Source organism: Pseudomonas sp. 14A, from assembly GCF_018132745.1.
Lineage (GTDB): Bacteria > Pseudomonadota > Gammaproteobacteria > Pseudomonadales > Pseudomonadaceae > Aquipseudomonas > Aquipseudomonas mercuritolerans.
Window position 1 is genome coordinate 1 of sequence record NZ_JAGRQJ010000010.1, and the last position, 113,567, is coordinate 113,567.

The window sequence follows — 113,567 nt, forward strand, 5'->3', positions numbered from 1 at the left end:
CGCCTTCGCGGGCAAGCCCGCTCCCACAGGGATTTGGGGGGCGACAAAGATCGTGGATCTGCCCCGGATCACTGTGGGAGTGAGCCTGCTCGCGAAAGCGGTGTGTCATTCAACGTGGATGTATCTGATCTGGCGCCTTCGCGAGCAGGCTCGCTCCCACAGGGATCGGCGTTTTGCTCAGATGATTTGTGGTGTCAGCGGTTGTATTTCAGCGCTTCGACAAACGCTGCAAACGCTGCCGAGCTCTGGCGCCTGTTGGGGTAATAGAGGTGATAGCCCTGAAACGTCGGGCACCACTCGCTCAGCACTTCCACCAGTCGACCGTCCGCCAGATACGGCGCGACCAATTGCTCGGGCACGTAGGCCACGCCGATGCCGTCCACGGCGGCGTTGAGCACATGCATGATGCTGTTGAACACCAGTTGCCCGTCGACCTTGACGCTGAAATCCTGACCCTTGTGCGCAAACTCCCAGGCGTAAATCGCGCCGGCCGGTTGATGGCGGATGTTGATGCAGGTGTGCTCCGTCAATTGATGCGGCGTGGCGGGTGCCGGGTGACGAGCGAAGTACTCGGGCGAGGCGACCACGGCCAGGCGCCAGTCCGGGCCGATGCGCACGGCGATCATGTCTTTGCTGATCGATTCACCGAGACGAATGCCGGCGTCGAAGCGTTCCTTGACCACATTGGTAAATCCGTAATCGACGTAAAACTCCAGGGTGATGTCCGGGTAGTCCTGCAAAAACTGCGCAAGCATCGGCCGAATGCACAACTCGATCTGATCGTCCGTGCAGGAAACGCGAATCGTGCCGCTGGGCTTGTCGCGCAATTCGCCGAGGGCTTCGAGCTCGGCGCTGATCTGCTCGAACAGCGGCGCAATCGAATGCATCAAGCGTTCGCCAGCCTCGGTCGGCGAGACATTGCGCGTCGTACGAGCGAGCAAGCGGATACCCAGACGCTGCTCCAGCGCGCGGACCGTATGACTCAGCGCAGACGGCGTGACGCCGAGGCGGGCGGCAGCCTTGGTGAAGCTTTGCTCCTGCGCCACCGCCAGAAAGGCCTGCAGGTCGTTGACTTTGGCGTTGCTCATTGCTGAATTTTTCTCAAAAGCACATGAAGATTACTGCTACTAATCAAGTTAAGCCCGATCAGTCAAGCTTTGCAGCCTGAGTAGCGGGGCAGAAGGCCTCGATGATTTCTTCTTCAAGACAGGTTTTCGCATGACGGCTCAAGTAATCGATACCCAGCCAGCCCAGCCCATGGAAGCGTTCACTGACGGCGAACAACCGGCGTACTGGAGCGGTGTGTTCGCGATGACCCTGTGCGTCTTCGCCCTGATCGCTTCCGAGTTCATGCCGGTCAGTCTGCTCACGCCAATGGCTACGGACTTGCACATCAGTGAAGGCCTGGCCGGCTACGGCATTGCCATCTCTGGCGCGTTCGCGGTGCTGACCAGCCTGACGATCAGCAGGCTCGCCGGCTCGATGGATCGCAAGCGCCTGTTGCTGCTGTTGACTGCGCTGATGTGCGCGTCCGGGCTGGTGGTGGGCCTGGCGCCCAATTACACGGTGTACATGATCGGTCGCGCATTGATCGGCGTGGTGATCGGCGGCTTCTGGTCGATGTCGGCGGCGTTGGCCATGCGTCTGGTACCCTCCGCCAGCGTGCCCAAGGCGCTGGCGATTTTTAACGGCGGCAATGCCCTGGCGACCGTTGTGGCGGCGCCGTTGGGCAGTTATCTGGGCAGCGTGATTGGCTGGCGCGGGGCGTTTTTCTGCCTGATACCGGTAGCGCTGATTGCACTGCTCTGGCAATGGATCAGCTTGCCCGCGCTGCCGGCCGCGCCACGCAAAGCCAGCGCAGCCAATGTGTTTGCGTTGTTCAAAAGCCGCCGGGTGGCGTTGGGCATGCTCGGCGCAGGTCTGTTCTTCATGGGCCAGTTTGTTCTGTTCACCTACCTGCGACCGTTTCTGGAAACCGTGACCCGGGTCGACGTTTCGATGCTGTCGATCATCCTGCTGGTCATTGGTGTGGCCGGGTTTATCGGCACCGTGGTCATCGGTTCGGTTTTGAAGAAGGGGCTGTATCGCGTAGTGATCGCCATCCCGCTGTTGATGGCGATGATCTCCGTGGCGCTCATAGGGATGGGCGGTTCAGTGGTGGCGACGTTCGTATTGCTGGGCTTGTGGGGATTGATCGCCACTGCCGCGCCGGTAGGCTGGTGGTCGTGGCTGGCGCGCACGCTGCCCGACGATGCCGAGGCGGGCGGTGGGCTGATGGTGGCGGTGGTGCAGTTGTCGATTGCCTCGGGGTCTACCGTCGGTGGTCTGCTGTTCGACGGCAGCGGCTATCGGCTGACGTTTTTCGCCAGCGCGGCATTGCTTGTGCTAGCGGCGCTGATGACATGGCTGACGTCGCGGCAGACGGCCTGAATCAGCTTTCGGTGTTTTCGGCCGCCGCCTGCGCCGCTTCGGCTTCCAGCTTCAGGCGGTCGGCCTTGCAGATGTATTTGGGCTTTTTCGGCGCCAGTTTGGCGTTGGCCTTCTTGGCTTTTTCCTTGAACAACTGCTGCAGCTTCTTTTGGCGATTCATGATTTTTCGATCAGGGGTGGAGAGGGTGGGAATCCTGACGCAAGGCCGAGTGGTCAGCAAGAAGAAATCCACTAAGCTGAGCACATTCGCCCATACTCAAGAGCATCCCCCAACCGAAGGAATCGCACATGAGAAAAGCTCGCAGATTGATTACCGCGTTGTCTTGCCTCGCGCTGGTAATCGGCAGCACGACCGCACTGGCCGACCCCGGCAATGGCAAGGGGCAGGGTGGCCAGGGCGGCCAGGGCAACGGCAAGGGCAAACCGCAGAACATGCAGGATCACGGTAATCAGGGTGGTGGCGGTCAGGGCAATGGCAACAAAGGCCAGCAATCCTCTGGCAATCGCGGCGGTGGTCCGAGCGTTGATCGCGGCAATATTCTCGGCATCATCGATGGTTATCGCGGGCAATACTGGAATCCGGGGCCGCCGCTGCCGCCGGGTATTCAAAAGAATCTGGCGCGGGGCAAACCGCTGCCACCGGGCATCGCCAAGAAGCTGGACGGGCGCATGCTTGGGCATTTGCCTCACTATGACGGCTACGAATGGCAACAGGTGGGCACCGACCTGATCCTTGTTGCGCTGGCCACCGGGTTGATCTACGAGGTGCTCAACGGCGCGTTCGATTGATTGTTGAAAGAGGAGCGGCAGCACGTGCCGCCCCTTTTTTATGCGTGCATAACTGCATCAGGTGCATCAATGAACTGCATTCAGGCTGGGTTGTTCGTTGAGTGATGTGCTTTCAAACTGAGCTCAACGCTTATCGAATGAATGGAGATGATCATGGCCAACGCAATCCGCTTCATCGAAACGGGCGCTCCGCAGGTTCTGCAATTGCACGCTGTCAGCGAGCAAATCCCTGGGCCCGGCGAGGTCTGGCTGGAGCAGGCGGCGGTGGGCGTCAATTACCTCGATGTCAGCCAGCGCAAAGGTGCAGTGCCCGTGGCGTTGCCATCGGGGCTGGGTCTGGAAGGCGCGGGTCGGGTGGCGGCGGTCGGTGCCGGTGTGAGCAATGTCCGCGTCGGTGATCGAGTCGCTTATGCCACAGGTCCCTTGGGCGGTTACGCCTCGGCGCGGCTGTTTCCGGCAGAGCGTCTGGTGAAGATTCCCGAAGAGTTGTCGTTCGAAGACGCGGCGGCGGTGTTGTTCAAAGGCATCACCGCGCAGTATCTTCTGAAGGCGACCTACCCGGTCGGGCCGGGCACGACGATGCTGCTTTACGGTGTCGCGGGTGGTCTGGGGGAAATCATGGTGCCGTGGGCCAAACACCTTGGCGCAACAGTCATCGGTGTGGTGTCGAAGCAGGCCAGTGTCGACAAGGCTCGCGCGTCCGGTTGTGACGAAGTGCTGGTGTTCGATGCCGAGACTCTTGCCGCCGATGTGGTGCGTATCACTGAGGGGCGCAAGGTCGATGTGGTGTATGACCCGATTGGTCGGGTGTCTTTTCAGGCCTCGCTGGACAGCTTGCGCCCACGCGGATTGATGGTCTCGTTCGGCGCGCAGGCCGGCGCGCCGGCGGCGGTGGAAATGGCCACGCTGAACGCCAAGGGCTCGCTGTTTCTGACCCGTCCATCGCTGGCCGCGCACACCGCCACGACAGCCGAATACCAGGAGCGCGCGCAAGATGTGCTGGCCGCTGTTGCCGCCGGTATCATCACGCCGCAAATCCGCGCGCGTTATTCATTGGCTGACGCGGCACAAGCGCACGCCGATCTTGAATCGGGCCGATCATCAGGGGCGATCATTTTAAAACCATGAATCTGGATGTTCTGAGCAACCCGCACAGCGATGAAATCGCTGCTTTCCTGGCCGTCGCTGCGCAAGGCTCGTTCGTCGCGGCGGGGCGTTTGTTGCAGCGCCATCCGACCATCGTTTCCAAGCGCCTTGCGGCGATGGAGAAGCGACTGGGCGTGCGGTTGGTGGAACGCTCGACGCGACACGTGCGTATCACCGAGGCCGGTCTGCAACTCGAACAGCGCCTGCGCGCGGCCGTCGAGTTGATGAACGAAGCGCAGCAGCAAGCGGTGCAGGGCGCCAGCGAAGTGCGCGGCACCTTGCGCCTGGCGTTGCCGGCGGCGATGGGGCGTTTGTGGCTGGGGCCGCTGTTGCCGGAATTTCTCAAGGCCCATCCGCACGTCTCGCTGGTGGCCGATTACAGCGAAGGCCTGGTCGACATCATCGAGCAGGGCTTCGACGCGGCCATTCGCATCGGCGAGCTTGAGGACAATCGGCTGATTGCAAAAAAGCTCAGTGACCATCGACGGATTCTCTGTGCATCGCCGGCCTACATAGAGGCGCACGGCATGCCGCAAACCCCGCAGGACCTGCTGCAGCACAATTGCCTGCGCTTCAGCGGGCTGGCGTCGTTCCCGCTGTGGCGCCTGCATCGCGGCAACGAAGTGCAGACCATTACGCCACACGGCAACCTGACCGCCAGCGACAGCGAATCCCTGCTCGCCGCCGCCCGCGCCGACGCCGGCATACTCGGTGCCGGCGACTGGCTGATGAGCCGCGACCTGGCGGCGGGGAGATTGATTCACGTGCTGCCCGACTGGCAGCTGGATTCGGCGGGCGGCGTCTATCTGATCAGACCGTCTTCGCGGTTTCCGGCGGCGGCGGTGGTGGCGTTCAAGGAGTGGATCGAAGCGAAATTCGAGACCGGGCCACCTTGGGCCCTCTGAGTCCAGTCTGCATCAAGACTGACTCTGACTCTGACCCTGCTCGCGAAAGCGCAGTGTCAGTCATAGAGGGTCTGGCTGACCTGACGCCTTCGCGAGCAGGCTCGCTCCCACAGGTTTCGTGGCTTGCTCAGGAATTGCCGAACATACGTATATCCAATGTGGGAGCGAGGGCAAGTTTGAGCGCACAAAAAAGCCCGGCATTGCTGCCGGGCTTTGGTGTCTTCAACGCTTTACGCGGCGATCTTGTTGGCCGCCATCTCCTTTTTGTGGCTTGCCTTCATGGCTTCCATTTGCGCACCCAGTTCCTCGAGTTTTGCCTTGCCCAGAAGCTTCTGCGCTTTCGGAAACATTTCCTGTTCTTCCTCTTCGATGTGGTGCTCCAGCAGCTCCTTGACCACTTTGACCCGACCGGCAAATTCCGGGGTGCCTGGATCGGTTTCTTTCAGATCAGGCAGTACCAGTGAGTCCACGGTGCGGTGCTCTTCCTTGGCTTCGTAGTACATGATGTCTTCTTCCTTGCTGCCGGCTTCCTTGAACGCGGGATAGAGAATCTCTTCTTCGAGGCGGGTATGGAGGGTGATTTCCATTTCCAGTTTGCCCAGCAACTCGACGCGTTTTTTCAGTGCGCGGTCGGTGGACTCACTCAGTTGGCTGAGGATGGCTTTGACTTTTTCATGGTCGGCTTTGAGAAGGTCGATGGCATTCATTTTTGAGGCCTCTGCTTTTCACGGATTGAACACAGCGTTCTTTTTTTCGCGCTGCTGTGTATTCAGGAAGAGGCTATCGCAGGACTCATGCCAACTCGCTGATCGAGCGCAACCCTTCTAAATCAAGGGCTGGCATCGAAGCAGGCACAATGCTTTCGTGCAGCCTGCAAGAAATCCGCGCAACGGGCATTGCATATAACAAGCCCGGCAAAAGCCGGGCTGAGGGTGATGCTTGAGAGGGGCCTGCGTCGTTGCTTAACGGCTGGCCTGGGAAGGTGAGCCGCGACCGATATGCTTGGGCCCCGCCAACGCCCAGGCGATCAGGCCGAACAGCGGCACGAACACGATCAGCACGATCCACACGCCTTTATTGCTCGATTTCCCCTCGCTTTTACGCACCCGATTGATGGCCCAAAGCTCGATCAGCACGAGAATGACCGCCAATACGATCCACACGGTTTCGATTTGCATAGGCTTAACTCCTGATGGTCTGTGCGTTAGGCGACGAGAGGGGCGTTGGGTTCATTCTTTTTGCCCGGGACAAGCGGACGCAGTGATACCCGGTTGCAAAATAGATGTCTGGTCGCCGCTGCGCCCTATATCCTCTGCGCCACACGTTTGGGCTGGAACAGGGACAGGGCAATGGCATTCAGGGTGATGGTCGTCGGTGGTTACGGCAATTTCGGCAGTATCGTTTGTCGGCATCTGGCGCAGATGCCAGAGATTGAACTGCTGCTGTCGGGCCGCGATGCGCACAAGTTGCAGCGCAAGGTTGACGAGCTGCAAACGCAGTCGGGCCGAGCTTGCGAAGGGTGGTGCGGTGATGCGACAGGCGCGGATTTTCAAGCGGCGCTGCGCGAGCTGAATATCCAGTTAGTGGTGCACACTGGCGGGCCGTTTCAGGGGCAATCCTACGCAGTTGCTGAAAGCTGCATCAGCGCCGGGGTCAATTACTGCGATCTGGCTGACTGCCGCACCTTCGTCAACGGCATTGATGTGCTCGACGCCCGCGCCAGGGAGGCTGGTGTGGCCGTGCTCAGCGGTTGCAGTTCGGTGCCGACCTTGTCTTCGGCGATCATCGATCAGCAGCGCTCACGCTTTGCGCGAATCGACTCGATCGAGCATGGCATTTCTTCCTCGGCAAAAATGCCGGGGCTGTCCACGGTCGAAGGCGTGCTCGCTTATGCCGGCAAGCCGATCAGGCAGTTACAGAATGGCCAGGTTCACGAAGTATTGGGCTGGCTCGACCTGACCCTGCGCAGCATGCCGCAACTGGGCACGCGGGTGCTGGCCAATGTCGATGTGCCGGACATGGATATTTTCGCGCGTCGCTATGGCGCACAGACGCTGCGCTTCAAGGCTGGCGCTGGCCTGAAACTCGGCGGTGTCGCCAACGCCTTGCTGGCGCAAGCCTTGCGCTTCGGTCTGGTGCGCGATCACGTACGCTGGGCGGCACGTCTGCATCGCTTGGGCACGTGGTTCGAACGCTTCGGTGACGGCAAAAGCGCGATGTACATCGATGTTCAAGGCATCGGGGTTGACGACCAGCCGCTGAGCATGACCGCGCAACTCACAGCGCTGAATGACAAAGGCCCGGAAATCCCCAGCTGCGCCGCCGTCGCTCTCGCCAGCAAAATAGCCCGGGGTTACACGCCGCAATCTGGGGCGCGGCCGTGCGTGGGCGAAATCAGCGTTGAGGAATACCTGGCGGCGATCAACGATCCCGCCAACCTGAGCCTGTCGGTTCAGTTCGCCGAAGGGCAGCGTTGAGATGCTCTATCTCTGCCTGAAGTACCTGCACGTCATTGCGGCGATTTTCCTCTTTGGTTTCGGCATGGGCGCCTACCTCTACCTGATCGCCGCCAGCCGCAGCGGCAACCCGCAAGTGATCGCCCATGTCGCACGGACGGTGGTGCGCTTTGATACCTGGATCACCACGCCGGCCGGGTTTGTCCAGGTCATTACCGGGTATCTGCTGATGCGGCTTTCCGGGCTGTCGATGAGCACCGAGTGGCTGCTGACTGCGGTGATCATTTTCTTCTGTGTGGGCGCGTTGTGGCTGCCGGTGCTGGTGTTGCAAAAGCGTTTGCAGAGCATGGCGCTGAGCGCAGGCGAGGGTGGCCTTGCTCTGGATGATCGCTATGCGAGCACGTACCGGTGGTGGTTCTGGATGGGTATCGCCGGATTCGCCGGGATGTTTGTCATCGTGCTGATGATGGTGACCAAGATGACGCCACTGCAACTGATCGGATCAGCCGTGGGCCTTTAGAAAACGGCTTTCGTGATCCGCTGTTGGGAGCAGGCAAGTGTCGTACTTGCCGAACAGCCGATAGCGATTCAGCGCGATGCGATCGTAAGCCCAGTCGCGCAGACGACGCGGGAAGATGCGCAGCAGTTTCAGCGGCTGCCAGCGCATTGGCAGTTGCCCGACCACTTCCAGGAATGCATCTGATCGCTCCCAATAATTGCGGTCGCGGATCACCGCCATGGTGTCGAACTCATCCAGCGGCAAACCGGCCCACGCCAGCAAGGCCTGGCCCTCGGGCGATTGTACGGTCGCCAGCCGCACGCGGCGCTGACGGTCATACCGAATCAGAAACCGCGCCCAGCCGTTGCACAGTTTGCACACGCCGTCGAACAGCACCACGGTTTCGCCGGGCTTGAGCAATGGCGCGGAGGTCTGGCGGGTTTTCATGGCAGGCATTGGCGGATGTCCTTGGCGGCGGGTGTCGCGATCATAACCTCGATCATCGGACTATAAGAGTGGATCGCGCCGGTATTGCCCCGGCGATATTCCGTGCACGCGGCGGAATGCAGCGCCAAACGCCGCGTCGGACAGATAGCCCAGTGACGCGGCGACAGTGGCCACAGTGTCCCGACCATTGCGCAAGCGGAACGCGGCCACGCGCATCCGCCAGCGCGTGGCGTACTCGACCGGCGCTACACCCATGCAAGTTTTGAATAACGCAGCGAAACCCGAACGCGACATGCAGGCCATCTCGGCCATTTGCGTCAGTCGCCAGGCCTTTTCCGGAGCACCGTGAACGGCGCGCAACACGCCGGCAATCGCCGGTTCCCGCAGTCCGCCCAGCCACGCCAGTTGTTCGGCATCCGCGCTGTTGATGTGGTGGCGCAGCGCATGGATGAAGATCAGCCGCAGCAGGTCGTTGCACATCGCCTGCGAGCCAGGCTGATGCGACGGCCACTCGCGCCCCAGTTCATCCAGCAGCCAGCCGAACGACGAAGCGCCTGCGGTTTCGGCACGAATGATCAGTGAGGTCGGCAGCACGTCGAGCAGTTCGGTTGCGCCAGGTCCCAACAGCGACACGCTGCCGCCCAGCAACTCGACTTCCTCGCCGACGCCAAAGGTCGCCGAGGCTTCGTCATGGGCGAAAACATCCGCTGCATTCACCGCCTCGATGTCGGGGCCGCTGGCCAGAATGAACGGCGTGCGCGATACCACAAAACAGTCACCGGCCTGCAACAGGCGCGCCGGCATGCCTTGCATGCGCAGCCAGCATTCGCCTCGTCGCACCACGTTGAATTTCAGTTCGATGGGTTGGAAACGCAGCGCCCAGACACCGCCCGCTTGCAAGCGAACCGAGCAGGCTGCGCGCAGTTCCGAGAGCGCCAATACGGCAGAGAGTGGATCGCCGGCAGGATTTTGGATGATCACGACAGAAACCTGGATTTATCAGACTGGTTCGTCCCGAGAGCTTAGCCAAGAATGAAGGCCTTCGATAGCTCACTCAGGATTACGCCCATGGCTACGCTCCAACAACCTGTGCAATCACCGTTTAACGCCGCCAGCACAGCCGCTGAAGTCATGGCGGGCATCGATCTGCGCGGGCAACTAGCTGTGGTGACCGGCGGCTATTCCGGCCTCGGTCTGCTGACGGTAAAAAGCCTCGCTGCGGCAAGGGCGCAAATAATCGTGCCGGCCAGAGATACCGCGCGAGCTGAGGCTACATTGGCTGGAGTGGACGGTGTCCGCGTGATGCCCGTGGACCTCATGCAGGCCGAGTCGGTGGCGGCGTTCAGCCACAGCGTGGTCAGCGCGGGTCAGCCAGTGTCCTTGCTGATCAACTGCGCCGGAATCATGGCCGCGCCGTTGCTGCGCGATGCCGATGGCCATGAAAGCCAGTTCGCGACCAACCATCTTGGTCATTACCGCCTGACCTGCGGCCTCTGGCCCGCGCTGGTAAGGGCTGGGCAGGCGCGGGTGCTGTCGGTGTCCTCGCGCGGGCATCAGATTGCCGAGGTGGACTTTGGTGACATCGATTTCTCGCAGCGGCCGTATGACAAATGGGTCGCCTATGGTCAGTCGAAAACGGCCAATGCCTTGTTCGCCATCGCACTCGACCGGCGCGGGCGTAGCCATGGCGTTCGCGCGTTTTCATTGCATCCGGGGCAGATTCTGACGGATCTGGCACGGCACCTCAGCACAGAGGAACTTGCCGCATTCGACGCGCTGGATGAGCAGGGCCGGCCACGGCTGGATGCGCACAATGGGATGAAAACTGTCGAGCAAGGCGCGGCGACGGGGTTGTGGTGCGCGACCAGTGCAGTGCTTGCGGATTTGGGTGGTGTGTATTGCGAAGACTGCAATGTTGCCCCGATCAATGAACCGGAAGCAGGCCGCAAGGGTGTTGCGAAATGGGCGGCGGATGCTGAGCTGGCTGAGCGACTCTGGGCGGTTTCGGAGCTATGGACAGGGCTCACGGTGGCATGAATCGAGTCAAAGGCCAAAAGCCCCTCACCCTAACCCTCTCCCGGAGGGAGAGGGGACTGACCGAGGTGTTTAGTAGAAATTCGCCAACCTGAAATACCGGGTCGAACTCAGGTTTTGAACAGCACCCAAATCGGCTCTCACATTCTCCTCGGAGGGAGAGGGGACTGACCTAGGTGTTTAGTAGAAATTCGCCAACCTGAAATACCGGGTCGAACTCAGGTTTTGAACAGCACCCAAATCGGCTCTCTCCTTCTCCTCGGAGGGAGAGGGGACCGACCGAGTGGTTTAGCAGAGAAACGTCGACCTGAAATACCGAGTCGAACTCAGTTCTAGAACAGCACCCGAATCGGCTCCCTCTCCCTCGGGAGAGGGCTGGGCGGGCGGCGTTCCGATGAGGGGCTGCCGCGCCGCCGGAATCAAGTCGACCCCAAAAATTGCTCGTCACGCCCGTGCACCGCCTTCGCGCTTCACCCCAAGACAAAACATCTTTCGATAATCCGAAGGCGACGTCCCCAAGTGCGCCGCAAACTGCTGCCGCAACGACAGCGGAGTGCCAAACCCGGCTTCCCCGGCAATGCATTCAACCGGCAAATCCGTGGTTTCCAGTAATGCCTGCGCTTTGATCACACGCTCGGCGTTAAGCCATTTGAATACTGTCGTACCGGTGGTTTCTTTGAAGCGCCGGGTAAAAGTGCGGCGACTCATTCGGGCTTTCTCCGCCAAAAGGTCCAGCGACAGATTTTCACCCAGATGCATGCGCGCCCAATCCAGAACTTCAGCCAGATGCGTTTCGCTCGACAGCTGTGGCACCGGGTGCTCGACGTATTGCGCCTGGCCGCCTTGCCGGTGCGGTGGCGTGACCAGCATTTTCGCCGTGTGATTGGCCACGTCAGCCCCGAACCGCTGGCGCACCAGATGCAGACAACAGTCGATGGCCGCTACGGTGCCCGCTGAGGTCATCAGATTGTCGTCGGTGACATACAACACCTCGGGGCGAAAGCGAACCATGGGAAAGCGTTTGGCAAACTCGTCGCGCGCCGCCCAGTGCGTCGTGGCTTCCTTGCCATCAAGCAACCCGGCATCGCCCAGCACAAACGCGCCCAGGCATAAACCGACGATCAATTTGCCTTCGGCGTGGGCATTCTGCAGCGCCTGTACAAGCGCTGCCGAAGCAGTGATCGATTGATCGCCCCATGCCGGAATGATGATGACGTCGGACGCCGCCATCAATTCCAGGCCATGAGCGACCGCCAGGCCGATGCCTTGGTCACTGGCGACCATGCCGGGTACTTCCGCGCAGTAATTGATCTGGTAACGAGGCTCAATCGACGCTGGATTCGCCGTCGCCAGGACGATGCCCGGCACCGACAGGTGGAACAGGCTGACGCCGTCGAACGCCAGAACAGCAACGCGAATGGGGGACATAAAACAAATCTCGGTTGCACACTATCGGGTTGGCCCGATTATATCGATATATGTCTTTCAGGCCACTGTTGGCTGCGCCAGGCTTCAGCAAAAATGGACCCATTCATAAATAACAGGATGATTCCGATGACACTCAAGACTCTACCGTTTGCCCTGAGCATTGCTTGCGCCGCTGCTACCGCACCGGCCTTCGCAGAGACAGAAACGCGGGCAAACCCTGAAGCTGCACACAAGCTGAATCTGCAGCAAGTGCGTAATGCCACGGTGAAGATCACCTACGGCGACACGACCTTTCTGATCGATCCGATGCTGGCGAAAAAGGGCGCGTACCCAGGGTTCGAAAATACCTACCGCAGCAACCTGCGTAACCCGCTGGTCGACCTGACTGAGTCCCCGGAGCAGGTGATTGCGGGCGTCGATGCCGTTATCGTCACGCATACGCACCTGGACCACTGGGATGACGCGGCACAGAAAGCGCTGCCCAAAGACATCCCTCTGTTCGCCCAGCATGAAGAAGATGCGCAACTGATCCGCTCGCAAGGCTTCAAGAACGTGCGCGTGCTGACGAATGAGGCTGAGTTCGGCGGCGTGAAGATCAGCAAAACCGGTGGCCAGCACGGCACTGACGAAATGTATGCCGTGCCGGCCCTCGCCAAACCGCTGGGCGAAGCCATGGGCGTGGTGTTCCAGGCGCCCGGCTACAAAACACTCTATCTGGCCGGCGATACCATCTGGCGCCCGGAAGTCGATCAGGCCATCGAGAAATTCCAGCCTGAGGTGATTGTGCTTAACGCCGGCAAAGCGAAAATGAGCGGTTACGAAGGCTCGATCATCATGGGCGAGGAAGATGTACTGCGAGCGACGCAGGTAGCGAAAGACGCAAAAATCGTCGCCGTGCACATGGACGCGATCAACCACATGTCGCTGACCCGTGACGAGCTGCGCAGCTATGTGCAAAAGCACGGCATCGACAGCCGCGTGGATATCCCGGCTGACGGTGCTGCGTTGCAGTTCTGATTGATTCAGGCCTGCCTGGGCGTGTCGCCGCCGCGCCCAGGCTCAAGAGGCTGACTGGCATATCACTCCCCCAGCTTCGCCCAGAATTCCTCGGCCGAAGGGCTGATCGGTGCCGTCGGGCGAGTCAGGTGGATTTCCAGTGGAATATCCCAACTTTCATCCAGTGCCCTGACCAGACGCCCGTCAGCCATTTCCTGTTCCGTCAGGCTTTTCGGCAGCCAGGCGACGCCTTTGCTTTCCAGCGCCATCGACATCAGCACTGCGGCCAAGTGGCTGCTGAACAGCGGTTTCAGGTGCAGATAATCAGCCTTGCCATGCAACCTGTGGGCGACGATTCGGCCCAGGCCGGATTCGTGGGTGTAGGCCAGATAGGGCAGGGTTTCAGGCGACGTGCCGAACTGGGCTGAAGCACTCGCCAGCGGCACGAGTACGTCCTCGCCGACCTTCTTGCCAATGAACTGATCAGGCGCCAGTAATGGCGGAACGTCGGGGTGGCGATGGCACAGCAGGAACTGCACCTGGCCATGAATCAGCATCTGTTCGCACACGGCCATGCTGTCGGAATGCAGACGAACCGCATCGATCGGCGCGCCACTTTCGGCGCTGCGCAACCAGCGTGGGAAGAAGGTGAATGACAGCGAGTGAGTGGCAGCAAACTGCAAGGTTTTCGCCGCCATGCCAGCCACTTCCTGGGCCTCGGAGCGCATGCGGTACAGGCGTCTGGCAGCTTCCTGGGCGCTGGGCAAAATCTGCCGGCCGGCCTCGGTCAACGTCGCGCCTTGCGGTGTGCGCACGAACAATTCCACACCCATCCAGTTCTCAAGCGAGCGCACTCGGCGACTGAACGCCGGCTGCGTCACATGGCGCGCTTCGGCGGCCCGGACAAAGCTGCCGTACTCGGCCAATGCTGAAAAATCCTCAAGCCAAACCAGTTCCAAGGGCAATGCCTCCTGTGCATAGGGCGCGGCATTAATAGCATTGGGCGGGTGTCATCGCAAAGCATAACGTTGGGTCACCACAACAAGAGGAACCCGTCATGCGTATCGTCGATATCCGTGAAAAAACCGTCTCCATTGCTTCCCCGATCGCCAATGCCTACATCGATTTTTCGAAGATGACCTGCTCGGTCGTCGCGGTCATTACCGACGTGATTCGCGACGGCAAACCGGTCATCGGTTACGGCTTCAACTCCAACGGTCGCTACGGCCAGGGCGCGTTGATGCGCGATCGTTTTCTGGCGCGGATCACTGAAGCCGACCCGGAAACCCTGATCGATCACGAGAACAATAACCTCGATCCGTTCGCCATCTGGAAAACCCTGATGACCAACGAAAAACCGGGCGGGCATGGCGAGCGTTCAGTAGCGGTCGGCACCATCGATATGGCGGTGTGGGATGCGGTAGCGAAGATCGAAGGCAAGCCGCTGTATCGCCTGCTTGCCGATCGTTATCGCAACGGCGTCGCCGATGACAAAGTCTGGGTGTATGCGGCGGGTGGTTATTACTACCCGGGCAAGGACCAGAGCAAGCTCAAGGCCGAAATGCAGAGCTATCTGGATCGTGGCTACGACGTGGTCAAGATGAAGATCGGCGCGGTGCCGCTGGACGAAGATATCCGCCGCATCGAAGCGGTGCTCGAAGTGGTGGGCGACGGCCAGCGCCTGGCGGTCGACGCCAACGGCCGCTTCGATCTGCAGACCGGTATCGCCTACGCCGAAGCGATCAAGAAGTACAACCTGTTCTGGTACGAAGAAGTCGGTGACCCGCTGGATTATGCGCTCCAGGCCGAGCTGGCCAATCACTACGAACTGCCGATGGCCACCGGCGAAAACCTGTTCTCTCACCAGGACGCCCGCAACCTGTTGCGCCACGGCGGCATGCGCCCTGACCGCGATTACCTGCAATTCGACTGCGCGCTGTCCTACGGTCTCGTCGAGTACATGCGCACGCTGAAAGTGATGGAAGAGCTGGGTTGGTCTTCGCGTCGCGTGGTACCGCATGGTGGTCACCAGATGTCGCTGAACATCGCCGCCGGTCTGCACCTGGGCGGCAACGAATCGTACCCGGACGTGTTCCAGCCATTCGGCGGCTTTGCCGATGGCATCCGCGTGGAGAACGGCTACGTCGGGCTGCCGGATATCCCGGGCGTCGGCTTCGAGGCCAAATCTGCGCTGTATGCCGTCATGCGCGAACTGGGCGAGGGCTGATTCTGTTTCATCTGCGGCCTCGTTTGCCGAGGCCGCAGCTTGAGGCGTCATCCGCGACGCCAGCCACATGCCCACCACAACAATAAAATGAGGTGCTTCCGTGGAAACTTCAAAATCACGCTGGTACAGCCAGCTCTATGTGCAAGTGCTGATCGGCATCGTCATCGGCGCTGCCATCGGTTACTTCGTGCCGGACATCGGCGCCAAGCTGCAGCCGTTTGCCGACGGTTTCATCAAGCTGATCAAGATGCTGTTGGCGCCGATTATTTTCGGCACGGTAGTGGTCGGTATCGCCAAGATGGGCAGTATCAAGGAGGTCGGCCGCATCGGTGTGAAAGCGCTGATCTACTTCGAGATTCTTTCCACCATCGCACTGGTGGTCGGCCTGATCGTAGTCAACGTGGTCAAGCCCGGCGCCGGCATGAATATCAACGCCGGCACCCTCGATGGCAGCGCTGTCAACAAATACAGCCAGGCGGCGAGCGAGCAGGGCGGCCTCGTCGAATTCTTCCTCAATATCATTCCGCACACCTTCCTCGGTGCTTTCTCCAATGGCGTCATGCTGCAAGTGATTCTGTTGTCGGTGCTGATGGGCGTCGCCTTGGTGCAAATGGGCGAAACCAGCAAACCGCTGATCAACACCATCGACCTGTTCCTGCAAGGCCTGTTCAAAATCGTCGCGATGGTCATGCGTCTGGCGCCGTTGGGCGCGGGGGCTGGCATGGCATTCACCATCGGCAAATACGGCATCGGCACTCTGCTTTCGCTGGGGCAGTTGCTGGTCGCGCTGTACATCACCACGCTGATCTTCATCATCGTGGTACTGGGCGCGGTGGCGCGATGGTCGGGCATGCCGCTGATGCAGTTTCTGCGTTATTTCAAAGATGAAATCCTGATCACCCTGGGCACCTGTTCGACCGAAGCGGTACTGCCGCGAATGATGGTCAAACTGGAAAAGCTCGGCTGCAAGAAATCCGTGGTCGGCATGGTCCTGCCGACGGGCTATACCTTCAACGCGGACGGCACCTGCATTTACCTGACCATGGCGGCGATCTTCATCGCCCAGGCGACCAACACGCCGCTGACCTTCATGGATCAGATGATCCTGCTCGGCGTGTTCCTGCTGACCTCCAAGGGCTCGGCCGGTGTGGCGGGAGCAGGGTTCGTGACCCTGGCGGCCACGCTCACCACCATTCACTCGATACCTCTGGTGGGCCTGGTGTTGCTGTTGGGCATCGACCGCTTCCTCAACGAGGCGCGAGCGGTGACCAACCTGATCGGCAACGGCATCGGCACCATCGCCATTGCCAAGTGGGACAACTCTTTCGATGTCGAAGCGTGCGAGCGGGAAATCGCTGCCATGAAGCACGCCAAGGCGGCACGCAAGGCGCTGCTGGCGCACAAGTAAACCAAGCGTGGCGATTAGCACCTCTGTTGGCGATCCGGATCGCTGACAGAGATGCTGATCGACACCGCACGGGCTGCCTGGGTTGACACTCCTTTCGTACTCATGAAACATATAGTGCACTATACAATAGCGAACTATGAAATGAGCTCGAACCGAAATCACGTGGGAACGCAGCTGTCGTTTGCACTCTACGCCGCTGCCAACCGTGTCGTGCGTTTGCACAAGCCGTATCTGGAACCACTGGGCTTAACCTTTCCGCAGTATCTGGTGATCCTGCAGCTTCTGGATGGCGCGCCATTGTCTGTGGGCGAACTCGGCACTTACCTGGCCATGGACGCGGGAACCATCACGCCGCTACTCAAACGTCTGGAAGGCGCCGGATTGGTCACGCGCAAGCGCGATCCGGCAGACGAGCGCCGCGTGCTGATCGACCTGACGCCCGAAAGCCGGGCCATGGAAGACGACATCAGAGCCATCACCGGCAAGATCAAGACGGCCTGCCAGCTCGATGAGCAGGGGATTGAGGCGCTTCGTCTGACGCTGGATGCGCTTGCCCATCCGGCGGCTGACTGAGCCCACCAGTCCAAAAGCGCGCTCAACCGGGCGATAACACACGTAACAGAGAGGGTTTTGAAATGAACATCGGAATTATCGGCGCCGGCCACATCGGCGCAACACTGGCGCGCAAGCTGGCTGCGTGCGGTCATAAGATCAAACTGGCCAACTCGAAAGACCCGCAAAGCATTCAGGCACTCGCTGAAGAAGTCGGTGCCAAGGCTGTCACCAAAGAGCAGGCTGTGTCCGATGTCGATGTGATCATCCTGTCGATTCCCTTCGCCCGATACCCTGATTTGAAGCAGACGCTGAGCCAGGTTCCCGAGCAAGTCGTGGTCATCGATACCTCCAATTACTATCCGCAGCGTGACGGGGCGATCAAGGAAGTGGACGAGGGCAAGCCTGAAAGCGTCTGGGTCAGCGAGCAGATCGGCCGCCCGCTGATCAAAGCGTGGAATGCCGTACTCGCCGCTACGCTGGCCGATCAAGGTCAACCTGCCGAATCCGCAACTCGCATCGCCTTGCCAGTCGCCGGCGATGATGTGCGTGCCGAGGCGATCGCACAGGATCTGGTCGAAGAAACCGGATTCACCGCGCTCGCTGCGGGCAGCCTTCAGGAGTCATGGCGTCAACAACCCGGGACCCCGGCTTACTGCACCGAACTGACCTTGCCGGAACTGAAGCAAGCGCTCGAAGCTGCGGACAAGGCCCGCGCGCCGCTGAACCGCGATGGGTTGATGGCCCGATTCATGGCGCCCGGCACTGAGTTCACCCGCGAGCAGATGGTTGCGATCAATCGGGAAATGACCGCTTGATTAGAAATGAGCGGCTTGGCGTTCATGCGAAGGCGATAGCGTGGTCATCTCACACCCCCACAACTGCAAAAACGGCTCGCTGACAGTGGCCGGCCCAACCCATCGGCTGACCAGTTCGCACTCGCCATCCATGCATAACTGGTAATCGCCGGCCTGCGGGGTTCGGCCCAATTGCAGTGGTTGCAGCGGCGGCAAGTGGCGTCGGAAATGCCAACTGCCGTTCTCCAGCCGGGCATCGTCGGGTATCTCCATGCCAGCGCCGTTGCCGCGAACCCTGGCCTGCTCAAGAACCAGCCCTTGGGCCGTGACGCGGTAGTCTTCCTCCCAGCGGATCTTTTCGATGCTGTGGTTCCATGCCAGGGTGAAGTTCGCCACCGGCAACTGTGCCCAGATACTGCCGGCCAGACCCAGGCACAAGCCGATCATGCATTGGCCGCTGCGGCGCGCCGCGAGCGCCAGACGTGTTGCACGATTACCAGAATCCCGAGTGCGAAGCCGATTTCATCGGTCACGGGCAGTGCCACGATCAGCAGAGCGCCCGCACCGAGACTCAGCAAACGTTCCCAAAGCAGCATTTTCTGTTGCAGAAAACCGGTAGATGCCATGCCCCAGAGACCAACCGCCAGAAGAGTCTTGATCAGCATGTAGGCAGTCGCCCACAGGTTGTCGCCTTGCAGCATCAGTGCCGGGTTGTAGACCGCCATGAACGGGATGACGAAACCGGCCAGCGCAATGCGCACGGCCCACAGGCTGATCTTGAAGCCGCTTTCCTTGGCGATCGGTGCGGCGGCAAAACAGGCGAGGGCGACCGGCGGGGTCAGGTCGGCGAGGATGCCAAAGTAGAACACGAACATGTGCGACACGATCAGTGGCACGCCCAGCTCCAGCAGGGCGGGCGCGGCGATCGAGCTGGTGATGATGTAGTTGGGAATGGTCGGAATGCCCATCCCCAGCACCAGGCAGGTGATCATCGTCAGGATCAGCGACAGCAGCAGGTTGTCGCGGCCGATGGCGAGGATGTAGCCGGCAAACGTCGAAGCGACGCCGGTGAGCGAAACGATGCCGATAATGACGCCGACCAGTGCGCAGGCGATGCCCACCGGTACCGCGTGGCGGGCGCCCTCGACCAGCGCGTGCAGGCAGATCAGCAGCGTTTCGCGACCTCCCTTGATGAAAGCGCAGACCAGCACCAGGACGGCAATGACCGCGAAAATCACCGCGATGCCGAGCTGGAAAAAACCTGTGCAGAGCACGCCGAGTGCAATCCAGAACGCACAGCGCAGGCCAAAGCTGTGCACCCGGAAAATGATCGCCGAGCCAAGAATCACGATGGCAGTCAATGCCAGGCCGACCATGCCCGAGAACAGCGGTGTGCGCCCGGAAAACAGCAGGTAAACCAGGACCAGCAGAGGAATCAGCAAATACCAGCGGGCTTTCACCGCGCCCCAAGCGCTGGGGCATTGGTCTTTGGGCAAGCCCTTGAGGTTGGAGCGCTTGGCTTCCAGATGGACCATCCAGAATACCGAACCGAAATACAGCAGGGCCGGAATCAGCGCCGCCTTGGCGATTTCGACGAAGGGCACATTGATGGTTTCAGCCATGATGAAGGCGACCGCGCCCATCACCGGAGGCATTATCTGGCTGCCCATGCTGGAGGTGGCTTCCACGCCGCCGGCGAACGCGGCGCGATAGCCAAAGCGCTTCATCAGCGGAATGGTGAATTGGCCGGTGGTGACGACGTTGGCAATCCCGGAGCCGGTAATTGTCCCCATCAAGGCCGACGAGGCCACGGCCACTTTCGCCGGGCCTCCCAGCTTGTGCCCGAACAAGCCCATGGCGAAGTCGGTAAACAGCTTGATCATGCCGGCCTGCTCAAGGAACGCGCCAAACAGGATGAACAGGAAAATGTAGGTCGCCGATACGTAGGTCGGCGTGCCGTACAGCCCTTCGGTGCCGAACGACAGCTGGTTGATGATCTGGTCGAAACCGTAGCCGCGATGGGCCAGTTCGCCGGGCAGGTATTGCCCGAACAGACCGTACGCCAGGAACAGCCCGCAAATCACCGGCAGCGCGATGCCCATCACTCGTCGTGCGGCTTCGAAAACCAGAGCGATCAACACGATGCCGATAACCAGGTCGGCCGACGTCAGATCACCGGAGCGCTGGATCAGATCGGCCTCGAACACCCATTGATACAGCGCGGTAGCGATGGCGGCCAGGCTCAGCAGCCACGCCAGCGGTTGCCACGGACGGTCTGTGCCGTGTGCCGGATAACTGAGAAACACCACCCACAGCAGGAAACCGACGTGCACCGCACGCAGCACCTGGCTGGAGAGGGGTGAAAAGGCTGCGGTGACGATCTGGAAAATCGAGAACAGCAACGCTACGTAAAACAGGGTTTTCGGCCAGTCCCGTGGGTTCGCGGAAATACCGTGATGCTCGTCACTCATTGGCTGCCTTCCTCATGACCACACAAAGGAATCGACGCTGCAGTGGCCGTCACGCCACTGCGCACAAGCGCTTATAAAGCGCCTTTTTCCTTGTAGTAGCGCTCGGCGCCGGGGTGCAGCGCGATCGGCAGGTTTTTCGCAGCCGCTTCCAGCTTGATGTCCTTGGCCGCCGAATGGGAGTTACCCAAGCGTCCCAGGTTGTCGAACAGCAGGCGGGTCATGTCATAGACGACGTCATCCGGCAGGTCGGCGCGGGTCACCAGAATATTGGTGATTGCCACGGTGGGCACGGCTTCGGCCTGTCCGTCGTAGGTGTTGGCCGGGATCATTGCGCTCTGATAGGCCGGATTGCCGATTTTTGCCACCACTTCGCTCGGGATAGCCACGTAGTTCAGCGGCATCACCGACGACAGGTCACGAATGGCGGCCATGCCCAGTCCCGACGATTGCAGGGTGGCGTCCAGTTGCCGGTTCTTGATCAATTCCACCGATTCGGCAAACGGCAGATATTGCACCTTGCCCATGTCCTCGTAGGTCAGGCCGGCCGCTTTGAATATCGCCCGCGCATTCAATTCGGTGCCGGATTTTGGGGCGCCTACCGAGATGGTCTTGCCCTTGAGATCGGCGAGGCTTTTGATCCCCGACTCCTGGCTGGCGACGATTTGAATGTAATTGGGATAGGCGCCGCCCAAGGCGCGCAATTTGGTCAGCGGTGTTTTGAAGCCGGCGTCCTCCACGCCGTTTTTGGCGTCGGCCACTGAGTCGCCCAAAGCCAGGGCCAACTCGCCGCGACCGGCCTGTAGCAAATTGAGGTTTTCTACCGACGCTTTGGTGGCCTGCACCGATGTCTTAGAACCGGCAATGCCGTCGCTGTAGATTTGCGACAGGCCGACTCCGATCGGGTAGTAAACCCCGCTGGTTCCGCCGGTGAGGATATTGATGAACACGGGCGCGGCCTGCGCAGCACTGCTAAGGGTCAGCGTGGCGGCGGCCAGCAGGGCAAAGCGTGTTTTGACTCGCATGGGGGCACTTCTCCGTCTTGTTATGGTTTTAAGCAGAGTGATTGCACTTGGGTCGATCCCGGCTGGACGTGATCGTCACGACGTCAGTTCATCCCCAGCCAGTTCGGCAGCACCAGTGAGATCCACGGCACGTAAGTAATCAGGATCAGGAACAACAGCAGAATCGACAACCAGGGCATCGCGGCTTTGACTGTGGCGGGCAAGGACATGCCGGTCACCGCCGAGGTCACGAACAGGTTCAGGCCCACCGGTGGCGTGATCAGGCCGATCTCAAGGTTGACCACCATGATGATGCCGAGGTGAATCGGATCGATGCCCAGTTTCATCGCGATAGGAAAAAGGATGGGCGCCAGGATCAGGATGATCGCCGACGGTTCCATGAACGCGCCGGCAATCAACAGGACAATGTTGACCACCAGCAGGAACGTCACCGGCGTCAGGCCGGCGTCGATCACCCAGGCAGTGATTTGTTGGGGTAACTGTTCGGTGGTCAGCACGTGGGCGAACAGCATGGCGTTGGCAATGATGAACATCAGCATGATGCTCAGCTTGGCCGAGTCGAGCAGAACCTTCGGTGTCTCGCGAAAGGTCAGATCCTTGTAGACGAACAGAGCGATAAAGGCCGAATAGACGGCTGCCACTGCGGCAGCTTCGGTCGGGGTGAACATGCCCGAATAGATGCCGCCGAGGATAATCACCATCAGCAACAGGCCCCATATTGCCTGGCGTGCCGTACTCAGAAACTCGCGAAGCGTCGCACGCGGCAAGGCGGGGAGATTTTTCTTCACCGCAACGATGTAGATCGCCACCATCAATGCCGTGCCCAGCAGCAGGCCAGGCACCACGCCGGCCATGAACAGCTTGCCCACGGAAGTCTCTGTAGCAGCGGCGTAAACCACCATCACGATCGACGGCGGGATAAGGATGCCCAGCGTACCGGCGTTGCAGATGATCCCTGCGCCGAACGCTTGCGGGTAGCCGGAACGGACCATCCCGGCAATCGCAATCGAGCCCACCGCAGCGACCGTGGCGGGGCTTGAACCGGAGAGGGCGGCGAACAGCATGCAGGCCAGCACCGCCGCGATGGCCAGGCCGCCGCGAATATGCCCGACACAGGCGTTGGCGAAGTCGATCAGCCGGCGGGCGACGCCGCCGGTGGTCATGAAGGCCCCGGCCAGCAGGAAAAACGGAATGGCCAGCAGCGTGTAGTGTTCCGAGGTCTCGAACAGTTTGATCGCCAGCGAGCGCACCGAGTCGGGACTGAAGAAAATGATCGTCAAGGAGCCGGCCAGGCCCAGCGAGATGGCGATCGGCACGCCGATGAACATCAAGGCGAACAGGGCCACGAACAGGAAGGCAATGGTCATGGCTTGTCTTCCTCGTGTTCGGCAAGTTTCAGCGCGTCGGCCGCCTCATCGGCCAGGCCGAGGCCGGTCTGACGGTTGAGCAGGATGCGCAGGAGAATTTCAGCGAAGCGGATGAACACCAGCGCGAAGCCCAGCGGCACGATCAACCCGATATGCCACTGCATGACGCCGAAATGGCCGAGATCCTCGGCGCCGATACCGGCGTTCATCAAGGTTTCAATCCATTCGAAGCTGGCGACGGCCAGCAGCCCTGCGTAGGCCAGGCAGCACAGGCAGGCCAAAATGCCGATGTAGCGCTGTACCGATCTGCGCGCCAGTTTGACCAGTGCGTCGACACCGATATGCCCGGCGGTGCGCACGCCATAGGCCAGGCCGAAAAAAATCAGCCAACCGAACAGCGCTTTGGTCAGGGCGGTGCTCCAGGTCATGGCCTGCGCCATGCCCATGATCTGATCGCCAACAGCGAACAGCGGGACACTCGCTGCCGGCCAATGATCGGCGAGCCAGTAAAACAGGCTGTAGAAGTTATTGAGGATCACGTAGACAAACGTGACGAGGGTCATGGCCGCCAGAAGGAAGACGATGAAGCCTTCCTCGAAGTGTTCCCAGATTCGCCGAAGCGCTTTCATGGATGGCATCTCACGTCGAGTGAAGACGGGCAGGCGCCGACGCAGCGGCGCCTGCCTTGCGATTATTGCGCCTGGTTTGCGGCTTCGGCAGCAGAGATCAGCTCAGCGCCGATTTCGCCTTCGAATTTCTTCCACACCGGTTTCATCGCATCGCGCCATTGCCCACGTTCTTCTGGCGTAAGCGTGATGATTTCCGTGGTTTTGGCGGCAAGGATGCGCTGCTTGTCACCCTCGTTCAGTTGTTGGGCTTCCTTGTTCACGTGGGTGGTGACTTCCACGACGATCTTGTCCAGTTCGCTGCGCACGTCGGGCGGCAGGCCGTTCCAGAACTTGGTGTTGGTGATCAGCATGTAGTCCAGTACACCGTGGTTGGATTCGGTGATGTATTTCTGCACTTCATGCATCTTCTGGCTGTAGATGTTCGAGTAAGGATTCTCCGCCCCGTTGACCACACCGGTCTGCAGGCCTTGATATACCTCAGCAAAACTCATCTTGCGCGGATTGGCGCGCACCGCCTTGAACTGCTCCTCCAGCACCGCCGAGGCCTGCACGCGGAACTTCAGGCCGCGCGCATCAGCCGGTACACGCAGTGGCTTGTTGGCCGACAGTTGTTTCATGCCGTTGTGCCAATAAGCCAGGCCGGTGATGTTTTTGCTTTCCATGGATTTGAGCAGGCCCTGACCCTGCGGGCTCAGTTGAAAGCGGTCGACAGCGTTGATGTCATTGAAGAGGAAGGGCAGGTCGAACAACTGCACTGACTTGGTGTACTGCTCGAACTTGGCCAGCGACGGCGCAATCATCTGTACATCGCCGAGCAACAGGGCTTCCATTTCCTTGCCGTCACCAAAAAGCGAGGAGTTGGGATACACCTCGACTTTGACCTTGCCCGGCAAGCGTTCCTCGACCAGTTTCTTGAACAGCAACGCACCTTGCCCCTTGGGCGTCTGGTCAGCGACCACATGCGAGAACTTGATGATCACCGGGTCTGCCGCCATGGCCGGGTTCATGCTGCTTACCGCCAAAGCGCAGGCAAGTGCGCTGAACAGAGATCTGAGCATCTGGGTGATTCCTCTTGTTTTTATTGTAATGACCGCTCGACGCGCTGAACGCGTTCAAGTGCCGAGACATGTTCAAGTCTAGGCAGAAATATCTGATTTGCCGGGGAATTGACCAGAAAAGGCAAAACACTGTCAGAAGGCCCGACTGTCAACTGTCACAGGAGAAGTTACTGGCCGTCTTTCTGGGCGCGGATTACCAGCAAGCCGGCAATCAAAATCAACGCCATTCCTGCCCATGTAAAAATATCCGGGACCTCGTGGAACACCACGTAACCCCAAAGACAGGCAAAAACCAGGTAGGCGTAATCAAACGTGCCGATCAGTGCCGCGGGCGCGATTTGATAAGCCTTGGCGGTAGCGGTGTTGATGAAGATCAGAGCGCAGGCATAACAGAAGATGAACAGTGTCACTTGCCAATCAAGCGTTTGCCATGGGGAGAGTAGAAAACCGCCAGTTGTGGCAGCCGTGTCACTGACCATCAGCGTAGCGATTGCGCCGATGCTGGCGGCGACGAGGAAAGCTGTATTCAAACCAAGAGCCAATACCAGTGGATGTTCACTGCGACAATGTCGGCGCGTCACTACCATCGCAAGCGCGTAGAACACAGCAGCGATGACGGGCAGCAGCGTTGCGAGAACGAAGATGTCCGAGCCTGGACGTAACACCGTTGCGACACCCGCAAAGCCTGTTGCTATCGCCACCCAGCCACGCAGTGATAACGGCTCACCTCCATAAAGGGTGGAAAAAAGCGCAATGAACAGGGGCGTCGTGTAGATCGCCACGGCAGCGACTGATAATGGGATCAGCGGTAATGCCGCGTAATACGTTACCCACATCAACAAAAGCAGGATGCTCCGGACGGTCACCCAGTACACCGAAGCAATCCCCTGGCGGCCCGATCTGATGCGCCTGCCGAGCCAGACTCCAAGGGCGGGAACCGACAGACAAGACACCAGGAGAAACAGCTGCCAGAGCGGTAGGCGTGCGCTGAAGTATTTGACCGCTGCATCGGCCAGCGAGAGCAAAAAGACAGCAGCGCTGATCAGCACTATGCCCTTGGAAACGCTGTCGCTGCTCGCATTGTGCTTGCTCACGCACCGTGCTCCTGTTCCGTCAGTGAGTTGCGATCCTAGCAGACGTTCGTGCATTACAGATGGTTAAGGTCCGGCACTGCGTATGAGATGCGCATGCCCTGACGGGCTGGTCCGAAGAGGGGCTGACGTCTGCGCTCACAGACCTCAGCCCCTGTCTCCGGGTTTTGGAAAGCAGATCTGCTCTGCTCAGTCAGACTCCCGTTGCCTTGAGCAACAGCGAACCGCGCCGGCGCATGAGGGCGTAATAAGCGTACGCAGGGAACAGCAAGCCAACGGCCCACGCCAGGTCTACGCCTTGCAGGCTGGTGGCAACAGGCCCGACGTACATCGAGGTATTCACGAACGGAATCTCCAGAGCAATGGTGCAAAGGAATACTGCGATTGCTGTCCAGTTCACCCGACCGTAGATGCCTGCCGGATCGAAGATGTCGGCAATCCGGTAAACGCCTTTGCGCAGCGCGTAGTAGTCGACAAGATTGATCGCCGTCCAGGGGATCAGAAAGTAGCTCATGAAAAAGATGAAATTCAGGAAGAACTGCAGAAAGTCGTCCTGCGCCAGAGTGCATAAACCGGTAGCGGTCGTGCAGATGATCAGCAGGAATCCCGCACGTACAGACGGGGTGATTTTGAGCGCAGAGAAAGGCTCGATCATCGTGACCGTCGACATGAAAGCGCCATACAGGTTGAACACGTTGATGGCGATCTGGCCGTAAAGCACGAATGCCACCATCAGCAGGGTGCCTCCTCCGAGCAGGCCTATCAGATGCAGCCCGACATTATCGGAGAACCCCACCATGCCCTTGGCCAGTACGGCGCCTAACAACATCATCCAGCTTCCGCCGATCACGGTACCGGCATAGCTGTACCAGAACACTTGGCGGGTGGATGTGGCGCTCGGCAAATAGCGAGAGTAGTCCGCCACGTAAGGTGCGTAGGACAGTTGCCAAGTGACCGCGATACTGACAGAGGCGAGGAAGCTGACCAGATTGAAACCCTGCGCGGTCCATTGGCCGGCCTCTATCGGCAGCGCGAGAGCGAGCAGGGTGGCGATGCCGAACACGGCAATCGAAATCAGCGAAAGCAGCTTCTGTACGCGATGAATCAATTGGTAGCCGAACAGCGCGACCAGGAAGCATGCCGCGCCCAGCAGAGCGATGTTGCCAGCGGTGCTCAACGGGCTCAGGTCGCTCACCGCCTGAGCAGCCAACAGCGTGTTGCTGACGAAAAAGCCCAAATAAATAAGCATGACGAACAGCAGCGGTACGATAGCGCCGAAAACCCCGAATTGTGCCCGGCTCTGGATCATCTGCGGAATACCCAGTCTCGGCCCCTGTGCGGAGTGCGAAGCCATGAAGATTGCACCAATCAGCGAACCGATAAGAATCGATAGCGCACTCCAGAAAAGATTGAGTCCCAGGCTGATGGGCAACACTCCAGCCGCTACCGTGGTGATGTTGGCGTTGGCACCAAACCAGACGAAGAACAGGGAACGTGGCCGACCGTGACGCTCGCTCTCAGGGATAAAGTCGATGCTGCGTTTTTCAACTTTCATGTCTGTTCTCCGTTCAGCAGGCGTCGACGAGGCGGCGTTGAAAGCGCGCTACGACTTGTGGGAATTCATCTGGCTGGAAGGCGAGGTGATCGGGTTCAGCGGTTCGAAGCGATGTTGCCGGCTCGTTGTTCCAGCGTCTCGACAACTGCTCGGTGGTGAAGAGCTCCAGCCCGTACAGCCAGTTGGAAAGGATGAACAGTGCCGAGTAATGCGCTCCCTCTGTAGTCGCACTACAGGCGTCAGCGACAAGGCTGACCTGGAAGTCGTGCTGATAGGCGTCGAACAGACTGCTCATGACACACACATCCGTCAGCACGCCGATGACCACCAGGTGCTTGATGCCTCGGCGGTTGAGCATTTGAGCCAAACGGGTGCCGTGGAAGGCGCTGTAGCGGCGTTTATCGATGACGACGTCAGCGTCTCGAGGCGCCAGAGCGTCAATGATCTCGATCGCAGATGTGCCGGCGCGGTAAGTCGTTGGCCTGCCTTGGTCGTCTACCGGTTCGCCCAGCGCCAGATCGCGGCCCGGAGCGTCGTTGACATGGCGGGTGTAGAAAATCGGGATGTGCAACTGGCGAGCGCGATCGATCAGGGATGCGGCGTTATCGACCACTTGATCGAAGCGTTCGAGCGGGAAGCCATCTTCCTTTTGCATATCGATCACAAGCAAGGCGGTGTCTTGGTTCATCAGGTTTGTTCCGGATGCAGAGCGTCGGGCGAGCCGGAGGGACTCACCAGAAAACTCGGTAATGACGGTGCGCAGCGATCCGCCAAGGCGGAAACTGCGAGAGATCGAGAGAGACTCTCGTGGGGAGGTGTTACCTGACTATCTGCCAGAAACCGTTTTGCTTCGCGCTCACGCAGGATGGCAGCTGCGGCAGCACGATGGAGGACGAAGAGCGGAATCGACGGAGATAACGCGCCATGGCTGCGCACGGCAACGCACACACCGCGCTTGAAGAGCGGGTGTGAGCGTCGCCGAAATTTGCGGAGGATGCAGGCATGGCCGTAGACCTTGAGCGCGATATGCACTGGAGGAGCAAGATACGGGCCAAGCTGTGCAAGGCCTTCGAAGCCATTGAGCCAGAGCGGACCAAGCGTTCAAAGCAATGTTTTGTGGTATCTGGTATTCCATAATATTGTGTTACGTAGCGTAGCAGCGGCTTGCGTTCTTGCTCCCTTTTGAAGCAGATCCCTCCAGGCTCGCGGCGATCAACGCCGCGCCGTACGCGTACTCACATCCACCCAGACCGCCAACACCAGAATGCTGCCCTTGACGATCATCTGCCAGTAGCTATCCACGTCGAGCATGGACATGCCGTTGTCCAGACTGGTAATCACCAGTGCGCCGAGGAGGGCGCCGTAGACGGTGCCGGAGCCGCCGCGCATGGAGGTGCCGCCGATGAAGCAGGCGGCGATGGCGTCGAGTTCGCCCATGCTGCCGGCGGACGGTGAGCCGGCGGCGAGGCGTGCGGTGTTGACCACGCCGGCGAGGGCGCACATCACGCCCATGATGCCGAAGATCCACAGCTTGACCGCTTGCACATTGATGCCGGACAGGCGCGTCGCTTCCATGTTGCTGCCGACCGAATAGACCCGGCGGCCGAACACGGTCTGGCTGGTGACGTAACTGAACACCCCGAGCAGAATCAGCAACAGCAGCACCGGCACGGGAATGCCGTCATAGCTGTTGAGCGTCTGAACAAAACCCGCCAGCACCGCGCCGATCACCAGCACGCGCACAACATCACGCACCAGTGAATGCGCCGCCAGGCCATGCAGGGCGCGATTGCGTCGTTGTTTCCAGGTCAGGAACACCGTCAGCACAAACAGCAGCACACCCAGGCCAGTGCCGATCGCGTGGGGCAGATAACCTTGGCCGACATAGACCAGCTCCGGCGATACCGGGGCGATGGTAGTGCCGCCGGTGATCCCCAGCAAAATGCCGCGAAACGCCAACATGCCGCCCAGCCCGACGATAAATGACGGTATGCGCAAGTACGCCGCCATGTAGCCGTTGGCGAGGCCGATCATCAGGCCGCACAGGGCGACCAGGCTCAGATTCGCCAGCAGCGGAATGTGATAGACCACGTCGAGTATCGCCGCGAGGCCACCCAGCAGGCCGAGCAATGAGCCCACCGACAAATCGATCTCGCCGCTGATGATCACCAGCACCATGCCGCAGGCGAGGATGCCGGTGATCGACATCTGCCGCAGCAGGTTGGAAAGGTTGCGCGGGGTGAGGAAACCGCCTTCGGTCTGCCAGCTGAAGAACAGCCAGATCAGCACCACGGCGAATACCAGCGCGAGCATTTTGTAGCGGGTGAACAGTTGTTTGACCTGATTCATTTACGCGGTTTTCCGATCATTATTGTTATGGCTGCCCGGCTGGCTGAGGGCGGCGGCGAGTACCTGTTCCTGGGTCAGCTCATGGTTGACGAAGTCGCCGCGCAACTGGCCTTCGCCGATCACCAGCACGCGGTCGGAGACGCCGAGCACTTCGGCCAGTTCCGACGAAACCATGATGATCGACACGCCCTCAGCGGCGAGCGCGCCCATCAACTTGTAGATCTCATACTTGGCGCCGACGTCCACGCCTCGGGTCGGCTCGTCGAGAATCAGCACGCGCGGTTTGGCCAGCAGCATCTTGGCCAGTACGGCTTTTTGCTGATTGCCGCCCGACAGGCTGGTGATCGGCAGGGACGGACTTGCGGTCTTCAGATGCAGGCGGGAGATTTCCCGGTCGATGCAGCCCAGTTCGGCTTCGGCATCGATGCGGGTCATTTTCGAATAACTCTCGAGCACGGCGAGGGTGATGTTCTGACCGACACCGAGATCCGGAATGATGCCTTGGCGCTTGCGATCTTCAGGCACCAGGCACAGGCCGGCGCGGATCGCTTTCAGCGGCGTGCGCGTGTCGATCGGCTGGCCATCCAGCCAGACTTCGCCTTCATGGCGGCCGGGGTAAGCGCCGAACAGTGCGGTGACCAGCTCGGTGCGGCCGGCCCCGACCAGCCCGGCAATGCCAAGAATCTCGCCGCGCTTGAGGCTGAAGGAAATGTCATCGACCCGTTTACGCTTGGGGTTGTCGACGTCATAGCAGGTAATGTGGCGCGCCTCGAAAATCACCTCGCCAATCTCATGCGGCTCGCTGGGGTAGAGATTGCTCATTTCGCGGCCGACCATCTGCGTGATGATCTGCGGAATGTCCATGTCGGCCATGGCGGTGGTGGCGATGTGTTTGCCGTCGCGGATCACCGAAATGGTGTCGCATACGGCGGCGACTTCATCGAGTTTGTGCGAGATGTAGACGCAGGCGACGCCCTTGGCTTTGAGGTCGCGGATGATGTCCAGCAGCACTTCGATTTCCGAGCGGCTCAGGGCCGAGGAGGGTTCGTCGAGGATCAGCAGACGCGCCTGTTTGTTCAGGGCCTTGGCGATTTCCACCAGTTGCTGATAACCGCCGCCGTACTGCGAAACCGGCAGCGACACGTTCATGTCCGGCACTTTCAATTCACGCATCAAGGCTTCGGCGCGGTGGATCATCGCCGGGTAGTTCATGCGCCCGCCCGGCAGCGTCAGCTCATGGCCCATGAAGATGTTTTCCGCCACCGACAGATCCGGAACCAGGGTCAGTTCCTGATGGATGATGACGATGCCGGCGGCCTCGGTTTCGCTGATCGACTGCGCCCGGAGCGGTTGCCCGTCCCAGAGGATTTCGCCGTCCCAAGTGCCATGGGGATAGACCGCCGAAAGGATCTTCATCAGCGTCGACTTGCCGGCGCCATTCTCGCCGCACAGGCCCACGCATTCGCCGGGTCGGACCTTGATGTCGATGCCGTTGAGCGCTTTGACACCGCCGAAGGTTTTGACGATGCCGTTCATTTGCAGCAGATAGTCGGACATGGAAAAGGCTCGTATACCAGGGACTCAAACACCACTGAACCTGTGTGGGAGCGAGCCTGCTCGCGAAGGGGCCTTTTCAGCCAGAGCTTTACTGACTGACACTCCGCTTTCGCGAGCAGGCTCGCTCCCACAGGTCTGATCAAGATTTACGACCGGATCACTGCCCGGCAATCTGCGCCTTGGTGTAGAAGCCGTCCTGTTCGAGCAAGTCGATGTTGTCCTTGGTCAACGGCGTTGGCGTGAGCAGGATGGTGTCGACCTTTTTGCTGCCGTTGTCGTACTGCGAGGTGTAGGCCGGTTTTTCGTTGCGTGCCAGTTGCACCGAGAGCTTGGCCGCTTCGGAGGCGATGAGTTTCAGCGGTTTGTAAACGGTCATGGTTTGCGTGCCGGCGATCACGCGTTTGACCGCTGCGAGGTCGGCGTCCTGACCGGAAATCGGCACCTTGCCGGCCAGTTGCTGCGCGGCCAGTGCCTGGATGGCGCCGCCAGCGGTGGCGTCGTTGGAGGCGACGATGCCGTCGATTTTGTTGTTGTTACGGGTCAGCGCGTTTTCGACGATGCTCAGCGCTTCGGTCGGGTTCCATTCCTTGACCCACTGCTGGCCAACGATCTTGATATCGCCCTTGTCGATGGCCGGTTGCAGCACTTTCATCTGGCCTTCACGGAGGATCTTGGCGTTGTTGTCGGTCGGCGCGCCACCCAGCAAGAAGTAATTGCCCTTGGGCGCCGCTTTCAGCACGCCGCCGGCCTGCATTTCGCCGACCTTTTCGTTATCGAAGGAGATATAGGCGTCGACATCGGCGTTGAGAATCAGCCGGTCGTAAGACACCACTTTAATCCCGGCTTTCTTCGCCTCGGCGACGGCGTTGGTCAGCACTGTCGCGTTGAACGGCACGATGACGATTACATCGACGCCGCGAGAGATGAGGTTTTCGATCTGCGAAATCTGCTTCTGCTCGTTGGCGTCCGCCGATTGCACGAAGACTTTGGCGTCCATTTTTTCCGCCGCCGCGACGAAGTAATCGCGGTCGCGCGACCAGCGTTCCAGACGCAGATCGTCAATGGAGAAACCGATTTTCGGGTGGGTGGCGTCGGCCATTACCGGCAGAGCCAACAACGCCAGGGCACTGGCCAACAGCGTACGTTTCAAGTTCTTCATGGTGGTGCGTCCTTTTATTTTTGTTGGAAAGACACGGCCTGACGATGAATCGGGCTGGTAGAACTGTAGAGAATCTGCCGACGCAGCAGGCACAGAATTGTCGTGCAATTGTCACAGCGTCGTTGCGTCGACAGAGGGTCTCGGCGATCAGCGATACAGGTAACGGTTGACGATGTTTTCGAGCATTTCCTGGCGGCCGCTGACGGCTTGCGGGTTCAGCTCGTTGGTGAACGCGTGCTCGGCCAGCGACTCAAGATTGAAGTCGCCCGCCATCACCGCTTGCCCGAACGGCTGACGCCAGCCGGCGTAGCGTTGGTCCTTGAGGGTTTGTAGTCGGTCGTTCTCAACCATCGCAGCGGCGCGTTCCAGCGACAGGGCAAGAACGTCCATGGCGCCGACGTGGCCGTGGAAAAGGTCGATCTCGTCGAGGCTCTGCCGGCGCACCTTGGAGTCGAAGTTGAAACCGCCATTCTTGAAACCGCCGGCCTTGAGGATTTCATAGGTCGCCAGGGTCATTTCTTCGACGCTGTTGGGGAACTGGTCGGTGTCCCAGCCGTTCTGCGGATCGCCACGGTTGGCGTCGATGCTGCCGAAAATTCCCAGCGAGGCGGCCGTGGCGATTTCGTGATGAAAGCTGTGGCCGGCCAGGGTCGCGTGGTTGGCCTCGATGTTGACCTTGATTTCCTTCTCCAGGCCGTACTGCTGGAGGAAGCCGAACACCGTGGCGCTGTCGTAATCGTATTGGTGCTTGGTCGGCTCCTGCGGCTTGGGCTCGATCAACAGGTCACCGGTGAAACCGATCTTGTGCTTGTGCTCGACCACCATGCGCATGAAGCGCCCGAGTTGTTCGCGCTCGCGTTTCAGATCGGTGTTGAGCAGGGTTTCGTAGCCTTCACGACCGCCCCACAGCACGTAGTTGGAACCCTTGAGGCGATGAGTCGCGTTCATTGCGCTGAACACTTGCGCGGCGGCGCAGGCGAACACTTCCGGATCGGGATTGCTCGCGGCACCGGCGGCAAAACGAGGATTGCTGAAGCAGTTGGCGGTGCCCCAGAGCAACTTGATACCGCTCTGTTCCTGATGTTGCTCAAGGCGGTCGACCATTTGCGCGAAGTGTTCGCGGTACTCCTTCAGCGAGTTGCCTTCCGGGGCGACGTCCGTGTCGTGAAAGCAGTAGTAATCGATGCCCAGTTTGCTGAAGAACTCGAATGCGGCTTGAGCCTTGCCGATAGCCAGTTCCATCGGTTCGCCACTGCGTTGCCACGGGCGTTTGAAGGTGCCGGCACCGAACACATCGGAGCCCGGCCAGACGAAGGTGTGCCAGTAGCAGGCGGCCATGCGCAGGTGTTCACGCATGGGTTTGCCGAGGATCAGCTTGTCGGCGTCGTAGTGGCGGAAAGCGAGGGGCGAATCACTGTTCGGGCCTTCGTAGCGAACCGGCTCGATATTGGGAAAATACTGCATGGACCTTGTCCTTGTTGTTCTTGGCGGTGTCTCGATACTAGCAACGGCCCCGTGCCCGCTGATTATGAAAAGCCTCAACTGCGAGTGCGATTTTGCGTATTGAGCTTCAGCGCTCGCAGGCCTAGTCTGTGTCCATCGTCGCCGCGACATGGCGGCCTGGAACAGTACAAAAACAATTTGAGGCCGCTTTCGCGAGCAGGCTCGCTCCCACATTGAACTTGTGTCGTTCACAAAACCGTGTGGGAGCGAGCCTGCTCGCGAATGGCTTGACGCAAAATCCGGATACTGAATGAAGAGCCTACCGCCCGTGCACCGCATCGCCCTGTTGTTCAACGGCAGCAAGATCTACGACCGTGGAATCATCAGCGGCATTGGCAACTACCTGAGCAGCACCCGCGCTTCCTGGGACCTGTTTCTGGAAGAGGACTTTCTCTGCCGCTTGAAAGGCATCGAGCGCTGGCAGGGTGACGGGATCATTGCCGACTTTGACGATCCGCTGATCGGCGAGGCGCTGGCCGACATTCATTTGCCGGTGGTGGCGGTGGGCGGTTCCTACGAGGATGCACGCGCCTATCCGAAAGCGATTCCCTATGTCGCCACCGATAACAACGCATTGATCACTCTGGCTTACTCGCATCTGGTCGAGGCGGGGTTGCAGCGCTTTGCCTGTTTCAGCCTGCCCGAGGCGCAGGCCAATCGCTGGGCGCAGGAGCGGGAAAAAGCCTTTCGCAAACTGATGCAACGAGACGGCCTCCACGCCGAGATCTATCGCGGCATGGGCACCAGCGCCCCGCTGTGGGACAGCGCCGTCGAACAACTGATCGCCTGGCTGCACAGCCTGCCGAAACCGATCGGCATCATCGCCGTCAGCGACGCCCGTGCCCGCCAGTTGCTGCAAGCCTGCCTGACCGCCGGCATTGCCGTGCCGGAGCAGGTCGCGCTGATCGGCATCGACAACGACCCGCTGACCCGCAGCCTGACTCGCGTACCGCTGAGTTCGGTGATTCAGGGCACCGAAACCATGGGCCGCACCGCTGCGCAATTGCTGCACCAGATGCTCCACGGCATGCCGTCCACCGGCACGCAGATTCTGGTTCCGCCGGACGCGGTCAACGTGCAGGTGTCGAGCTTGCATCAACCGCTGGGTAATCCCTACGTCATGCAAGCGCTGCTGTTCATCCGCCAATATGCCTGTCAGGGCATCAAGACCGCACAGGTGGCTGCGTATGTCGGGGTGTCGCGTTCATCACTGGAAGCGCATTTCCGCGCCGAGCGCGGTTGCAGCGTGCATGACGAGATTCTGCGTTTCAAACTGGCGGCGGCTACCAGCGGTTTGAAGAACACCGATGCGGCGATTGCCGACATTGCCCAGGCCTGCGGCTTCAAGTCTGCGCAATATCTGCACACGGTGTTTCGTCGCGAGTTCGGCTGCACGCCCCGCGAATATCAGCAGGGCGGGGCGTAGCGCTGCGAAGACTTACGCCAGCGCAGCGGCACTGGCTCTGGAGCGCCAGGCGAACGTCAGCACCATCAGCAGGCCCAGACCAGCCATCGCCGCGCCGGCCAGGGATATCGCCGGATAACCCAGCCCGGCATTGATCACCGCGCCACCGAGCGCCGCGCCGATCGCGTTGCCGAAATTGAACGCACCGATGTTCACCGCCGAAGCCAGATTCGGCGCGTCCTTGGCCGCTTCCATCACGCGCATCTGCAGCGGCGGCACCAAAGCGAAGCTGGCGATACCCCAGATCAGAATGGCCACGGCGGCCGGCAGCGGCCAGCGCATCAGCACCGTGAACGCCAGCAACACCACAATCAATGCGCTCAGCGACACGATCAGGGTGCGGTCGATCGAACGGTCGGCAGCCTTGCCGCCCCACATATTGCCCAGCGTCAACCCGATCCCGAACAACACCAGCATGGCGGTGATGAACGCGGCGGAGGCGTGGGTTTCGCTGCTGAGGATCGGCGCGATGTAAGTGAACACGGTGAACATCGCACTCGAGCCGACCACGGTCAGGGCCAGCGCGGCCAACACCGGACCGCGGCCCAATACACGTATTTCCGCCAGCGCACCCGCGCCTTGCTCTGCCTTCAGATTGGGCAGGGCGAACCACAAGGCGATCATGGTCAGCACGCCGAGGCCGGTAATGCCCCAGAACGCGGTGCGCCAGCCAAACAGTTCACCAAACCAGGCTGCCAGCGGCACACCGCCGATAGTCGCCAACGTCAGGCCCATGAACATCGCCGCCACGGCGCCGGCACGTTTTTCCGGCGCGACCACGCTGGCGGCGACCACCGAACCAACCCCAAAGAATGCGCCGTGATTGAGCGAGGTGATCACCCGGGCGATCATCAGGCTGGAGTAATCGGTGGCCAGCGCCGACATCAGGTTACCCAGGGTGAAAATCGCCATCAGCCCGATCAGCAGATAGCGCCGCGGGATCTTGCCGGTGGTCAGGGTCATCAGCGGCGCGCCGAGCAGCACGCCCAAGGCGTAGGCACTGACCAGCAACCCCGCAGCGGGAATGGAAACGCCGAGATCGGCGGCGATGCCGGGCAACATGCCCATCGGCGCGAACTCGGTGACGCCGATGCCAAAGGCGCCGACAGCGAGTGCAACAAGTGGTGGATTGATACGCATGGAAAGTCTCCTCATCTATGCCGCCAATGCTACGATCCATCGTTTTAAGGCGGTAGATGGCGATTTTGGCAATCACCTTTGCGTAAGAGGCACGAATGGACTTCAACGGCAGGTCAGGGGAAATGAGCGTGTTCGTCACCGTGGCGCAGGAGGGCAGCCTCTCAGCGGCTGCGCGCGCGCTGGGGCTGACGCCTTCGGCGGTCAGTCGGATCATCGCCCGCGCTGAGCAGCGCCTCGGCACTCGTCTGCTGCTGCGCACGACCCGCGCGCTGACGTTTACCGCCGAGGGCGAGGCCTTCCTGCGCGGTGCCCGGCGGATTCTCGCCGACATGGACGAAGTGGAAGGGGCCATTACCGATCAAGGCGTACCCAAGGGCCGCTTGCGTGTCAGTGCCGCCCTTGGCCATGGACGGCTGACCATTGTGCCGCTGGTCGCAGCCTTCACCGTCCGTTACCCGAACATCGTCGTCGACCTCAGCCTTGGCGACGAAGTCGTCGACATCCTCGCCGGCCAGGCGGACGTCGCCATCCGCTTCGGCCATCTGCCCGACAGCCCACTCACCGCCCGCCGGCTCGGCCACACCGGCCAAGTCGTGGTCGCATCGTCCGACTACCTGAAACGCCACGGCACACCTCTCGAACCGGAAGACCTGCTCAAGCACAACTGCCTGCGCTTCAACTTCCGCCGCGCCGAAGCCAACTGGCCGTTTATCCGCGACGGCAAGGAGTTCTCGCTGAAAGTCAGCGGCAACATCGAATGTAGCAGCGGCGAAGCACTGGCCCAGTTCGCCAGGCTCGGTGCAGGCATTGCGCGCATTGGCGAGTTCACCGTCAGGGAAGACTTGCAGCGCGGCGCGCTGATCCCGCTGCTGCAAGCGTTCAACCCGGGCGATGAGGAACCGATTCATGCGGTGTTCGTCGGCGGCGCGGCGATGCCGGTGCGGGTGCGCTTGTTCGTGGATTTTTTGCTGGAGCAGCATCGGATGTAAGCGTGCCGGTCGGATTCAGCGAGTCGTCCTTGACCCGCAGGCTGGCGGCTAGATTGTCGGGATGGTCCCGCCGTCGATCACAAATTCACTTCCTGTGATCGAAGCCGCTCGCGGCGACGCCACAAACCCGATCAGCTCAGCCACTTCAGCTGGCGTCGATGGGCGGCCGAGCGGGATACCGCCCAAGGCTTGCATGATGATGTCCTTGCCACCCTGATAGTCAGTGCCAGCCTCCTGCGCGAGTCGCTCGGCGAATGCCACCGATGCTTCGGTTTCGACCCAGCCCGGGGAAACCCGAACCACACGGACCCCTTTGGGCGACACCTCTTTCGACAGGCTCTTGCTGTAGGTCGACAGCGCAGCCTTGGCCGCCGCGTACGCTGTGGTGGATTCCGGCAGCGGCAATCGACTCTGGATGGAGGTGACATGGATCACCACGCCATCCCGACGCTCGAGCATGCCCGGGAGCAGGGCGCGATCGAGGCGCACCGCTGGCAGCAAATTCAGATTGAGCTCGCGTTGCCACTGCTCCTCGTCCAGCGCTGCAAAACCACCACCGGGGGCCGACGAGCCACCCAGGACATGAACCACTATGTCGACGCCGCCCAGTTGCTGTTGGACCGCTGCGATGAGTGCGTCACAACCTTCCCGGGTCGAAAGATCAGCCGCAACCAGCAGTGCGCCCGGCATTTCGACGTCCACTTGCCGAGCCGAAGTGATGACCTTTGCCTCCTCGGCGAGGAACCACTCGACCACTGCTTTGCCGATTCCCTTGGTGCCGCCGGTGACGAGGACCCGCTTGCCAGTCAATCCTGAATTCAGCATGGCGAAATCTCCAGCGCTCGGAATTGATGGGTCGCGTCGTAGTTTTCTCTCTCGTCGATGACTGTGACATACGTCTGCACGACGGCGGGAAGTTGAAGGTTCATTGGCTGACTCCTGATTGATTAACTGGAGTCATCTTGCTGCGCTGCAGATGGTTTGTTCAACTGGGACAAACATTAATGACCTATCCCGAAAAACAGGACAATCCATGGTTCAGGATCGCTTGGCCCTCAATGAACTGGACGCCGTCATAGCCGTGGCTCGAAGGGGGTCGTTTCGCCAGGCTGCCATTGATCTCGACGTCTCCACCACCGCGCTGAGCAACACCATTGCGCAACTGGAAGCGCGCCTCGAATCGCGCCTGTTCAACCGCACCACCCGTAGCGTCGCCATCACCGAAGCGGGGAGAGTGTTTCTCGAGCAGGTGGGGCCAGCCTTGCAGGATTTGCGTTCGGCACTCGATGCAGTGCGCTCGCAAAACGCCGGACCCTCGGGCACGCTGCGCATCAACGCCTTCGCCAGCGCTGCGCGTTCGGCGCTGCTGCCACTGGTGATCGAGTTTTTGCAGCAGCATCCGAAAGTCCATATTGACCTTGTAACCGAAGGCCGGCTGGTGGATATCGTGGCTGACGGCTTCGATTTCGGCGTGCGCTCGGCAGGCCTGGTGCCCAACGACGTGATTGTGGTGCCTGTCGGCCCGCCGCAACGTTACGCGGTGGTCGGTTCGCCGGGGTATTTTGCACAACACGGCAAACCGCGCACGCCGTCCGATCTGCCCGGGCATCGATGCATCCGCGTGCGACTGCCGAACGGGGCGATTTTCCCCTGGTATTTCGAGCGGGACGGAGAAGTCACCCGTCTGGATGTGAACGGTCCGCTGACCCTGGATGAATCGAGCGTGGTCAAGGTCGCGGTGCAGGCGGGCATGGGGCTGGGCTTTTTCATGGAGCAGGACGTTCGTGACGAAATCCGCACCGGCGAGTTCGTGCAGGTACTCGAGGACTGGACGCCGCCCCGAGACAGGTTGTGCCTGTACTACCCGAACCGCCGCAATCCCTCTGCGGCCGCCAGGGCATTCATCGAACTGGCTCGCGCCAGGCAGGCTGATCAGGCGTGACCGGGTGGACTCAGGCGATCAAGCCCAGTGTCAGCCCCTTCAGGGTGGCGGCTGCCCGGGTCGAACATTGCAGTTTGCGAAAGATGCTTTCCATGTGCGTGCGCACCGTGCTCGGACTGATAGCCAACAGTTGCGCGACTTGCTTGTTGCTCGCGCCACGGCTGATTTCCAGGAGAATGCGGCACTCACGGGCTGTCAGCAGCGAAGGCTTGGGTTGCCGCAGGCGGCGCTCGCCACTGGCGGCAGCAATGACCGCTTCGCAGACATCGTTATCGAACAGACCACGGCCAGCATCCTTTTTGAGTACCGTGGCTGCTGCGGTTTCGTCGTGGGCTGATCGCCATGGCCGGGCTTGCCTCAACGCCACCCAGGCGACCGAGGTGGCGAACAGCCGATATTCGGCATTCAGTGCATCACCCGCCACCCCGCGAAAATAGCCGCTGCCATCGAGCCGTTCATACGCGTGGGTGGCTATCTCGGCGGGCGCGGTCAGTTCAGGAACCGGTCGGAGCGCCTGTTGCGTCCAGTAAGGCACCAGGCGCACTCGCTCTGCCGCACCGTAGGGCAGCGGCCCTGGGCTATTCCATAGGTGATTGGAAACGGCTGCGCGGCCGAGACCGTAAATCAGCGCGGACTTGCCAATGTCTGTCAGCGTCGGCTCACCCAGGCCCCACAGGCGCGCAGCTTCCACGGCAACATGGGCGACCTGACGCGAATGCCCGGCCAGCCATGGCAGCTTCAAGTCAATGATGTCTCCGACCAAAGTCAGTGAGACATGACGCTGCTCGGGCGCGGGTTCAACTTTAGAGGAAAGCGTTTCCAGATCCGCCAGCCATTCCTTGGCATTGGCCACCAGCAACGACACCAGCGATGCGGGATAGCGCCGATCCGACTGCTCGCTGATCCAGCGCAGCGCCGCGTCCAGGCCATGGGCGCGGGTGAGAATGTCCAGATCACCGGCCATGACCACCTGATAGGCGACTTCCGGGATGTGCTCATGGCTTACGCCCAGTGGTCGGCCAGTGCCGTCGTAGGTTTCGAACACCCGACACAGGCCCGCTTCAACGGCGGTTCCGAGCTGGAGGGTTTTGGCGATTGCACCGGACACTTCACAGTGCACCACGGCCAGCGGGGTTGCCTGATGCACCGCGTTCATCTGTTCATTGCCCAGGGTCAGATCGAGCATCGCGCGGCGACCATCGACGTCGTCGCCCAGCAGGTCGGCAAAGCCTTCGGCGTTGGCCGTGCACCCAGACCAGCGCAGCAAGGCAATCTGCTCTGCAACCTGCAGATGCTCACCGTCGCCATGGCATGCCTGCGCGAGCATCCGCGCCAAAGCGGCAACGCGCCGGGAGTGACCGAGCGGTTGCCCCATGCTGAGGTCACCGACCTGGGCGATGGTTGCCAGTGCGCCGTCCAGTGAGATGTCCAGTTGCAAGCCACTATCCATGAAAAATGCCTCGGGGTCGGATAATTGACCGATGCCCACATCGCAGGCCGGCCAGCACACTCTGAACTCCCGAACAGGAGCTCATCCAATGAAAACAATCAAATCGAAATTCGCCACCGTCGCCTTTGCCCTGGCCAGTACCTTCATGGCCGGCGCCAGCCACGCGCAGGATACAACGCCTTCGGTGGTGATCGTACACGGCGCCTTCGCCGACGGTTCCGACTGGGCCAAGGTGGTGCCACTGCTGCAAGCCAAAGGCGTGGCCGTTACCGTTGTGCAAAACCCGCTCACCTCTCTGGCCGACGACGTTGCCGCCACGCGCCGCGCGCTGAACAACCAGCAGGGCAAGGTGGTGCTGGTCGGTCACTCCTGGGGTGGCACGGTGATCACCGAGGCTGGCAGCGACCAGAAAGTCAGCGCGCTGGTGTATGTCGCCGCCTTCGCGCCAGACGCCGGGCAAACCAGTGGCGAGCAGGGTAAAGGCGCGCCGACGCCGCCGGGCATCAGTCAGATCAAGGCCGACGCTAACGGCTTCCTCTATCTGACCCCCGAAGGCATGGCCAAGGACTTCGCTCAGGATCTGCCGGCCGCGCAAACTGCCGTCATGACCGCCACGCAAGGGCCGATCAAGGCCTCGGCTTTCGAAGATAAAACCACCGTTTCGTCCTGGAAAACCAAGCCGTCCTGGTACCTGCTCGCTACCGAAGACCGGATGATTCATCCCGATGTCCAGCGTTCTGCCGCCAAGCGTATTGGTGCGACCCTTGCAGAAGTGCACGCCAGCCATGTCCCGCAGCAATCGCAGCCGGCCGAGGTCGCCGCAGTGATTCTCAAAGCCGTGCACAGCGTTGCCAAGCAGTGATCGCGGCATCGAAGGGGAGCGGGCGTATGAACCCTCGAAGCGATCACGACTATGACTTCATTGTCTGTGGTGCCGGCACGTCGGGCTGCGTGGTCGCTGCGCGGCTTGCCGATGAGTCAGGCGCACGGGTTCTGCTGATTGAAGCCGGCGAAGGTTACTCAGGCCCCGAGGTGACCGAACCGGCGCAATGGCCGCTGAACCTCGGCTCCACGCGCGACTGGGCATTCGAGGGGCAATCCGATCCACGCCTCAACGGTCGACGGCTCCCGCTGAGCATGGGCAAGGGGCTCGGTGGAGGTTCGAGCATCAACGTGATGGTCTGGTCGCGCGGCCATCGCTGCGATTGGGAGCATTTTGCTGCCGAGTCTGGCGACCCGGCCTGGGGCTACGCATCGGTGCTCGATTACTACCGCAGGATCGAAAACTGGCAAGGCAGCCCGGACGCCACCCGGCGTGGTTCAGGTGGGCCGGTACATGTCGAACAGCCGGCCACGCCTCAACCCCTTGCGTGGGCAACGCTGGAGGCGGCCAGCGATCTGGGCATCCCTCGATTCGACAGCCCCAATGGCGAGATGATGGAAGGGCCAGGAGGGATCGCTGTCACCGACTTGCGCATCAAACAGGGCAAGCGCGAGTCGGTTTACGACGCTTACGTCCGGCCACGCTTGCACTGTCCGAACCTGACGGTGCTGACCGGGGCGTTGGTGACCCGCGTGTTGCTGGTCGGCACCCGGGCCGTCGGTGTCGAAGTGTTGATCGCCGGCGAGCGGCGGCGCTTTCATGCCGCATCTGAAGTCATCCTGTCCATGGGCGCGGTGCAATCACCGAAAGTGCTCATGCAGTCGGGCATCGGCCCGGCGGATGAACTGCGAAAACACGGCATCGCACCGGTCGTTCATTTACCCGGTGTCGGCGAGAATTTGCAGGATCATCTGGCTTTCGGCTGCACGTGGGAATACCAACAACCCCAAGCGGTCGCTGGCAGCGGATGCGAAACCACCTTGTACTGGAAAAGCGACAGTCGCCTGGAAGCCCCGGATCTGTTGCAGTGTCAGCTGGCATTTGCGGTACCGTCTCCGCCAGAGGTCGCCATACAACCGCCGGAGCATGGTTGGACGATGTTCGCCGGGCTGGCCAGACCGGCCAGTCGCGGATGCCTGCGACTGTCGGGTGCAGGGCCGCTGGATGCGCCGATTATCGAGCCGAACTCGCTGAGTGAACCCGAGGACATGGCAGCGGCATATGCTTCGATCGAGCTGTGCCGCGCACTGGGCAACAGCCAGGCCTTCGATGGGCTGATCAAGCGCGAAGTCGTGCCCGGGCCGAGAGAACGCCGCGCTATGGAACAGTTCATCCGCAACTCGGCGATGACCTACTGGCACTTGTCGTGTACGGCAAAAATGGGCCGCGATGCGCTGTCGGTGGTTGACCATCAATTACGCGTATACGGGATCGACGGGCTGCGCGTTGCAGATGCTTCGATCATGCCGCGCATCACCGTTGGCAACACGATGGCGCCGTGTGTCGTTATTGGTGAGCGGGCAGCGGAGCTGGTGCTTGCGGGAGTATAAAGCGCCCACAACGCCCCGCTGCGCAAAATCTGCTTTCACTCGTTCGCAAGATTTTCCCGCGCCCACTGCTCGGCCGTCGTGACCTGTATCGTCTGTTGCTCATTGAACGTGCCCGCTTTCGGCCACGCCACACCTCGACCTTGGGCAAACACCGCGCGGTATTTTTTGATGTGGTGAGTGGGGTCTTTTTCCAGTTCCTGCATCAGGTGCGGCACTGTCCAGACGTTACGCTTGAAGGGCCGTCCGAGCACGCGTTCGAGAAGGCCCGCGACCTGTTCATAGGTCAGCGTGTCGCCCGACAGATACACGATCTCGTTGCGAAAACGCGGTTCGAAGAAAACGATTTGTGCGGTCAGCTTGCCGATGTCGTCCGGGGTCGTCAGCGTCACGCTGGTGTCCAGGCTGCCCAGGGCGTTAACGGTGTCGTTGTCGAAATCAACGACTTCAAACACCGGCTCGAAGAGGAAACTGGTAAACATGCCGGTCGAGATGATCACCCATTCGGTTTTGTCCTGCGCGCGCAGCAGTTCGCGCACGTCGAGCTGAGCATCGAACAGATCCTGCGGACTGCCCCGGCCGATCACTTCGAAGTCCACGCCAAACTGCCACGGGAAGTAGCGCTTGATGCCGGACTTGAGCGCGGCGGTCGCTAGCTTCATCGGCGTCTCGCGACCAGCGACCATGCCGGCGCAGCCAATGACGGTATCGAAAGGTGCGAAGACTTCGGCCAGTTGGTCGATCGAATCGTTGACCAGATCTGCCGCTACCATCTGCACGCCGAGACTGCGCAGTTCATCGATTTCGGCTTTCTTTGCCGGCACCTGACTATCAATCGTCGAGGCCCTGAGCAGGACGCTGATCGTGCTGCCGGGCGAGCGCTTTGCCACTCGCGCAAGGTTGCGCAAAACCGGCAGGCCGAGCTCGCCTGCGCCCAGGACAAGAATGGATTGCGGGGAAGGGTGGTTCGATTCGGTCATGATGTCTCCTGAGATCTGCATGTAAGATCGGCAAATGCTGGCACGATCGGGCAGTACTCAGAAGAAGGCACACGCGTGATACCAGGTGAAGAAATGACTGATCAGCAAGCGCTCAGTGAGGCAGAAGCAATCTGCCAGACGCTCAGACGAGACGATGATGGCGTGCGCCGCGAAGTGCTTGCGCACGCCGGTAGTCGCTGGTCGTTGGGCATCCTGCATGCCTTGGGGGTCTACGGCACGATGCGTCACGCCGAGATCAAACGGCAGATGACCGGCGTGACTCAGCGCATGTTGACCAAAACCCTGCGTGCGCTGGAACGCGACGGCCTGCTGACCCGGCGCGAGCTCGACCAGGTGCCGCCGCACGTCGAGTACGAGCTGACGCCATTGGGCATGGGCTTGCTGGTGCGGATGTCGCCGATCTGGACTTGGGTGGTGGAAAACGTCGAGGGTTTCCGCCAAGCGCGACGCACGTTCGATAGCCAGATCGGCAAGAAACCCTCATGGCAAATTCCTGTTCCAGCGCGGGATGATTCTGAAGCGTCAGACTGAGGTTTCGCGCTTCAGCTCAGCGGCACGGCGAAGACGGCGCTGGCGCGCGCAACCGTTCGCTCACCGACGTGCAGACTGACGCCAGCAAACGCCAATTGGCGGCCTTTTCTGGAGTGCTCAAGACGCACTTCGAGCCACTCGTTGATGTGCACCGCGCCGAGATAATCCAGGGTCATGCTCGCCGTAATCAATGGCTGCGGCGGATCGCTGGAGAAGGCCATGGCGTAGCCCATGCCGACATCGGCCAAAGTCGCCAATACACCACCATGCAAAGTGCCGCGACCATTGGCGTGGCGGGAGTCGGTCAGCAAGCCCAGTTCCAATTGCAGCCCGTGGCCTCTGGCGTAGATCGGGCCGAGCAGATCCAGCAACGGACTGCTGCGGGTCAATGGAGTGAAACCTTCGGAAATGGCCGTGGTGTTCATGATCCCATCCTGATGCAGGTGGCTGACCTGTGCGATTGAGCGGGGAATCGCAGGAAGGGGCAAGCACTATGCGGATGGGGAATTTGCTGCGATAAGTGCTGTACACGGAACTGACCAGCAAGGAGCTACGTGATGGATATTCAAATTCACATTGCGAAAGATGCGGATGCATCGGCTATCAGTGAGACGATCATCAAGACGCTCCGTGAGAGCAATGCTCGCGACTATCCACCCGAAATCATTGATCGAGTGATTAAACGTTTTTCGCCCTCGAAGATCCTTTGCTTGTTGTCTGAGCGTCAGGTGCTGGTCGCTACGCTCGACAGTCAAATCGTCGCAACGGCAAGTCTTGATGGAGACGTTGTTCGAAGCGTATTTGTCGACCCGGACTTTCAAGGAATGGGTGTCGGAAGCCAGCTGATGAAGAGCATTCAATCACTCGCCATGGACGCAGGTTTCAACTTGCTGCGCGTTCCTTCTTCAGTCACCGCAGAAGGCTTCTATGCTTCGCTCGGCTTCAAGAAAATCAGAGATGAGTTTCATCAGACGGAGCGCACGATCATCATGGCGAAAACGTTGGAGCGGTAGCGTTCACCTAACGCTTGTGCCTGCCGAATGAGGCTTCCATCGCTGCCCGGTCATGGTCGAGCAGCCAGGCATGGTGACGTTGATAGAGCTGCGAAAGTAGCTCGGTGTTGGTCCCAACCACGTCCATGCCTCTGTCGTCATAGGGAAAGACCATGACTCGCTTGGGCAGATTGAACAGGTAGACAGCACAGTTCGCACGCGGTTGGATGTCGGCGAAATCCTTGGCCAATGCGCACCAGAGTAATGCTTGAATGCGGGCGGCAGACGCTTCGAAGGCGACGTTGACCCAGTATTCCGGCTCTTCCTCACTGAACCATTCCTCGTTATCTATTTCTTCGCTCCAGATGCACAGCGCTGATGGAGTGTCGATGCCAGCAGATTTAAGGGCGCGAAGAGTGCTGCGATGGGCGAATCGATTGCGACCGGAATGAATGCGCAGGCATGCGACAAACGATGCGTCCCCCTGGAAAATGTCGCCGCAGATGGTTATGGATTTGCGCATAGCGGTCAGGAATTGCTCGATCATTCCGCCCGTTTCGGAGAGTTCGAAACGCAATCCTCCGGGCCAGGAATAGAAAAGCGGACGGGCGAATGCCTGGGGTCCAAATGCGTTTTCGATCTCAGCTCTCAGATTCACTTTCTTGCCTTCAAGGTGATGAGGATTTCTGTTTGTTCAAGACGCGGGTAAAGTCAGTGCGACGACACAAACGGCGAAGCAGTCGTCGGTGCCGGCAGCGCATAGGCTTGTTTCATCCACGCCACTTCCGCCAGCGGTGTGCGGCCGAAGAGGCGTTTGAAGTCGCGGCTGAATTGCGAGGCGCTTTCGTAGCCCACCAGAAACGCAGATTTTGCCGCGGTCAGGTCGTTGCGCAGCATCAGCAATCGCGCCTGGTGCAGCCGCGTCGATTTCAGGTACTGCATCGGCGAGGAATCGGTGACCTTGCGAAAGTGCAAATGAAAATTCGGCACGGTCATCTGCGCTTCCTCGGCCAGGGTTTCTACGTCGAGATGTTGGTTATAGCAACTGTGGATCTTGTGGATGGCGCGGGTCACTTTGCCGAACTGACCTTGCTGGGCGATGGCGGCGCGCAGGGTGCCGCCTTGTTCGCCGGTGAGGATACGATAGTAGAGTTCGCGCAGCATCGCCGGGCCGAGGATTTGCGCGTCGGCATCGTTGCTCATCACTTCAAGAAAACGCAGGGTCGACCGGTGTAGCGGTTCGTCGAGAGGCGAGGCGTACATGCCCATCGGCTGCGCTGTAGGGAAATCCCACCGCTCATCCACTTGCTGAATCAGCTCGCCGGCCAAGGCGAAATCCAGACGCACGTACACCGCGAGCATCGGCTCGGCTTCGCTGGCGTCGGTTTCCATGGTGAAGGGTACCGGCACCGACACCACCAGATAATGCTGAGCGTCGTAGACGTAGATTTCATCGCCGAGATAGCCGCGTTTACGCCCCTGACAAAGGATCACGATGCCCGGTTCGTACAACACCGGCGTGCGGGTCAGCGGTCGGTTGGAACGCAGGAAACGCACATCGTCCAGCGGGCTCAGGTTGTAACCTTCCAGCGGGGCGAGCTGGCTCATTAGCTGGACCATGCGCGTTGTGAGCGGGTCTTTCGGTTTCGGCATGGGCTGTGGGTTTCCTTGTGAAAAGGCGCGTTTGAACCTGTCTGGCTGATTGGCGGGGTGTCAGACAGAGCCCTCACCCTAGCCCTCTCCCAGAGGGAGAGGGGACTGACCGCGCTGCTTTCTGGTACTACGCCGACCTGTAATATCGTGCCGAACGCGGGGGTTGAATCCACCCGCGATCGGCTCCCTCTCCCTCCGGGAGAGGGCTGGGGTGAGGGTGATTTTGATCTTTCAGCCATCCGTCGAGCGGCTAAGCGCTGCCCATTGCTCAATACTCTCCGCCGTGCGCTGCAATTTGTCACGCACCAGCGCCAGCGCATCACTGCCCAATAGCAGATGAGCCGGCGGGTTTGGACTGTCGATGATCGTCAGCATGACCCGTGCAGCTTTCTGCGGATCGCCCAGCTGATGGCCACTTTTCTCCTCCCGGGCCTTGCGCACCGGATCGAAGCTTGCGTCGTAGTCACTGATGCTACGCGGCGTGCGTTGCATCGAGCGGCCTGCCCAGTCGGTGCGAAATGACCCCGGCGCCACAGCGGTGACAAAAATATTGAAGGGCGCAAGCTCCTTGCTCAAGGTGTCGGAGATCCCCTCAAGCGCAAACTTGCTGCCGCAGTAATACGCGATCCCGGGCATGGTGATATGGCCGCCCATCGAAGTGATATTGAGGATATGCCCCGCGCGGCGCTGGCGGAAATACGGGACGAAAGCCTTGGTCACCGCCACCGCGCCGAATACGTTGACGTCGAACTGGCGGCGCATTTCCTGCAGCGATGACTCTTCAAAAATCCCCTCATGGCCATAACCTGCGTTGTTGACCAGCACGTCCACCGGGCCGTGACGATCCTCCACAGCCGCAACCACCCCATCGATGGCATCGAACTCGGTAACGTCCAGCACCACCCCATGCGCGCGCTCGGGCGACAGCGCTTCGAAGGCTGCCAGAGCGGATTCACTGCGCACTGTGCCGATAACCCTGTGACCTTTAGCGAGCGCTTCCTTGGCCAGCGCCTGGCCGAAGCCGCTGCTGACACCGGTGATGAAAAGGGTCTTCATGGATCTGTACTCCAGCAGGCAATTGGAGAGGCCATGCTAGGGCGGATAACGCTGGCGGACGATGCCGAATCGGATCGAAGTATTGCCTGTTCCTATCAATAGAGTTTTCGATCAGGTCTTGCCTCAAAAAACGGAAAAGTCCTGCAGGTCTCATACCCGCAGGACTTTTCCTGTCTCGGCAACACGCACTTATGCTGCGCGACGGCCCGGTGTACGGTCCGATCCATCAGCGGCGAGGGCCTCACCCAGTGGGGTGCGGTCTGAGCCGTCGGCAGCGATGGCCTGGCCTTGTGGGGTCTTGTCATGACCGTCTTCAACCAGGCCTTGTTCCTCGAGGCGGTTGCGGCCGTTTTCAGCCAGAGCCTGGCCCTGCGGCGTACGTTCCGAGCCATCGGCAGCAACAGTCTGCTGTGGTTCGCTGACCTGGGTGAAGAAACGTTCTTCCTGATTACTCGGTACGGCGAATGCGCTTGCGCTGAGGGCGAAGGTGGCGATAGCGATCAGTTGGCTTACAGTTTTCATGGCGGTGACTCCGGTCAAATTTCGATTGAGGTCCGGGTCGTTCAGATCAGTCTCTGGTTAACCCGTTGCAGTGGTGTGTTCTGCATGGGTTCAGATTAGGGGGCAGGGCGGTGTCGGCGTTAAGCGGATACTGTCGGCGATTTGCCTGATTCTGCTCGCTGAAGATGATTTTACAGACTACCGACCTTCAGGCTTCAAGCTGTGATTCCGACACTGAATACCGATATTGCATTCGTTGATATTGAAAAGTGGCTTGGAAAAGCTAAGGTTCAGGCTTGGTCTCAAGGACGATCCTCCATGGCTTTGAATATCCGTACGGCGGCGGCAACCGATGCAGATGCCATCCAGCGCATTTATGCCCCAATCGTTCTGAATACTGCGATCTCTTTCGAAGAAACACCGCCGAGCATTACGGAAATTGCGCATAGGATAACTAAGACGCTTCAGACTTATCCCTATCTGGTGGCTGAAGAGCAGGGCGAGATCAAAGGCTATGCATACGCAAGTCAGCATCGCGCACGTCCGGCATACCGATGGGCCGTTGATGTGACCGTGTACATCGCAGAATCAGTTCGTCGTCAGGGCGTCGGCCGAGAACTTTACGGGACCTTGCTTTCGATTCTCGAAAAGCAGGGATTTCACTCAGCCTACGCTGGGATCGCGCAACCAAATGAAGGCAGCGTGGGCCTGCATGAGTCACTAGGATTCACCCAAATCGGCATGTACCCGGAGGTAGGGTTCAAGCTTGGAAAATGGCACGATGTCGGCTACTGGCGACTCGGCCTGAACCAGGCGACTCCACCGCTGGAGCCAATCATCTTCCCCGAGCTTGAAGTCGCATCACAGTAAGCTCGCGCGAATTTGTCGGCGCGAGCAATCAGGTTCCGCCAGTGAGATAGCTTTGCACTTGCCTGACTACATCCCGGGCGGTGCGGGTTACGCCGATCAATGTGGCAGAAGCGAGCCCCGTCCAGTCGCCATAACCCACCAGCCATAAATCGGGCAACGCGACACTCCGGTTTTCGTTCACAGCCACTTTGCCATCCCGGCCTACAATATTCAGGCTGTTCAGATGGTCGAGCGCCGGAGAAAACCCGGTGCACCAGATGACAGCGTCCACCTTTGTCTCGATCCCCGATGACCACACAACCCCTGTCGAAGTAAAACGCGTGAACGGCCGTACCGCGCTCAATACACCGCGTTCGCGAGCTTCCTTGACCGGTGGCACCATGACGATGTCGCCCAGCCCTCCAACGGGCTGTTGAGGCTCCACGCCATCCTGCTGCGCCTTCAGTCGAGCGGTAGCGCGTTCGAACAGGACGCGTCCGTCAACATCATCAGGTAGAAACGTTGGGGCCTGTTGCGTGACCCAGGTTGCCTGAGCCACTTTGGAGACCTCGGCGTAAATCTGGGCGCCGGAGTTGCCGCCACCGACGACAAGGACGGTTTTACCCGCAAACTCGTTCGGCCCGACGTAATGAGCGGAATGAAGCTGCCTGCCTGCAAACAATGCCTGGCCGGGATAGTCTGGTACGAACGGGCAGCTCCAGGTGCCTGTTGCACTGATAACCGCTTTGGCGTCCCAGTGGTTGTCCTTTGAGATAACACGCAAGCCGCCTTCGATCTTCTCGACACCGGTCACCCGCGTGGAGCGGATGATGGGGAAGTCATACCGGCGCTCGTACTGAGTCAGGTATTCGACAACGTCGTCCCGCCCGGGCGTCCCCTCGGACAGGACTGGCATCGGCCAGCCTGCAATCGAACTCCATGCCGACGGCGAGAAGAGCCGCAGCGAATCCCAGCCATGCCGCCAGGCGCCTCCTGGTCCCGGCTCGGCATCCAGCAGCACGTAAGACAAGCCTGTGCGCTTCAAAAAATAAGCGACAGTCAGCGCGGATTGGCCACCACCAATGACCACGACATCAAGTTTCGAATTCTGACTCACCAGCATCCTCCAGGCTCAACGGCCTCAACTTGTGAAAGATCGTGGTGCGGCTCATACCGGTTCCGCACACAGGCATCAAATCGAACGCTGGTTGACACGTCTGGACAGCTCTTCGGCGGATTCCTTGCGCTCGGAATAACGGTCAACCAGGTAATCCTGACGATCGCGCAAGAGAAGCGTGAACTTCATCAATTCTTCCATCACGTCCACCAGGCGGTCGTAGTACGAAGAAGGCTTCATGCGACCCGCTTCATCGAACTCGGTGAACGCCTTGGCCACGGAGGACTGGTTCGGGATGGTGAACATCCGCATCCACCGGCCAAGTACCCGCAACTGATTGACCACGTTGAAGGACTGCGAGCCGCCGCAGACCTGCATCACAGCAAGGGTTTTGCCTTGCGTAGGTCGTACAGCGCCCAGCGCCAGCGGAACCCAGTCGATCTGCGCTTTGAACACGGCACTCATGGAACCGTGACGCTCAGGAGAGCACCACACCTGACCCTCTGACCATTGCATCAGCTCGCGCAGCTCCACGACTTTGGGATGGGTGTCGGGTGCGTCATCGGGCAGCGGCAGACCCGAAGGGTCGAAGATCCTGGTTTCGGCGCCAAACTCATTCAGCAGGCGTGCCGCCTCTTGCGTGACCAGACGGCTGAATGAGCGCGCTCGCGTCGACCCGTATAACAGCAGAATGCGCGGTTTATGCTGCGAAGGATTGCGAGGAGACAACTGCTCCAGCGTAGGAATGTCGATCAGGTCGGCGTGTACGTTCGGCAATGTATCTTGCATATGAACTCCTGCGGCGGCGCGTGGAGGGGCGCCGCCTCGGTTGATCTTTAAAGCGAACCGATGCGGTTCAGTTCAGCTTGCAGTTGGTCAGGGCTCAGGGTCTTGAGCGGCAGTGCAAGAAATGCATTCACGCGTTCCCGAATTTTGGCCAGTGTGCTTTCAAATGCAGCGGTGATCTCGGCTTCCGACCCGCTAGCCTCGGACGGGTCGGCCAGCCCCCAATGCGCCTTCAGGGCTGGGCCGAAGAAGATCGGGCATGCTTCTCCAGCAGCGCGATCACAGACGGTAATGACGATGTCGGGAGGCGCGCCCTCAAAAGCATCCGAAGCCTTGCTGCTCAAGCCCGCCGTGGAGACGCCCGCCGCCTCCAGCGTTTGCAGTGCCCGTTGATTCACCCGGCCACTGGGAAAGCTTCCCGAGCTGATGGCTTCTAGACCCTCGGGCGCCAAGTGGTTGAAAAGCGCCTCGGACAGAATGCTGCGGCAGCTGTTGTGGGTGCACATGAACAGGATTTTCATCAGACGATTCCTTGATTCAGAAACTTAGGCGCAGTGCCAGGGCGGACAATGTGGCGACGAGAATGGGCAAGGTCAGCACGATCCCGGTCTTGAAGTAGTAACCCCAACTGATCGTTATGTTTTTCCGGGCGAGCACGTGCAGCCACAACAGCGTGGCCAGGCTCCCGATCGGGGTGATCTTCGGGCCCAGGTCGCAGCCGATGATGTTGGCGTAAACCATCGCTTGCTGGACTACACCGTCGACTTCGGCGGCATGAATGGATAAGGCGCCTACCAGAACGGTGGGCATGTTGTTCATGATCGAAGACAGCAATGCTGTCAGCAGTCCTGTACCAAGGGACGCGCCCCAAATGCCATAACCGGCGAACACGTTCAGGATCTGCGCGATGTGGTCGGTAAGGCCGGCGTTCTTCAGGCCATAAACAACCAGGTACATACCCAAAGAAAAAATCACCACCTGCCATGGCGCCTCTTTGAGCACCTTGCTTGTGTTGATGGCATGACCACGAGCCGCGATGACATAGAGAATGCATGCACAGATCGCTGCAATGGCGCTGATCGGAACCCCCAATGGCTCAATGACAAAGAAGCCGATCAGCAGTAGTGCCAGCACCCACCAGCCGGCTACGAAAGTGGCACGGTCATGGATTGCGTCATCCGGGTTGTCCAGTTGGTTGAGGTCATAGGTCTTTGGTAAATCTCTGCGGAAAAACCACAGCAGCATGGCTAGTGTCGCCGCCACGCTGACGATGTTTACCGGCACCATGATCGAAGCATATTCGTTGAAGCCGATATTGAAGTAGTCGGCAGAAACAATGTTGACCAGGTTGGAAACCACAAATGGCAAGCTCGCCGTATCTGCGATAAATCCAGCGGCCATGACGAACGCCAACGTCGCGGCGGGAGAAAAACGCAGCGCCAGCAACATCGCGATTACGATGGGAGTGAGGATCAATGCCGCTCCGTCGTTGGCGAACAGTGCCGAGACAGCCGCACCCAGCAGGACGATAAATGCGAACAGCTTGCGGGTGCTCCCGCCTCCCCATCGGGCGACATGCAGCGCAGCCCATTTGAAAAAGCCTGCCTCATCAAGCAACAGACTAATAATAATGACTGCGATGAACGTTCCGGTAGCGTTCCAGACTATGCGCCAAACCTCCGGTATGTCGGCAAGGGTAACGACATCTGCCAGCAGCGCCACGATGGCGCCGAACGTCGCACTCCAGCCAACCCCGAGTCCCTTGGGCTGCCAGATGACAAGGACGATGGTGGCGATAAAGATCAATACGGCAATCAGCATTTCATTAATCCGGTTGGGCGTGAATCAGTTGCACACGGCTTGGTTGATCGGACGGTCGCTCATGCCGCACAGGCGCTTGGCCTCGGTTTCCAGCCATTGCTGATTGGCGTCTACCACTTCCTTCAAAACTGCAGCCACCCACGCGGGCAAATCAGGATTGACTCGGTAGTACACCCATTGACCCTGGCGACGATCCAGCAGCAAACCGGCGGAGCGCAGCAGCGCCAGATGACGAGAAATCTTCGGCTGACTCAGGTCGAGCGCTGCCGTCAGCTCGCATACACAGAGTTCACCTTGGCTCACGACAAGCAGGGAAATTTTGGCTCGGGTGTCGTCGGCCAGGCACTTGAACAAGGTGGTGGGGGTCATGGGTTCTGTCATTCGTCCTCCAGATGCTTTTGTCTTGACCAAAACGAAGAGCCTGATGCGTTTGCGGATGTCGTGATGCGTAGGATGAAAGGCGGCGGGATGATTGCCGGGCAATGGATACGGATGACCGAATATACGCATAAGCATATATCTGGTAAAGCGAATATAACAGCGGTTGAACCGTCGAGACTGATAGCGGCGGACCGCACGGATATTGCCCGCGAATTTTCTGATTCCAGCTGATTGAAAATAGCCATTGACTTAGAGCGCGCTCAAACCTTTACGGTGATGACATGAATCCAGAACTGACAATTTCAAAGTTGGCCAAGCGCCTTGATTTGAGCGCTCACACGATCCGCTATTACGAGCGCATCGGGCTGTTCGACCCGGTTGGGCGCGGTGGCAATGGCCACCGGGTGTACGCCGAGAAGGATGTGCTGTGGGCCGAGTTTCTGCTCCGGCTGAAGGCGACCGGAATGCCGATCCAGCAAATGCTGCGGTATGCCGAATTGCGTCGATCAGGCGACTCGACCCTGGCAGAACGCCGCGAGCTTCTCGAGCAGCATCGCCGGGACGTGCAAGCGCAGATCAGCCAGTTGAGCCAGTCCCTGGAGGTTCTGGATAACAAGATTCAGATCTACCACCAACTCGAGCAAAAGGAGCATCACCATGATCCGTAAACTTCCCGGTTTCAATCGTTTGCTGTCCGCCCCATTGATCGGCGCCAGCGTGACCAGTGTCGCAGCGCCCGTGGAGATGACCGATCGTCGAGCACGCGGAGAAGCCGCTCTGACGCAGATCACTGGCGGACCTGGTCAGGCAGTGGTCGATTCATTGAAGGATACTGCTCCAGAGCTTGCGGACTGGATTCTGAGTTTTGCCTACGGCGATGTCTTCGCCCGCCCCGGGCTCGATCACTGCACTCGTGAGCTGGCAACCGTTGCGGCATTGACCGCACTGGGCAACGCCCAGCCACAACTGAAAGTGCATATCGGCGGTGCCCTGAACGTCGGGTGCACACCGGAGGCGGTGGTCGATGTGATCTTGCAAATGACCGTATACGCAGGGTTTCCCAGCGCCTTGAACGGTATAACGGCTGCGCGTGAAGTCTTTGCTGCTCGCGGAATCAGTGTCAAATCCTAGGTGCGCACGCTGCAGAAACTGCGCGATAAAGCCAGATTCAACCTTCCACCCACCCCGCATACAACCGCACAAACCGCACCTGCAGCCATTCGATAAACACCTGCACCTGCGCCGGCAAATGCGTGCGGCTCGGGTACAGCAGCGATACCGGCCGAGGCAGCGGGCGCAGCGGTTGCAGAATTTCCACCAGAGCACCGCTAGCCAAATGCTCGGCGACCGCGATGCCCGGCGCCTGGATAATGCCGAAGCCCGACACGCCACACTGCACGTAAGCGTTCGACTCGGTGACGGTAATGCCTTGGCGGCTGACATAGCTTTTCTGTTTGCCCTCAACTGAAAACTGCCAAGGCAAGGTGCGGTTGTTCTGGCCCGAGAGAAAGTTCACGCCTTGATGGTTCGTCAGGTCTGCAAGGGTTTCGGGTGTGCCGTGCTCCCGCAGGTATTCGGGCGCGGCGCAGGTGACCATGGTCGCCAGGGCGATAGGGCGGGCGATCAGCGTTGAGTCGGGCAGCTCTCCGATGCGCAGCGCGCAGTCGATGCCTTCGCCGACCAGATCAACCGCACGATCGGTGACGCCCAGCACCATGTCGATGCCGGGGTAGGTGGCGGTGAACTCGCGCAGGCTCTTGATGAATTCCAGTTGCGCGAACGCAGTGGGAATGTCGATGCGCAGGCGGCCGGACAGCGTGGCTCCGGTGCGATCGAACATCGTGGTGGCGGCGGTGATCTCGGCCAGAATTTCCTGGACCCGCTGATAGAAAAGCTCACCCTCGGCGGTGAGTGCGACTTTCCTGGTAGTGCGCTGGAAGAGGCGCACGCCCAGCGATGTTTCCAGCTCCTGAATATAGCGAGTGACCTGAGGCCGGCCGATATCCAGCGACTCGGCGGCTTTGGTGAAACTGCCCAGCTCCGCCAGTCGGGCGAACAGGCGCATCGATTGCAGTAATTCCATGACTTTTCCGCTGAGCTTCGGTATCTGTATTTGTTGCCTGAGAATAGAACAATCATGTCTGTTTCCAAGCATTTATTGCGCTGATGTAAAAGCCAATCATGGCCCCAAGGCAACCCCCCTGAGGTTTTGCGGCCAATAATGCATTTGGAGACACATCATGAAAGCGTGGTTACTGAAAGATTTCGGGCTCGACAATCTGCAACTGGGCGAGACGCAAACCCCGCAGCCCAAGGCTGGCGAGCTGCTGGTCAAGGTCGGCGCGGTCTCGCTGAATTTTCGTGACAAGGCCATCGTTGACGGTATCTACGAGCCGCACCTGGTGCCGAAACCGCTGATTCCAGTGAGCGATGCCGCCGGTACCGTAGTTGCAATCGGCGCCGGTGTTACTCGTTTCAAGGTTGGCGACCGCGTCAATTCACATCTGTACTCGCGCTGGTTGGATGGCGAGCCGGGGCCGAACGAGCCGGATTATTGCTTCGGTTCGCCGCTGCCCGGTGGCCTCGCCGAGTACATGATCATTCACGAGGACAGCGCCGTCGGCGCGCCGGCCAACATGAGCGATGAAGAGGCGGCGACGCTGCCTATCGCCGCACTGACTGCGTGGTACGCGCTGGTGGATTTCGGCGCTATTCAACCGGGGCAGACCGTGTTGGTACAGGGCACCGGCGGCGTATCGATTTTCGCCGTGCAGATCGCCACCGCGCTGGGCGCCAAAGTCATCGCTACCTCAAGCAGCGATGACAATCTGCACGCGGTAAAACGTCTGGGCGCGGTCGCCGGTATCAATTACCGCAGCACGCCGAACTGGGCGGACGAGGTGCTGAAACTCACCGGGGGCAAGGGTGTGGATCTGCTCCTTGATGTGGCGGGAGGCAATGGCATCAATCAGTCGGTAGCAGCGACCAAGGCTTCGGGGCGGATAGCGCAGATTGGCTTTCTGACAGGGCAGACCGTCGAGCTGAACCTGATGCCGCTGATCTTCCGCCAGACCACCATTCGCGGCATCGCGGTGGCACCGCGTTCATCGTTCGACCGGATGAACGTGTTCCTCGCCGAGCACGACATTCGGCCGGTGATCGACCATGTGTATCCGTTCGAACAGGCGCGTGAGGCCTATGAGCATCTGGCGAAAGGGGCGTTTGGCAAGATTGTGATCAAGGTGAGCTGATCAGCGAAAACGTCAGACAAACCAAGGCCAGTCAGCTCAACTGACTGGCCTTTTTTTATGTCTGTCTTAACGCAAATCCTCGGGCTCCATCGTCAGAATAATCTTCCCGACATTCTGCGAAGACTCCATCCGCCGATGGGCATCGGCTGCGCGGGACAACGGAAAGGTGCTGTCCACCACCGGTTCCAGACTCGCAGCGCCGGCGAAGCGTTTCAGCCAGTGGTCGCGAAAGCGCTGGATCATCGCGTGCTTCTCCGGCTGGGTGCGCGACTTCATCACCGTTCCGATGATTTGCAGGTGCCGGTAGAGGATGTGCTCCAGCTCCACGTCGACCTTGCCGCCGCCGCCAAGAATGCCGACCTGCACCAGGCGGCCGCCGTGGGCCAGCGAGGCGATGTTGCGGGCGAAGTAGGGCGCGCCGACGAAGTCGATGATCACGTCGACCCCGCGCCCTTGGGTTTTGTCGGCGATGACTGCGGCGAAATCCTCGTTTTTGTAGTCGATGGCCACGTCGGCGCCCAGGTGTTCGACGCGCGACAGCTTGCTGCCTTCGGTGGTCGCGTACACCGTGGCGCCTGTGGCGTAGGCCAGTTGCACGGCAGCGGAACCGACGCCGCCGGCGGCGGCATGGATCAGCACCGAGTCGCCTGACTTGAGTCGGGCCAGGTGCAGCATCGCTTCGTGGGCGGTGACAAACACTTCGGGAATCGCCGCTGCGTGCACATAGTCGAGCTGTGCCGGAATCGGCATGGCCATGCGGTAGTCGATGCGCGCCAGTTCGGCGTAGGCGCCGCCGCCGACCACGCCCATCACCCGGTCGCCGACGGCGAATCCGCTCACCTCGCTGCCGGTCTCGAGCACTTCCCCGGCGATCTCCAGACCGATGATCAACGAGTCGCCGAAGTTCGCATGGCCGTAGCCGCCGGTTCGGTGAGTCAGGTCGGCACGGTTCACGCCGGCCGCATAGACACGCACCAGCAGGTCGGTCGGGCGCACTTCAGGGTTGGGCGCTTCGCCGAGTTGCAGCACTTCTGCTGAACCGAACGCTTTCAGGTTGATGGCTTTCATCTCAACGTTACTCCGTGTCGGCAAGGGTGGCATTGGCGATGGCCGAGGCGGTGATGGCGCCCGGGAAACCGACGTAAAAGGCCAGGTGAGTGATCGCCGCCGACAACTCTTCATGGCTCACGCCATTGCTGACGGCGCGGCGCAGGTGCGCGGGTAATTCTTCGCAGTGGCCGCCGGCAATCAGCGCAGCGACAGTGATCAGACTGCGCTCGCGGGGTGACAAGGCGGGGTCATTCCAGATCTGCGGGTACAGCGTTGAGTCAACGAATTGCGCCAGTTTCGGGGTGAAGGCACGCGCGGCTTCGCGTGGGCTGCTGAAATCGATAGTCGACATGGAAATCCCCTTAAACCTGGCTGATGAATTTGTTGGTGAGGTAGTGCTCGATGCCTTCGATGCCGCCTTCAGAACCGTGGCCGCTTTCTTTCATGCCGCCGAAGGGCAGTTCGGTGGCGACGATGCGGTACTGGTTGATGCCGATCATTCCGGCTTCCAGGCCATCGGCGACGTCGATCGCGGTGCGCGCATTGGAAGTGAACGCGTAGGCCGAGAGGCCGTAGGGCAGGCGGTTGGCTTCTTGCAGGCCGTCGCTCAACTCATCGAAAGGCATCAGTATCGCGATGGGGCCAAAGGGTTCTTCGTGCATGATTCGCGCACTCATCGGCACATCGGCCAATACGGTGGGCTGAAAGAAGAAGCCTGCGCCCGGCAACGCTTCACCGCCGGCCAGCACCCGTGCACCTTTCTCGACGGCGTCGGCGATCAGTTGCTCCATCTTCGCCAGTTGCCGTGGGTTCGCCAGAGGGCCGACCTGGGTTTGCGGATCCATGCCATCGCCGATTTTCAGTGCCTTGGTGGCAGCAACGAAGCGCTCGACGAACTCGGCGTAGGCCTCACGCTGGATAAGAAAACGAGTCGAGGAAATGCACACCTGGCCGGTGCCGCGAAAGCGATTGGCGACGCCTTCCACAGCAGCCTTTTCGATGTCGGCGTCGGCAAACACCAGCACCGGGCCGTGGCCGCCCAGTTCCAGGGTGATCGGCTTGACGCCTTCGGCAGCGCGGGCCGAGAGCAGCCGACCGATCGGCACCGAACCGGTGAAGGTCACTTTGCGAATGATCGGTGAGGCAATCAAATGGCTGGACACTTGATCCGGCACACCGAACACCACTTGCAGGACGCCTTTGGGCAAACCGGCATCGTCCAGCGCCCGGGCCAGGGCCAGAGCGGTGGAAGGGCTTTCCTCGCCGGGCTTGAGCACCACGCTGCAACCGGCGGCCAGCGCTGCCGAGAGCTTGCGCGCCGGGGTGATGGCCGGGAAATTCCACGGTGTGAACGCTGCCACAGGGCCGATTGCCTGGCGTTTGACCAGTTGCAGTACACCCGGACGATTGGCCGGGACGACACGGCCGTCGATGCGTCGTGCGCTTTCGGCGAACCACTCGAAATATTCCGCCGCACGGGTCACTTCATCGAGGCTTTCGCGCAGTGGCTTGCCTTCTTCCAGCGTCATTTGCGCAGCGATGTGCGGGGCGCGTTCGAGGATCAGGTCGGCGGCGCGCTTGAGGATTTTTGCGCGCTGGTCCGGCACGGTCTGACGCCATTGGTCGAAGCTCAGTCGGGCCACTTCGAGGGCGTGATCCAGGTCTTGGGCGGTGGCGAGTGGCACCTGGCCGATTTCGTCGCCGGTAGCCGGGTTGACTACGGCAGCGGTCGCGCGGTCTTGGGCGGTAAGCCATTGACCACCGATGAAGAGATAGAGCGGATCGTAAGGAGTGTTCATGGATGTCGCCTTCATGGTTGAGGATTCATTCGGCGCCTTGTACGCAGCGGTTCAGGCGTCCCGTGGAATCCAGTCTATGGAAGGCGTGCCGTTTGATTTAGCCGGCCACGAGGGAATCATTGTTGTCCCAGAAGGTAATATCGATCCCAGGAGCGAGCGTGTAGGATCCGACGTTATCCGCAGTGAGTGGCAGGTCTACAGGACGATCAGGATGGACAAACTTTCAAACATGTCGGTGTACATCAAGGTAGTCGAGATGGGCAGTTTCACTGCCGTGGCCAACCATCTCGACTCCACCGTCGGTAACGTATCGCGTGCGGTCTCGGCGTTGGAAAACGTGCTCGACACTCGGCTGTTGCAACGCTCGACCCGGCGTCTTTCGGTGACCGACGCGGGCCGGCGGTTTTATGAACGCTGCGTGAAGATTCTCGCTGACCTGGAAAGCGCCGAAGCCGAGGCGAGCAATGCCGCCTTGCAACCACGAGGGACGTTACGGGTGCACTGCGTGCCCGGACTGGCGCGGCAACTGGTGACCGGCGCGGTGCTGGAATATCGCCAGGCGTTTCCCGAAGTGACCGTCGATTTGATGCTCTCCCAACGCATGCCCAATCTGCTTGAGGATCAGTTGGACGTGTCCATTCTGATCGCGCGAACGCTGCCGGACTCGGCGTATGTCAGCCAGAAGATCGGCGTCAGTCACTGTGTACTGGTGGCCTCCCCGGAATACTTGGCGCGGCATGGCGCACCCGAAACGCCGGAGCAGCTTTGCGATCATCAATGCCTGCTGCTCGGTACCGTGGATTACGTGCGCGATGAATGGCAGCTCAAAAGCAAGGCGGGCGACGCGACGTTCATCCCGAGCGGGCCGAGTTTCAGCGTGAACGATATGGACGCAATGGCCGTGGCCATTCGCGAAGGGGCGGGGATTGGTCTGTTGGCAGGCTTCACGGCGATCGATGATTTGCGTGCCGGCAGGCTGGTGCGGGTGCTGCCCGATTACCACACCTACGAGCGCAATGTTTACGCGGTCTACACGTCTCGCCAGTTTGTCGATGCGAAGATCACGCGATTCATCGATACCTTGAAAACCCGGGTCGGCGCGCAGTTGGCGAGCACTGCTCAGGCGCTTATCGATTGAAGCGGTAAAGGCATTTGCGTCTCAGCGAGCCAACTCTGAGACGCAATGGGTGTGCGAGGTATTGGCCAGATCAACCGTTGCTGCAGCCGCTGCCCATGACCTCGTATTGCAGGATGTGCTGTTTGCCTTGGGAATCCTGATAAGTCATGTGCACCGGCACTACAGCGCAGACATCCGGCACGGGATCTTCCGAGATGATTTTGGCGACGTCGAGGTGACTGGCGTAGGTGTATTGCTCGACTGGTGGCGTGGTAGTCGATTCCTGAGCCATGACCACCGAGCTGAAGCCGAAGAGTGCGAAGACGAGCATTGAGACTTTCATGGGTATTTTCCTTTGCTGAAGTTGAGTGTGCTGCTGGAATAAACTCTATGCGGCGGCTGGCGGGGGAAACAGGCGCGGATTGGGTAAAGACTGTTTACGGTTTGAGCCACAATCGGCATGGGGTAAACGATCGCGCAGGGTTCAGCGCAAACAAAAAAAGGCGCCGGTGAGGGCGCCTTTTGCTTATCTCGGTTTTTTACGGCTCGCCATGCAATCGGCAGCTACGAAAGCGCCGGGCTGATTTCGGCGGATTTCGCTGAGTAGCTTGCCACTCGCGCCGAAATCCACTCACGACTGTAAGCCAGCACATGGTCAGCAGTGGCGGTGGGGAAGTGAATGAAGCCATGCGGACACTCAGGCAGCACGTACATCTCCACCGGCGCCGCGTGTTGCCAGCGTTCAGCGATGAGCCGCGTGTCATCCAGCAGCGGATCGAGGTCGCCGGCAAACAGCAGCGCTGGTGGCAGTCCGCTGAAATCGCCGTACAGCGGCGACAGCGGTGGCTGGCGTCGTTGTTCGTCGCTGATGTCCGGCGTGAGCAGGCGCAACGCTTCGACCATGCCGGGGCCGTCGAGCACCAGAGTTTCGGCGGGCGCGGCGCGCACGCTGGGCGTGCCGGTCAGGTCGTAGACGCCGTAATACAGCAGCGCGCCGCAGATCCGTTGCAGCAGTTGCGGCGAAGATTTGAGCGCGAGCAGGGTGGCGGCCGCCAAATGCCCGCCGGCCGATTCACCGACGACGACTACGGGCAGTCCGGCAAATTCGCCATCGTTCAAGATGCCGCGAATGGCACGCAGGCAGTCTTCCAGCAAGCCCTCGATCGGCGTCGAAACGGCCAGCCGATAATCAACCGACACCACCGCCACGTCGCAGGTGTTGACGATGGCGATGTTGAAGTTGTCGTTCATCTGCGCATTGCCGATCACCCAGCCGCCACCATGGAAATCCAGCACCACGCCTTTGGCTTTGCCCTTGGGGCGGATGATGCGCACGGGCACCGTGTCGATGATCTTCCGTTCGGCGCTCAGCCCATGCTGGCGCAGCTTGCCGTCGCCGCCGAGCTGACCCGCCCGCAGCAACGCCTGAATCAGCCGTGGGGTGAGGCGATTGCGGATCTTGAAACGCGGCAGCCAGGCGAGCTTTTTGTTGAACGCGCGAACCTGTGCCAGCTCGCGCTCGCCGTGCGGCCATGGGAAGTCGCTCACAGGCGATTCTTCATCAGGATCGAGCAGTTCAGCGCTGCCGCGACGCACAGCCACGCCAGGTACGGGAACAGAATCAGCCCGGTGACCACGTCCAGTTGCAGGGCGAGCACGACCATCACCGCGACCACCACCCACAGCACCGCCAGAATCACCATCGCCGCCAGCACCTGATGCGCGCCGAAGAACACCGGTGTCCACAGCGTGTTCAGGGCGATTTGCGCGGCCCACAAGGCCAGCACCGTTTGGCTGCCGGGGATCAGGCTCAAGCGATAACCGGCCCAGGCCAGCAGCAGGTAGATAATCGTCCAGGCCACGGGAAAGGCCCAGTTGGGCGGGGTGAAGGAGGGTTTGGTCAGCGCTTCGTACCACGGGCCGGGCTTGAACATCACGCCAGTGGTTGCCGCCGCCGCGCAGGCGAGAAGGAAGATGAAAAAGGTCATTGCCAGTCCTTAGCTGTGATCAGCTGTTATGGAGAGTTAAGAAGAGGACGCTTCGCTGCGCAAAAAGTTTGTTTGCAAACGCAAAAGGGCAGTCAGGTTGAACTAAAAGCTGACCGTCGCGTCAGGATAAACACTGCCTTTACCCACCGACGCGGACGACATCATGTACACCTATCACATCGAATACCGTTTCAATGGCGAGCCTCGTACTTATCTGCTCGAACTCAAGGAAGCGCAACTGGCCGAGCACGACGCGGCGATGCATCTGCTGGAACTGCATCTGGGCGATGCGGAAAACAGCCTGGTCATGCCCACGGCGGATTCGACACCAGAGCAGATTCTCGAGCAGGCCGAGCGGGTAGGGATTACACATATCAGGGTGGTCAGCCGGACCAATTGACCTTCACGGTCCATCGCATTCCAAGCCGCTGTCCCCGCCACTGCAATAACGATCCCGGCCGTGCTGCTTCGCCGCATAAAGCATCTTGTCGGCCGAATCGATCAGCATGGCGGGGCTCACCTCCTGTTCGGCGGGTTTGCCGACCGCAATACCCGCGCTGGCGGTGACGTGGCCCAGCGGATGAGCTCTGTGCTCGAGCCTCAAGGATCGAATGGCCTCCAGTATTTCCTGCGCCACAAGCGCCGCCCCGCGAATATCGGTGTTGGGCAGCAGCACGGAAAACTCCTCGCCGCCATAGCGCACGGCAAGATCACCCGGTCGCTTTACCGCCTGCGCAATGGCCTGTCCGACAGCGCTCAGGCAATCATCACCTGCCGCGTGCCCGTAGCTGTCGTTGTAGAGCTTGAAGTGATCGACATCGATCATGATCAGTGAGATCGACGAACCCTGGCGTCTGGCCAGGCGAATTTCGTCAATCAAAGCAGTGTCCAGTCGCCGACGGTTGGCCAGCCCGGTCAGGCTGTCGGTCAAAGCCATGTCTTTCATGGCTTGGTGTGCCCGGCGCAGATCCTTTTCCATCACCATTCGCTGGCGCAGTTGTCTCAAGACGATCAAGCCGAAGACCGTGAATGCGATGATTACCGACAACAGCACAAACCCGGTTTTGATCAGATCCCAGCGCCACGGCGCGATGATCGATTCGCGCGAAAGTCCGGTTTCCACCACCAGTGGGTACGTGCTCAGCGCGCGGTAGCCATACAAGCGCTCGGTGCCGTCGACGATGGCTTTCACCTCGGCGATCCCTTGGTTGGAAATGGGCAGGTAGTTCTTGAACACCTCACTGTCGGCGAGGCTCTGACCGATTACTGAAGCGATGAAGGGGCGACGCACGAGAATGGTTCCGTTGCGCAACGCCAGTACCAGCGCGCCCTTGTCGTCGATCTTGAAATCGCCGTAATAGTCGACGAAATAACTGACCTTGATCGTCCCCAGCAGCACGCCGGCGAAGGAGCCGTCCGGGTTATTCAAGCGGCGGGAAATCGGGATGATAAGGTCGTCGGTGGATTTGCTTGTGACGACATCTCCGATGCGCACGTTGCGATCGGTGTGAGTGCGGTGATACTGGAAGTAATCGCGGTCGGCGTTGTTCGCCGGGTCCGGTATGTTTTCCTTGTCGGTGACAATCCAGTGCCCGTCCGGGCCGTAGATGAACAGCCCATGCAGCTGCGGCATCAACTTGGCTTGCTGGACCAGCAACTTGTGGATGCGTGGTACGTCGATGTTTTGCAAGCCGTCACCTTCAACGCGCTCGCCCAGGGCGGCGGTCAATACGTCCACCTGGCGGATAGCGTCCTCGGCATGCTGCGCGGTTGCGCGAGCGAGGTTGGTGACCGAATCGCGCGCCGACGAGAAGGCCGCATGATAGTCACGCCAGGTGCGCCATCCTTCCACACCGAGAAACGCCAGAATGACCGTCAGCAGGAAAATCACGGTCAGGCGGAAGGCAGCGATATCACTTGCCGCTTTGATGGGAGCCGTTTCTGCGGCGTCATGCCCCTTGGTTTCGGGCATTTTACGACCGAGCATTCAAAGATCCTTATGCTTGTCATCTCTCATCTACTGAAAGATGACCATCCTTTTCCACTGGGGATTCAATTTATTGGCATGGTCAGGCGGCGGCCATTGGATCGTTCAAAGTCATGCCCGGTCAACATCTGTAATAGAGGCGCGCCCTGAGGTGAGACTTGTGAGTGAAATCATCACCGCCGGTGACTTGAACATCGACCTGCAAAACGCCAACGAAACCGGCCTGTTCAAATGGCTGCTGGCGAGTTTTCTGATGGGCAAAAGGATTCAGGGCGCGATCGCAGCGAAGGCGTATCAAGTCATAGTAGAGCAGCATCAAAAAGACACGCCGCAAAAGCTCGCGCAGTGCACACACCGTCAATTGGTGTCGATGCTGGGGCAGGCGCGTTACGTTCGTTACGATGAAAGCACGGCGTCGCGATTGCTCGCGTTGGCCAACAAGCTCAACAGCGAGTACGCCGGTAAGGTCACTAATATCGTGGCGGCGAGCGCGGATCGTAAGGCGCTGGAGAAGCGCCTGTCCGAATTCGAGGGGATAGGGCCGAAGACCGTTGAGATCTTCATGAGAGAAGCGGCTGCGGTGCTGTTTTGAAGGCCCGATAGCAAACCAAGGCTCACATCGCAAAGAAGGTTCCCGCCAGTTCGCTCATCAGGATCAGCGTTCCGCCGGCGAATATCGCACAGCCCAGCAGAAACTGGAGGCCCGGGGCGACGCTCAGGCTTGAGGGGAAACTCAGATTTTTATAAGTTCTCATGTCGCGCTCCTGTTACCGATGAAAACTTTCAGCCCCGTCGATTGAACGGTTGCGCTGCGCCAATACGCGCTTGGCGACCACCGGCATCGTGGGCAAGGCGTCGTCGACGGCTGGATGTTCGCCTGCTGGCGGAACGGCTGTCTCCTCAGCGAAATTATTCGGCAGCAGGGTGCCCAGGCCAAAAACATTCACCGCCATGCTGACTCTCAATCCTCGACAGGCCTGTTTGCAGTCCAGCTCAAAACCGGCGTATGCGTGCTCCATCAAACGTTGAAAATGTTCAGAGGTCAGTGCCGAGACTTTGCTGTTTTTCATGTTGATCACCTTGAGCAAATGGCGACCCCGATCCGGGGCCGCCGGACTGGGTTCAGACATCTTTGCCTTGCACGTAACCGGAGCCCAGATCAGCACCGGTCACCGGCTCGCTGAGTGGGTCAGAGGCCGTGCGGATCTTCATGGCTTCCAGGACCTCTGCGTCGTCAGCAGGGAGGCTGACCGTCGCCAGACCATCGCCGCCGTCGACTGCCGGCTCTGGGTTTTCCACGTACTCCCACGCACCGCCCTCGTTCCAGGGACCGCGCACATTTGGCTCGCCAGACATGTTGAAGTACTTGTTGGTGAACTCAGGCATGCCCGGCAGTTTGCCCTGCGGGAAGTTGGGCTGGATCGAGTGCAGGGCTTTTTCGAAGGACTGTTGATGGGCGATTTCCCGCGTCATCAAGAAGCCCAGCGCCTCTTTGACGCCCGGATCATCGGTGATGTTGATCAAGCGTTCGTAGAGAATTTTCGCCCGCGCTTCGGCGGCGATATTTGAACGGAAGTCGGCGGTCGGCTCGGTGATCGAGTCAACGTAGGCCGCCGTCCACGGTACGCCAGCGGAATTGACCAGAGGCGCGCCTGCGCCATAGAGCAGGCTGGTGATGTGCGAGTCATTGCCGGCGCCATTCAGTGCGCGGTACAGCTCGCCTTCCTCCTGAACGCCCTCTGCCAGTTGGCCCTTGGCGCCTTTGTTGAGCATGACGATGATCGAGCCAACCACCTCCAGATGACTCAACTCTTCGGTGGCAATGTCCAGCAGAAGGTCTTTGCGCCCCGGATCTTCCTCGGCCAAGGCTTGGGTGAAATAGCGCGCTGCCGCCGCCAGTTCGCCATTGGCGCCCCCGAATTGTTCCAAAAGCAGATTGGCCAGACCCGGGTTGGGCTCGGCCACGCGAACGGTGTATTGAAGTCGCTTGTTATGTATGAACATTCAAATTTTCCTCAGACCAGGCTATCGCGCAGTCACCCTTGTGGGCGTTGGCGCATGCATAGTTTGTGAGGAGGGCGCGCAGCAGAAATTTCGTTTTTTGCCGAGTGGCAGGACGGGCGGCAGAGGGCGGAAAGTTCCGTAAACAGGACGGTTGGCTTAGCCACGTACCTCGACCAATGTGGGAGCGAGCCTGCTCGCGAATGCGGTACGTCAGCCACCGATTTGGCGGCTGATCCAGCGCTTTCGCGAGCAGGCTCGCTCCCACCTTGGTTCGTTTGCAATCAAGCGATTTTAAGCGCCCTCAGCACAGGCAGCGTTTGCTCGGCAAACACCTGCGCCTGTGCGGTCAGCGCGGCGATGTTGGCTTCAGCGGTGAGCAGCGGCTGGCCATTGTCGACCAGCACTTCACCTTGTTCGCTGATCACACCCCACGCCAGTTGCGCCCATTCGGCCGGCTGCTGTTTGCCCTGTTTGATCGAGATCAGGAACAACTGCTGGAAGCGGCTGACCGTCACGCCACCGCCGGTGACCGGGCTGGCCAGGGTCTGGATGTTGGCGCCGTACAGCGATCGTTTGCACAGTTGCAGATTGAGCGCGGCGCAGCGACCGCTGACCTGCGACTCGGCGGCCTCGCTCTGGCACGGAGCGACAGCGCCCATACCGATCAGCACGGCCAGGGCTTGTTCGAGGTCGTCGTAAGCCATTGCAGTCTCGGAGAGCAATTGGCGCATTGATTTGGCCGCATAGTTCTGCGCCGCCAAGGCATCGAGCACCGGGCCGTAAATCTCCGGTTGCAGGGTCGCTTCGCCGGCAGGACCGGTGACCGAACCCGCGACAGTTTCCCAGGGTTGCAGCAACGCGAAACGGCTGTGCAGCATTCTCGCCCGGCGTTCGGCAGCGCACAGGCGCGTCGCGCCACGTACGTACAGGTCGCGGCGGAAGTGCTGGTTGACGAAGTAGTCCCGCGCTTGCTCGCGCATGATCGGGTGTTCGATGGTTTCCAGAAAGTCCATGCCTTCGGCGCTCAGGTTGAGCGGGTCGACCGAGTCCAGCGGCACGGCGGTGGTGGCGTAGTCGAGTTTGGCCGGGGCCAGCGCGTCGACCATGTCGGCGAAGTACATGCAGTTCCAGTCGCGGTTGAAATATTCGTGGGCGACGTAGTGACGATCCTGGCCCTTGATGCTCTGTAGCCGCGCGCCGAGACTCGGCGCCGCAGCGGCATACTTCGGATTGGCCGCGAGCAACGCTTCGGAAAACTCCAGTGCGGCGTCGATGCGCTCATCGGAGCGCGCCGAGGCGTTGGCGAAACGGTCATGCAGGCTGAACAGATTGCGCAGCGGCGCCGACGGCGACCAGCCGGGGAAGCAGTTGTAGCTGACGTACAGCATGCCGCCCGGTTTCAGGTGACGGCGGGCGAATTCGACGATCAGTTTCTGATTGTCGCGGCTGACCCAGGTCCAGATGCCATGCAGGCTGATGCTGTCGAACTGCGGCAGATCATTGCGCGCCAGCAGTTGTTCGAAGCTGTCGTCATACAGACGCGCGCCATTGTTGGCGGCAGTCGCGAGGTCGATGGCATGGGCCGCCATACCCGGGTGAAAGTCCGTACCGACAAACGAACCCGGGTTGGCGGTGGCGTGGATGTTGATCGACACGCCCTGACCGAAGCCCAGTTCGCAGTGCACGCCGTCGTTGCTTTCCAGCGTGGCGAACCCGCGCAACAACAGGCAGTAACGCAGGAACACCGGATTGATCTCCCGGCTATAGCTGTAGGTGTAGCCTTCGTCGGTGAAATAACCTTCGTTCCAGGCGTTGCTCATGGGTACAGCCTCTTGTTCTTGAAAGTGATGGCAGTCTTATAAGGGGTTGGCATTGCGCGCGACAAATTGAAAAAACGGATACTTCCCCAAACCCTGTGGGAGCGAGCCTGCTCGCGAAAGCTTTTTTTCAGTTTGAATATAATCGGCTGACACGCCGCTTTCATGAGAAGGCTCGCTGCCACAGGGATCTTCAACACATTCAAGCAGGATTGATGGACCGATCACGCACCCCACGGCCCATTCGCGCCGGCATTTTGTCGCCTGCCGAAACTGTCATATTCCTTCCCACTCGCCTGCCCATAGTGACCTGCCCAACGCTGATTTCATGAGGCTGCACTGTGTTCCAACGTCTTCTGTGTTCGCTGTCCGTTCTGAGCCTGTCCATCGTCGCTGCCCACGCGGCCGAGCCTGTCGCTCTCGACACGCCGCGCTTGTCCGGCATCGACAACTTTCGCGACATCGCCGGCATCACCACCGCGTACTCCACCGCCCACGACGGCGTTATGCGCAGCGGCGTGTTCTACCGCTCTAACGCATTGACGCCGTCGGCGGCGGATCTGGCGACACTCAATGGTCTCGGCATCAAAGCCATCTACGACTTGCGCACGCCCAGCGAAATTGCCGCTACGCCTGACACGATGATCAGCGGCGCGGCCTATCGCAACATCGACATCATCGGCAGCACCACCTCGGGTGCGAACATCACCAATATCTCGTTCCACAGCGCCGCCGAAGCGGTGGCGATGATGGAGGACACCAACCGTGCGTTCGTCAGCGATGCCGGCATGCGTGGGCAGTTCGGCCAGTTGTTCAATGAGCTGGCCAGTGTCGACGCCGCGCAACTGTTCCACTGCACCGCCGGCAAGGACCGTACCGGCTGGACCGCCGCCGTGTTGCAGAGCATCGCTGGCGTTGATGAGGCGACGATCATGGCCAACTATCTGGCGACCAACGACTACACCGCCGCCCGTGTCGCCGCGACCTTGAAAGCGCTGCCGCCGAGCATGGCCGCTGTCTACGAGCCGCTGCTCGGCGTGCAGGCCAGTTACTTGCAGGCCGGTCTCGATCAGGTCGCCGCTGAGTACGGCAGCATGGACAACTACCTCAAGCAGGGCCTCGGTCTGTCGCAGGAAACCATTTACGTGCTGCGCGGCAAACTGGTCGAGTACAACAGCCTGCCGGGGCAGGCCGGGCTGGTCGGCAACGCCGCCGCTGGTGCCGAATTGCTGCGGCAGTTGCAGAACTCCGAGCTGTCCGGCACCTACAGCGCCTACAACTACTACCTGCAATCGGCGATCGACGCCGGCACTCTGGGCGGTGTCGAATCTCAAGTTGGCGGACAGGTCCACGCCGATGCGGCCAGCTACCTGCTGCGGCAGAACGCGATGATCGAACAAGCCGCCGCGCCGTTCGCCCGCGGCAGCGATCTGAAGGTCGGCCAATACCGCCTCTGGAGCACCGCGCTCGCCAGCTACCTCGGCACTGAAGGCTCGGCCCACGCCGACAGCAGCAACGAACACAGCCAGGGCCTGATGCTCGGCATTACCCAGCGCTTCAGCGAACAACTCAGCGCACGCGGCGGCTTTGGCTACAGCAAGGGCAGCGTGGGCGGCGCGGGTGGCGAGGCCGATACGGACTTCACCTTCCTCAACCTCGGTGCGCGTTACGGCCTCACCAGCCTTGAGCGCGGCATGTTTGTCGATGCCAACGCCAGCGCCGGTTACGTCGACTACGACAGCAAACGCGAGCTCGGCGGTGGTCTCGGCACTGCCAAGGGCGACAGCCACGGCAGTCTCAGCGGCGCGACACTGGCGTTGGGTTATCGCCTGCCGCTCAGCAGCGTGATTGTCGAACCGAGCCTGGGCTTTCGCGTCAGTCATCTCGACTTGCAAGGTTTCAAAGAGAAGGGCAGTGAGCTGGCGCTCGACGTCGATGGCATTGAGCAGACCCGCCGTAGCGCGGTGGCTAATCTCGACGTGTCATTTGCCCCAGTGGCCATGGGCGCGTGGCAGTTGGTCCCGGGTCTTCGCGTGGGCTATGAACGTGCGCTCGGCGATCAGCAAGTCGACAGCGAAGGCCACCTGCTGGGGCTGGATATCGAGCAGCGCGCGGCGTTCGACAATCGCGACCAGTTCAGCGGCGGCGTTAATCTGATGGCCAACCTCGGCGCCCTGAGTGTAGGCGCTGAGGTCGGCGCCAACGGTGGCGGTGACAGCCATGGTTTTAATGGCGGACTCAAGGCCAGTTACGCGTTTTGAACACAGCGAGCCCGGCAAATTGCCGGGCTCTTGCGCTCAAGCATGCTGCGCACGCGAAGGTTGCGGTGTGCGTGCCGGCTGCACGCTGGGTTCCGGCAGCGAGGCGACATGCACGGTGCGCGCCGGGAAGGCGAACGTCGCGTCCAGTTCGGCCACCGCTTCCATGATTGCCAGATTGATGCGTTGCTGCACGTCCATGTAGACGTTGTAGCTGGCGTCCAGAACGATATATACCGTCTCGAATTCCAGCGCGCTCTCACCAAAACTGCGGAAATGGCAACGGTCGAAGCGTGCCTGTTTTTCGTTCTTGATGATGCTTTCAACGCGTTGAGTGATCTGGCGGATCTGTTCGCTGGTGCACTCGTAAGTCAGACGAAACTCGAACACCACCCGACGCTCCTGCAAGCGCTTGTAGTTCTGAATGGTGCTGCCGATCATGTCGGCGTTGGCCATGACAATCTGCTCACCGCCGAGACTGCGGATGCGCGTGGTCTTCAGACCGACGTGCTCCACCGTACCGGCCAGCGTGCCGACGACGATGAAATCACCCACCTCAAACGGCTTGTCGACGGCAATCGACAGCGAGGCGAACACGTCGCCGAGAATGTTCTGCACCGCCAGCGCCACCGCGATACCGCCGACACCCAGGCTGGCGACGAATGCAGTGATGTTGACGCCCAGATTCGACAGCATCGCCAGCAGAATAACCGCCCACAGCAACACCTTGACGCCCCACAGGCTTAAGGTCGCCAGGGCGCTCGCCTGAAAAGTGCCGGTCGCGTTATGCCGCGAGAAATACCGATGCAGCCCCAGCGCCAAGGCGCGGTTGGTCCACAGGCCGACCTGCAACGCCGCCACCACGAACCATAAACTGCTGACCCGGCCGAGCCAGCGCTCCGGCAAATCCAGCAAACCGATGCCGACCAGAATCGATGCCAACAGCAGCAACGTGGTGCTGGTCGCCGCCAGCACTTCGCTGGCCATGTAGGTCAGATGCCCATTGCCGGCGCTGGCCCGGGCCTGCACCTTGCGGAACACGAAACGGATCGCCGTGGTGGTCAGCAGATAACTGAGTGTCGCGGCGAGGAACGCCAGTACCCAGTTCGCCAGTGAAATTCCTAAAATCGTGTGAGCCGTGAAAAAGCCGATGAAATCCTCGGTCATGGAAACCCCCTTTTCGCCAAGTGACCTGTCTGGGGTTAGTCGCCCTGAGATTCCTGCTGTTCAATCAAATGCAGGTTTCGCCGGACCGAATGGTCAACGCCTGGCCTTCAACTCCGCTGGGCTTACGCCGTAAGCACTTTGAAAATACTGACAAAAGCGCCCGACATTGCTGAAGCCGAAACGCAACGCCACCTCCGTCACAGAGCCTGCATGCCCTCGCGCCAACGCCTCATACGCCCGCTGCAAACGCACCTGCCGCTGATACGCCACGATCGACATCCCGACAAAACGCCGAAAACCTTCCTGCAACGCGCGCTGGCTGACATGGCTCAACCGCGCCAGATCCACGCCACTGACCAACTGCTGCGGATGCGCCTGAATAAACTCCATCGCCACCTTCACATGTCGCGGCGCCACACACGGCGCCGGCCCCCGTAATGCCTCGGTGAAATTGTGCGGCCACGCCTCCAGCACCGCATCGATCAACATCTCGCGCAACCGTGACGGCATCAACGTGCCGCTGTTGATCAAGGCATCGAACTCAGTGCCCGTGGCCAGATCGATCAACGCCTTGAGGCCCTGAAATGCCCGGGTATTCAGATCCACGCTTGGCTCAAACACGATCTTCTGCACGACCGGCTTCTCCAACAGCGCCGCCAACCGCTCGGTGAGCTGCAGACGATTGATCGAAATGCCGTGATGCGCGTGATCATCAATAAAGCGCATCGAACGGATATCCGACTTGTCGATCGCCAGACCGATGCGCGCCATGCCAATGGATTCAGTGACGTGGTTGAAAACGATCTTGCCGGCGGTGGGGATGACGAAAGTGATTTCGTTCTGCGGATCGGGGAGGGCGACGCTGAAGTCGCCGTGGTAATGCATACGCCGAAAACTCACCCCGTCGTGCCGCCCGTAGACCCCGCCGATGATGATGTTGGAAGGTGGCGGCGGAGTATCGGCGTAGCGGTTGCCGAAGAGCCTGGAGAACAGGGCGCCGAAATCGGAAGAGGTGAGGTTGTCGGAGCGCAGGATGATCTTTTGGCGGGGTGGGGAGGTGGCGGTGATGGGCGGCATTTTGGAATGCGGGCTCTTGGGGCGACGGTCGAGATCGGTCGAGCGTAGGAGGTGGGTGTGACGGTTCAGTGACAAGGCTGGACCGTGGACTGCTTTCAAGCAAAAGCAGACAGCCGATTAATCGCACTTGCATATTCCCGGCAGACAGATCACCACCACCGAACATACTCGGGAAGGTACACATTCCAACGGCAGCTTCTGGCCGAAAAATAGATTCGAATATCTGGTGTCATTCGTAAGCAAACTGATCAATCAACCCCAGACGAGGAACACGTGTGTGGGGCCGCAACAAAGCGCCAGGAGCAATCACAGCGTTTGCGCCAATCTTGCAGCCGTCACCCACCAGCGCTCCGAATTTGCTGACGCCTGTTTCGATCACCTGATTTTCGTGGCGGATCTTGATATCGGCTCCGTCCAGTTCGTTCCGGTAGTTGGCGATGATCGCGCCGGCTTCAATATTTACCGCTTCGCCAATCAATGAGTCGCCGACGAAGTTGAAGTGGGCAAGCTTGCTGCCATCGAGCATGAACGTACTTTTCAGCTCACAGCTGGGGCCAACGATGCAGTTTCTGCCCAGGTAAACGCCTCCACGGAGGTAAGCGCCCGCTGCTACGAAACAGCCCGAGCCGATGATGATTGCGCCTTTGAGAACGGCGCCTTGCTCAACGATGGCGGTTTCATGAATCGCACAATAGTCGTGGCGCCGGTATCCCGGGCCGAGCGTTTCAAGCAATTTCAGAATCCGGCTCTCGCAATCCTGAACCACCGCCCAAGGGGCAGCGGAGTCCACGCCCAGTAATGGCCATTGAGCGATGTAATCTTCGATTTTTGGCGATTTCATAAGAGTCTTCCGAATAAGTGGGGCGTGGGTGGACTGTCGACGACTTGAACGACTCGCTATGCCTGCCAGTCGTACCTGTACAAGCATTTTCAAGGTACGGCGCAATGGATAAGACAATCACCGTGGATCAACTGGCAACCACTGATCTTGGATCAATCAACGAGATATGGCTCGGCGGGACCCATACCCAGTTATGCCTATGGCGTGCTGAACAAGTCTTCACCCACGAAATGCTCAGCGAGGGGACCCATGACCAAAATGTTCGACGCCTGTGCTTGCAGTTGGTTGACCCTGACGATCGAGACGCAGTGGCCCGTGTTGAGGCGGTAGCGCACGAACGACTCGAAGAAATGGGCAAGCAGGGCGAGTTTTACCCGGCCGAGGCGGCGGACACTCGTCAATAGCCGCTGCGCATCTGATGAAAAGCGCTGCTGCTAAGGCAGCGCCTCAAGCGGGCTCCTCAACCCTGCGCACATCCCCCAACGAATCACGCTGCATCGACTGCAAATTCTTTTCGATGGTTTCGCACAGCGCTTCCATTTGAATCTGGTGTTCGCTGTGGCGAAACGGGCTTTGCAGGTCGGTGCCGATGCGCTCGATGGCCAGCAGCATGAACCCGACCACAGTCGACGCCAGCGGCGTGAACCAGCCGAGGGATTCGACCAGTCCTATCGGTACGATCAGGCAGAACAGCGAAATGAACAGCCGTGGGAAATACACATAAGGGTAGGGCAACGGGGTATTGGCGATCCGCTCCATGCCGCCTTGGCTGTTGGACAAGTCCACCAGCGTCGACTCAAGCCGGGCCAGACGAATACTGTCCAGATGCCCGGCCTTGTATTCGCGAGCGAGCAAAGTCGCCGAGCCGGTGAGGATATCGTTGGCAAAGTTATTGGTTGTGCCACTGCGGGCGAACTCTTCGGCGGGAATAAACGCCCGCACCTCGTCGGGACAAGGCTGGCCTTGCAGATGCGCGGCAAGGCAATTCACGTAAGCGACGTGGCGGCGCAACAGCGTCGATTTGACCGGGTTCACCTCGCCACCTGCGTCGTCCAGCAGCGTCAGCACCTGCCGGGCGAAGCTGCGGGAATTGTTGATCATCGACCCCCACAGCGTCCGCGCTTCCCACCAGCGGTTGTAAGCGCTGCTGTTGCGAAAACTGATCAACACGATCAACGCCGAACCGAGCAAGGTCAGCGGCATCAACGGCAGGTTCAGCTTGGCGTTGAGAAACAGCATGAAGTCGACGGTGACGGCGATGTCCCAGAGCAGCAACCAGAACAAAGACCAGCCCACGTAGCCGAGGGTCTTGATGATCAGACGGTATTTTTTAACGATGGCAGCTTTCAAACGGAAACCTCGTGGCGAGCAGTTTGCTTAAACGCTTAAGCTCGGACGATGCCTGGCACCGGCAGTTCCCTGGTGGGGCGGTCAGCCGTCAGTCAGTCTGCAAAGTCTGGCCCTGTGCATGGCGAATGCTTTCGGGAAAATCCTCGTCTCTCGAATGGACCGTGCTACGCTGGGTTTTGCCGGACTGCCGACACACTGGCTCGGCGGTCCGCCCGCTCGCCGAGTCGCCATCCCAGCAGACCCCACAGCAGTGCACACAACGCGCCGACCAGCGCTGCCATGCCAGCACCTTGGCTGAGGGCGTCCAGCGCGCTTTTCGCCCAGGCACTGATGGCGTCGCCGGCGCGGTAGACCACGGTGTCGATGAAGTTCTTCGCCTTGTACTTGCTTTCGGCATCGAGCGGGGCAAACAGCATCTCTCGGCCTGGGCGCACGAAGGCGTATTCACCGATGCGGCGCACGATCATCAGCGCGGCGATCAGGCCAAAGCTGGGCGCGAAGATCAGCCCGATGAACCCGGCACACATGACCAGCGGCACCATGGCCAACAGCACGCCGACACCGAGCCTTTGGGCGAGGCGTCCGGTGATGAACAGCTGACAGAGCAGGGCGCCCGCCTGCACGACAAAGTCGATGATGCCGAACACGCGCACCTGCGCCTCGCGGTCCGGGAAGTGTTCGGCGACGACGCGTGCCTGCTCGAAGTAAAGGAAGGTGGAGACTGTCGCCAGCAGCACCACAAAGCCGCAGATGCCGAGCAGATAGGATGATTTCAAAACGGCCGTCATACCGCTGAACGGATTGCCCGGCAACGGCCTGCGAGGGCTTTCGCTCGGCGCGGCATCGGGGCGTCCTGCGCCACCCCGTTCACGCCAGCGCATCAGCTGGCGCTTGAACCACATCGCAGCGGCCAGCAGAACAGCGGCCAGCAGCATCAGGCCGGACTCGCCCAGCGGACCGATCAGCAAGGCGCTCAGCGCAGGGCCGCTCAGGCCGCCGACGCTGGCGCCCGCCGCGATGAACGCGAACAGACGTTTGGCCTGGGCACTGTCGAAGACATCGGCCATCAGGCTCCAGGCGACCGATACGACAAACAGGTTGTAGACCGATATCCACACGTAAAACACGCGCGCCAGCCACGGGCTTTCCTCGCCGAGGAACAGGGCCGCGAACAACAGCAGATTGGTGCAGAAGAATCCGTATACCCAGTCGACGAAATGCAGGCGCGGCACGCGTGCGCTGAGCCAGGCGAACAGCGGAACGGCCGCCAGCATGACCAGGAAGGTCGCGGTGAACAGCCACTGCAAGTTCTCGACGCCGGCAGTAATGCCCATCGATTCGCGGATCGGACGGAGCATGAAATAGCCGGCGAACAGGCAAACGAACAGCAGAAAACCGTTGAGCGCAGGGCGCAGCTCGTGAGCCTCGGCATTGATGATGGCGCCGGCGCGGTGGGCGAGAAGAGACGTATCCATGTTGCGCTCCTGTGGGAGTGGCGGGGCAATGGCACGGGGCCTGCCCGTGCCTGGCGGTCAGCGGTAGGTGACGCCGGTCAGTCGCTCGGAGAGTTGCCACAGTGTGGCCGAATTCGAGCGATCGGCAGCGGCCGGCGGCATCTTGGCGAAGCCCAGCGGCCCGCGCTTCTCGTTATCACCGGTGGGGCCGTAGTAGGCGCCGCCAACCGCCTCCAGCGCCGTCGCCGCATACAGCGTGGGCAGCGCGCCCTGCGCTGCGGAATGATACCTGTCCCGCTCTACTGCCCATTGTTTGCCGAATTCACTGTCCAGGCCAGGCCCACGGGCGATCAGCTCCGTCACGGCAACGCCGGGGTGAGCGGCGATGCTGCGTATCCCCCAACCGGCGGCATCGCTGCGCTGCTGCAGCTCAATACTCCACTTCAGAACCGCCAGTTTCGATTGGCTGTAGCTGGCGAAAGGGTCGTAACTGCGCTCAGCCTGCAGGTCATCGAAGTTCAGGCTTGCGCGTCCTGCGGCGATGCTCGACAGGCTGACCACCCGACCGTCGTCGCTTTTGCGTAGCAGAGGCATCAGCAGGCCGGTCAAGGCGAAATGCCCCAGATAATTGGTCGCCAGTTGCATCTCGTAGCCATCGGCGGAAACGCCTCGAACAGGCGGCGACATGATCGCGGCATTGTTGATCAGCACGTCGAGCCTCGGCAGGCGCCCTTGCAGACGGTTGGCGAGGTCGCGCACCGATTGCAGATTGGCAAGGTCCAGCGTTTCGAATTGCACGCGCGCCTTGGGCACGGCTTGCTTGATGTTTGCGATCGCTTCGCGGCCGCGCTCGGCGTTGCGTGCGGCGATGATCACCTCGGCACCGGCGCGCGTCAGGGCCAGCGCGTCTTCATAGCCCATGCCGCTGGTTCCCCCGGTCACCAGCACGATGCGGCCTTTCTGGCTGGGCATGTCGTGGGTTGACCAGTCCGGCTTCGGCTCCGTTTGGGGAGTCGCCTGCGCAGCCAGTGTGCCGGCCAGCGCGGAAATGGCGAACAGCATTCGGGTGGCCTTGAGAAGGCGTTGGGTCGCGGTATTGCTCGGCGTAGCGGGTGAATGGCTCATCGGGGGATTCTCATTCGCGTGACAGGTTCCCGGTTGGCGGGGGCGAGTGAGCAGTATCGGTGTACGAATGCGCGAGGATAAGTCGGGCATTGGTGGATGGCCCGTACGGTATGGCGTACAGTCAGCCGCTTGCGGAGGAAGCGTCCATGCGTAAACCAAACCTTACCGATGTGTCGATATTTGCTGCAGTGGTCGAGGCGGGGGGATTTCGTGCTGCCGCGCAAAAGCGCGGGCTGTCCGCCTCGTCGCTGAGCGACTGCATGCGTCGGCTGGAAAGCGATCTGGGCGTGCGCCTGCTCAATCGAACCACGCGCAGCGTCACGCCGACGGCCGCCGGCGAGCGATTGCTCGAGCGCCTGCGCCCGGCCTTGCAAGAAATCGACGCCGCTTTCAACGATCTGGACGACGACGCTCAGCGCCCGGTCGGCACGCTCAAACTCAATGTGCCAGTGCCGGTGGCACGCTTTCTGTTACCCGACCTGCTGGCGCGTTTTCTGCGCCTTTATCCAGGGGTCAGTGTCGAAGTCGTCATGGATAACACCTTTGTCGACGTCAATGCTGGCGGGTATGACGCCGGCGTGCGCTATGAAGAGAGCCTGGCCAAGGACATGATCGCCGTGCCCATCGGCCCGCGTCGCCAGCGTTTCATTGCGGCGGCCGCCCCGGGCTATCTGGCTGAACGCGGTACGCCCACTCACCCCGAAGAACTGCCGGGCCATGACCTGCTTGGCCATCGGTTCGAGAGTGGCAAAGTCGGCGTATTCGAGTTCCATCGAGACGGCCGTATCGTACGTATCCCGCCTCAGGGGCAACTGCTGACGTCGTCGCACGATCTGAAAATTCGCTCGGCCATCAACGGACTGGGCATCGTCTATACCTTCGAGGATTTCCTGCGGGAGCCACTCTCCGATGGTCGACTGGTGCCGATTCTCGAGGACTGGTGGCAGACCTTCGACGGTCCGTTTCTTTACTACCACGGCCGCCGCCACATGCCTTCGCCGCTGAGGGCGTTTGTGGATTTTTTGCGGGGGGAAGGGGAGATTGCGGAGAGTGCAGGTGTTTGAAGCGCTGTTTCGTGAGGCGAATACATGGCCTGGCAGCAGAGCGCCCATGGCGACGGGGAGCAATCGGCCATTAGCGGACGCTCACAAGCGACCGCTACCTGCCATAATTCAACGTTCGATGATGTGATAACCGAAGTTTTTTCAGTGAAAAATAGAACCATTTTCTAGTGTTAGACCAACCGTCGCATTCAGGCATGTGTAAATGTTGGATTCCAATGAGCTAGATTTTGTTCTTCTACCTTTTTCTTTCAAGGATAGCACTGCCTTTTCGCGTTAATCGCTGGTATACCTTTCTAAGCGGTTGCGGGACAAGCCATCAATGGGTTGAGAAAAGTGAGCGTGCATGAAGGACATTAAAATAGTCAAGGCCAGTAAAGAGTTGCCTTTAGAAGACGCAGTAGAGGCATTCATCGACACCTTCGTAACCAATGAGGCTTTTGGCGAACTTCCCATAGCGGGGTCCGCAATAGGTATTTTTAAGGCTTTCAGAACATACAAAAAAGAGAGGCTCAAAGAAAAGCTGAAGGGATTTATTGAAGGTACTGATGATTTAAAGCAGGGGGAAATCTCAAAATTCATAGCAGCTAGGGATCCTAAAGATGATCCTTTACTCTCCGAACATCTATTAGAACTTATTGAACACGCAGAATCCGAACAGAAAGCCAAAATGATCGGCGTTACGTTCCGCAGACTTGTTAGAGATAAAATAAATCGAAGTCAATTTGCAGATCAAGTGCGCTTTATAAACAGCATATATATAATTGATATTTTTACATTTATGCATGGGTATCATAATCCGTACATTTTTGACGATGGCTTGGGAGATATCTTGGTAAATCATCGTATTTGTAAGCGCAGTGTCAATCTTGCAAGTCGAGACAGAAACTTACTTAGTCAGGAAAAAGAACAATACATTAAAATTACTTACGAAATTACGGGTGCTGGTAATGCATTCCTAAAAACTTTGCACGACGCATATAAAGATAAAATTGAAAAGAAGAATCTTCTGGAAGATTGATGCAGCTACAGCCTTTAGTAAAGATCTCTAAATACTTATTTCAGTCACCAGTGCGACCAGAGTGAAGTGTAAGCTTCGCTCCGGCCGCCGTATGGCATTGGCTATAGGTAACAAGCAGTCGGCGTTTCAATGTGGGTCAGGCCACTCGCTTCGAGTACCCCTCTATCCAGTCCGCAAGCGATCGCATATCTGTTTCGAGCTGGGCGAGTTCGGGGGGTACCGCTGGAAGATCGTCTGCCTGAGAATGCTCATACACAGAATATCGTGTCATCAAGTCGTCTATCAGATCGCAATCCTCCTGAGTGATGTTACTTAGCTGCCTCAGTAGCCCTTTGGTCATCACTTCCCTGCGGAATCGCAGCACGACACTGTTCAGCATTACCACCTCAACAGTGCGCTCCACTATGATCCTGAAGTCACTGCAAACACTCTTGGCCATGAGGTCGTAGCTTTCAGCATCGCCCTCTGCCTGGTGCCTCTTGAGTTGAGCTAAGTTCTCATTAAGTAGCTTGTTGATAGCCGGCTTCGGTTTCGAGTCTCGAGCACTTTGTCCTGTCAGAATACCGGACGTTTTGTCGAGACGTCGAAGCGTCTGAACGTTAAAGACGATGTCTTGTATATCTGGATGCTCCTTCATTTTCTTTACTGCGGATTCCAGAAGTGTCACCAGCGAAAGCCTGTGAGTGAAGATGATGACCTGGCGGGACTGCGCCAAATCTACAAGGCGCGCGACAACTCGCTCCTCAAAATCTTGATCGAGTGAGGAAATCGGGTCGTCGAAAATAAAGGGAGCTACTTGATTGGAGCCAGTAATATCAGCTAGGAATGCAGCTAACGCTACAATTCTTGTCTCGCCCTCACTGAGAATTTGTTCTGGTGGGCGGGCTCCTTTCGCGCCAACGAGTATCAGTCCGAATGTGGTTCTGCCTTTACCGACTGTTTTGCTTTGAGGGGCTACAGGCAACCTCGAGCCACCTAATAGTTTCAGTTCGGCGGCGAAGCGAGTTTGATATCCTGCCTCCACCTCGGATTTCGCCAACTCGTTGTTCTTGATAGTGAGCGTGTTGGTTGCAGCAAGCCGGATGGCTTTTCCGTACTGGTCAACAGCCAACAATCTGTCCCGTTCGGCAACGACTGCAGGTTTGTTTTGCGACAGCCATTGCAGAGCCTTCAGCTTACGAAGTTGCGCCTCCATTTGCTGTCGTTTGCCGTCTTGAGAAAGCTCGTTCAACGACTTTTCTTCGCCAACTAACTGATCTGTTACTTCTGCCAGTGCTTGATCTACTAGTGACCAGTCGAATGGGGTCACATTTTCGACTTTTTCAGCGGTCTCGAGATCGGAACGTCTTTCCACCAAAGTTTTATGCAGTTCGATGGCCTGCTTTTGATCCAGTTTGATCAAGGCCATATGAGCTAACCAGTCCTGTTCCTTCGGTGATTGGGGTAAGGCTTGTAAAAAGCCCTTATGTTTGTCTTCTGCTTGTTTTGCGCTTAACTCTAAACCTTCGGTAACAAATTGCTCAAAGTGGGTCAACCGATGGCCAGCATCCTCATTGAGCTCTTGCTGGCAGAGCACACACCTTGCCTGCTCACCCACAACAGGAAATGGTTGACCAGGGTAAGCATGATTTTGAGAAAACAATCGAGCTTGGGCCCATAACTGTTGCCACACCGCTTCGCCGACTCCTTCGAGTGGAGTTTCGGAAAAAAGTTGTTGAGCAAATTTTTGAGCCGCTTGCCGCTTGCCCTTTGCATCAGCGTTGGCACTTACGATGATCTGCGCTGTTTCGTTGGAGAGCTTATCCTTGAGTTGGCTCATAGCTAGCCGAACTGTTGCCAACCCCTGCTTTTCTTTCGTGATTGATGCCAGTCGCCCCGCCACGTCCTTCTGGGCCAGCGCACCTTCTGTGATAATCCGCTCAGCATCGTGCTCGGGAGTGTACGTACAGAATCTGTCGATGACGGCATCAGTCGTTGCAGACTTAATACTCGCAAGCCACTTACCTTCCTCAGTGATTTCCAAGTCCGCTGGGAATTGTGGCAATACGCTCAGCAGTGCATTTTTCGATGCGGTGAGGTGCTGATTAACCCTGTCTGACACTGCGATCAATGACGCCACGAATTTCATTTGGCTTGGCTCGTAGCTGGCCTCGTTTTTACCCATGTACTGGGTGGCCGTTCTGGAGTCAAAAATCTGGGCGTGACGAAGTAAAGGATCTGCACCCTGTGCCAGCGTCCATTCAATAGTTCCTTTCTTTTCTCCTGCCGATACTTGGAAATTCGCCTTGCAGGCCTCAGGTTCTTCAATGAAGACGTTAGGGTGAATTTCGTCTTTTGACCTTGAGCCGCATGCCTGTTTCAGGAGGCGTGCATATCCGCTTTTTCCTGAACCATTTTGACCGTAGAACACTGTGATGTTGCCCGAGCCAACTGGTAGTGCTGCGCCTGATTTGATCGCATTCAACCCGTAGACATCTGAGATCCCTTCTATGCGTATGGCAGGACGACTGGCAGCGAGTGCCAACGAGCCTGGCGATACGGTGCAGAAGCCTGGGTCCTGTTCCTTCTTCGATTCAATCATGCACAGCCGGGCAAGCTCTTGGATCTGGTCGTCTGTTGGTGGCTTCTTGGTCTCGATTAGGTTCTTGGCAGCTGTCTGTAACCACCGGCTTCTTTCGCCGAGCCAAATTTCAAAATCGTCGGCAACGGGAGCGTCTAGCCCATTCAAATCTGGTACGACCATTGAGATCTCTCCTTGAAGACACCGCGGACGAACCGAGTATAGGCCAATAGTGGCGAATTGCTTTTAGTGCGGTTTGACCAGAAGTCCGTAAGCGTTCGCCATTAATAATCTGAAAGGAAAGACTTTTGCTTCTAGCCGTTAGTGGCCACTTGGGAGCGTCCGCTTCTGGCCGAAAGCCGACATCCGGTGACCTGCCCACACGTAATATCTCGCAGTTTCCTACAGGCAGATCCTCCAGTCGATCCTGGCAGGCTTATCTATTCCACACCGCCCGCTTTAACCGGAATTCGCCTGATAACGTCGTCATAAGGCACCAGATCGAGAAAGGCTACGACCTCAACTACCTGCAGATTTCGTATGCGCATGATCCATACGTAGCTGTTGCGATAAGGCGCGCCGTCGGCTGCGGTGGCGGTGCCGTCCCAGTGCACGACGACGTCATCGCCCTCAGCCCAGATATCCGTCACCGTCGGGCGAACGGGCGAGGCGAGCCGTTTTGCGAAGGGTTGGACTGCACGTTTCAGGAAGTCGTCTCGGCCTCGATAAGTACCCGCCGAGGGGCTCGTCCCCTTGATTGTCCAGATCACATCGGGAGCCAGGACATCTGTGAAGAACGTCCGGCCGCCTTGAGCCCATTGGTTGAACGCTTGCGCAATGAATTGGCGATTGCGTTCCGTAGTCGGTTCGCTGGCCACGGCGGGCGCCGGCCCTGCAATGATTGTGGTGAGGACCAGTGCTAGCGCTGTAGAGAGGCGTTGAACAAACGTCATTTCCTGTGCTCCTTAATCTGTCCGATGAGTCCCGTCGAGTTGGATGGGCCGTTGTTGTTATCTGTAAGCCGCTAGTTGCGTTCCCACACGCCGTTGTTCTATATGAGGCATTGGCAAAGAATCGGCGCGGGTGTGGACGGCAGTATCTCTGGGCCTCATCTGAAGTGTGACTTACGAGCGGAGGAGGGCTGTTGCAGGATCGTCCTGATTTCTTGCTTGATCATCCGATACCAGATGTCTAACCGCCGCATTCCCACGTTATGGAGTTGTGTTTGAATTCCCTTTCAAAGCTTGTCGATATCATTGGTCGTCACGTCCGGGATGACGGCATTCACAGCACCGCGATCCCGGGTATCAGCCTGATTCGCTCGGCTACGCCCACGATGCCTATGCCGGTGGTGTATGAGCCAACGCTCTGCCTTGTCGCCCAAGGACGTAAACAAGCGATGCTGGGTACTACCGCCTATGTTTACGATCCGGCCAAATACCTGATTGCATCGGTAGACCTTCCGGTGATGGGCTCGGTCATCGAGGCGAGTGAGGCTGTTCCCTATCTGTGCCTGGCGCTGGATCTCGATACCACTGTGTTGAGTGAACTTGCGCTGCGCCATCCGTTAATAGAAGAGAGCGTCAGTGCACCGCCGGCAGGCATTACGCTCAACGATACGACTCCAGAACTGTTGGATGCTGCGGTTCGGCTGGCCGGGCTGCTCGACAGGCCACGGGATATCGAAGCGCTCGCTCCGCTGGTGATTCGCGAAATGCTTTATCGCCTTCTAACCGAAAACGGCAACAGCATCATCAGGCAGATGGCACAAGCAGACAGCCGCTTGAACCAGATTGCCAAGGCCATTGCCTGGCTGCGCAGCCACTACAACGAAGCGTGTCGAATAGATGAACTCGTCGAAATCGCCGGCATGAGCCGTTCTTCGTTTCACACGCATTTCAAGGCGATCACCTCGATGAGCCCGCTGGAGTTTCGCAACCAGTTGCGGCTACAGGAAGCACGCCGGCTGATGGTCACCGAAGCGATTGATGCCGCAGAGGCGGGATATGCAGTCGGTTACGAAAGTCCCTCGCAGTTCAGTCGGGACTACGCCCGCTTGTTCGGTATGCCGCCGGCGAAGGACGCCTGGCGGCTGCGCACGGATATTTGTGGAATTTGAATCCAGCACTTTTCTTCGCGCAGAAAAAACGAGGCCGCATTTGCGGCCTCGTTTTCCATGTGTTCCGGACTACTGTTTGACGCTCAGATAATCGCCGGTCGTGGCTGGATGACGACTCTTCGCCGTGAGAATGATGGACGTCCTGAGCGATCTCCCAGGCTGGCTGCCCCGAGGTGACTGACAACGAATAGATATGCCCGGCCCAGGCCATGAACATGGCGAGAGCAAGCGCGATTACTAACGTCGTTGTCAGTGTTTTGCTGTACATGGTGTTAAAGGTTTCAACTCGTTGACAGGGCGTTCAAGCGATTTGCCTAATCCCCCCAGGGGGGATACGATGCCGGCGTAATTCATCGAGCCCTGAGACTCAACTCATGAGTGAACACGAACACGACCACAGCCATCCCCACACCCACCAAAGTCATGAGGCGATCATCAAACGCCTCAAACGGGCGGACGGGCATTTGCGCGGCATCATCACCATGATCGAAGAAGGGCGTCAGTGCGTGGATATCGCCCAACAGCTTCATGCGGTTGAGAAAGCGATCTGCCAGGCCAAACGAACACTTATTCAGGATCACATCGACCACTGCCTCGAAGATACCGTTTCGGCGCTAGGCAATGGCGAGCGCGCACCGCTGGAAGCCTTCAAACAAATCACCAAGTACCTTTAGGTCTGACATGCCCGATTTCGCTGAACTGTTGCAGCAAGGCGGGGCTCACGCCTGGCTATATTTCCCGAGCGCGATTCTGCTCGGCGCCTTGCATGGGCTTGAACCAGGTCATTCGAAAACCATGATGGCGGCCTTCATCGTGGCCATCCGTGGCTCGGTCAAACAGGCTGTTTTGTTGGGGTTGGCCGCAACGCTTTCGCACACCGCCGTGGTGTGGCTGGTCGCCATCGGCGGCATGTACCTGGGCAAAGGCCTGGACGCTGAAACCACTGAGCCGTATTTCCAGCTTGCTTCCTCTGCACTGATCATCGCGATTGCCCTGTGGATGCTGTGGCGTACCTGGCGCGGTGAGCAGATGTTCAAGTTCGAGCAAAGCGATGATCACCATCACGGCGAACACGACCATGGTCATCATGATGAAACGCACCGAATAGATACCGGCCATGGTCGTGTTGAACTGTCGATCTTCGAGGAAGGCATGCCACCGCACTGGCGCCTGAAGACCCTTAGCGGACACGCCTGGGCAGCCTCGGATGTTCGCCTGACCACGACGCGTCCGGACGGCAGCAGCCAATCGTTCGCTTTCGTCGAGCGTGAAGGTTTTCTGCAGTCGACGGTGGATATTCCGGAACCGCACGAGTTCAGCGCTCGGTTGAGCCTTGGACATGCCGGGCATTCGCATGATTACGACCTGACGTTCCAGGAGCATGATCACGGGCATGCGCATTCCGAACTCGAAGGCCTGGAGCTGTCGATTGATGGCTATCAGGATGCGCACGAACGTGCTCATGCCAACGACATCCGTAAGCGCTTCACCAACCGCGAAGTGACCACGGGTCAGATCGTCATGTTCGGGCTGACTGGCGGCCTGATTCCCTGTCCGGCTGCCATCACTGTTCTGTTGCTGTGCCTGCAAGTCAAAGAGGTCGCGCTCGGCGGCATGCTCGTCCTGTGTTTCAGCATCGGCCTGGCGCTGACTCTGGTCACTGTCGGTGCCGCTGCGGCCATTGGTGCCAGGCAGGCTTCCAATCGCTGGCCGTGGCTGGGAACCGTGGCGCGCCGCGCTCCTTACCTGTCCAGCGTGCTGATCATTGGCGTTGGCCTGTATGTCGGCTTTCATGGCTGGATCGGGCTGAGCGCATAAGGCCCTTTGCGCACAGCGGTGGCACTGATGCAAAGGGTTGCCACTGACGAGCAAAAAGCCCAGCGCAAGGCTGGGCTATCGAGGCGCGCGCGATGAGGGCGAGGTATTAGCGAACGCCTGCATCCGCAGAATTACTCGACCGGCACGACGTTATCCAATGCTTGATTGACCGCCAGTTCGCCGAGCATGACCACCTGCGCGATACCTTGCAGTGTCTTGCGAGCAGATCCTTCAACCATCCCGATCACATCACTCAACATCACCGAAGCCGAGCCCAGTGATTCGCTGGCGTTGACCAGCAATTCTTCAGTCGCGATTTTCGGGTTGGCGAGGAACATGCTGCTGGTTTGGTAGGGCGGGGTTTTGAGGGTGTCGCTGGGTTTGAGGTAGTGGTCGAGGGCGCGGTCGGCGGCTTTGTGGAGTTTTTTTGAGTCTAGGGATTCGTAGGGGGAGGTTGCGTCCGACGCTGGCGGGTTAGGCGTTACTTTGAACATAGTGAAGCTCCATATGTGACCAAGGGAACCATCACTCTCGCTACCAAACGAAGGGTGGTGGCCATACGAAGGTTGGTAGACCGGCCCACATGGAAAAACCGGCGCGCTCGAAAACGCCCTGCGCATGGCCACCATAAAACCGATGCGAAAGCATCTGCATAGGATGACGTTATGCGCCATGTGGAAAGCGGGCTACCAAACCCGATCACTGTTTTCAGTGACCGGCCAACGATAGAACCACGGCCCGAGGCGCACAAGCCGGCGGATTCTGGCGTAGTCGTAGGCAGTGGCGCAAGGCGTTGTAGCTTGCTGGAATAGGCTGGATATCGGTTTTAAACGAGGTGTTTAGTGGATTGGTTTTGGCTGAGGTTTTGTGTTGACCGGGCTGGAGTCTTCGCGAGCAGGCTCGCTCCCACAGGTGTCGAGTTGGCAATGTTTTCAGCGTCGTGCCAATCGGGCCGTCACACATTTTGAACTTTGCTTTCGGCGCCATTTCCATTGTTTGAGGTGACAACCCTCCAGATCCTCCACACCTGAACCAAGGAATGACCGTGACGGCTCCCACTCATAAACCTGCTCTGCGCCGGGCAATCACTTTCCCGATGCTGTTTCTGTTTATTCTCGGCGATGTACTCGGCGCGGGTGTTTACGCACTCGCCGGAACGATCGCGGGGGAGGTGGGCGGCGCGATTTGGGTGCCGCTGCTGATCGCGTTGTTCTTCGCCATGTTGACGGCAGGTTCCTACGCAGAGCTGGTGACCAAATATCCCCACGCCGGCGCGGCTTCGGTATTCGCGGAAAAGGCCTTCAAGTCGCCGCTCATTTCCTTCCTGGTCGGTTTCTGCATGCTGGCGGCTGCGGTCACCAGCGCTGCGGGTTTGTCGCTGGCGTTTGCTGGTGATTACTTGAACGCCTTCGTCGACATATCGCCGCAGATTGCAGCCTTGGTGTTTCTTCTGGCGATCGGCCTGCTCAACGCGCGGGGCATCAAGGAGTCGCTTGGGGCGAACCTGGTGATGACCGTGATTGAGCTGTCCGGGCTGCTTCTGGTGATCGTCGCCGCTGTCTGGTATTTCCGCACCGGCGATGCGGATCTGGGACGGACGCTCACGTTCAAACCGGGCGTCAGTCCTATGCTGGCAGTGCTGGGGGCGGCATTGTTGGCGTTCTATTCCTTCGTCGGTTTCGAAACTTCGGCCAATCTGGCCGAGGAAATCAAGGACGTGCGCAAGGTTTATCCGCGTGCTTTGTTCGCGGCTTTGCTCACCGCTGGCGTGGTTTACATGGCGGTGGGTGTAGCGGCTTCTTCGGTGTTGCCTACCGAGAAGTTGGTAGCAACGTCGGCGCCTTTGCTCGAAGTTGTCCGCGCATCGACCCTCGCAATCCCGCCGGCGCTGTTCTCTTTTATTGCGCTGATCGCTGTGGCCAACGGTGCGTTGTTAACCATGATCATGGCCAGCCGATTGACCTATGGCATGGCGAATCTGGGGCTGTTGCCGGGTGTTTTGGGTGCGGTGCTGCCTGAACGAAAAACTCCGTGGGCTGCCATTGTCGCAACGACCTTGGTCGCGATTGCCCTGACACTCACAGGCACGCTGGCAACGCTGGCAGAGACAGTGGTCTTGCTGTTGCTGTTCGTTTTTCTGAGTACCAATGTGGCGGTGCTCGTCCTTCGTCGTGACAGGGTAGAGGAGGACCACTTTCGCGTACCGACCTTTGTCCCGGTGCTTGCGATCATTTCGTGTCTGGTACTGCTCAGTCAGCAGGGGTGGGAGACCTGGTTGCGGGCGGGGGCGTTGATCATTGTCGGGATGTTGCTGCATGGCTTTTCTCGTATCAATTTTTCCGCGATCAGTAAGGCCGGGTAGTGCAGCAGCTTGGGGAATTGGTGTTGTTTGGGCGGGCGTATTCGCGAGCAGGCTCGCTCCCACAGTGGATGGGTGGTGTTTTTCAGAATGAGTCGAACGTTGTCAGTCGGCGGACGGGTGAGTAAGCTGCCGACATGAATCAGTCCTCAGTTTCCCCATCCTTCCCCGGCCCGCGTGGTCCCGTTGATCACGACATTCGTGATCAGATTGTCGCGGCTGCCAACGAGCATTTCAGCCAGTACGGCTACGCCAAGACCACGGTGTCTGATCTGGCCAAGGCCATCGGTTTCTCCAAGGCGTACATCTACAAATTCTTCGATTCCAAACAGGCGATTGGCGAAGCCATCTGCGCGAACTGTCTAGGGCAGATCGTTGCGGCGGTCGAGCAAGCGATCAACGAAGAAAACCTGACCCCTACCGAGCGTTTCCGTCGTTTGGTGAAAACCGTGATCGCTACGGGCGTGAACCTGTTTTTCAACGATCGCAAACTCTACGACATTGCCGCGTTTGCAGCGGGTGAGAACTGGCCAAGTGCGCAGCGTTACGATGCGCAGATCAAGCGCTTTATCACCGACATTGTCCGTGAAGGGCGCGAGGCCGGTGAGTTCGAGCGCAGGACGCCGCTGGATGAAACCGTCGAATCGATCCATTTGGCGCTTCGACCCTTCGTCAATCCACTGATGCTGCAACACAACCTCGATTTCATCGAAGTGGCGCCCACGCTGACTTCGAACCTCATCTTGCGCAGCTTGATGCCTTGACCCTCTGCTGATCCGAATACTCGGATCAGTCGCCCCCTAATCTCGCCTCGCCCGTAGACGATGAATTACCTAAAATGTGACTGTTGACTGATATGGTCACTCGGATAACATGGCCGCCGCAGTTCAGGTATTCCATTTCCGAGACACCCATAGAGTCCACACAATGAAAAAAACAATGCTCAAGCACCCGGTGGGGCTGGCTGTCGTTCTTGCGTCCTCCAACGTTCTGGCCGGCGGTTTCGCGCTCAATGAGCAAAGCGTCAGCGGCATGGGATCGGGTTTTGCCGGTCGCTCTTCTTCTGCGGAAGACGCCAGTACCGTTTTCGGCAACCCGGCAGGCATGGCGCGGCTCAAGCGCGAGCAGGCCAGCGTCGGGCAGGCGACGCTGTTTGCGAAGTCTGATATCAGCCAGACCCGCAGCACGTTTGGCGGCAAGGAAGACGGCGACATGGTGCCGACCACCACGGTACCGATGGGCTATTACGTCAAGCCGATCGACGAGCATTGGGCGTTCGGCGTGGGGTTCTACGTACCGTTTGGCCTGATCACCGACTACGGCAGCGGTTTTGCCGGCCGCTACTACGCCAACAAAAGCGAAGTCACCACGCTGACGTTCCAGCCGACCATCAGCTATGCCTTCAACGACAAGGTGTCGATCGGCTTCGGCCCAACCATCAACCGCATCAGCGGCGAGCTGTCGGGGATGGTGGCCAATCCGCTGAGCCCCGGGCGCAACGACGGCAAAGTCAAAAGCACCGGCGACGACACCGCGCTGGGCTTTAACGCGGGGGTCATGGTCCAGGCCACCGAGCAGACCCGCCTGGGCCTGACCTATCACTCAAAAGTCAGTTACCACCTCGACGCGAAAAGCAAAATCAGCGATGGCATCTTCAACGTGCTCGGCGTCAGTGGCCGCAGCTATGACGCGTCGCTCGACGTCGACACCCCGGAGTCGGTGGACTTCTCGGTCACCCATCAACTGAACAACGACTGGACGCTGTATGCCGGCAGCACCTGGACGCGCTGGAGTCGCTTCAAAGAGCTGACCATCGAAAACAGTGGATTGCCGCCATTGCTAGCCGGCCAGTTGGGGACGATCAGCGAGGAGCAGAACTGGCACGACACCTGGGCTCACGCCATCGGCGCGGCGTACCGGTTGAACAACCAATGGGTGCTGCGTACCGGGTTCTCGGTTGATCAGTCTCCGGCGAACAACACCAATCGCGGGCCGCGTATTCCCACGGGTGATCGCAAGGTGTTCAGCCTCGGTGCCGGTTGGACTCCAGCGGAGAATGTCACCATCGACGTCGCCTATTCGTATCTCTGGGAAGAGAGCGTTGAAATCAACGACACCTCGGCGGGCAAGGGTTCGTACAGCGCGAAATACAAGAACAGCGCCAGCGGGCTCGGTACTTCTGTCAGCTATCGCTTCTGATTCAGCGCTGAAAATCGGGCCGGCGATTCAGTGACTGTTGACGATATCGGTCACAAGACTGAGAATATGATGGTCATCCTATTTTCAGTGAAGGAATTCCATGCGCCGGCTCCGACCTTTCCCCCTCGCGGTATGTTTGTTGCCCTTGGCCCTGACGGCGTGCGGGGATTCCTCCAGCGCAAAAGATCCACGCACCCTGGCGCCGATTGTCAGATCGGCGGCGGTGCAACCGGCACAAAATGGATCTCGATCGTTCACCGGCGTCGTCGCTGCGCGCACCCAGGGCGATCTGGGCTTTCGCGTTTCGGGCAAGGTGCTCGAGCGTCTGGTTGATACCGGCCAGACGGTCAAGCGCGGCCAGCCACTGATGCGCCTCGACCCGATCGACCTCGGCCTGCAGGCGCGAGCCCAGCAAGAAGCGGTGAGCGCCGCTCGCGCCCGAGCCATACAGACTGCCGGTGACGAAGCGCGCAATCGCAAACTTGTCGCCGCCGGCGCTATTTCGGCATCGGCCTACGATCAGTTCAAAGCCGCCGCTGACACCGCCAGGGCGCAGCTCAATGCTGCTGTGGCGCAAGCGGACGTAGCGCGCAACGCCTCGGGCTACGCGGTTCTGGTGGCGGACGCTGATGGCGTGGTAGTGGAAACCCTCGCCGAGCCGGGGCAAGTCGTCAGCCCGGGACAACCGGTGGTGCGGCTGGCGCGGGCCGGTCAGCGGGAGGCCATCGTCCATCTGCCCGAGACCTTGCGCCCCGCGCCGGGCTCAACCGCTCAGGCAAAACTGTATGGCGATACGTCGGCTGCCGTGAGCGCAAAATTGCGTCTGCTTTCCGATTCGGCTGACAGCACAACTCGTACTTTTGAGGCGCGCTATGTGCTCGAAGGCAGTTTGGCCAATGCGCCAATCGGCTCGACGGTCACCGTCGAAATTGCCCAGGGTTCTTCGCCAGATCAGGCGCTGAAAGTGCCCGTCGCCGCGATCTATAACCCGGGCAAAGGCCCCGGCGTGTGGGTCATCGCCGGCACTCCGGCGAAAGTGAGCTGGCGCCCGGTCGAGGTGCTGGGCTTGAGCGATGATTCGGCCCGTGTCGCTGGCCAGCTCAACGTCGGTGAACCGATTGTCGCGCTGGGCGCGCATCTGCTGCGTGATGGCGAAGAAGTGCGCTTGCTTGCCCGCGACGATGGCCAGATTGCCGGGAGTCGTCCATGAGCGAGGGCCGGTTCAACCTTTCCGCTATCGCCGTGCGCCAACGTGCGATCACGGTGTTTCTGATTTTTCTCATCGCCGTGGCCGGCGTCCTGTCGTTCTTCAAATTGGGCCGGGCGGAAGATCCGCCGTTCACGGTCAAGCAGCTGACGGTGATTACGGCGTGGCCAGGGGCGACCGCGCAAGAGATGCAGGATCAGGTCGCCGAACCCCTCGAAAAACGCTTGCAGGAATTGAAGTGGTACGACCGCTCGGAAACCTACACGCGCCCGGGACTGGCATTCACTATGGTCTCGTTGCTCGACAGCACACCGCCGTCGCAAGTGCAGGAAGAGTTTTATCAGGCACGCAAGAAGCTCGACGATGAAGCGGTCAAACTGCCGGCGGGTGTCATCGGGCCGATGATCAACGACGAGTTCTCCGACGTGACCTTCGCGCTGTTCGCCTTGAAAGCCAAGGGCGAGCCGCAGCGCTTGCTGGTACGCGATGCGGAGACGTTGCGCCAGCGCCTGTTGCACGTGCCGGGGGTGAAAAAGGTCAACATCATCGGCGAGCAGGCCGAGCGGATATTCGTTTCGTTTTCCCATGATCGGCTGGCGACGCTGGGCTTGTCGCCGCAGGACCTCTTCGCCGCGCTGAACAATCAGAACGTATTGACGCCGGCCGGGTCGGTCGAAACCAAAGGGCCGGAGGTTTTTCTGCGCGTCGATGGCGCGTTCGACACGCTGCAGAAAATCCGTGACACGCCTGTTGTCGCCCAAGGCCGAACACTCAAGCTGTCTGACGTGGCCACAGTCGAGCGCGGTTACGAAGACCCGGCAACCTTCCTGGTGCGCAACAACGGCGAAGAAGCGTTATTGCTCGGCGTGATCATGCGCGAGGGCTGGAACGGTCTCGATCTGGGCAAGGCGCTGGATGCCGAGACAGTCAGGATCAACGAAGAAATGCCCTTGGGCATGACGCTGTCGAAAGTCACCGATCAGGCGGTGAATATCGACTCGGCGGTCGGTGAATTTATGGTCAAGTTCTTTGTCGCGCTGCTGGTGGTCATGCTCGTGTGTTTTCTCAGCATGGGCTGGCGTGTCGGCGTGGTGGTCGCAGCGGCGGTGCCGTTGACCCTGGCGATCGTGTTTGTGGTGATGGCGGCCACTGGCAAGAACTTTGACCGGATCACCTTGGGCTCGCTGATTCTGGCGCTCGGCTTGCTGGTCGATGACGCGATCATTGCCATTGAAATGATGGTAGTGAAGATGGAGGAGGGCTACGACCGCATCAAGGCCTCCGCTTATGCCTGGAGCCACACGGCAGCGCCAATGCTGGCCGGTACGCTGGTGACGGCGATTGGCTTTTTGCCCAACGGCTTCGCGCAATCAACGGCAGGCGAATACACCAGCAACATGTTCTGGATTGTCGGCATCGCGCTCATTGCTTCGTGGGTTGTCGCCGTGGCTTTTACGCCGTACCTGGGCGTGAATCTGTTGCCGGATATCAAGAAAGTCGAAGGCGGGCACGCGGCAATCTACGACACGCCGCGCTACAACCGTTTCCGGCGTGTTCTGGCATGGGTGATCACGCGCAAATGGCTGGTGGCCGGTGCGGTGGTCGCGCTGTTTGCCGTGGCGATTCCAGGCATGGGGCTGGTGAAGAAGCAGTTCTTTCCGACCTCGGACCGCCCCGAAGTGATGATCGAAGTGCAGATGCCCTACGGCACGTCCATCGAGCAGACCAGCGCTGCGGCGGCCAAAGTCGAAGCCTGGCTGCACAAGCAGGATGAAGCAAAAATCGTCACCGCCTATATCGGCCAGGGTGCGCCACGGTTTTTCCTGGCCATGGCGCCGGAGTTGCCGGACCCATCCTTCGCCAAAATCGTCGTGCTGACCGACAACCAGGACGCTCGCGAAACCCTCAAGTTGCGTTTGCGCGAAGCGGTCGCCGAAGGGCTTGCTCCAGAGGCGCGCGTTCGGGCGACGCAGATCGTATTCGGCCCGTATTCGCCATTTCCGGTGGCCTACCGGGTGATGGGGCCTGATCCGGCGAAATTGCGCGACATCGCCGAGCAGGTCAGGGCGGTGATGCAGGACAGCCCGATGATGAGAACCGTCAACACTGACTGGGGGCCGCTGACGCCGACGTTGCATTTCAATCTAAATCAGGACCGCTTGCAGGCGGTGGGGCTGACGTCCAGCGCAGTCGCCCAGCAGTTGCAGTTTCTGCTCAGCGGCGTGCCGATCACGGCTGTGCGCGAAGACATCCGTTCCGTGCAGGTCGTTGGCCGTGCGGCGGGCAATATCCGCCTGGACCCGGCACAGATCGAAGGCTTCACCCTGGTCGGTGCGGCGGGGCAGCGCATCCCGCTGTCGCAGATCGGCCAGGTCGAAGTGCGCATGGAAGACCCGATCCTGCGCCGCCGCGATCGCACGCCGACCATCACCGTCCGTGGCGACATCGCCGAAGGTTTGCAGCCACCGGACGTTTCCGGCGCGATCATCCAGCAGTTGCAGCCGATCATCGAAAACCTGCCTTCCGGCTACCGGATTGAACAGGCGGGCGCCATCGAAGAATCCGGCAAGGCCGGCAAAGCGATTCTGCCGTTGCTGCCGATCATGATCGCCATGACGCTGCTCATCATCATCGTCCAGGTACGCTCGATCTCAGCGATGATCATGGTATTCCTGACCTCGCCGTTAGGCCTGGTCGGTGTGGTGCCGACGCTGCTGATCTTCAACCAGCCATTCGGTATCAATGCGCTGGTCGGGTTGATCGCGCTGTCGGGGATTCTGATGCGCAACACGCTGATTTTGATCGGGCAGATTCATCACAATGAGCAGGAAGGGCTGGCACCGTTCCATGCCGTGGTTGAAGCGACAGTGCAACGGGCGCGGCCGGTATTGTTGACCGCGCTGGCGGCGATTCTCGCGTTCATTCCGCTGACCCACTCGGTGTTCTGGGGTACGCTGGCGTACACGCTAATCGGCGGCACGTTTGTTGGCACCATCATCACGCTGGTGTTTCTGCCGGCGATGTATGCGATCTGGTTCAGGATTCGGCCTGAAAACAGGGGGCAGGTTCAACCCTCGCGTTCGGTATAAGGTCAAGTTTGAAAGAGGCCCGTCAATGACGGGCCTTTTGCTATCCGCGACTAACTCTCTCTCTTGGCTATTGGAGATTTTCAAGTGTGCGGAGTTGACCCTCGTAATTAACCAGGTCCGCCGCTTATACAGGATGTGATTAATAAGCATCACAGTTGTTTGCGAATTTTGCGGATCAGATTTTCCCATCATTGAAAGAATGCGTTTTGCTGTGGCTAACTTGCTGAAATATAAGTGCGAAAATTCATTTATATCTGTTTGAAATAATGCGCCTGATGTTTTGCGCGACTTTCTCTTAAGAAAAACAGTTTTCATTGGCAAACAAGCTGTTAGCTGGTCATTTATTTTTTAAATTGACGCAGCGTAGATGGCGGGGCTAGTTTTTTCTCCAACTTGCTGCGCTGCTTTGTGCGTTATTGCGTATCGCACGATTGAATCTTGTTTGAACGCCATGGCGAATTTCATTTGCCTGGGTATTGGACTTTGTTCGCTCTAAACTTTTTAAAGGGAGAGTCAGTCGTCATGGATTGTTTAAAGGAAACACGAGTCGGCAATGTGCTGTCGGGATGGAATCACTTGTCGGTAGTCGGGCCGATAAATGTGCAGAATACCGCCGGCGCGCGGGTTCAGCTGTCATCGGGCGAATGGCGCGATGATTATATTATGGGCTGGGGATCCTGCCTGTTGGGGCACGATAGTCCGGTCATCAAAAACTCTATTCTCAAGGCACTGGAGCGGGGCTTTCTTCAGCAGTATGAGACCGATGAACATCGTCTGTTGAGTGAGCGGTTCTGTGCGGTCGTTCCCTGCGCCGAAAAGTTGCGGCTGGTCAACTCCGGACTGGAAGCGACCATGTATGCGACGCGTATCGCCCGTGCCGTTACCGGTCGACGCATCATCATCAAGTTCGAAGGGCATTTTCATGGGCTTAATGACTCTTTGACCTGGAACGTGGACTCTTCACCGCGCTCTGGCGCGTTATTGGCGGGAAGAGAACTGGAACGTTTATCGGGCACTGTGGGAATTCCTGACGAATTCGGCAACTTGACGGTTTCGGTTTCATGGAATGATCTGGAAGCGCTGGAAAACGCTTTTGAAAAATACAAGGACGATGTGGCAGGGGTGATCCTGGAACCTGTTGCATTGAATATCGGATGCATTAGACCGGATGAAGGTTTTCTGCAAAATGTGCGTGCGCTGACCAGCCGTAAGGGTGCGCTGCTGATCTTCGATGAAGTGCTCACCGGTTTCCGCGCAAACATTGGTGGTGCGCAAAAGGACTTCGGTGTCGTACCCGACATCGCCGCCTTCGGCAAGGCGTTCGGCTGCGGCATGCCGATCGCGGGTATTGCCGGTAAAGCCGAATACATGGACGTAATCGCACCACGCGGTCCTGTTCAGGTCAGCGGGACCAATACGGGGCGATACCTGTCCGTGTCCGCCGCGCTTGCCGCCATCGAGCATTTGCAGGATGGAACGGTGCACCGGCACATCGCCGCGCTGGAATCGCGCTTGAAGGCCGGGCTTAGGGACGTTTTCGATAAACACCACATACCCTGTCATATCGATGGGTACGGCGGTCGAATCGGCGTCCACATCGGAACCTCCGAACGTCCTCGAACCATGAGAGAGATAGAGCATTTCTACCCGATCGACTTTGCCCAGAAGTTGTTCGCCCTGCTATCCCGTGAGTACAACTTGTATGGCTTTTTGATGCCCCTCAGTTATTGCCCAGAGCCTGTCACCCTGAGTGCATCGCATACGACTGAAATGTTGGCGGACGCCTGTGAGCGGCTGGATTCGGCACTCAAGAGGGTTCAGTACCATGCCAAATGAACCTGTTACGAAGATTCGCCTGCGGCGATTTGCAAAGGCTGACATGGAAGCTGTTCTGGGGTTGGTCGCCCAGATTGCCTCTGGCGAGGATCTTACCGAGTCTGCGGGTCAGCAATTTGCCAATGAACTTGCCAATCCTCAATTTGAGGGGGGGCGATTTGTCGCCACAGTAGACGGACGGGTGATCGGGACGATGGGCTGCGCCGCAGGTCCGATCCCCTCGAAGTATGTCCTGTGGGCAGACTGGTTGATTGTTGATAGCCAATACCGTCGATACGGGGTGGCTTCGTTGTTATATGACGAAATTGAAAAGTACGCTCTGGCAAATGAAAAGACATGGTTATGTCTGGATATAGGAAATATTGACAAAGAACGTGCAGCCTACCGTTTTCATTTACGCAATGGTTTTCAAATCGTCGGGCAGCTTCCCGATTACTGGGGAGAACTTGAACACCTGAACATCATGGCTAAATCTCTTATCTCAAAGGAATGAATCATCATGGGCGTTTTAAGTGACATCACTGCACTGCAGGATGAGGCGGTTTATTGCCGCGAAAAAGGTTTGACTATCGGTCTTTGTCACGGCTGTTTCGACATTGTGCATCCTGGGCACCTTTATCATTTGCAACGTGCCAGAACAATGGTGGATCGATTGTTCGTGTCAGTTACCGCCGACCCATATGTCAATAAAGGAGCGGACCGGCCGGTATTCCCCGATCAAAAACGCGCAGAGTTTCTTGCCTCTATTCGCTATTGCGATCATGTCATCGTAAATCACACACCCACTGCTGAATTGATGATCAAGACGCTACGTCCCAACCTCTATTTCAAGGGTGCGGATTACAGTGACGGGTCAGACGTGAGACTTCAGGCGGAGCGCGCACTGGTTGAAAGCGCAGGGGGGCGAATGATCTTGACGGACGACAAGATATTCGACTCGACGTCCAGAATCGCCCGGCTCGTCATGTCCACGCACAGATGACAGGTAAGCAATCATGTCGAAACTTTTGCTGATTGACCTCGACGGAACAATGATCGACACGCCGCATTTTCAAGCGTGGAGCAACGTCGCTCACAGACTTGCCGGCAAACAACTGACTCAGCGCGAATACATTGACCACATTGCCGGACGTCCTCGCATGGAAGGCGCTTCACGATTGCTGGCGCTGATTACCGATGACATCGGTGCTGAAATGACCGCCTCGCTCAGCGCAGACGAACTGGCGCAGCACAAACAAAAGGAATTTCTACAGCTCTCCCAAGGCACTGAGCTGTTCGAGGACGCAAAGCGATTGCTGGAACGTATTGCACAAGCCGCACAGCCAGTGATGTTTTATACGGCGTCTCTGAATGCGCCGCAATTGTTCGAGGCGGCTATCGAACGCTCCAGTCTGCGGCAAGAATCAAGGTTATCGATTACCCGACAGGCGCCCGGTCAGAGCCGCGAAGCGCTGATTCAACAACTGGTCGGAAGCCGCGATCCGCAGGATGTCGAGCTGATTGACGACAGTCCCTATGCAACGGATCTGGCCTGTGGCCTGGGGCTCCACGCCTGGCAGATCCGCCGGCATGCTCTTGAGCCCAAGGCTGCTCATCCACAGGCATCAATACTGTCATCGCTTGATGAATACCCCCTGGCAAACCCATCCCAAGGAAGGACCATGAATAATCAATCCGCTGTTCTCGTTACAGGCGGTGCGGGCTACATTGGCTCGCGTCTGGTACCAAAACTGCTGGCTGCCGGTTACCGGGTCCGGGTACTGGATGCGCTTTATTTCGGCAACGGCCTGGAGGGCGTGATGAACCATCCGGCACTGGAATTCATAAAGGGCGATATTCGCGATCCGCTGCTCGTCGAGCAGTCGCTTCGGGGGATGCACACCGTTGTCCATCTTGCCGCAGTGGCCAATGATCCCAGTTTCAATTCGGCACCCGAACTCGGCCAGTCCATCAATATCGATTGTCTGCCGCATCTCATGAGCAGTGCAAAGCGCCTTGGCTGCCGGCGCTTTATCTATGCATCCTCAGCCAGTGTCTACGGCGTCAATACAGAACCATTTGTCGATGAGCGCCAACCCTGCGTGCCCATCACCGACTACAACCGCTTCAAGGCTGACGGCGAAAAAATACTGTTCGGGCTCACTGATGCATCCTTTGAAACCGTCGCGGTTCGAGCCGCTACCGTGTGCGGCTGGTCGCCTCGCCAGCGTCTGGATCTGACCGTCAATATCCTTACCGCCAGTGCGCTGGCGCGCGGTGAAATTACCGTGTTCGGCGGCAGTCAATACCGCCCCAATGTGCATATCGGCGATCTGACCCGGCTGTATACGATGCTCGTGGAGCGCGAATCGCTGGACGAAGTCTGCGGAACCGCAATCAACGTCGGCTACGAAAACCACACGGTGACCGAGATAGCCGATCAGGTGAAACAGGTTGTCGATCGCTACTTCCTCGTCAACGTGCCGATCACCACTACCCGCAGCGATGATGTTCGGTCTTACCGTCTGGATTCGCGACGGGTTCAGGAGACACTGGGTTTCGAGTTCATCTATTCGATCAGGGATGCCATCGTGGAAATCTGCGAGCAATGGCAATCCGGGAACTTCAACGACAGTGACGATGTGTTGTCCGACACCCGCTATCACAATGTGCGCAACATGCTGCACAAAGACTGGTCGTTCCAGCCGTCTGGGGACACGTCGTGCTGACCATCGCTTATGGAGAGGAGTGCGAGGATATCGTCGGTATCGAGCCGCGGACATCGTCCTTCGCAGCCTGCGTGGCAATGCTGGCCAATCCCTTGATCGGCGTGCGCCCGCATGTGCCCAGTGCCTCGCCGCGCACACGGCGAACGCAACTGCTCTGCGCGGGGGTCTATGCACCCGGGGTCGGCGTTTCGCGGGAGATCATTTCTTTGCCAGCGCCGGCAGTCCTGCGCCTCTACGATGTGGACACGGGCGAACCTCTCGAGCCATCAGGCGATGGACCGGCGGTGGTGTTGGCAATGGGTCAGGCGACAGTCAGCAGCCGCGAGCTGTTCCAACTGCGGGGCGTCCGTTATGAGCTGACGATTGATCAGTTCATTGATGCCCCTGGTGACAGCGCCGTGTCGACCCGCATCAGTCTGACTCTACTGGGCGAGCCGACCGGTGCGCACCGATTGCGACTGGATTACGGCGTGGATGGCAGTGCCGAGAATGAATACCTGGGCACCAGTGACTGGCTGACCGCCCGACATTACCGTTTTGGGCAAAGTGTTGTCGATCGAACGGCCTTCACTGTGGATGTCGATGCCGCAGAGTATCGGCTGCGCTACGACGTACGTGTCGAACAGTCCGGTTCAGCGGCGAGTTCCGTTGTTTGCTGGCGACACGGCCTGCAGGGTTGTATTGCTTCCGTCACCATGGATTTCAACTCGGTGCTGCAGCATCGCATCGCCACGCATTGGCGGGTTGCAATCGATGGCGAGCACAGTATGCCCGACGCGCTTTCTGGCGACTTCGATGTGACCCATATCCAGAGCAGCCATCTTGACCGATGGAGCAGGATCTGGAGCGAGCATGACGTCACTGTTCAAACCGCGCAGAGACGTACCGATCTGGGCATCAAATACGCGATGTTTCAATTGCTACAGCACGGCGTGGGAGTCGCACCCCCCGAGCGGGGAACGCTCTCGCCGGCGCGCGGCCTGACCAGTACGTATCACTCCGGAGCGACGTTTTTCGATACCGAACTGCACAAGTGCATGTTCTGGATCTGGAACGAACCCGGTGTCGCCAGGGCGTTGATTGACTATCGCTACCACTGTCTGGAACAAGCGCGGGAGTTTGCTCGGGCCAGTGGCTATGAGGGAGCGCGTTTTCCGGAAGCAGCCAATGATCGAGGGCGGGAAAATGGTCCCCATTATGTGCTGGCGTATCCCGAACAGGACATTCGACGAGAGTGGAGTGTCCATGAGGTGCTCCACATTTCGGCAGACGTTTGCTATGCCGTGAACAAATACTGGAAGGTCACTGGTGACGATGCGTTCATGATCTCTCGCGGCTTTGAAATGCTGCTTGAGTGCGCCCGTTTCGCCGCGTCCGTGTTCAAGTGGTCCGAGAGTCGTCAGGCGTATGTCGTTGAATCGGTCATGGGGCCGGACGAATACCACTATCATGTGGACAACAGCTTTTTTACCAATTACATGCTGCGCTGGTGTCTCCGGTCAACGCTTTCCCTGTGCGACCGGCCGGGCTTTCCGGGATTGCCCGAGGCACAGTCCAGGCGCTGGCAGTCGATAGCCGATAACGTCTTTCTGCCCTGGATCACTGTGGGTGGGGTGGTCATTCCTGAAGAGTTCGAGGGTTATGCCGCCTTACCTGACACGCAGCTGCGTTCCGACAAAAAGCGTGGGCCGCAGTTTGCGGACGAGGCCGAACGGGAGAGCGCAGAGAATCTGCAGAATTTCGCGTCGCAGGTGGTCAAACAGGCGGACATCGTGTTGTTGATGTCGATGTTTCCAGAAGATTTTTCAACGGACGTGAAACGCGCAGCGTTCCAATATTATGAACCGCGTACGGTGCATGAATCGTCATTGAGCTACGGCCCGCACGCGGTTGTCGCCGCGCACTTGGGCAAGACGTCGATCAGTGCCGATTTCATTGCTCGGGCCAGCCGCTACAACCTGGATTTCACCCCGCTCGACGACTACAGCAATGGCCTGCATCTTTCCGCCTATGCCGGAGCCTGGCAGGGCTTGGTGGAAGGGCTGGCAGGACTTGATCTCGTTGCGGACCAACTGGCCTTCCGCCCGAGGTTGCCCGCCGATTGGGATGCCTACCACTTCACCCTTGAGTTTCGGGGCCGGCGTCTGCGCATTTCCGTAATCGGGGACGATGAGCTGGAAATCCGCGAGGGCGGCCGGCAGTTGCCAACCGAACGTGCCCAGGATGGATATATATGCCTCAAGGAGGGGCACCGATGATTTCTATCAAAGAACGCTTATCCCCCTATAACGATGCGCTGCGAGTCTTGCCTTTTCGCAAGTTGCTGATCGGCCAGGGCCTGTCGATGGCCGGCGACGCCATCTGTCTGGCGGCGCTGCCGATAGCGCTGATACGGGACGGTTTTGGTGGTGATGTGTTTGGCTTCATCATGGCCGCAGTCGGAATCGGAACCGTCGTCGGTGCTCTGGCCGGCGGCATGCTGGCGGATCGCAAGTCGCCTCGACAGGTGCTCATCTACACCGATACGGCCCGAGGCATGGCGCAGCTTGCGGCCGTCGCACTGCTTCTGACCGGTGCGCCTTGGGGCTGGCTGGTGCTGGCCTATCTGATCTTCGGCATCGGCATCGGCGTTTCTCGGCCCTGCGCTCAGGTGCTGCTGGTCAGCCTGTTACCCAAAAAGGCGCTGGTCGCGGGCAACGGCGCGATGAACTTCATCGATAACCTGGTCGCCATTCTGTTTCCGGCGACGTTGGGCGTGTTCATCATCTTGTGGGATCCGGTCTGGGGGATACTGATCGATGGCTTGACCTTCTTCGGCGCGGCGATTTACACCGCTCAGTTACCGAATGTCGGCCGTCATGAATCCGAAGAGGAGTTCTCCCTGCGCGAGGCGTTCAAGGGCATCACCGTGGTCAGCCGTAACGCCACGCTGCTGCTGGGGTTTGCGGCGACGCTGGTGGTGAACGTGCTGTGTTTTCCGATTTTTCTGGTCGTTGCACCCTACGCGATCAGTCTTCGTTTCAGCGAAGAAATGTGGGGATATTGCCTGGCAGCATCAGGGTTCGGCGCTTGTCTCGGATCGGTTGTCACCGTGCTGGCCTCGGGGCACGAACGCCTGGTGGGCCTTGCGGTGGTATGCGGGTTGTTCCTGGCCGGAGCGATGGCGTTACTCGGGCTGGGGACGACGGCATGGATGGCGGTTCTGGGGGCGACGTTCGTCGGTATCGTCGAAGCGTCCTGGCTCACCGGCTGGGCAACCGCCATGCAAACACTGTCGCCCGAAAAGGATCTGGGCAAAGTCGTGGCGGTGGATACCTTTGTCACCAGCGGTGTGCACCCGTTCATTTATCTGGGCAGCGGCGTAGTCGGCGGGATGATCGGCTATTCCCAGACGCTTGCGTTGACCGCCGTCATCAGCGCGGTTGGCACTCTGCTGATCGTCCTGACGTCCATCATGTTCATGCCAGGGAGTGCGCGTAATGATCAAGTGCAATAACGTACAGGAACAGGCCCAGGATCTCTGTGGCGAGATCTTTGAACGCTGGCGGGAGCTGTTGCAATCGGGCGAGTTCATTCTCGGCGATCAGGTTCTGGCGTTCGAGTCATGGATGTCGGATCGTTGTGGCGGCGCGCACGCCGTTGCCCTCAATTCAGGCACGGATGCGCTGTTTCTGGCATTGCGCGCGCTCGATATCGGCCCCGGTGACGAGGTGATCACCTGCGCCAATACCTTTGTTGCCACTGTCGGAGCCATTGTTGCTGTTGGTGCCCGGCCGATCCTGGCAGATGTGGGTGACGATGAACTCCTGAGCGTCGAGACGATTGCGCCACTTGTGACTGATCGGACCAAAGCCGTGATTCCTGTCTATCTGCGCGGACGCCCTCTGGATATCGACCCCATCATCGACCTGTGCCGCTCGCGCGGGGTTGCCGTGATCGAGGATTGCGCTCAGGCGATCGGCACTACGATCGATGACCGGCAAGTCGGCACTCGCGCTGATGCGTCAGCGTTTTCCATGCATCCGTTGAAGACGCTCGGTGGTCTGGGTGACGGTGGGATGCTGGTGACTCGCGATCCGGGAATTGCCGAATACGCGCGGATTGCACGCAATCACGGCCTGGAAAACCGTAACGAATCGATCCGGTTCGGCATCAACTCCAGACTCGACTCGTTGCAGGCAGCAGCACTCAACATCAAAGCGCAGTATCTGGATCAGTGGCTGAAGCGACGCGTGGAAATTGCCGCGTTCTATGATGACGTCCTCTCGACAACCCGCACGGGCACTGACCTGGGGCGCGGCAAACCGGGAAATGCCTACTATCACTATGTCGTGCAATCCACGCATCGTGACGAGTTGCAGGCTTATCTGGCAGAGCACGATGTGCAAGCGGCCATTCATTATCCGGTGCCCATTCATTGGCAGAAGGCATGGTTGAGCAGTCAGCCGCGCATTGCGTTGCCCACAACCGAACGCCTGTCCCGGCAAATGATCACACTTCCTTGCCACCATCATTTGTCGGATGGCGATGTGGAAAAGGTCGTCACGCTGATCAAGCAATTTGAACGCGCGGTGAGGTGGTGAGCGTCGATATCGAATGTGTCGTGATTGGCGCCGGAGTGCTCGGGCTGGCTGTCGCCCGGGCCCTGGCCTTGAGCGGCCGTGAAGTGATTGTGGTGGAGGCGGCTGAACGCATTGGCACGGGCATGAGCTCGCGCAATTCAGAAGTCATTCACGCCGGCATCTACTACCCCACTGGCAGCCTCAAGGCGCAAATGTGCGTCGACGGCAGGCATCGCCTGTATGCCTTTTGCGAAGCGCACGCAGTAGCGCGCCAACCTCTGGGCAAGCTTGTTGTCGCAACCGATGAGGCGCAGTGCGGGGCATTGCAGCGGTTATGGCAGCAGGGACGGCGCAATGGCGTCAACGACCTGCAACTGCTCAGCGCCCGGCAGGCGCTGGAACTGGAGCCTGAGTTGTCATGTATCGCGGCACTCTGGTCGCCCTCTACCGCAATTGTCGACTCCCATGCCTTGATGCTTGCCTTGCAGGCAGACGCCGAGGCGGCGGGCACCTCGTTTGCCTTTAACACGCCGTTCGAATCGGCCTGTCGTCGCCCGCAGGGTTTTGAGTTGCAGATCGGCGGTGCGCAACCCATGAACGTCAGCTGTGGCGAACTGATCAACTGTGCGGGCTTGTCTGCGCCCCAGCTTGCGGGTCACATTGTCGGTCTGTCTTCACGATACGTCCCGTTGGCCAGGTTGTGCAAAGGCAGCTACTTCAGCTTCAGCGGTCGGATACCTTTTCGCCATCTCATCTATCCCGCGCCCGAAGCTGCGGGTCTTGGCGTGCACATGACGCTTGACCTGGGGGGGCAGGCGCGTTTCGGACCGGATGTCGAGTGGATCGATCAGGTTGATTACCGTGTGGATCCTCAGCGGGCCGAAGGTTTCTATCAGGCGATTCGCCGCTATTGGCCCGGCCTGCCCGATGGCAGCCTGGAACCGGCCTATAGCGGCATCCGCCCGAAAATCAACGCCGTACACGAACCGGCGGCGGACTTTGTCATCAGTGGCCCATCGGCGCATGGAGTGCCGGGGCTGGTCAATCTGTTCGGCATCGAATCTCCAGGATTGACGAGCTGTCTCGCCATCGCGGAGCGTGTCGTACAGGCGCTCGGGCAAAATTGACCAGCCTTTGTCCAGAGGGGGTCACACGTCCAATTCGATCAGCTCGCCATCTTCCTTTTCCAACCGCTGCAAAAACACCTGCGCCTCCAGCAATTGATACGGAAAATACAGCCCCGGCCTTACCGGCGCTTGCCCATCCAGCCCAACCAGCCGCTCCAGCAACATGGCCACACTGAGCCCGGTCAACGCCGCTGCACCTGCGCGGTGAACTACGGCGTGGCGGGTGTGCAATGGCTGTCCATCGTGATCCGTGCCTTCAAGTTCGATGAGTATTTCCGTCGACATCGGCTGGCCCTGACGCCGGGTCGAGCTGATGCCGCTGGCAAGGTTGAACTCGACGTTCGGCGCGTCGGTGGCGGCGGCCAGGCCTGTCACGTCGATGGAAGAAAAACCGGCGCCCTGCATGATTGTGCCGTCGACGGCGCGGAAGCTGACCTTGGCATCGTCGCCTTCACGCCAGATGAATTCGCCGTCACGGCGGGTCAGCGCGGCGGGCAGCATTTTGTTCAGGTGCTCGAAATCGACGGCTACGGTCGGGCCGCCGCCGTCCTGTTCGTCGACCAGTGCATGAATGCGGATGTCGTGCACGCGGGCGAATGCCTGGGCGATGTGCAGCGTCGCTACCGTGGTGGCGCCGACCATCCATTCGTAGCCGAGGACAATGGGCGACGCGTCGGGCGAGTAAATGAAACTGGCGATTTGCGGGGCGATTTCGAACACGCCGGAAGAGATGCTCAAGTGCGGCACCTTGCGCTTTTGCGCAAAGCGCAGCCCGGCGAGGGCGTGGTCCATGTAGAACAGGGCGATGGCGCTGACCGGGCGATCACCCAGCCCGAGGTCTTCTGCGTGAGCGTCGATGGCCACACCTTGGGCATTGCCGATTTGCGCGGCGGTTTGCTCAGCCTTGGCGAGATCGCGCCCGCCGATCAGCAAGGGAACATCGGGATGCGCCGCGCGCAATGCGCGAGCCGTCTGATGGCCGATGGCGCCGGAGCCGCCCATGAACAGAATGGGATGAAGTGGCATGAATCCTCCTCATTTTTCCTGGATTGAAACGTGCTTGGGCCAGACACCCTAGCACGCACTTTCCAGTTCGCCGGTGCGCCTGGCCTGCGCACCGACGAACGACCACTGGAGGAGTCAGCCCAGATGATGCCGCTCTGCAAGGCGATAAACATCGGTGTCGAGGCCTTCGAAACGGGCTTTCAACTGCAACGCCAGATACAGCGAATAGTGCCGTGACTGATGCAGGTTGCCGCCGTGAAACCAGAGATTCTGCTGCTGGGTCGGCTTCCACATGTTGCGCAGTTCACCTTCATACGGGCCGGGGTCGTTGGTGGTGCCGGAACCCAGGCCCCAGCAGCGCCCGACCTTGTCGGCGACTTGCTGGGAAATCAGCTTCGCTGCCCAGCCGTTCATCGAGCCATAACCTGTCGCATAAACGATGAGATCGGCCGGCAGGCGGCTGCCATCGGTGAGCACCACCGCGTCCGCTTCGATGCGTTCGACGCCGAGGCCCGGCGCGCTCTTGAGCTTGATGGTGCCGTTGGCGATCAGTTCCGAGGCGCCGACGTCGATGTAGTAACCCGAGCCACGGCGTACGTATTTCATGAACAAACCCGATTCATCGTCGCCGAAATCGAGCATGAAACCCGCCCGGCTCAGGCGTTCATAGAAGTCCTTGTCGCGCTCCTTGATCGCGTCGAAGATCGGCCGATGAAACTGTGGCATTACCTTGTACGGAATCGATGCGAACAGCAGATCGGCCTTGTCCGTGGTCAGACCCGACTCGAGCGCCTCTTCGGAATAAAGCCCGCCGAAAACCAGTTCCATCAGGCTGTCCGAACGCACGATGTGCGTGCTCGAACGTTGCACCATGGTCACCTCGGTGCCGTTTTCCACCAGATCGGCGCAGATGTCGTGGGCTGAATTGTTCGCGCCGATGACCACTGCGCGCTTGCCTTTCCACGCATCGCCGCCGGGGTGACGGCTGGAGTGATGTTGCTGGCCCTGGAAGTCTTCGGCGCCTGGATACACCGGCACATTCGGTACGCCAGACATGCCGGTGGCGAGGATCAGTTGCGTCGGCTGCAGGGTGACGGGCTCGCCGTTGCGCAGGACCTCCACGGTCCAGCGGCCAGTCTGCTCGTCAAACGTAGCGCCGAGGCACTCAGTGCGCGGCCAATAGTTGAGTTCCATGACCTTGGTGTACATCTCCAGCCAGTCGCCGATCTGGTCTTTCGGGGTGAACACCGGCCAGTGGTCGGGGAAGGGCAGGTAGGGCATGTGGTCGTACCAGACCGGGTCGTGCAGGCACAGCGACTTGTAGCGGCCGCGCCATTGATCGCCGGGGCGTTCGGCTTTGTCGATGATCAGCGTCGGTACGCCCATGCGTTTGAGCCTTGCGCCGAGGCCGAGCCCGCCCTGACCGCCGCCGACGATCAGGCAGTACGGTTGCGTGGTGATGCCCAGCGCCGCTTCTTCTTCGCGGCGGCGCTCCAGCCAGTTGCGCTTGTCAGCGTGGGCATGGCCGTGGCTCGCGCCCATCGGCCGGCGGCGGCCGCTGGGTTCTTCGAAGCCTTTGAGTTCGCGCATGGTGGTCAGCAGCGTCCAGCACAAACCGTCTTTCAGGCGCACATAGCCTTTGCCGCGCGCCGAGTCGGTTTCCAGGCTCATCCAGCCTTCAAGCACGCCATCGCTAAGCGTGGCTTCACCTTCGAGTTGCCAGCGTTCGGGCCGGGTCTGCTCAAGGCGTGTTTCGAGCATGTCGCGAATCGCCGGTTTGCCTTCCAGGGTGACGAGGTTCCAGCTGAACAGCAGCAAGTCACGCCAGTGGCATTCTTCGGCAAACAGCTCCAGCGTGCCGTCCACATCTCGTTGCGCCAGACGTCCGCCGAGGCGTTCGACCCAAGCGGCGAGTTGCGCTGTTGGCGATTGCAAAGAGGTTTCAATAGCGATGTTCATGGGGCCACTCCCGATCTTGTTGTTTTGGTAAGCCATGGCATCAGAGCAAGGCTTGGGCCATCTCCTTGAAAGACGCGGGCCAGAGCGTTTGATGCAAAGGCCGACAAGGCTTGGCACAGGCGACATGTCACAAATTCGAGAATCGCGGATGACACTGTGTCACTCGGCGCGAAATTCCCCCGCAACGAGCTTTTCATCTAAGCTGCGGACACACCCGTGTCTTCACCGAAGCGGAGAACAACAACAATGAAACCGGCCTCGATCAACGCCCACGCGCGCCAGGTACTGCAAGCCGTGCAGGGCTCTGTTGCCAGCCACAGCGCGGCGGCAGACCTGGCGATCACCCGTTCGTGGCGGCGTTGCCTGGATCAATACCAGCTCGATCCGGCCAGCCGCCGCGCGCCGGATGTGCTCGAACAGGCGCGTTTGCGCGAACACCGTGCGCCGCTGGAACACATCATTTCCGTGGCGCACTGGCAGATGAACAGCCTGCACCAGCAACTGGGACGTGACGGCCATGTCGTGCTGCTCACCGATGCGCGCGGCGTGGCGATCGACAGCGTGTTCAACGAAGCCGAACGCGGCGAGTTCCAGCGCTCCGGGCTGTGGCTCGGCTCGGTCTGGAGCGAGGAGCACGAGGGCACCAACGGCGTCGGCACCTGCCTGGTCGAGCGCCAGCACGTGACCATTCGCCGCGACGAGCATTTCCGTGGCCAGCACGTCGGCCTGACCTGTTCGGCCAGCCCGATATTCGACGCCAGCGGTGAGTTGCTTGCCGTGCTCAACCTTTCCTCCGTGCGCGAGGAAAGCAGCCTTGAGCAACGCTTCAAGGCCATGGCCCTGACCAATCTGTCGGCCAGGTTGATCGAGAGCTGTTTTTTCCTTGGCCACGATCCGCAGCGCTATTTGCTGCGGTTTCATCCCGACGCCGGGTTTGTCGGGCTGCTGGGTGAAGGCCTGCTCAGCTTCGACGAGAGTGCGCGGATCTGTTCGGTGAATGCGGCGGCGCTGGATCTGTTGGGCCTGAGCCGCGAGCAAATGGTCGGGCAGTCGTTGACCATGTTGCTGGAAACGCCGATGGAGCAGTTGCTCGATCAGGCCAGTGCTCAGGCGCACGTCTGCTGGCCGATGCGCTTGGCCGACGGGCGCTTGTTCTACGGCCAGTTGCGCGAACCGATCCGCTCCGCGCCGTTGACCCTTGCGCCTGTCCCGCCAATCAAGGATGAGCGCGTGTGCCTGGAAGACCCGCGCCTGCAACGCGGATTCGCTCGCGCGTTGCGTGTACTGGAGCGTGACGTGCCGGTGTTTCTGCAAGGTGAAACCGGCACCGGCAAGGAGGCCTTTGCGGCAGCGCTGCATCGCGCCAGTTCCCGCGCCGGCCAGCCGTTTGTCGCGATCAACTGCGCGGCGATCCCCGAGACGTTGATCGAAAGCGAGCTGTTCGGCTATCGCGGCGGCAGCTTCACCGGCGCGCGCAAGGACGGCATGGTCGGCAAGCTTGAGCAGGCCCATGGCGGCATTCTGTTTCTCGACGAAATTGGCGACATGCCCCTCGCGCTACAGACCCGTCTGCTGCGCGTGCTCGAAGAGCGTCAGGTCGTGCCGTTGGGCAGCGCAACGCCGCGACCGCTCGATGTACGCCTGATCAGCGCCAGCCACCAGAATCTGCAAGCCTGCGTGGCCGACGGACGCCTGCGCGAGGACCTGTTCTATCGCGTTGGCGGTTTCGCCGTGGAACTGCCACCGCTGCGCGAGCGTTCCGACAAGGGCCGTCTGCTCGACCTGCTGCTGCGCGAAGAAGCGGCGGGTGCCAATGTGCGGCTGGAAGCGGGAGTTCGACAACACTTGCTGGCTCAGCCCTGGCCGGGCAACGTCCGGCAACTGCGCACCTGTTTGCGTACGCTGGTGGCGTTGGCGGTGGACGGCCGGGTCACGCTGGAGGACGTGCAGGAGTTATTGCCTGTAAGCCACGACCAAGCTGTTGACGATCCACTGGGCGTATCCGAACGGCAAACTCTGCTCAGCTTGATTGAAGCTGAACACTGGCATGTCGCGCGTGTTGCCCGTCGTCTGGGGATCAGCCGCAATACGCTGTATCGCAAGCTTCGTCAGCATGGGATCAATCGACCTGGTTGAAGACAATCGCGATCATTTGCGTTCATTCGCTGTCGATTGCGTGCATTGCCGGGAATTTGCTTGGATCCAATCATTAACTCACTATATCGCATGCCGACAAGCGGTAGGCTGAGCCTATTGCTAGAAGTGATGGCGCAATGACATATTGCAGCACCTTCCCTCACTTCAAGATGTACCGAAAATGCGCCCCCTCAAGTCACTTGTTGCAGCCTCGTTGCTGCTCAGCGGGTGCAATGGAATGCCAGTCGCTTTTGTTCAGGATCCTGTTTTAGACCAAGCCTTTGTCGTTCACTCCGGAGCGCCTTTGCCTTACCTGCTGATGGGTTCGGCTGTGCAATGGAATGAAGACTTCGCCGTGACGGTAAAGCACATTCCTTACTTGTCGGGCACGGTTTTCCAGGGGCAGGCAGACGTGCAGTTCTTCCGTCACAAGGCCACTAGCGTGCCGGCGTGGCGCGGCTACAAGCCGGGTGAAGAGCTGACTTCGGTGGGCTTCAATTCGCTGTACATGTCGGTCAAGGGCACCGGCCAGGCCTTGCCGGCCATGGTTCGCCTCGACGTCAAAGAGGGCAACGTGCTTTACGGCACCCACAATGGCGCATTGGCCAAAGGCATGTCCGGCGGGCCGGTGTTTTCCGCCGACGGGAAAGTGGTTGGCATCAACGTGGCGTTCCTCACCCGTGACGACGTCAGCCGCCTCAAGCGCAAAGACTTGCTCGATCAACCGCGCGTAAGCATCTTTTTGCCGTACGCGGAGATCAATCGCGAGTGGTCGCGCTATCAGGCCAGTATCACTCCAACGACTCCTCCAGCGACCAAACTGGCCAGTCGCTGATCAGCGTTCGCGCAACGCTTCGCGGGCGCGGTTGAGTGGTTTGATCAGGTAGTCGAGCACGGTTTTTTCGCCGGTACGGATGTCCACCGTGGCGATCATCCCGGGCACGATGGCGAAGCGTTTGCCGGCCTTGTTGCGCAGTTCATCCGAAGCGGTGCGGATGAACACGCGGTAGTAGAAGATTTCCGGCTTGGCTTCGTCCTGAATCGTGTCCGGCGAGATCGTCACCACCTCGCCGTCGAGGCTGCCGTAGATCGAATAGTCATAGGCGGTGATTTTCACTTTCGCCGCCTGGCCCGGGTGAATGAAGGCGATGTCGCGCGGCGAGATGCGCGTCTCGATCAGCAGTTGTTCATCGAGCGGCACGATCTGCATGACCTGGCCGTTGGGCGCAATGACGCCGCCAATCGTGCTGACCTCGATGTCCTTGACGATGCCGCGCACCGGCGAGCGCAGGGTCAGGCGCGACAGTGAATCGGTGCGCCCACGGATCACCGCTTCGAGCATCTGCGCTTCGGCGTTGGCCTTGGCCAGGTCTTCGCGGGCGCGGACCATGTAATCGGAGCGGGCTTCGGTGGCCTTCAATTCCAGCTCCGAGCGTTGACGGGTCAGTCGCAGCACTTCAACCCGACTCGAGGCGCCGATCTTCGCCAGGTTTTCAGTGATCGCCAGTTCGCTGCGCACCAGTTTCAGCGAGCTCTGAATACCGTCGAGGGTTTCTGCCAGACCTTTGCGCCGAGTCTGGTAGAGCTCGGTTTCGGCGCGGATCAGATCGGGAAATTCCTGCAGCGATGCGTCGAAGGTCAGGGGCTTGTCGCTGACTTCGGCCTGCAAGCGGTTGACGCTGGCCAGCGCCGCGCGGTACTTGGCCGCGCTTTCGCCGACGTTGGACTGGTTCTTCACCGGGTCCAATTGCGCGAGAATCTGCCCACGCTCGACCAAAGCACCTTCGCTGACATTGAGCTGCTCAAGAATGCCGCCCTCCATCGACTGAATCACCTGTTCGCGCGAGCTGGGCACCACTTTGCCGGTACCGGTCGAGACCTCGACGATCTCGAACCACGCCGCCCAGGCAATGAAGCAGGCAAGCATCAGCGCGCAACCCCAGATCACCTTTGCGCCACCGGCAAGTGCGCGCTCATCGCGGCCGTCGAGGTAGGACATCGGGTCCGGCACATCGGTCATCATCGGCTTCATACCGCCACCCCTTTGCCCGGTGCGCGCAGCCGCGCCAATGCCGCGTCGCGGTGGTCGTCAATGACGATACGCCCGTTGTCGAGGACGATGATCCGCTCGACCAGTTGCAACACACTGACCCGGTGCGTGGCGACCACCAACGTTCGACCCTGGGTCCAGGTCGCGAGTTTTTCCAACAGCAGCCGCTCGGTGACGTCATCGAGCGCGGCCGTCGGTTCGTCGAGCAACAGCACTTGTGGCTGACGGATCAACAAGCGCGACAGCAACAGGCTCTGACGCTGACCGCCCGAAAGGCCCAAGCCACCTTCAAGCACCAGGTGATCCATGCCTTTGGGCAGCTGCCGAACGAAATCCAGCGCGCCAGTGACAGTCAGCGCGGCGATGATTTCCTGATCGCTGGCCTGACCGGCGCCGAGGGTGATGTTGTCGCGCAAGGTGCCATGAAACAGTCGCGCCTGTTGCGACAGCAGGCCGACGTCGCGGCGCAGATCGGCCGGATCCAGAT

108 protein-coding genes (1 of these 108 running past the window's edge) are annotated in these 113,567 nt (G+C 59.5%); 48 read left to right on the forward strand and 60 right to left on the reverse strand.

Translation table 11 applies throughout. The annotated features are described in order from the left end of the window. Positions 1-194: 194 nt before the first annotated feature. Positions 195-1,088 carry a LysR family transcriptional regulator gene (locus PS14A_RS10220; RefSeq protein ID WP_212616078.1) on the reverse strand — a complete coding sequence of 298 codons (894 nt, stop codon included), beginning with the start codon at positions 1,086-1,088 and terminating at the stop codon, positions 195-197. Positions 1,089-1,257: 169 nt separating this feature from the next. Here PS14A_RS10220 and PS14A_RS10225 point away from each other — a divergent pair, with 169 nt between their 5' ends. Then, positions 1,258-2,430, forward strand: coding sequence for an MFS transporter (locus PS14A_RS10225; RefSeq protein ID WP_249121258.1), 1,173 nt, complete (start codon positions 1,258-1,260; stop codon positions 2,428-2,430). A 1-nt stretch (position 2,431) separates the two neighbouring features. Here the strand turns inward: PS14A_RS10225 and PS14A_RS10230 are convergent, their stop codons facing one another. Further along, positions 2,432-2,590 (reverse strand): DUF2986 domain-containing protein, encoded by a 159-nt coding sequence (locus tag PS14A_RS10230; protein ID WP_110645778.1) that lies wholly within the window; start codon positions 2,588-2,590, stop codon positions 2,432-2,434. Between the two features lie 128 nt (positions 2,591-2,718). On the opposite strand from PS14A_RS10230, the gene PS14A_RS10235 reads away from it, so the two are divergent. From PS14A_RS10235 to PS14A_RS10245, 3 genes are all read left to right on the forward strand, one after another. Continuing rightward, entirely contained in the window at positions 2,719-3,219 is a 501-nt protein-coding gene (locus tag PS14A_RS10235; protein WP_130911232.1) for an anti-virulence regulator CigR family protein, read from the forward strand. A gap of 153 nt (positions 3,220-3,372) precedes the next feature. After that, positions 3,373-4,347 (forward strand): quinone oxidoreductase, encoded by a 975-nt coding sequence (locus tag PS14A_RS10240; protein ID WP_212616080.1) that lies wholly within the window; start codon positions 3,373-3,375, stop codon positions 4,345-4,347. Continuing rightward, positions 4,344-5,270: a LysR family transcriptional regulator gene (locus tag PS14A_RS10245; RefSeq protein WP_212616081.1), complete on the forward strand. Its 927-nt coding sequence runs from the start codon at positions 4,344-4,346 to the stop codon at positions 5,268-5,270. Before PS14A_RS10240 ends, PS14A_RS10245 begins: the two co-directional genes overlap by 4 nt. A 230-nt stretch (positions 5,271-5,500) precedes the next feature. Here the strand turns inward: PS14A_RS10245 and PS14A_RS10250 are convergent, their stop codons facing one another. Together PS14A_RS10250 and PS14A_RS10255 are read right to left on the reverse strand one after the other, a co-directional pair. Next, on the reverse strand, positions 5,501-5,977 hold the full coding sequence (locus PS14A_RS10250; RefSeq protein ID WP_212616082.1) for a hemerythrin domain-containing protein: 477 nt from the start codon (positions 5,975-5,977) through the stop codon (positions 5,501-5,503). Positions 5,978-6,232: 255 nt separating this feature from the next. Further along, complete coding sequence (locus tag PS14A_RS10255; protein ID WP_016774306.1) at positions 6,233-6,448, reverse strand: PLD nuclease N-terminal domain-containing protein; 216 nt, start codon at positions 6,446-6,448, stop codon at positions 6,233-6,235. 171 nt (positions 6,449-6,619) lie between these two features. Here PS14A_RS10255 and PS14A_RS10260 point away from each other — a divergent pair, with 171 nt between their 5' ends. Next, complete coding sequence (locus PS14A_RS10260; RefSeq protein WP_212616083.1) at positions 6,620-7,747, forward strand: saccharopine dehydrogenase NADP-binding domain-containing protein; 1,128 nt, start codon at positions 6,620-6,622, stop codon at positions 7,745-7,747. Between the two features lies 1 nt (position 7,748). Next, on the forward strand, positions 7,749-8,246 hold the full coding sequence (locus tag PS14A_RS10265) for a DUF2269 domain-containing protein (RefSeq protein WP_212616084.1): 498 nt from the start codon (positions 7,749-7,751) through the stop codon (positions 8,244-8,246). Here PS14A_RS10265 and PS14A_RS10270 read toward each other — a convergent pair. After that, positions 8,229-8,681, reverse strand: coding sequence for a thiol-disulfide oxidoreductase DCC family protein (locus PS14A_RS10270; RefSeq protein ID WP_212616085.1), 453 nt, complete (start codon positions 8,679-8,681; stop codon positions 8,229-8,231). The two genes, PS14A_RS10265 and PS14A_RS10270, sit on opposite strands and share 18 nt — an antisense overlap. Positions 8,682-8,732: 51 nt before the next feature. Then, positions 8,733-9,653 (reverse strand): AraC family transcriptional regulator, encoded by a 921-nt coding sequence (locus PS14A_RS26815; RefSeq protein WP_349251718.1) that lies wholly within the window; start codon positions 9,651-9,653, stop codon positions 8,733-8,735. An 87-nt stretch (positions 9,654-9,740) separates the two neighbouring features. Between PS14A_RS26815 and PS14A_RS10280 the strand changes: the two genes are divergently transcribed. Continuing rightward, entirely contained in the window at positions 9,741-10,709 is a 969-nt protein-coding gene (locus tag PS14A_RS10280; RefSeq protein WP_212616292.1) for an oxidoreductase, read from the forward strand. Between the two features lie 441 nt (positions 10,710-11,150). Here the strand turns inward: PS14A_RS10280 and PS14A_RS10285 are convergent, their stop codons facing one another. Continuing rightward, entirely contained in the window at positions 11,151-12,134 is a 984-nt protein-coding gene (locus tag PS14A_RS10285) for a helix-turn-helix domain-containing protein (RefSeq protein ID WP_212616086.1), read from the reverse strand. Between the two features lie 126 nt (positions 12,135-12,260). Between PS14A_RS10285 and PS14A_RS10290 the strand changes: the two genes are divergently transcribed. Next, positions 12,261-13,151, forward strand: a complete 891-nt coding sequence (locus tag PS14A_RS10290) for an MBL fold metallo-hydrolase (RefSeq protein ID WP_137213318.1) — start codon at positions 12,261-12,263, stop codon at positions 13,149-13,151. A gap of 62 nt (positions 13,152-13,213) precedes the next feature. On the opposite strand, the gene PS14A_RS10295 is transcribed toward PS14A_RS10290, so the two are convergent. Beyond that, entirely contained in the window at positions 13,214-14,089 is an 876-nt protein-coding gene (locus PS14A_RS10295; RefSeq protein ID WP_024012581.1) for a LysR family transcriptional regulator, read from the reverse strand. Positions 14,090-14,187: 98 nt separating this feature from the next. Between PS14A_RS10295 and PS14A_RS10300 the strand changes: the two genes are divergently transcribed. From PS14A_RS10300 to PS14A_RS10315, 4 genes are all read left to right on the forward strand, one after another. Next, on the forward strand, positions 14,188-15,357 hold the full coding sequence (locus tag PS14A_RS10300) for a mandelate racemase/muconate lactonizing enzyme family protein (RefSeq protein ID WP_024012582.1): 1,170 nt from the start codon (positions 14,188-14,190) through the stop codon (positions 15,355-15,357). Positions 15,358-15,457: 100 nt separating this feature from the next. Continuing rightward, positions 15,458-16,765, forward strand: coding sequence for a C4-dicarboxylate transporter DctA (gene dctA / locus PS14A_RS10305; RefSeq protein ID WP_212616087.1), 1,308 nt, complete (start codon positions 15,458-15,460; stop codon positions 16,763-16,765). 51 nt (positions 16,766-16,816) lie between these two features. Further along, entirely contained in the window at positions 16,817-17,338 is a 522-nt protein-coding gene (locus PS14A_RS10310; protein ID WP_249121245.1) for a MarR family transcriptional regulator, read from the forward strand. Further along, positions 17,335-18,135 (forward strand): NAD(P)-binding domain-containing protein, encoded by an 801-nt coding sequence (locus PS14A_RS10315; RefSeq protein ID WP_260470678.1) that lies wholly within the window; start codon positions 17,335-17,337, stop codon positions 18,133-18,135. The genes PS14A_RS10310 and PS14A_RS10315 overlap by 4 nt, the downstream gene beginning before the upstream one ends. Here PS14A_RS10315 and PS14A_RS10320 read toward each other — a convergent pair whose 3' ends face one another. The 13 genes from PS14A_RS10320 to xylA all read right to left on the reverse strand — a co-directional run bounded on the left by PS14A_RS10320 (position 18,136) and on the right by xylA (position 33,836). Next, positions 18,136-18,561, reverse strand: coding sequence for a DUF1850 domain-containing protein (locus PS14A_RS10320; protein WP_212616088.1), 426 nt, complete (start codon positions 18,559-18,561; stop codon positions 18,136-18,138). Next, positions 18,558-20,585, reverse strand: coding sequence for a TRAP transporter permease (locus PS14A_RS10325; protein ID WP_212616089.1), 2,028 nt, complete (start codon positions 20,583-20,585; stop codon positions 18,558-18,560). Before PS14A_RS10325 ends, PS14A_RS10320 begins: the two co-directional genes overlap by 4 nt. A 71-nt stretch (positions 20,586-20,656) precedes the next feature. Further along, positions 20,657-21,607, reverse strand: coding sequence for a TAXI family TRAP transporter solute-binding subunit (locus tag PS14A_RS10330; RefSeq protein ID WP_212616090.1), 951 nt, complete (start codon positions 21,605-21,607; stop codon positions 20,657-20,659). Between the two features lie 83 nt (positions 21,608-21,690). Beyond that, the gene (gene dctM, locus PS14A_RS10335; RefSeq protein ID WP_041480541.1) at positions 21,691-22,974 is read right to left on the reverse strand and encodes a C4-dicarboxylate TRAP transporter large permease protein DctM; all 1,284 of its coding nucleotides are present in this window, start codon (positions 22,972-22,974) and stop codon (positions 21,691-21,693) included. Beyond that, positions 22,971-23,603, reverse strand: coding sequence for a TRAP transporter small permease (locus PS14A_RS10340; RefSeq protein ID WP_110599141.1), 633 nt, complete (start codon positions 23,601-23,603; stop codon positions 22,971-22,973). The genes dctM and PS14A_RS10340 overlap by 4 nt, the downstream gene beginning before the upstream one ends. Positions 23,604-23,665: 62 nt before the next feature. Beyond that, positions 23,666-24,610, reverse strand: coding sequence for a C4-dicarboxylate TRAP substrate-binding protein DctP (gene dctP / locus PS14A_RS10345; protein WP_223630351.1), 945 nt, complete (start codon positions 24,608-24,610; stop codon positions 23,666-23,668). Positions 24,611-24,828: 218 nt separating this feature from the next. Beyond that, complete coding sequence (locus PS14A_RS10350; protein ID WP_212616091.1) at positions 24,829-25,755, reverse strand: DMT family transporter; 927 nt, start codon at positions 25,753-25,755, stop codon at positions 24,829-24,831. Positions 25,756-25,945: 190 nt separating this feature from the next. Continuing rightward, the gene (locus PS14A_RS10355) at positions 25,946-27,307 is read right to left on the reverse strand and encodes a cytosine permease (RefSeq protein ID WP_212616092.1); all 1,362 of its coding nucleotides are present in this window, start codon (positions 27,305-27,307) and stop codon (positions 25,946-25,948) included. 13 nt (positions 27,308-27,320) lie between these two features. Further along, positions 27,321-27,995, reverse strand: a complete 675-nt coding sequence (locus PS14A_RS10360) for an isochorismatase family cysteine hydrolase (protein ID WP_212616093.1) — start codon at positions 27,993-27,995, stop codon at positions 27,321-27,323. Between the two features lie 524 nt (positions 27,996-28,519). Continuing rightward, on the reverse strand, positions 28,520-29,656 hold the full coding sequence (locus PS14A_RS10365; protein ID WP_016774325.1) for a sugar ABC transporter permease: 1,137 nt from the start codon (positions 29,654-29,656) through the stop codon (positions 28,520-28,522). Further along, entirely contained in the window at positions 29,657-31,213 is a 1,557-nt protein-coding gene (gene xylG, locus PS14A_RS10370; protein WP_039758957.1) for a D-xylose ABC transporter ATP-binding protein, read from the reverse strand. It abuts the gene before it with no gap. Between the two features lie 157 nt (positions 31,214-31,370). Beyond that, positions 31,371-32,372, reverse strand: a complete 1,002-nt coding sequence (xylF, locus tag PS14A_RS10375) for a D-xylose ABC transporter substrate-binding protein (RefSeq protein ID WP_016774327.1) — start codon at positions 32,370-32,372, stop codon at positions 31,371-31,373. A 147-nt stretch (positions 32,373-32,519) separates the two neighbouring features. Then, positions 32,520-33,836 (reverse strand): xylose isomerase, encoded by a 1,317-nt coding sequence (gene xylA / locus PS14A_RS10380; RefSeq protein WP_110645763.1) that lies wholly within the window; start codon positions 33,834-33,836, stop codon positions 32,520-32,522. Positions 33,837-34,125: 289 nt separating this feature from the next. Here xylA and PS14A_RS10385 point away from each other — a divergent pair, with 289 nt between their 5' ends. Then, complete coding sequence (locus tag PS14A_RS10385; RefSeq protein ID WP_212616094.1) at positions 34,126-35,301, forward strand: DNA-binding transcriptional regulator; 1,176 nt, start codon at positions 34,126-34,128, stop codon at positions 35,299-35,301. 12 nt (positions 35,302-35,313) lie between these two features. On the opposite strand, the gene PS14A_RS10390 is transcribed toward PS14A_RS10385, so the two are convergent. Further along, positions 35,314-36,480: an MFS transporter gene (locus tag PS14A_RS10390; RefSeq protein ID WP_137213331.1), complete on the reverse strand. Its 1,167-nt coding sequence runs from the start codon at positions 36,478-36,480 to the stop codon at positions 35,314-35,316. Positions 36,481-36,575: 95 nt separating this feature from the next. Between PS14A_RS10390 and PS14A_RS10395 the strand changes: the two genes are divergently transcribed. Further along, positions 36,576-37,469, forward strand: a complete 894-nt coding sequence (locus tag PS14A_RS10395; RefSeq protein WP_137213332.1) for a LysR family transcriptional regulator — start codon at positions 36,576-36,578, stop codon at positions 37,467-37,469. Between the two features lie 48 nt (positions 37,470-37,517). Here the strand turns inward: PS14A_RS10395 and PS14A_RS10400 are convergent, their stop codons facing one another. Further along, positions 37,518-38,294, reverse strand: a complete 777-nt coding sequence (locus PS14A_RS10400) for an SDR family oxidoreductase (RefSeq protein WP_212616095.1) — start codon at positions 38,292-38,294, stop codon at positions 37,518-37,520. Between the two features lie 208 nt (positions 38,295-38,502). Here PS14A_RS10400 and PS14A_RS10405 point away from each other — a divergent pair, with 208 nt between their 5' ends. Next, positions 38,503-39,411, forward strand: a complete 909-nt coding sequence (locus PS14A_RS10405; protein WP_212616096.1) for a LysR family transcriptional regulator — start codon at positions 38,503-38,505, stop codon at positions 39,409-39,411. 10 nt (positions 39,412-39,421) lie between these two features. Here the strand turns inward: PS14A_RS10405 and PS14A_RS10410 are convergent, their stop codons facing one another. Then, the gene (locus tag PS14A_RS10410) at positions 39,422-40,861 is read right to left on the reverse strand and encodes an HD domain-containing phosphohydrolase (protein ID WP_212616097.1); all 1,440 of its coding nucleotides are present in this window, start codon (positions 40,859-40,861) and stop codon (positions 39,422-39,424) included. 88 nt (positions 40,862-40,949) lie between these two features. Here PS14A_RS10410 and PS14A_RS10415 point away from each other — a divergent pair, with 88 nt between their 5' ends. Further along, on the forward strand, positions 40,950-41,723 hold the full coding sequence (locus PS14A_RS10415; RefSeq protein WP_130911015.1) for an alpha/beta hydrolase: 774 nt from the start codon (positions 40,950-40,952) through the stop codon (positions 41,721-41,723). Positions 41,724-41,749: 26 nt separating this feature from the next. Further along, positions 41,750-43,294: a GMC family oxidoreductase N-terminal domain-containing protein gene (locus PS14A_RS10420; RefSeq protein WP_212616098.1), complete on the forward strand. Its 1,545-nt coding sequence runs from the start codon at positions 41,750-41,752 to the stop codon at positions 43,292-43,294. Between the two features lie 35 nt (positions 43,295-43,329). Here the strand turns inward: PS14A_RS10420 and PS14A_RS10425 are convergent, their stop codons facing one another. Then, positions 43,330-44,271, reverse strand: a complete 942-nt coding sequence (locus PS14A_RS10425; protein WP_130911017.1) for an aromatic alcohol reductase — start codon at positions 44,269-44,271, stop codon at positions 43,330-43,332. Between the two features lie 93 nt (positions 44,272-44,364). Between PS14A_RS10425 and PS14A_RS10430 the strand changes: the two genes are divergently transcribed. Then, positions 44,365-44,823 carry a helix-turn-helix domain-containing protein gene (locus tag PS14A_RS10430; protein WP_130911018.1) on the forward strand — a complete coding sequence of 153 codons (459 nt, stop codon included), beginning with the start codon at positions 44,365-44,367 and terminating at the stop codon, positions 44,821-44,823. 11 nt (positions 44,824-44,834) lie between these two features. Here PS14A_RS10430 and PS14A_RS10435 read toward each other — a convergent pair whose 3' ends face one another. Continuing rightward, a complete protein-coding gene (locus tag PS14A_RS10435) occupies positions 44,835-45,248 on the reverse strand; it encodes a PaaI family thioesterase (protein WP_212616099.1) in 414 nt (137 codons plus the stop codon). A gap of 132 nt (positions 45,249-45,380) precedes the next feature. On the opposite strand from PS14A_RS10435, the gene PS14A_RS10440 reads away from it, so the two are divergent. Beyond that, positions 45,381-45,836: a GNAT family N-acetyltransferase gene (locus PS14A_RS10440; protein WP_212616100.1), complete on the forward strand. Its 456-nt coding sequence runs from the start codon at positions 45,381-45,383 to the stop codon at positions 45,834-45,836. Between the two features lie 7 nt (positions 45,837-45,843). Here PS14A_RS10440 and PS14A_RS10445 read toward each other — a convergent pair whose 3' ends face one another. The 4 genes from PS14A_RS10445 to PS14A_RS10460 form a co-directional block, all read right to left on the reverse strand. Next, positions 45,844-46,473: a DUF3885 domain-containing protein gene (locus PS14A_RS10445; RefSeq protein WP_212616101.1), complete on the reverse strand. Its 630-nt coding sequence runs from the start codon at positions 46,471-46,473 to the stop codon at positions 45,844-45,846. A 53-nt stretch (positions 46,474-46,526) separates the two neighbouring features. Then, positions 46,527-47,468 carry an AraC family transcriptional regulator gene (locus PS14A_RS10450; RefSeq protein WP_212616102.1) on the reverse strand — a complete coding sequence of 314 codons (942 nt, stop codon included), beginning with the start codon at positions 47,466-47,468 and terminating at the stop codon, positions 46,527-46,529. A 231-nt stretch (positions 47,469-47,699) separates the two neighbouring features. Continuing rightward, entirely contained in the window at positions 47,700-48,524 is an 825-nt protein-coding gene (locus tag PS14A_RS10455; RefSeq protein ID WP_130911023.1) for an oxidoreductase, read from the reverse strand. 189 nt (positions 48,525-48,713) lie between these two features. Further along, on the reverse strand, positions 48,714-49,046 hold the full coding sequence (locus PS14A_RS10460; protein WP_130911024.1) for a hypothetical protein: 333 nt from the start codon (positions 49,044-49,046) through the stop codon (positions 48,714-48,716). Positions 49,047-49,343: 297 nt separating this feature from the next. Here PS14A_RS10460 and PS14A_RS10465 point away from each other — a divergent pair, with 297 nt between their 5' ends. Beyond that, on the forward strand, positions 49,344-49,895 hold the full coding sequence (locus PS14A_RS10465; RefSeq protein ID WP_073475408.1) for an arsinothricin resistance N-acetyltransferase ArsN1 family B: 552 nt from the start codon (positions 49,344-49,346) through the stop codon (positions 49,893-49,895). 28 nt (positions 49,896-49,923) lie between these two features. On the opposite strand, the gene PS14A_RS10470 is transcribed toward PS14A_RS10465, so the two are convergent. From PS14A_RS10470 to PS14A_RS10490, 5 genes are all read right to left on the reverse strand, one after another. Then, entirely contained in the window at positions 49,924-50,997 is a 1,074-nt protein-coding gene (locus tag PS14A_RS10470) for an ArsO family NAD(P)H-dependent flavin-containing monooxygenase (protein WP_212616103.1), read from the reverse strand. A 69-nt stretch (positions 50,998-51,066) separates the two neighbouring features. Continuing rightward, on the reverse strand, positions 51,067-51,780 hold the full coding sequence (gene arsH, locus PS14A_RS10475; protein ID WP_212616104.1) for an arsenical resistance protein ArsH: 714 nt from the start codon (positions 51,778-51,780) through the stop codon (positions 51,067-51,069). A gap of 47 nt (positions 51,781-51,827) precedes the next feature. After that, the gene (locus tag PS14A_RS10480) at positions 51,828-52,298 is read right to left on the reverse strand and encodes an arsenate reductase ArsC (protein WP_137213344.1); all 471 of its coding nucleotides are present in this window, start codon (positions 52,296-52,298) and stop codon (positions 51,828-51,830) included. A gap of 16 nt (positions 52,299-52,314) precedes the next feature. Continuing rightward, positions 52,315-53,598, reverse strand: a complete 1,284-nt coding sequence (locus tag PS14A_RS10485; protein ID WP_212616105.1) for an arsenic transporter — start codon at positions 53,596-53,598, stop codon at positions 52,315-52,317. A gap of 24 nt (positions 53,599-53,622) precedes the next feature. Then, complete coding sequence (locus PS14A_RS10490; RefSeq protein ID WP_122610110.1) at positions 53,623-53,979, reverse strand: metalloregulator ArsR/SmtB family transcription factor; 357 nt, start codon at positions 53,977-53,979, stop codon at positions 53,623-53,625. Between the two features lie 281 nt (positions 53,980-54,260). Between PS14A_RS10490 and PS14A_RS10495 the strand changes: the two genes are divergently transcribed. Continuing rightward, a complete protein-coding gene (locus PS14A_RS10495; RefSeq protein ID WP_016774345.1) occupies positions 54,261-54,647 on the forward strand; it encodes a MerR family transcriptional regulator in 387 nt (128 codons plus the stop codon). 76 nt (positions 54,648-54,723) lie between these two features. Further along, on the forward strand, positions 54,724-55,110 hold the full coding sequence (locus tag PS14A_RS10500; protein WP_038861560.1) for a carboxymuconolactone decarboxylase family protein: 387 nt from the start codon (positions 54,724-54,726) through the stop codon (positions 55,108-55,110). A gap of 37 nt (positions 55,111-55,147) precedes the next feature. Here PS14A_RS10500 and PS14A_RS10505 read toward each other — a convergent pair whose 3' ends face one another. Next, positions 55,148-56,062, reverse strand: coding sequence for a LysR family transcriptional regulator (locus PS14A_RS10505; RefSeq protein ID WP_212616106.1), 915 nt, complete (start codon positions 56,060-56,062; stop codon positions 55,148-55,150). 157 nt (positions 56,063-56,219) lie between these two features. Here PS14A_RS10505 and PS14A_RS10510 point away from each other — a divergent pair, with 157 nt between their 5' ends. Then, positions 56,220-57,230 carry an NAD(P)-dependent alcohol dehydrogenase gene (locus tag PS14A_RS10510; protein WP_137213348.1) on the forward strand — a complete coding sequence of 337 codons (1,011 nt, stop codon included), beginning with the start codon at positions 56,220-56,222 and terminating at the stop codon, positions 57,228-57,230. Between the two features lie 66 nt (positions 57,231-57,296). Here PS14A_RS10510 and PS14A_RS10515 read toward each other — a convergent pair whose 3' ends face one another. From PS14A_RS10515 to PS14A_RS10525, 3 genes are read right to left on the reverse strand one after another with little or no spacing between them, the layout of a single operon-like run. Next, positions 57,297-58,298, reverse strand: coding sequence for an NAD(P)H-quinone oxidoreductase (locus tag PS14A_RS10515; RefSeq protein WP_212616107.1), 1,002 nt, complete (start codon positions 58,296-58,298; stop codon positions 57,297-57,299). Between the two features lie 7 nt (positions 58,299-58,305). Continuing rightward, positions 58,306-58,632: a carboxymuconolactone decarboxylase family protein gene (locus PS14A_RS10520; protein WP_137213350.1), complete on the reverse strand. Its 327-nt coding sequence runs from the start codon at positions 58,630-58,632 to the stop codon at positions 58,306-58,308. A 10-nt stretch (positions 58,633-58,642) separates the two neighbouring features. Next, a complete protein-coding gene (locus PS14A_RS10525) occupies positions 58,643-60,079 on the reverse strand; it encodes an NAD-dependent succinate-semialdehyde dehydrogenase (RefSeq protein WP_130910475.1) in 1,437 nt (478 codons plus the stop codon). A 211-nt stretch (positions 60,080-60,290) separates the two neighbouring features. Here PS14A_RS10525 and PS14A_RS10530 point away from each other — a divergent pair, with 211 nt between their 5' ends. Beyond that, entirely contained in the window at positions 60,291-61,217 is a 927-nt protein-coding gene (locus tag PS14A_RS10530) for a LysR family transcriptional regulator (protein ID WP_076563297.1), read from the forward strand. A 70-nt stretch (positions 61,218-61,287) separates the two neighbouring features. On the opposite strand, the gene PS14A_RS10535 is transcribed toward PS14A_RS10530, so the two are convergent. From PS14A_RS10535 to PS14A_RS10545, 3 genes are all read right to left on the reverse strand, one after another. After that, a complete protein-coding gene (locus PS14A_RS10535; protein WP_212616108.1) occupies positions 61,288-61,539 on the reverse strand; it encodes a DUF2790 domain-containing protein in 252 nt (83 codons plus the stop codon). A 221-nt stretch (positions 61,540-61,760) separates the two neighbouring features. Further along, complete coding sequence (locus tag PS14A_RS10540) at positions 61,761-62,744, reverse strand: alpha/beta hydrolase fold domain-containing protein (RefSeq protein ID WP_212616109.1); 984 nt, start codon at positions 62,742-62,744, stop codon at positions 61,761-61,763. Continuing rightward, positions 62,741-63,184: a TspO/MBR family protein gene (locus PS14A_RS10545; protein WP_212616110.1), complete on the reverse strand. Its 444-nt coding sequence runs from the start codon at positions 63,182-63,184 to the stop codon at positions 62,741-62,743. Before PS14A_RS10545 ends, PS14A_RS10540 begins: the two co-directional genes overlap by 4 nt. Positions 63,185-63,347: 163 nt before the next feature. Here PS14A_RS10545 and PS14A_RS10550 point away from each other — a divergent pair, with 163 nt between their 5' ends. Then, positions 63,348-63,584 (forward strand): hypothetical protein, encoded by a 237-nt coding sequence (locus PS14A_RS10550; protein WP_016774354.1) that lies wholly within the window; start codon positions 63,348-63,350, stop codon positions 63,582-63,584. 3 nt (positions 63,585-63,587) lie between these two features. Here PS14A_RS10550 and PS14A_RS10555 read toward each other — a convergent pair whose 3' ends face one another. After that, positions 63,588-65,171: a sensor domain-containing diguanylate cyclase gene (locus PS14A_RS10555; RefSeq protein WP_212616111.1), complete on the reverse strand. Its 1,584-nt coding sequence runs from the start codon at positions 65,169-65,171 to the stop codon at positions 63,588-63,590. Positions 65,172-65,331: 160 nt separating this feature from the next. Here PS14A_RS10555 and PS14A_RS10560 point away from each other — a divergent pair, with 160 nt between their 5' ends. Next, positions 65,332-65,763, forward strand: coding sequence for a DNA methylase (locus PS14A_RS10560; RefSeq protein ID WP_212616293.1), 432 nt, complete (start codon positions 65,332-65,334; stop codon positions 65,761-65,763). Between the two features lie 22 nt (positions 65,764-65,785). On the opposite strand, the gene PS14A_RS10565 is transcribed toward PS14A_RS10560, so the two are convergent. From PS14A_RS10565 to PS14A_RS10580, 4 genes are all read right to left on the reverse strand, one after another. Beyond that, positions 65,786-65,926 (reverse strand): hypothetical protein, encoded by a 141-nt coding sequence (locus tag PS14A_RS10565; protein ID WP_212616112.1) that lies wholly within the window; start codon positions 65,924-65,926, stop codon positions 65,786-65,788. Positions 65,927-65,938: 12 nt separating this feature from the next. Next, positions 65,939-66,241: a hypothetical protein gene (locus PS14A_RS10570; protein WP_212616113.1), complete on the reverse strand. Its 303-nt coding sequence runs from the start codon at positions 66,239-66,241 to the stop codon at positions 65,939-65,941. A 52-nt stretch (positions 66,242-66,293) separates the two neighbouring features. Then, a complete protein-coding gene (locus PS14A_RS10575; RefSeq protein WP_122881919.1) occupies positions 66,294-67,175 on the reverse strand; it encodes a manganese catalase family protein in 882 nt (293 codons plus the stop codon). A gap of 281 nt (positions 67,176-67,456) precedes the next feature. After that, entirely contained in the window at positions 67,457-68,995 is a 1,539-nt protein-coding gene (locus tag PS14A_RS10580; protein ID WP_212616114.1) for a class I SAM-dependent methyltransferase, read from the reverse strand. A gap of 338 nt (positions 68,996-69,333) precedes the next feature. On the opposite strand from PS14A_RS10580, the gene PS14A_RS10585 reads away from it, so the two are divergent. Then, entirely contained in the window at positions 69,334-71,253 is a 1,920-nt protein-coding gene (locus PS14A_RS10585; RefSeq protein WP_212616115.1) for a tyrosine-protein phosphatase, read from the forward strand. A gap of 36 nt (positions 71,254-71,289) precedes the next feature. On the opposite strand, the gene PS14A_RS10590 is transcribed toward PS14A_RS10585, so the two are convergent. From PS14A_RS10590 to PS14A_RS10600, 3 genes are all read right to left on the reverse strand, one after another. Then, entirely contained in the window at positions 71,290-72,417 is a 1,128-nt protein-coding gene (locus tag PS14A_RS10590) for a mechanosensitive ion channel family protein (RefSeq protein ID WP_212616116.1), read from the reverse strand. Positions 72,418-72,510: 93 nt separating this feature from the next. Further along, positions 72,511-73,494, reverse strand: a complete 984-nt coding sequence (locus PS14A_RS10595) for a helix-turn-helix domain-containing protein (RefSeq protein ID WP_212616294.1) — start codon at positions 73,492-73,494, stop codon at positions 72,511-72,513. Between the two features lie 229 nt (positions 73,495-73,723). Then, positions 73,724-74,335 carry a transferase gene (locus PS14A_RS10600; RefSeq protein WP_212616117.1) on the reverse strand — a complete coding sequence of 204 codons (612 nt, stop codon included), beginning with the start codon at positions 74,333-74,335 and terminating at the stop codon, positions 73,724-73,726. Between the two features lie 104 nt (positions 74,336-74,439). Between PS14A_RS10600 and PS14A_RS10605 the strand changes: the two genes are divergently transcribed. Continuing rightward, positions 74,440-74,739, forward strand: a complete 300-nt coding sequence (locus PS14A_RS10605; protein WP_212616118.1) for a hypothetical protein — start codon at positions 74,440-74,442, stop codon at positions 74,737-74,739. 43 nt (positions 74,740-74,782) lie between these two features. Here PS14A_RS10605 and PS14A_RS10610 read toward each other — a convergent pair whose 3' ends face one another. The 3 genes from PS14A_RS10610 to PS14A_RS10620 form a co-directional block, all read right to left on the reverse strand. Beyond that, positions 74,783-75,685: a bestrophin family ion channel gene (locus PS14A_RS10610; RefSeq protein WP_024012629.1), complete on the reverse strand. Its 903-nt coding sequence runs from the start codon at positions 75,683-75,685 to the stop codon at positions 74,783-74,785. A 164-nt stretch (positions 75,686-75,849) separates the two neighbouring features. After that, positions 75,850-77,160 carry an MFS transporter gene (locus PS14A_RS10615; RefSeq protein WP_212616119.1) on the reverse strand — a complete coding sequence of 437 codons (1,311 nt, stop codon included), beginning with the start codon at positions 77,158-77,160 and terminating at the stop codon, positions 75,850-75,852. Positions 77,161-77,217: 57 nt separating this feature from the next. Further along, positions 77,218-78,201 (reverse strand): SDR family oxidoreductase, encoded by a 984-nt coding sequence (locus tag PS14A_RS10620; protein WP_249121265.1) that lies wholly within the window; start codon positions 78,199-78,201, stop codon positions 77,218-77,220. Positions 78,202-78,410: 209 nt separating this feature from the next. Here PS14A_RS10620 and PS14A_RS10625 point away from each other — a divergent pair, with 209 nt between their 5' ends. Continuing rightward, positions 78,411-79,328: a LysR family transcriptional regulator gene (locus PS14A_RS10625; RefSeq protein WP_212616121.1), complete on the forward strand. Its 918-nt coding sequence runs from the start codon at positions 78,411-78,413 to the stop codon at positions 79,326-79,328. 343 nt (positions 79,329-79,671) lie between these two features. Beyond that, positions 79,672-80,346: a hypothetical protein gene (locus PS14A_RS10630; RefSeq protein WP_212616122.1), complete on the forward strand. Its 675-nt coding sequence runs from the start codon at positions 79,672-79,674 to the stop codon at positions 80,344-80,346. A gap of 136 nt (positions 80,347-80,482) precedes the next feature. Here PS14A_RS10630 and PS14A_RS10635 read toward each other — a convergent pair whose 3' ends face one another. Beyond that, positions 80,483-83,089: an AAA family ATPase gene (locus PS14A_RS10635; RefSeq protein WP_212616123.1), complete on the reverse strand. Its 2,607-nt coding sequence runs from the start codon at positions 83,087-83,089 to the stop codon at positions 80,483-80,485. A 257-nt stretch (positions 83,090-83,346) separates the two neighbouring features. After that, positions 83,347-83,859: a nuclear transport factor 2 family protein gene (locus PS14A_RS10640; protein WP_212616124.1), complete on the reverse strand. Its 513-nt coding sequence runs from the start codon at positions 83,857-83,859 to the stop codon at positions 83,347-83,349. 272 nt (positions 83,860-84,131) lie between these two features. Here PS14A_RS10640 and PS14A_RS10645 point away from each other — a divergent pair, with 272 nt between their 5' ends. The 3 genes from PS14A_RS10645 (at position 84,132) to PS14A_RS10655 (ending at position 86,843) form a co-directional block, all read left to right on the forward strand. Continuing rightward, on the forward strand, positions 84,132-85,025 hold the full coding sequence (locus PS14A_RS10645; RefSeq protein WP_212616125.1) for an AraC family transcriptional regulator: 894 nt from the start codon (positions 84,132-84,134) through the stop codon (positions 85,023-85,025). Between the two features lie 374 nt (positions 85,026-85,399). Then, entirely contained in the window at positions 85,400-85,699 is a 300-nt protein-coding gene (locus PS14A_RS10650) for a metal-sensing transcriptional repressor (protein WP_016774379.1), read from the forward strand. A gap of 7 nt (positions 85,700-85,706) precedes the next feature. Next, complete coding sequence (locus PS14A_RS10655) at positions 85,707-86,843, forward strand: nickel/cobalt efflux protein RcnA (RefSeq protein ID WP_122601587.1); 1,137 nt, start codon at positions 85,707-85,709, stop codon at positions 86,841-86,843. A 131-nt stretch (positions 86,844-86,974) separates the two neighbouring features. On the opposite strand, the gene PS14A_RS10660 is transcribed toward PS14A_RS10655, so the two are convergent. Beyond that, a complete protein-coding gene (locus tag PS14A_RS10660) occupies positions 86,975-87,337 on the reverse strand; it encodes a hypothetical protein (protein WP_212616126.1) in 363 nt (120 codons plus the stop codon). A 545-nt stretch (positions 87,338-87,882) separates the two neighbouring features. Here PS14A_RS10660 and PS14A_RS10665 point away from each other — a divergent pair. The 13 genes from PS14A_RS10665 to PS14A_RS10725 all read left to right on the forward strand — a co-directional run bounded on the left by PS14A_RS10665 (position 87,883) and on the right by PS14A_RS10725 (position 105,930). Then, positions 87,883-89,205 carry an APC family permease gene (locus PS14A_RS10665; RefSeq protein WP_212616127.1) on the forward strand — a complete coding sequence of 441 codons (1,323 nt, stop codon included), beginning with the start codon at positions 87,883-87,885 and terminating at the stop codon, positions 89,203-89,205. Positions 89,206-89,339: 134 nt separating this feature from the next. Beyond that, positions 89,340-89,966 (forward strand): TetR/AcrR family transcriptional regulator, encoded by a 627-nt coding sequence (locus PS14A_RS10670; RefSeq protein WP_122699140.1) that lies wholly within the window; start codon positions 89,340-89,342, stop codon positions 89,964-89,966. Positions 89,967-90,129: 163 nt separating this feature from the next. Further along, positions 90,130-91,401: an outer membrane protein transport protein gene (locus PS14A_RS10675; RefSeq protein WP_212616128.1), complete on the forward strand. Its 1,272-nt coding sequence runs from the start codon at positions 90,130-90,132 to the stop codon at positions 91,399-91,401. Between the two features lie 100 nt (positions 91,402-91,501). Continuing rightward, positions 91,502-92,611, forward strand: a complete 1,110-nt coding sequence (locus tag PS14A_RS10680; RefSeq protein ID WP_212616129.1) for an efflux RND transporter periplasmic adaptor subunit — start codon at positions 91,502-91,504, stop codon at positions 92,609-92,611. Continuing rightward, the gene (locus PS14A_RS10685) at positions 92,608-95,697 is read left to right on the forward strand and encodes an efflux RND transporter permease subunit (RefSeq protein WP_212616130.1); all 3,090 of its coding nucleotides are present in this window, start codon (positions 92,608-92,610) and stop codon (positions 95,695-95,697) included. Before PS14A_RS10680 ends, PS14A_RS10685 begins: the two co-directional genes overlap by 4 nt. A gap of 438 nt (positions 95,698-96,135) precedes the next feature. Then, on the forward strand, positions 96,136-97,533 hold the full coding sequence (locus PS14A_RS10690; RefSeq protein ID WP_212616131.1) for an aminotransferase class III-fold pyridoxal phosphate-dependent enzyme: 1,398 nt from the start codon (positions 96,136-96,138) through the stop codon (positions 97,531-97,533). Continuing rightward, complete coding sequence (locus PS14A_RS10695) at positions 97,523-98,026, forward strand: GNAT family N-acetyltransferase (RefSeq protein ID WP_039758832.1); 504 nt, start codon at positions 97,523-97,525, stop codon at positions 98,024-98,026. Before PS14A_RS10690 ends, PS14A_RS10695 begins: the two co-directional genes overlap by 11 nt. 6 nt (positions 98,027-98,032) lie before the next feature. Continuing rightward, complete coding sequence (locus tag PS14A_RS10700; protein WP_039758830.1) at positions 98,033-98,515, forward strand: adenylyltransferase/cytidyltransferase family protein; 483 nt, start codon at positions 98,033-98,035, stop codon at positions 98,513-98,515. Positions 98,516-98,528: 13 nt separating this feature from the next. Continuing rightward, complete coding sequence (locus tag PS14A_RS10705; RefSeq protein ID WP_125926160.1) at positions 98,529-100,241, forward strand: NAD-dependent epimerase/dehydratase family protein; 1,713 nt, start codon at positions 98,529-98,531, stop codon at positions 100,239-100,241. After that, positions 100,235-102,499 carry a glycoside hydrolase family 65 protein gene (locus tag PS14A_RS10710; RefSeq protein ID WP_212616132.1) on the forward strand — a complete coding sequence of 755 codons (2,265 nt, stop codon included), beginning with the start codon at positions 100,235-100,237 and terminating at the stop codon, positions 102,497-102,499. Before PS14A_RS10705 ends, PS14A_RS10710 begins: the two co-directional genes overlap by 7 nt. Further along, entirely contained in the window at positions 102,496-103,737 is a 1,242-nt protein-coding gene (locus PS14A_RS10715) for an MFS transporter (RefSeq protein WP_212616133.1), read from the forward strand. The genes PS14A_RS10710 and PS14A_RS10715 overlap by 4 nt, the downstream gene beginning before the upstream one ends. Continuing rightward, positions 103,721-104,824 (forward strand): DegT/DnrJ/EryC1/StrS family aminotransferase, encoded by a 1,104-nt coding sequence (locus PS14A_RS10720; protein ID WP_130910146.1) that lies wholly within the window; start codon positions 103,721-103,723, stop codon positions 104,822-104,824. The genes PS14A_RS10715 and PS14A_RS10720 overlap by 17 nt, the downstream gene beginning before the upstream one ends. Beyond that, positions 104,821-105,930 (forward strand): NAD(P)/FAD-dependent oxidoreductase, encoded by a 1,110-nt coding sequence (locus PS14A_RS10725; RefSeq protein WP_130910121.1) that lies wholly within the window; start codon positions 104,821-104,823, stop codon positions 105,928-105,930. The genes PS14A_RS10720 and PS14A_RS10725 overlap by 4 nt, the downstream gene beginning before the upstream one ends. A 21-nt stretch (positions 105,931-105,951) precedes the next feature. Here PS14A_RS10725 and PS14A_RS10730 read toward each other — a convergent pair whose 3' ends face one another. After that, entirely contained in the window at positions 105,952-106,956 is a 1,005-nt protein-coding gene (locus tag PS14A_RS10730) for an NAD(P)-dependent oxidoreductase (protein WP_212616134.1), read from the reverse strand. A gap of 114 nt (positions 106,957-107,070) precedes the next feature. Next, the gene (locus tag PS14A_RS10735; RefSeq protein ID WP_212616135.1) at positions 107,071-108,894 is read right to left on the reverse strand and encodes an NAD(P)/FAD-dependent oxidoreductase; all 1,824 of its coding nucleotides are present in this window, start codon (positions 108,892-108,894) and stop codon (positions 107,071-107,073) included. 246 nt (positions 108,895-109,140) lie between these two features. Here PS14A_RS10735 and PS14A_RS10740 point away from each other — a divergent pair, with 246 nt between their 5' ends. Both PS14A_RS10740 and PS14A_RS10745 read left to right on the forward strand, forming a co-directional pair. Then, positions 109,141-111,030, forward strand: coding sequence for a sigma-54-dependent Fis family transcriptional regulator (locus PS14A_RS10740; protein ID WP_212616136.1), 1,890 nt, complete (start codon positions 109,141-109,143; stop codon positions 111,028-111,030). A 304-nt stretch (positions 111,031-111,334) separates the two neighbouring features. After that, a complete protein-coding gene (locus tag PS14A_RS10745) occupies positions 111,335-111,865 on the forward strand; it encodes a trypsin-like peptidase domain-containing protein (RefSeq protein ID WP_130910117.1) in 531 nt (176 codons plus the stop codon). Here the strand turns inward: PS14A_RS10745 and PS14A_RS10750 are convergent, their stop codons facing one another. Next, the gene (locus PS14A_RS10750; RefSeq protein ID WP_212616295.1) at positions 111,866-113,050 is read right to left on the reverse strand and encodes an HlyD family type I secretion periplasmic adaptor subunit; all 1,185 of its coding nucleotides are present in this window, start codon (positions 113,048-113,050) and stop codon (positions 111,866-111,868) included. It abuts the gene before it with no gap. An 8-nt stretch (positions 113,051-113,058) separates the two neighbouring features. Then, on the reverse strand, positions 113,059-113,567 hold the final stretch of the coding sequence (locus tag PS14A_RS10755; protein WP_110645708.1) for a type I secretion system permease/ATPase. Its footprint extends 1,654 nt past the window's final position; 509 of the gene's 2,163 nt are visible here — the last part of the coding sequence; its start codon lies beyond the right edge, outside the window; its stop codon occupies positions 113,059-113,061.

What these genes read in the sequence shown, in the direction of transcription:
- PS14A_RS10220 (WP_212616078.1), bottom strand. Translation starts at nt 1,088, where the DNA reads ATGAGCAACGCCAAAGTCAACGACCTGCAGGCCTTTCTGGCGGTGGCG.
- PS14A_RS10225 (WP_249121258.1), top strand. Translation starts at nt 1,258, where the DNA reads ATGGAAGCGTTCACTGACGGCGAACAACCGGCGTACTGGAGCGGTGTG.
- PS14A_RS10230 (WP_110645778.1), bottom strand. Translation starts at nt 2,590, where the DNA reads ATGAATCGCCAAAAGAAGCTGCAGCAGTTGTTCAAGGAAAAAGCCAAG.
- PS14A_RS10235 (WP_130911232.1), top strand. Translation starts at nt 2,719, where the DNA reads ATGAGAAAAGCTCGCAGATTGATTACCGCGTTGTCTTGCCTCGCGCTG.
- PS14A_RS10240 (WP_212616080.1), top strand. Translation starts at nt 3,373, where the DNA reads ATGGCCAACGCAATCCGCTTCATCGAAACGGGCGCTCCGCAGGTTCTG.
- PS14A_RS10245 (WP_212616081.1), top strand. Translation starts at nt 4,344, where the DNA reads ATGAATCTGGATGTTCTGAGCAACCCGCACAGCGATGAAATCGCTGCT.
- PS14A_RS10250 (WP_212616082.1), bottom strand. Translation starts at nt 5,977, where the DNA reads ATGAATGCCATCGACCTTCTCAAAGCCGACCATGAAAAAGTCAAAGCC.
- PS14A_RS10255 (WP_016774306.1), bottom strand. Translation starts at nt 6,448, where the DNA reads ATGCAAATCGAAACCGTGTGGATCGTATTGGCGGTCATTCTCGTGCTG.
- PS14A_RS10260 (WP_212616083.1), top strand. Translation starts at nt 6,620, where the DNA reads ATGGCATTCAGGGTGATGGTCGTCGGTGGTTACGGCAATTTCGGCAGT.
- PS14A_RS10265 (WP_212616084.1), top strand. Translation starts at nt 7,749, where the DNA reads ATGCTCTATCTCTGCCTGAAGTACCTGCACGTCATTGCGGCGATTTTC.
- PS14A_RS10270 (WP_212616085.1), bottom strand. Translation starts at nt 8,681, where the DNA reads ATGCCTGCCATGAAAACCCGCCAGACCTCCGCGCCATTGCTCAAGCCC.
- PS14A_RS10280 (WP_212616292.1), top strand. Translation starts at nt 9,741, where the DNA reads ATGGCTACGCTCCAACAACCTGTGCAATCACCGTTTAACGCCGCCAGC.
- PS14A_RS10285 (WP_212616086.1), bottom strand. Translation starts at nt 12,134, where the DNA reads ATGTCCCCCATTCGCGTTGCTGTTCTGGCGTTCGACGGCGTCAGCCTG.
- PS14A_RS10290 (WP_137213318.1), top strand. Translation starts at nt 12,261, where the DNA reads ATGACACTCAAGACTCTACCGTTTGCCCTGAGCATTGCTTGCGCCGCT.
- PS14A_RS10300 (WP_024012582.1), top strand. Translation starts at nt 14,188, where the DNA reads ATGCGTATCGTCGATATCCGTGAAAAAACCGTCTCCATTGCTTCCCCG.
- PS14A_RS10310 (WP_249121245.1), top strand. Translation starts at nt 16,817, where the DNA reads ATGCTGATCGACACCGCACGGGCTGCCTGGGTTGACACTCCTTTCGTA.
- PS14A_RS10320 (WP_212616088.1), bottom strand. Translation starts at nt 18,561, where the DNA reads ATGATCGGCTTGTGCCTGGGTCTGGCCGGCAGTATCTGGGCACAGTTG.
- PS14A_RS10325 (WP_212616089.1), bottom strand. Translation starts at nt 20,585, where the DNA reads ATGAGTGACGAGCATCACGGTATTTCCGCGAACCCACGGGACTGGCCG.
- PS14A_RS10330 (WP_212616090.1), bottom strand. Translation starts at nt 21,607, where the DNA reads ATGCGAGTCAAAACACGCTTTGCCCTGCTGGCCGCCGCCACGCTGACC.
- dctM (WP_041480541.1), bottom strand. Translation starts at nt 22,974, where the DNA reads ATGACCATTGCCTTCCTGTTCGTGGCCCTGTTCGCCTTGATGTTCATC.
- PS14A_RS10340 (WP_110599141.1), bottom strand. Translation starts at nt 23,603, where the DNA reads ATGAAAGCGCTTCGGCGAATCTGGGAACACTTCGAGGAAGGCTTCATC.
- dctP (WP_223630351.1), bottom strand. Translation starts at nt 24,610, where the DNA reads ATGAACCCGGCCATGGCGGCAGACCCGGTGATCATCAAGTTCTCGCAT.
- PS14A_RS10355 (WP_212616092.1), bottom strand. Translation starts at nt 27,307, where the DNA reads ATGAAAGTTGAAAAACGCAGCATCGACTTTATCCCTGAGAGCGAGCGT.
- PS14A_RS10360 (WP_212616093.1), bottom strand. Translation starts at nt 27,995, where the DNA reads ATGAACCAAGACACCGCCTTGCTTGTGATCGATATGCAAAAGGAAGAT.
- PS14A_RS10365 (WP_016774325.1), bottom strand. Translation starts at nt 29,656, where the DNA reads ATGAATCAGGTCAAACAACTGTTCACCCGCTACAAAATGCTCGCGCTG.
- xylG (WP_039758957.1), bottom strand. Translation starts at nt 31,213, where the DNA reads ATGTCCGACTATCTGCTGCAAATGAACGGCATCGTCAAAACCTTCGGC.
- xylF (WP_016774327.1), bottom strand. Translation starts at nt 32,372, where the DNA reads ATGAAGAACTTGAAACGTACGCTGTTGGCCAGTGCCCTGGCGTTGTTG.
- xylA (WP_110645763.1), bottom strand. Translation starts at nt 33,836, where the DNA reads ATGCAGTATTTTCCCAATATCGAGCCGGTTCGCTACGAAGGCCCGAAC.
- PS14A_RS10385 (WP_212616094.1), top strand. Translation starts at nt 34,126, where the DNA reads ATGAAGAGCCTACCGCCCGTGCACCGCATCGCCCTGTTGTTCAACGGC.
- PS14A_RS10390 (WP_137213331.1), bottom strand. Translation starts at nt 36,480, where the DNA reads ATGCGTATCAATCCACCACTTGTTGCACTCGCTGTCGGCGCCTTTGGC.
- PS14A_RS10395 (WP_137213332.1), top strand. Translation starts at nt 36,576, where the DNA reads ATGGACTTCAACGGCAGGTCAGGGGAAATGAGCGTGTTCGTCACCGTG.
- PS14A_RS10400 (WP_212616095.1), bottom strand. Translation starts at nt 38,294, where the DNA reads ATGCTGAATTCAGGATTGACTGGCAAGCGGGTCCTCGTCACCGGCGGC.
- PS14A_RS10405 (WP_212616096.1), top strand. Translation starts at nt 38,503, where the DNA reads ATGGTTCAGGATCGCTTGGCCCTCAATGAACTGGACGCCGTCATAGCC.
- PS14A_RS10410 (WP_212616097.1), bottom strand. Translation starts at nt 40,861, where the DNA reads ATGGATAGTGGCTTGCAACTGGACATCTCACTGGACGGCGCACTGGCA.
- PS14A_RS10415 (WP_130911015.1), top strand. Translation starts at nt 40,950, where the DNA reads ATGAAAACAATCAAATCGAAATTCGCCACCGTCGCCTTTGCCCTGGCC.
- PS14A_RS10420 (WP_212616098.1), top strand. Translation starts at nt 41,750, where the DNA reads ATGAACCCTCGAAGCGATCACGACTATGACTTCATTGTCTGTGGTGCC.
- PS14A_RS10425 (WP_130911017.1), bottom strand. Translation starts at nt 44,271, where the DNA reads ATGACCGAATCGAACCACCCTTCCCCGCAATCCATTCTTGTCCTGGGC.
- PS14A_RS10430 (WP_130911018.1), top strand. Translation starts at nt 44,365, where the DNA reads ATGACTGATCAGCAAGCGCTCAGTGAGGCAGAAGCAATCTGCCAGACG.
- PS14A_RS10435 (WP_212616099.1), bottom strand. Translation starts at nt 45,248, where the DNA reads ATGAACACCACGGCCATTTCCGAAGGTTTCACTCCATTGACCCGCAGC.
- PS14A_RS10440 (WP_212616100.1), top strand. Translation starts at nt 45,381, where the DNA reads ATGGATATTCAAATTCACATTGCGAAAGATGCGGATGCATCGGCTATC.
- PS14A_RS10450 (WP_212616102.1), bottom strand. Translation starts at nt 47,468, where the DNA reads ATGCCGAAACCGAAAGACCCGCTCACAACGCGCATGGTCCAGCTAATG.
- PS14A_RS10455 (WP_130911023.1), bottom strand. Translation starts at nt 48,524, where the DNA reads ATGAAGACCCTTTTCATCACCGGTGTCAGCAGCGGCTTCGGCCAGGCG.
- PS14A_RS10460 (WP_130911024.1), bottom strand. Translation starts at nt 49,046, where the DNA reads ATGAAAACTGTAAGCCAACTGATCGCTATCGCCACCTTCGCCCTCAGC.
- PS14A_RS10465 (WP_073475408.1), top strand. Translation starts at nt 49,344, where the DNA reads ATGGCTTTGAATATCCGTACGGCGGCGGCAACCGATGCAGATGCCATC.
- PS14A_RS10470 (WP_212616103.1), bottom strand. Translation starts at nt 50,997, where the DNA reads ATGCTGGTGAGTCAGAATTCGAAACTTGATGTCGTGGTCATTGGTGGT.
- arsH (WP_212616104.1), bottom strand. Translation starts at nt 51,780, where the DNA reads ATGCAAGATACATTGCCGAACGTACACGCCGACCTGATCGACATTCCT.
- PS14A_RS10480 (WP_137213344.1), bottom strand. Translation starts at nt 52,298, where the DNA reads ATGAAAATCCTGTTCATGTGCACCCACAACAGCTGCCGCAGCATTCTG.
- PS14A_RS10485 (WP_212616105.1), bottom strand. Translation starts at nt 53,598, where the DNA reads ATGCTGATTGCCGTATTGATCTTTATCGCCACCATCGTCCTTGTCATC.
- PS14A_RS10490 (WP_122610110.1), bottom strand. Translation starts at nt 53,979, where the DNA reads ATGACAGAACCCATGACCCCCACCACCTTGTTCAAGTGCCTGGCCGAC.
- PS14A_RS10495 (WP_016774345.1), top strand. Translation starts at nt 54,261, where the DNA reads ATGAATCCAGAACTGACAATTTCAAAGTTGGCCAAGCGCCTTGATTTG.
- PS14A_RS10500 (WP_038861560.1), top strand. Translation starts at nt 54,724, where the DNA reads ATGACCGATCGTCGAGCACGCGGAGAAGCCGCTCTGACGCAGATCACT.
- PS14A_RS10505 (WP_212616106.1), bottom strand. Translation starts at nt 56,062, where the DNA reads ATGGAATTACTGCAATCGATGCGCCTGTTCGCCCGACTGGCGGAGCTG.
- PS14A_RS10510 (WP_137213348.1), top strand. Translation starts at nt 56,220, where the DNA reads ATGAAAGCGTGGTTACTGAAAGATTTCGGGCTCGACAATCTGCAACTG.
- PS14A_RS10515 (WP_212616107.1), bottom strand. Translation starts at nt 58,298, where the DNA reads ATGAAAGCCATCAACCTGAAAGCGTTCGGTTCAGCAGAAGTGCTGCAA.
- PS14A_RS10520 (WP_137213350.1), bottom strand. Translation starts at nt 58,632, where the DNA reads ATGTCGACTATCGATTTCAGCAGCCCACGCGAAGCCGCGCGTGCCTTC.
- PS14A_RS10525 (WP_130910475.1), bottom strand. Translation starts at nt 60,079, where the DNA reads ATGAACACTCCTTACGATCCGCTCTATCTCTTCATCGGTGGTCAATGG.
- PS14A_RS10530 (WP_076563297.1), top strand. Translation starts at nt 60,291, where the DNA reads ATGGACAAACTTTCAAACATGTCGGTGTACATCAAGGTAGTCGAGATG.
- PS14A_RS10535 (WP_212616108.1), bottom strand. Translation starts at nt 61,539, where the DNA reads ATGAAAGTCTCAATGCTCGTCTTCGCACTCTTCGGCTTCAGCTCGGTG.
- PS14A_RS10545 (WP_212616110.1), bottom strand. Translation starts at nt 63,184, where the DNA reads ATGACCTTTTTCATCTTCCTTCTCGCCTGCGCGGCGGCGGCAACCACT.
- PS14A_RS10550 (WP_016774354.1), top strand. Translation starts at nt 63,348, where the DNA reads ATGTACACCTATCACATCGAATACCGTTTCAATGGCGAGCCTCGTACT.
- PS14A_RS10555 (WP_212616111.1), bottom strand. Translation starts at nt 65,171, where the DNA reads ATGCTCGGTCGTAAAATGCCCGAAACCAAGGGGCATGACGCCGCAGAA.
- PS14A_RS10565 (WP_212616112.1), bottom strand. Translation starts at nt 65,926, where the DNA reads ATGAGAACTTATAAAAATCTGAGTTTCCCCTCAAGCCTGAGCGTCGCC.
- PS14A_RS10570 (WP_212616113.1), bottom strand. Translation starts at nt 66,241, where the DNA reads ATGAAAAACAGCAAAGTCTCGGCACTGACCTCTGAACATTTTCAACGT.
- PS14A_RS10575 (WP_122881919.1), bottom strand. Translation starts at nt 67,175, where the DNA reads ATGTTCATACATAACAAGCGACTTCAATACACCGTTCGCGTGGCCGAG.
- PS14A_RS10580 (WP_212616114.1), bottom strand. Translation starts at nt 68,995, where the DNA reads ATGAGCAACGCCTGGAACGAAGGTTATTTCACCGACGAAGGCTACACC.
- PS14A_RS10590 (WP_212616116.1), bottom strand. Translation starts at nt 72,417, where the DNA reads ATGACCGAGGATTTCATCGGCTTTTTCACGGCTCACACGATTTTAGGA.
- PS14A_RS10595 (WP_212616294.1), bottom strand. Translation starts at nt 73,494, where the DNA reads ATGCCGCCCATCACCGCCACCTCCCCACCCCGCCAAAAGATCATCCTG.
- PS14A_RS10600 (WP_212616117.1), bottom strand. Translation starts at nt 74,335, where the DNA reads ATGAAATCGCCAAAAATCGAAGATTACATCGCTCAATGGCCATTACTG.
- PS14A_RS10605 (WP_212616118.1), top strand. Translation starts at nt 74,440, where the DNA reads ATGGATAAGACAATCACCGTGGATCAACTGGCAACCACTGATCTTGGA.
- PS14A_RS10615 (WP_212616119.1), bottom strand. Translation starts at nt 77,160, where the DNA reads ATGGATACGTCTCTTCTCGCCCACCGCGCCGGCGCCATCATCAATGCC.
- PS14A_RS10620 (WP_249121265.1), bottom strand. Translation starts at nt 78,201, where the DNA reads ATGCTGTTCGCCATTTCCGCGCTGGCCGGCACACTGGCTGCGCAGGCG.
- PS14A_RS10625 (WP_212616121.1), top strand. Translation starts at nt 78,411, where the DNA reads ATGCGTAAACCAAACCTTACCGATGTGTCGATATTTGCTGCAGTGGTC.
- PS14A_RS10630 (WP_212616122.1), top strand. Translation starts at nt 79,672, where the DNA reads ATGAAGGACATTAAAATAGTCAAGGCCAGTAAAGAGTTGCCTTTAGAA.
- PS14A_RS10635 (WP_212616123.1), bottom strand. Translation starts at nt 83,089, where the DNA reads ATGGTCGTACCAGATTTGAATGGGCTAGACGCTCCCGTTGCCGACGAT.
- PS14A_RS10640 (WP_212616124.1), bottom strand. Translation starts at nt 83,859, where the DNA reads ATGACGTTTGTTCAACGCCTCTCTACAGCGCTAGCACTGGTCCTCACC.
- PS14A_RS10650 (WP_016774379.1), top strand. Translation starts at nt 85,400, where the DNA reads ATGAGTGAACACGAACACGACCACAGCCATCCCCACACCCACCAAAGT.
- PS14A_RS10655 (WP_122601587.1), top strand. Translation starts at nt 85,707, where the DNA reads ATGCCCGATTTCGCTGAACTGTTGCAGCAAGGCGGGGCTCACGCCTGG.
- PS14A_RS10660 (WP_212616126.1), bottom strand. Translation starts at nt 87,337, where the DNA reads ATGTTCAAAGTAACGCCTAACCCGCCAGCGTCGGACGCAACCTCCCCC.
- PS14A_RS10665 (WP_212616127.1), top strand. Translation starts at nt 87,883, where the DNA reads ATGACCGTGACGGCTCCCACTCATAAACCTGCTCTGCGCCGGGCAATC.
- PS14A_RS10670 (WP_122699140.1), top strand. Translation starts at nt 89,340, where the DNA reads ATGAATCAGTCCTCAGTTTCCCCATCCTTCCCCGGCCCGCGTGGTCCC.
- PS14A_RS10675 (WP_212616128.1), top strand. Translation starts at nt 90,130, where the DNA reads ATGAAAAAAACAATGCTCAAGCACCCGGTGGGGCTGGCTGTCGTTCTT.
- PS14A_RS10680 (WP_212616129.1), top strand. Translation starts at nt 91,502, where the DNA reads ATGCGCCGGCTCCGACCTTTCCCCCTCGCGGTATGTTTGTTGCCCTTG.
- PS14A_RS10685 (WP_212616130.1), top strand. Translation starts at nt 92,608, where the DNA reads ATGAGCGAGGGCCGGTTCAACCTTTCCGCTATCGCCGTGCGCCAACGT.
- PS14A_RS10695 (WP_039758832.1), top strand. Translation starts at nt 97,523, where the DNA reads ATGCCAAATGAACCTGTTACGAAGATTCGCCTGCGGCGATTTGCAAAG.
- PS14A_RS10700 (WP_039758830.1), top strand. Translation starts at nt 98,033, where the DNA reads ATGGGCGTTTTAAGTGACATCACTGCACTGCAGGATGAGGCGGTTTAT.
- PS14A_RS10705 (WP_125926160.1), top strand. Translation starts at nt 98,529, where the DNA reads ATGTCGAAACTTTTGCTGATTGACCTCGACGGAACAATGATCGACACG.
- PS14A_RS10715 (WP_212616133.1), top strand. Translation starts at nt 102,496, where the DNA reads ATGATTTCTATCAAAGAACGCTTATCCCCCTATAACGATGCGCTGCGA.
- PS14A_RS10720 (WP_130910146.1), top strand. Translation starts at nt 103,721, where the DNA reads ATGATCAAGTGCAATAACGTACAGGAACAGGCCCAGGATCTCTGTGGC.
- PS14A_RS10730 (WP_212616134.1), bottom strand. Translation starts at nt 106,956, where the DNA reads ATGCCACTTCATCCCATTCTGTTCATGGGCGGCTCCGGCGCCATCGGC.
- PS14A_RS10735 (WP_212616135.1), bottom strand. Translation starts at nt 108,894, where the DNA reads ATGAACATCGCTATTGAAACCTCTTTGCAATCGCCAACAGCGCAACTC.
- PS14A_RS10740 (WP_212616136.1), top strand. Translation starts at nt 109,141, where the DNA reads ATGAAACCGGCCTCGATCAACGCCCACGCGCGCCAGGTACTGCAAGCC.
- PS14A_RS10750 (WP_212616295.1), bottom strand. Translation starts at nt 113,050, where the DNA reads ATGACCGATGTGCCGGACCCGATGTCCTACCTCGACGGCCGCGATGAG.